The organism is Paraburkholderia phytofirmans (assembly GCF_046028095.1).
GTDB classification, from domain to species: Bacteria; Pseudomonadota; Gammaproteobacteria; order Burkholderiales; family Burkholderiaceae; genus Paraburkholderia; species Paraburkholderia phytofirmans_A.
Genome location: NZ_JAQQDJ010000009.1, coordinates 229,579 through 344,921 on the forward strand (window position 1 = coordinate 229,579; position 115,343 = coordinate 344,921).

Sequence of the window (115,343 nt, forward strand, 5' to 3'; positions counted from 1 at the left end):
ATGCCTATCACGCAGCCGACCTGCCTGTGCTAGCTGCCGAGGCGTTAGTCGGGATCGAACCGGGGTCCCTCGCTGAAGTCCGTTTCACGCCACACCCCGCCGCGCGAGTGGTGCGATCACGCTATCCCGCCGTGGCCATCTTTGCGATGAACCGGAACGATGGCCCCCTTACGCCGCTCCGCTCGAGCGAAGCGGAGGATGCACTCGTGACACGCCCCGAACATGAGGTGCTGGTGTCGCGCCTGCCGGCTGGCGGTGCGGCCTTCCTGATCCATCTTCTCGAAGGCGCATCACTGGGCGAAGCGGTGGCGGCGGCGTTTCAGGAGGCGCCCTCCTTCGACATCCAGGCCAACCTGGCAGGGATGCTTTCAGCCGGCGTATTCACCAGCATTCAGCTCGGAGATTGACCAACATGTCGGACCCACAGAACATGAAACTGCCCTTTCCGGCCGAACTCGTATCCACGATCGGCACGGCGAAGCGACTGATCCACACGCTCGCGCAGCCGCGGCTTGCTCAGCTCGCGCTGCGGATCGCACAGGCGGTTGTGTTCCGGAAATCGGGCATTCTGAAACGGCGCGGCTTCCTCCTGCTCAACGATACGGTGATCTACCTGTTCACGCAGGAGTTTCAGTTGCATCTCCCGGACTGAAAGCTTGCCCGACAGCCGGTGCCCGTGTTGCATCGCGTATCCGCTTTCAAAACGTTGGGACGTTTTCCGTCGGGTAACATGAGAACTTCAGATCTGATATTAAGGCTAACTAACAACCTGACACCGATTGAGTCGAATTTTGCTTCGAAGCGGCTCAATCGCGCGCTTAGTGTTGGCATGGCCAGCAGCACGGCCTTGCTGGTAGTACTTTACGGCATTCGCAGCGACATGCCCGAATTGATACTGACCACGATGTTCTGGGTAAGACTCGCGTTTCCGGTAACGACACTCATCGCTGCGTTGAACCTCGCCGGACGGCTTGGACGGCCCGGCGCACCCGTCAGGCTGGCATGGTTAGCGGTCACCCTACCATTCATTATCATGTTGCTCGTTGCCACGTTCATGGTGTTCGCGACCCCGCCGGGCTATCGCCTGCAACTGATGTTAGGTACGACATGGAGAGTCACCACGGCGAATATTGTTCTGCTCTCTCTACCATCGCTCGCCGCGGTGATGCACGCCTTGAAGGGACTCGCCCCCATCCGCCCGATATTGTCAGGTACTGGCGCCGGACTGCTCGCTGGCGCGCAAGGTCTGCTTCTATATTCGCTTTACTGTTCAGAGATGTCGATACCGTTCTGGGGTGTCTGGTACGTACTGGGCATCGGCATTACCGCCGGTATCGGTGCCCTGATTGGTCCGCTCTATTTGAGGTGGTAGTCCGGGAAGAGCACCAGCAGAAATCACGTCGCAGGAAAGCTGGTTTCCTGATCAATACAGGTGGTATGTGTTGATTCGACGCTGAGTCAACAGTTGCAACCTACATGCGAAGGAAACATAGTGAAAACTATTGGCAATCTCAGGATAGGCGTTCGCCTTGGAATTGGTTTCGGCGTGACGCTCGTTTTGCTATGTCTTGTAGGCGCGCTAGGCCTCGCCCAGACTTCCCGCATTTATTCCGGCACGCAAGATCTTGCAACAAATCTGCTTCCCAGTGTCCAGCGTCTGGGCAATATACGGGCGCTGGCTGATGAGACGCGCCAGGCGTCCTTAAGTTACCTGATTGCAACCAGCTCTTCGGAACGGCAGTTTCAGCGCTCGGAACACGACGCAGCGTTAAATGAGCTACTGCGGGTGTGGCCACAGTACGAGGCGGTGGTCGGCTCTGCTGAAGAACTGCAATTGTCGAACCAGATCAAGGCAGCATGGAACAGCTATCTCTCCCTGGACAAACGGCTGAACGAGCTTGCCGACAGCGGAGATGAGCATTTTAGTGACGCCCGGTCTTTCGCCGGGGGTGAGTCTTTGCGCGCGTTCACCAAAGTCACTAACCTCATTGCACAGGACATTGCCCTGAATAGCCGGGGAGCGAACGACTCCAGTACCGAGGCAGCGACCGCCTTCCACAGCGCGTTGCTTATTACGTGCGTGCTGATCGGAATAGCTATCGCGTTGAGCCTGATTGTTGCGTTCATCATCACTCGCTCCATCACGGCTCCGATCCGTATGTCCGTGAAGATTGCCCAAACGGTCGCACATGGCGACCTCACCTCGAAAATCGAAGTACGTGGCAAGGACGAAACGAGCCAGCTACTGCGCGCGCTCAAACACATGAACGAGAGACTCGCCGAACTCGTTGGAGGGGTACGATCCGGCAGCGAGACGATTGCCGCGGGCGCTGCGCAGATCGCAGCAGGCAATTCCGATCTGAGCCAGCGCACGGAAGAACAGGCTGCGTCGATTGAGCAAACCGCAGCGAGCATGGAAGAGCTGACTTCCACCGTGAGGCAAAACACGGAAAGCGCCCGGCACGGCAGCACACTCGCGACAGACGCGTCCGATATCGCGCAGCGTGGCGGCGATGTTGTAGGACGGGTGATCGAGACCATGCATGCGATATCGGAAAGTTCGGCCAAGGTGAGCGATATCATCACCGTGATCGAAGGTATCGCTTTCCAAACCAATATTCTCGCGCTCAACGCAGCAGTCGAGGCGGCACGCGCGGGCGGTCAGGGACGCGGTTTTGCCGTTGTCGCGGCAGAAGTACGGACTCTTGCGCAACGAAGTGCCAGCGCCGCGAAAGAAATTAAAGAACTCATCACACACTCGGTCGACCGCGCAAAAGCCGGTTCAGATCTGGTGAACGAAGCAGGTACGACCATGGGTGAGGTAGTTCAGGCGGTCAAGCGCGTCGCCGACCTGATGGAAGAGATCACGACAGCCTCGCTCGAACAGCATACTGGTATCGAACAGGTCAACACCGCCGTCGCGCAGATGGACCAGGTGACGCAGCAAAACGCCGCATTGGTTGAAGAAGCTTCGGCCGCGGCGCTATCGATGTCGGCACAATCCGGCACGCTACGCGAGGTCGTGTCAATTTTCAAGCTGGCGGTTGATCCTTTGAAGAGCGCCCCGTCCGACGCCCCGAACTGAAGCTGCGGCTGTGCAACCATTTAAACCGGGCAACAAGCGAAAGGCAGCGGAAACGCCACCTCCTCTACGCACGCTGAAGGATGGGCCACGCATAGCTGCGGCAATCCGCGTCGCAGGCTGCGGCTAACCAGCGTTTTACCGAGTTGTTCAAACAGCTCCGCGCAGCGCGAACGGCAGACGGAGCGGTGCGTTTCGTGCCGACATGCCGACAGAGGCGAACATGTACATCCCAGGCAATATGGCACTCCGTACTGCGCTCCGCTGCGCGCCGTTGCCGGTCAGAGCGCAGAGTGATCCTTCACAGCCTCTTCGAGGGCGGGCTTGAGTGCGAGAAAACGCTCATCGACCGCTGCAGGATTATCGCGATTGAGTGCAATCATCTGGGCTCGTACCTCGCCGCCCCGGATCACTTCAAACGCATCTGCCTCGATGCCATCCACGATGGCGGCGGCCACTGCGGACGCCGGCTCGCGGGTAAAACCAAGTTCCGGCCCGGCCCGGTTAGATTTCATCATCGGCGTGTCGGTGGCGCCTGGATATGCAGTCAGCACGTGAACGCCTTCGCCCCGGAGCTCGCGCCGCAGCGCCTCGCCGAAACAGGCGAGGCCGGCCTTGGTCGCAGCATAGGTTGCATAGAACGGAGCGCCGATCAGCGCGATGCCAGAGGCGATGTTCACGACCATTGCGTCACCGCCCGCACGCAACGCCGGCAGGGCCGCACGCGTCAGCAGAACGGGCGCAACAAGATCGACGTCGATCATGGCCAGCAGTTCGGCTTCAGGCGTGTTTTCGAGGCGTCCGGCCCTCACACCGCCCGCATTGTTCACGAGTACGTCAAGGCCGCCCAGCGTGTCCAGGGCCTGGCTCATCGTTGCCGCGCGGCCCTCGGGGGTCGCGACATCGGCAGTTACCGCCCAGATGGATGGAGCCGTTCCCTGAAGCTCCCGGACCGCGCTCGCCAGTGCGTCGGGCCGTCGGCCTGTGACAACGACTTTCGCGCCCTTCGCAAGCAGTGCATGCGCAAGTGCAAGCCCGATGCCGCTTGAGCCGCCTGTGATCAGAATACGTTTGCCTTCGATCTTCATGGTTGCACCCCTTCTATCCTGTCCTGAGTCGTGGTCTCGAAATCGCTGGCGTCGTGCCGCTCGCGAAGCTGGCCGGATAAATCGCCGCTCGTCCGGTTGACCATGCGGCCGCGTCTCACGGCTGGCCGTGCGAGAAGCATGTCGGCCCAGCGTTGAACGTTGGTGTAGTCCTGCACCGAAAGAAATTCCGCCGCACCGTATTGCCAGCCTTTGACGAGACCGCCGTACCAGGGAAACACCGCCATGTCGGCGATGGTGTATTCATCGCCGGCAAGATACTCGTTGCCAGCAAGGCGCTGGTCGAGCACGTCGAGCTGGCGCTTTACTTCCATGGCGAAACGGTCAATCGCGTACTCGATCTTCGTGGGCGCATAGGCGTAGAAGTGGCCGAAGCCACCGCCCAGATACGGCGCGCTGCCCATCTGCCAGAACAGCCAGTTCAGCGTCTCGGTGCGGGTTGCGACGTCTTTCGGAAGGAACACCCCGAACTTTTCGGCCAGATACAGCAGGATCGAGCCCGATTCGAACACGCGGATCGGCTTCGGCCCGCTGCGGTCCAGCAGTGCGGGGATCTTCGAGTTCGGATTGATGTCCACGAAACCGCTGCCGAACTGCTCACCCTCGCCGATCCTGATCAACCATGCGTCATACTCGGCGCCGGCATAGCCGGCCGCGAGCAGTTCCTCCAGCAGGATCGTGACCTTCACGCCGTTGGGTGTGCCCAGCGAGTAAAGCTGCAGCGGGTGGCGCCCGACCGGCAACACTTTCTCATGCGTCGGCCCGGCGACTGGCCGGTTGATGTTCGCGAAGGCGCCGCCGCTGGGCTTGTTCCAGGTCCAGACCTTCGGGGGAATATAGTCGTGAGAATCTGCCATGCTGTTCTCCATCGCTGCTCAGTGTGGGCCTAGGCCACCGGGGGATAGTTGGACGGGAAAAGCGCACGTCGGGTCTCCTCGTCGTTGACCTTCTTGAACTCGTGGTCTTTGCCGACTGCTCTGGCGCGGGCCACCGCGGGACGTGCATCGACCGTTTCGAACAGACGCCTGAGATTCGGAAACGCCGCCAGCGGATCGTCTGCGCCTTTGAGCACGCGCGAGGCGCGATCGAGCCATCCCCAGGCCGAAATATCCGCGATCGTGTACGTTTCGCCGACGATATACGATCGCCCTTCCAGATGATCGTTCAGAACCTGATAATGGCGCTCTGCCTCGCGTCGATAACGGTTCACCGCATAGTCGAGTCCTTCGGGCGCGGCGAACTGGAAGTGCACGGCCTGGCCCGAAAACGGGCCGAGGCCGGAGGCGAGGAACAGAAGCCAGGAAAGCAGTTCTGGCCTGTCCTGCGGCGCGCCCTGCAAATTGCCGGTCTTCTCCGCCAGATAGAGCAGGATCGCGGTGGAGTCGAACACGCGCGCCTCCTTGCCGCCCGGCCCTTCGGTATCAACGATGGCGGGCACCTTGCCGTTGGGATTGATCGCGCGGAATTGCGCTGTGTGCTGTTCGCCCTTGCTCGTATCGATGGGAACCACCTCATAGGGCAGACCCGTCTCCTCAAGAAACAGAGCTATCTTGGCCGGGTTTGGCGTCGGGTGGAAATAAAAACGGATCATGGCGGTATTCTCAGGCTTGCGGACGGGTGGATGAAGGGCGCGTGGATGCTCGGCCCGCGGCCGCTGGCCTGGAAGCGAGCAGCACGCCGAGAACGATTACGGCGATCGACATCCCTTCGGCCTGCGACGGTATTTCGCCGAGAACAGGGATGGCGAGAATCGAGGCAACAGCAGGGAGCAGCGCAATGACAGCGGTCGCAGCCGAAGAACCGAGCAGGGATACGGCACGGTTATAGGTGATCAGCGCGACGCCGCTCATCAGCACGCCCTGATAGCAGACCTGCAGCGCGATCTCGCCTCGCGAGGCCAGGCTGAACCGGTTGAGACCCAGGAGCAGATAAGCCGGAAGATTGAGTGCCGCAGACCAGACGCAGATCATTGCGGCGGACTGGACCGGAGTCAGCCCGCTGCGGCGAAAAAGCAGCGTATAGACAGCCCACATGACGGCCGCGGCGGCCAGCGCGGCGATACCCCACAGGTCCGGCGCGCCGCGGGCTGCCGCACCGGCACTCACCAGGCAGACGAGGCCGGTAACGATCGCTGCATAGCCTAGCCAGCGTAAGCTTCCCTGCCGCTCGCGCAGGAAACACCAAGCGAACACGCCAGCAAAGACAGGCATCAGCGTCGGCGCAACGGATGCGGCCTGAGCCGCAGAACTCAGCTTCAGCCCGAGCGCGACGAGCAGTACGAAAGGCACGCCCCAGAGCACCGCAAATAACAGACCCTTTCCCCAGGCGTCGATCGGCAGGCGTGAGCCGCGGCGCACGACAGTTGGAGCGAGAAGCATGGCGCCGACGCCGAACCGGAGCGCCGCAATATCCCAGATGCGAAGCTCGCGGGTGACACCGAAACGTGTCACAACAAACCAGCCCGAAAAGATCATGACGGTAAGCGCCGCGCAGGCGAACCCCGCCACACGAGCGTGTGAGGCACCTCGCTGCGTCGGCTCGGAATCAACCGGCGTCGCCTCCGATGCCTTGCCGTTGGCCATCGATTACACCGCCCGAAGCGACTTCACCGCGGCGAGGATCGCATCCGGCTCGAGCCGCTTCCGGTAATCGACCTCGATATTGGCAAGCGCAACATGCCCATCGGGAGCAATCACGTACGTGGCAGGAACCGGCAGTTCCCAGCTCTCGTCGCCATTTATCGCGGGGAGTGCCTTGTTGTTTGAGCGCAGCGCATCGCGGAGGTCCTCGAGGAGAGCATAAACATGCCCGTAGCGGTGTGCGACGGCATTGCCGACATCGCTGAGGACATCGAAGGTGAGTGCGTTTGTCTGCGCAGTGCTGAGCGAGCCATCGGGAACCTGCGGCGAAATCGCGACCAGCCGGGCGCCCAGCGCACCCATCTCTGGAAGGATTGTCTGGTAGGCACGCAACTGGATATTGCAATAGGGACACCATCCGCCACGGTAAAACGTGACGACGACGGGACCACGCAACAACAGATCAGACAGCGAAACCGGATTGCCTCGTACATCCGGCAATGAGAAGTCCGGTGCCTTATCGCCGGCTCCCACCGCTTCCTCCAGCGCGAAGCCGGCGCGCAGATCCTCGATCCTGGCTTCATAGAGCTCGACGCGCCCTGACGGCGCAGTGCGCGCAAACCCGGCCCTGAACATGTCCAGCTGCTCCTGTAGTCCCATCGCTCTCTCCTCTTCCGTGCAAACGTTCCACAAACTTCATATGCCCACGGCTGCGTTTGCACCGCGTTTTCATTTTAGATCATTCGCTCTATAATCGCGCAGCGGAGCAAAACTCGCAAGTGCGTTGCGCGATGACTGGACAGGTGACACAGAATGGCGAGACCCTGGGAATTTGACGAAGAGAAAGTGCTGGATGCGACGACCGAGTGCTTCTGGCGGTTCGGTTACGAGGCAACGTAGGTGAAAGACTTCACCAAAAAAAAACGGGGCTCACTGCCGCCAGTCTGTACAACAGCGTTGTCAGGTTGCTGGTCGTCTCGCGTAAGATGAGGCGATGAAGAAATCGAAATCGCTGTATCGCGGTCACCGTTTTCCAGCCGGCGTCATCAGTTGCGCCGTGCGCTGGTACTACCGGTATCAATTGAGCTTGCGTGACATCGAAGAACTGCTTGTTGATTTGCACGGAATCCTGACCCACCGGGGATGCGGACAAAATCCTGGACTACTTTGGAGGTAGTCCATGTATTCATACGAAGACCGCGTTCGCGCGGTCGAGCTGTACCTGAAGCTCGGGGAGCGCGTCAAGGCAACAATCCGCCAGCTGGGTTACCCGACGAAGAATTCTCTCAAGGCGTGGTGTGCGGAATTCGAGAGCAGTGGCGATCTGCGGAAAGAGTATGTTCGCGCTAAACCGAAGTACTCAGAGGAACAGAAGAACCAAGCACTCGAGCATTACGTCAACCATGGGTGCTGCGTCGCCTTCACCCTCAGGGCATTGGGCTACCCCTGTCGCCAGATACTGACGGCGTGGGTTCGCGAGCGCTATCCGGAAACCAGGAAATACGTGGTTGGCAAACGAGGGCGACCGGCCGCGCCATTGGCCTCCAGGCAGACCGCGGTGTACGAGCTGTGCACACGGCAGGGAAGCGCACAGGCGGTGGCGCGAAAGCTGGACGTCGACAGGGTGACCCTGTACAACTGGAAGAACCAGTTACTCGGCCGAGAGGCCCCTGCATCCATGAAACGCAACAAGGGATCACGCTCAGAGACGGATCGGGATGAACTAGAGCGGCAGATCGAAGGGCTCCAACGCGACATTCGCAATCTGCAGCTTGAACACGACCTGCTAAAGAAGGCGAATGAACTCATAAAAAAAGACCTGGGCGTCGACCTGCCACTCCTGAGCAACCGGGAGAAGACGACGCTGGTTGACGCCCTGAGAGAAGAATACGGTTTGGCTGAGCTGCTTGTGCGATTGGACCTGGCGCGCAGCTCCTATTTCTACCATCGGTCGTCCATACGGGTTGCCGACAAATATGCGCAGGTCCGTTGTACCGTTGCTGAGATCTTCGAGGACAATCACCGATCCTATGGCTATCGTCGGGTGCAGGCAGCGCTCAGCCGACAACGGGTGTTTCTATCGGAGAAAGTCGTGCATCGCCTCATGAAACAAGGCGGCCTCCACGCAGCCAGGCCCAGGCGTCGCCGATATCGTTCTTATATCGGAGAAATCAGCCCTGCCCCAGATAACATCATCAATCGCGATTTTCACGCTGACGCCCCGAACGAAAAGTGGGTCACGGATATCTCCGAATTCCAGATTCCCGCGGGGAAGGTATATCTATCGCCCATGATCGACTGCTTCGATGGCATGGTAGCCAGCTGGACGATTGGCACAAGTCCCGACGCAGAGCTCGTGAATACCATGTTAGATGCGGCTATCGAGACCGTGACCGAGGACGACGAGATGCCGGTCGTTCATTCCGATCGGGGTGGCCACTACCGTTGGCCGGGCTGGCTATCGCGGATTGCAAAAGCTAATCTGGTCCGATCCATGTCGCGTAAAGCCTGTTCGCCGGACAACGCGGCCTGTGAGGGATTCTTCGGCAGGCTGAAGACTGAGATGTTCTATCCAGGAGACTGGCGTTCGACGACCATCGCGGAGTTCGTTGAGGTACTGAACGCTTACATTCGCTGGTACAACGAGAAACGGATCAAGGGCTCGCTTGGCTACCTCAGCCCTATCGAGTACCGTGAAAGCCTCGGGCTAACGACGTAAATCAGTCCAGGAAAATGTCCGCATCCCCCGTGGGTCAGGATTCCGTGCAAATCAACAGACTGTTTTTCTATCCAAACTGAAACCATTCAAATCTCCTGTTTTTAAGGGCCGGTCAGCCCGGCGATTTTCCTTCGTAATCGGCGTTGGCCTTTTTCGCTGGTGAATTCCCGTCACAGTTCAGGCGGGTGAGGCTTTGTTTTTATCGTCAAGCCAGCATTGCGATAAATCTCTTCGTGGTTGCTATGGATCTCAGCAGAGAAAGACGAAGGGACGCTGGGCGCCGTCTTCTCCACAAACGCCTTGACCGCGGCGGCGTCAGGCGGGCTGGTTGCGAGGATGTTGGCAATCAAATGCTCAGGCGCAGCAACCTCGCGCTTCAACTTTCTCCACTCTTCGTTGAGGATTGCCTTGCAATAGATTTGGGCGAGCTGCAACTGACTGTCGATGGTGTGATAGATGGTCTGGTTCGAATATTCGTGCTTATTGGTGTTGATGTAGAGAACGCCAAGCCCTGCGCGAACCTTGTATAGCCCCTCAGTCAGTTGGTAGTGAGCGGGTTCGTCACCGTTCAGCCGCAACATGATGCGCGTCAGGAGCTGCGAGTGCATACTGTCGCGCTCCGCGATGCTCTCTGCGAATTTGCGCGCCGCTTCGCTGTAGGCTTCCAGCTCAGAAGGCGTATTCGGCCCACCGTTTTCATCCCAGCGATGCCCGAGTCTGCTGAATATGCGCTTCCAACCCTCTACAATTTCGACCGTCAGCGCCGAGTAGAGCGACAGGTCGTCCCGAAGGTCGTTTATCCATGTTTGGCGCTTGTCAGCGATGAAGGTGGCCGCTGTGCGTGCTGTAGAGGTGCGTCGCACGTCGAGCGCGGCGGCGGCTTGCTCGAATGACTTTGCGGCTTGCTCGATCACCTGACTGCGGCTGCGAGCGGCGAGATAGATGTTGCCGGCAATGCTGGCGAGGGCGGTGGCTACCGAACCGATAATTGCCCAACCAGCTGTGTGAAGGCTCATGTTTTTGGTTTTTGCGTTGTCCTGATGCTCACTATAGCCCGGTCGGGGATGGTGTATTGCACGCGCCGCACACCAGTTTCTCTGGCCGCAGCGCTTCAATCTTCGCCTGTGCTTGCGCAATCCGTTGCTCTTTCGTACCGCGCTGCTTTGCTTGGCCCATCTACTACCTTCCGTTTCGCGCACGCGAAAATCGCCGCGCAATTTCCCTGTCTATGCTGCTGAAAGCTTTTCGCCAAAGAGGTCGAGACTGTTCAGGCATTTCTTAACCACCGCATCGATCGACCGTTCATCCGCAAGCGTCACCACTGTCACGAAGCTCGAGCTGGGGTCAGCTTGAACCTGAGGTGCTTCAATTGAAGCACCGGGGTCCAGGAAATGCTCCAGGTCGCTTGGGAACCGCGCGAGCGCTTCCGCCACTTCTCGAGCGGACTTCTCGCTCCGAAAGGGATCGTCGTGTGACGGTCCGTTGTACTGGTAGTAGGCTCGGTACGCAAATCGGTTCATGTTTTTCCCGTTGAAGACAGCCGAATACGGCCGGTTGTTCGTTCGCGTCAGCGACGCAATGCTGTTTTCGTGCAGCAGCAGCCTCCAGTTGTTGACGGCGATGTCTTCCGCATGCAGGTTGGCGAAGCTGCGAGCCATCAGAGCGGACACGGCTTCATTCACCAGGTCACATTCTGGTTGAGTGAAGCCTTCCATGCATTCATCGTTCGACGTGAGCATGTAATTTTCCTATGCGTCACGTCGATCTGCTTGGTGAAGATTCCAATCCAGTATCTCGTACCAACCGTTAGGCAATGCCCGCACCCGCCCACGATTCGCCGCCGCTTGCAGACGTGATTTGGCGTCCGCGCGAGTAATGTGGAGAATGTCAGCCGCATGTTGCGGCGAAATACATCCCTTGCCGTCTGCACACGATTTGATCCAATCGGTTTCTGAATTGTCTATCTGACCGCTCAACGCCTTCCGAACAGCATCCAAGCCTGGAGAATATGCCATATGATTTTCCTACGGTTGACGCACGATCACCACGTCCTGGCGTTCGTCTTCAATGTAGGCATGCATGTTTAAAGCTTGACGTGCAGCTAGGAACCGGTGTGCGTTTATCACATTATCGAAGTGAAATGCCAGCAGGCGCGCGTCGCGCAGACTCGATATGGCACCCGATGAATCCTTCAGCGGTCTCGGCCTTGTTAGCCGCGTCAGCCAAAACATTGATGTCGATCGACATTCGCTTTCTCTTTTTGACCCGGCGTCCGGCCGGTAATCGGGCCGCTTGCGCGGCTGGTTACTTTCCGGGTTATCCGAACATCACGCGACGGCAGGCGGTCAAGCTGCTCGGTCCGGTTTGCCCGTACACACGCAGTTGACAGTCGCGGGTGAGATTGGCAATTTGGATTTTACCCAAAGCGTGCAAAGGCCCTGAAACCCTGTCTCCGGGCGCAAGGCCTTCTCCAAATCTGAGACGCTGGATGAGTTCTAAAACCACGTATGCACCTTCGTCAACGTGGACAAGAACCATCCCTCTCCTGTCTTCGATTTCTTCTACCGTGCCGTTATAGATGGCATTTCTCTTTTGTCGTAGGAACATTTCTATCGGCTTTTCCTAGCCCTGGCTGGAGCCCGGGAAGACTACAGGGCGGCCCCCCAGCGGAGCGACACCATGTGTCAGTTCCCGCGCCAGGGTGTTTTCGTAGTAGACATGCAATTCCTGATCGCTCATCGCGTCTAGGCCGTCGTCATCACCGCTAGGCGTGTACTCCGTCGCACGGGCGTTTGTGATTGCAATCAGTTCACGCAATCGTTTAATGATTCTTTCCCGCATACAGTCTCCAAAGTTGATTCGGTCTTTGACCGACAATCTGAGCGCTTAGCACGGGTGTTTTCCGTTGGCTATAGAAACGTCTTCTTTGCCATAGATATAGGCAAATCCCCCATCGGAGGGAACATCTTTTCCTCTTTAAGGTTTTCATTTACGAACATCACGAGCTCAACCACGCTACCCGCTTCCGCTTCCCCGATCTCCGCTTTGATCGTTGCTTGAAAGACGTCTCCCGGACGCGAGAGTACCATCTGTTCCCTCACACTCGGATCAACTGTTGAGAGGCGGTACGGCTGCCTGGCGCGCTCGGGAAGCAGCGCAAAATATCCGAGCTCATCTTTGAGAGGTGGCACGAATCCGACTCGTACGACCTTGCCGCCGAAGGTGATGTTTTGCCTTTTGTCGCCGCCGTGTTCTACGCTTGCTTGACTCATTTTGATTTTCTCCTATGCCGGTGAGGCCAGCGTTTTCCGATTTTCCGATGATTATCCCTGCCGCTGTGATTCCATCCGATGATGCTCGTCTAGCAAGTAGTTTAGGTAGCTGCGAGTTAGGTTACAGAATAAGCGTGCTTCCCCTTCCGTCAGTTCTCGTGGATCGTCCAGCACGGTTCCGTGCCTCACTCCCCCTTTGGATGGAGCGGAAAGATACCCATGCAGTGTTTCCATCCAGCCCATGGCATCGGCAAGCACTCGGTCCCGATTGAGACGCTTCAAATCAGCGATGATCCGGTTGAAATACTTCGCGGTCACCGTGCCGTCACCGTGCTGTCTGCCGGAGAATGCCGTCGATACGGTTTCGAGCAGCCAAAGTATCTCTTGAACGGCAAGCCGGTATTTACCGACATTCAACAGGCTTTCCGAATCCGCGAGTGAGCGCTGAACAAGTTCGTTGGCCTCCGCATCAAGAGACGGAACGTTAGGGGACACGGGGACAGGCATCGCCATTCGCTCGACCACGAGATTTGGAGATTGAATAGTGTAGCCGCTTGGCCTGAGGACATTGTTCACGTGCGCCCAAGGCGGCGTACCCAACAAAGGATTGCGACTATAAATGTCCACTAACGCGTCATGCAAAGCTTCCACGAACATAGGCGCATTCGTCGCAGCGCCTGACATATACGAACGTAAATCACTCTCGGCCCAGCTCTCACTTGAACTACGGCTTGCCGTTTGACTTTGCGCTTGCGCGAAACGCCGCTTGAACGTTTCGAGCAGATCTTGTCTGTTTCCTTCGAAAGGAACGGGCCTAATCACTTTTGCGAGAATGTCCTCAACGACATCTTCGGGCATGGCCCCGGGCGAAACAAAACGCCAACCGCTGTCAAAGTAGAGCATCGTGTTTTCCTACGCGTTATGCTTAGATTGGAGGTCTTTCGTCATAAGTCTAACGTCCAGTTCACCGATGAATCCCAGTGCCGAATACCAAGAACGGAGAGCACAGGCATCTGTACTTCCGTCAAGTGGGTGAACTTCGAGCTCGATCATCCGCGCGTCCAATCCTCGCGCCGCCAACTCAGCACGTTCCATCAGCTTGGCGCCAACTCCGCGTCTTCTGAACCGGTCCAAAACGAAGACTTCGTAGACTTTTGCGGTCCGCGTCTGATCGTAAAAATCCAGCATCAGTAGCCCGGTTTCATGGGTGTCTTCGACCGAAACGAATCCACTTGTCCAGACCCGCCAACCACGGTCCGCGCGATCACGCAAAACAGCGCTCTCGATGTCCTCTGCTCTATTAACTTGGGCGATTTCACAATGTGGTTGGTACATGTCTTGAAATTTTCCGTGGTTATCGTCGCGCTCGGTCGTTAGGGTTGGGATAAAGATATATTCAGAGAGAGATTTGATGAGGGTCCTTTTCAAGCGTATCACGGCTTGTTTATTCGGTTCCTCGGAAAACCGCCAAGCGAAAAAAAGCCGACCGGGAAGGGTCGGCTGAATGATTCTGCCCATTTTTCCTAGGGCCGTGGCAGAACCTGAGAGACCGCATCAGGATAGCCGCCCCGCCACGCCGCAAACGGTCGATCAGAGCCCCGAACCGGCGTCTTTTCTGACCACTGGTGACGGCCCAGCGCCGCATGGGGCTCCCGGCTGTTGATTTAACGGGCGGGGCAAGCCATCAGCCGGCGGACAACGTCGGCCGGCGGGACAGGCGGGGACGAGCAAATCAGCCCCTCAGGTTCTCGTCCACCGACCGATGAGGCGTCCACGGGAAAGGGTTTGCATTGGCTCTTGGAACGCTGACGGTTTGGCCAGGCTTGCCCGCATGTCGGGTCGCGGTCAGCCGAAGCGTTCCCGCAGCCTCACACTTCGATCTCGTTGAGCAGCCGTTTCATCGTTGTCGCATTGCGCTGCGCGACATCGCGATAGCAGTTGTCGAACAGGACGCTCAGCTCACGATAGTCCGGATGCTTCACCTGATCCCACAACGACCGGCACCGGGTCGCCAGCCATGCATTCAGATCAGCGAAACTGCCGAAGCGTTGCCCACGCGCCTCAATCCAGATACGCAGGCGGCTGTCCTGCACGTTCTTTTCGACGACGCCTTTCTCCCAGCCACTGGCGACGTTGCAGAAGTCCGGATCGAACAGGTAGTGCGAACACATCACTGCGAAACGCGGATTGACCGTGCGACCCTTGCCTTTGTGCACCTTGTCTACGGCCGTCTTCATATTGTCATAGATGCCCCGGCGGACCACCCCGCCGAAGGCCGTGAACGAGCGCGTATGGGCGTCGAACAGCATCTCGTGACCCTGGCTTGGGTAGGCCACGAGCCAGAACGCCCGCGACGCGCACAGCTTCATGTGCGACACCTGGAGCTTGCGGTAAATGCCGCCGACAACCAGTCCTTCCTCGGACCAGTCAAACTGGAATGCCTCGCCCAGCTCGAATCGCAACGGCACAAACGCCGACTTCGAAACCGCCTTGCCTTCGCCTTGCCGCCAGGCCCGGATGAAATCGGTCACCCGCGAGTAACAGCCGTCGTAGCCGCCAGCCTTGATCTCCTGGAACAGCATCCAGGCGGGGCGGCGTTCCTTCTTCGGTCGCCGCGCGTCGACACTGAGCGCCTGCACCAGCACCTCATGAAACGGCGTCAACCGCGTCGGCTGCGAGCGCCGCTGATACTTCGGCTCCTCCTGAACATCCATGTTCAGATGTTTATTAATCGTGTTGCGCGACAGGCTTGTGAGACGCGCTATCTCGCATACCGACTTGTTCTGGCGGTGGAACATCCGCCGCACCTTGCCAATCATCGTCATCGGGATCATCCCCAAACACCCTGCCTGAAAAACTAGCAGGATAGGTTGATTGCCCGGCTCAGATTTCAGTCGGCGCGATCCCTACATGTGGCTGAATTTTCGGTCGGCGTAATCAGCCGCGAGCGCGGTCGCCCTCCCAGAAGCGCGAGAGCGGCCGCCAAATGAAGGGGCCCGCGTGGCAAACGAAACTGTGACCAACGCCGGACAGCCGACGTGCCAGAAGACCGATATCGAAACCGCGGTCTGCGGGCCTGCTCCGAATAGTCAGTCGCGCTGAATACGCCAGGGAAAGCGAACAGCTGCAGTGCTGCCGTGACGCCGGTGAATGCGTAAGCCGCAGCCAGCGCAGCGAAGAGGAGCCTTTCGGACGGCGTCGCGCCACGCCCTCGGGCAACTGACAAGCTTGTGTTTTGGAGCGGCTCAGGAATCTGATAGGCAGAAAATGCATGCTGCAACTGCACTGCCCACCCATTCGTCGAGCACGGCTTTCGCCTCTCCCGCCAAGAGGCGATTCGCGGGAGACGAGCGCACGCGCTTCAATGCGGTCCAGCCTCCCCGCCTATTCCAGCGCCAGCCAGCCATCGACGAGATGGCACCTGTCGTTGTCGAGATCGGAAACACGCGCTCGGACGTCCGAGAGATCGACTGACGCGCCGCCCGGCAACACCCACCGCCACTGCCCACGGCTGAACTGTGGGTTGACCATCGCATAGGTCCCCGCTCCCGGCCCTGTTGGCAAATTCACCGCCAGCACCGGGCTTGCCTCCAGAGCGATCGACAACCCCTTGATGGCTTCGGTGAAATACTCCGAAGGTAAAGTTATCGATTTCGTGGGCAAGATCCCACATCGGGCCTGAATCTCTCCGAAAGGATCGATCAGCATGGTCAAAACCACCGGCACCTGATCGCCCAGCCGGAGGACGAGGTCTTCCTGCTGAGACGAAGCGGATACGGCTGGGCAGACAAACCGACTGAAATCCGGCCCGGATGAGTCAGCAGCGTCGCGCCAGTAGCCAATCAATCCATCTTCCAGTTGGGTGCTACTACCGAGCTTGACGGGAAACGCCAGCTCCTTCATCTGCCGGGTGGCCTCTGACTGAGCCACTTCCAGTCGCATTCTTAAACCTTCCTGGGACTGGTCGCGCGCTGCGCCGCCAGCGAGATCTAGAGACAGCCCGGACCTGACAAGCGCCAGCGGACGGCCGACGAGACCGGCAAACCCTGCGTCGGCGTTTCCAGCGGGCCGCGTCAGAGCCAAAGCTGCCTGTATGGCTTCGATGAAAGCCGCCAGCGGCCCACCGCCGCCTGCCGTCAGTGCTTCTTTGAGCGCTTTGAGTTCTGACGGCATAGACGACAAATGCGCTCCTCCCGGTGGTGTGCGAACGCTGACCGGACTCAACCCCTTTCCATGGTCGTTGCAGGCCAGAGTGCACGCCAACGCGCCTGCAGGCGTGTAGATAGACACCGACCGATCCAGCGAGTTGAACAGCACCCAGCCAAGCACCGGCGTAGCGCTACCTATTGCCTCTTGCGCGTCACCGCCCTCACCTTTTTTCGCCAGCCATCTGAACGAAAGGCGCGCGGGTTGGATCACGCGCACCGGCAATTGGGCGTGCGCCGTGGACTCTCGATCCGGCCGGAACCGTCCCGAGGCCACGAGCCGTTTGGAGAGGTCGTTGAACGTGCGCAGCTGGCCGAATCCGTCCAGTATTTGTACTGACCGCACAGTCAACTCACCGCCATCGAGCGGCATGAAGCGCGCGTCCGGAATCGGTGCGAGGCATGCCTCACGTCCGAGCACCGAACGCACTTTACCAATCAGCGCTTTGTCGGTGTCTCCCGCGTAAGGGTCGTGAATGTCCATCTGCATCGCTTGACGCAGCGTAAGCATCGCGCTGTTCCGGCCGGTTAGGCCCTGGGCGAGTTGAGGCATTTCACGGCGGACGAACTGCTCAAGACGCTCGAGCATGGGGGGCAATGAGCCACCCGTGCCCGGCCCCTCATCGACGAACGCGTCACCCGCCCCGAAGCGTTGGCGGATCTGGTCCATCGCCTGCAGAAACGCATGGGTGCCGTGGTCCGATAACAGGGCCGTGCCGGTGTATGTCGCGGAAGTCCTCGCCCCCTGATCCATGGAAAACAGATCACCGCCCTCGGTCAGCTGGAAGCGTCCGCCGTCTGCTCCACCGGTGGCGGCAGCGCCCACTCTATCCATCGACACCTCGTAGCGCATCATCGTCGGTCGCCATACTCGTGCTTCGCCCAGCAACTCCGACAGCCCGTGGCCACGCCGCGCGCCTCCGTAGTTCGGCAAGAGCAGGCCCGCTCCCGGTGAAGCGGGCTCAAGAAACGCATGTGATGCTGCTTTCAGCGACTCCTCGTTCTCGCCAGTGAGCCCCGCGATGTAGGGCTGAAACGCTGGCGATGTGAAGGGGATCTCGCGCGCGAGTTGGTCGAGTACTTCCGCTTGCGGCACAGCCAGTTCGCCTCCAAACCGGAAGATATCCGATGCGATGACCCGCGTCGTTGCGCCAGCGAGGCTCGTCGCAATCTCCAAATTCACACGAGGGCGCGGCGCAGAACCCGCAAGCCACAATGGAGCAGGCGTGAACTGAGCCGACTCGCCGACCATTATCAAAACGGGGTCTTGTGGCTCCCAGAAGCGCGGCGCGGCGATGTCCGTCAGTTCGAAAAAACTCCCTTCTGCGCTCACGCCAAGGTTGCGCTCAAAGGCCGCTAGTTTCTCTTTGCAGTCGGCAGCAGCAGCCTCCTGCTCCTTTAGCGCGGCGCTCAGGCGCTCGACGCCTGACCTTACCAACTCGCGAACGTTGTCTGGACGGCTTTCAATCGAGCCCGAAGCACGATCGGCCGCATACAGCGCATCAAGCAGGTGGTGCCAGTCCGAAAATAGCTGTTGGCGCAAACCCGCTATCGCCTGGTCACCATCATCGAGCCTGGTCTGCAGCACGTTGATTTCGCGCAGCGCCGCCAGCGTTGCGTGCCGCGGCTCAGGTGTGGACGCGCCGACGCTTTCTGCCGCCGTGTCCTGAAGCGCCTTCGGCTTAAGCGTCCATATCCGGCCCGATCCCACAGATCGAAATCCCGCTTCATGCGCAGCTGCCGCGCCGTCGATCGTCGCTTCGCGACGAGAGCGGCCACCTGCGAGCGCACCGAATTGCAGAGCGCTCAAAATGGTCTCCAATTGCGGCGCACTAACGTCGGGCTCTGTGAGACACGCAGACAGGAGCGCAGCGAGCGACTCCTCTTCGGTCGGCCCTAGAGAGAACAGCGCGTCGTTGGTTCCGCCCCGCGACTCATCGCAGGTAAGATAGGCTCGGTCGGCGCACCAACTCATCGCGTGAATGCCACCAGAGCAAAGGATCTCAGTGGCTCCGCTGGCGTGGCTTAGCGCTTCCTGCTTCAGCATTGCCTCGAGCAACTCGTCCTGTCCAATGCAGCGCTGCGTGGAGTGGTCTTCGCCGGCGTACCACCCGGCCACGTGATAAGCCATCTCCCAGTCGGGGTAAGCGGTCAAATCGTCCAGGGCGTCATAGCAACCGAAGACCGTCGAGCAATTCGGATAGAAAGTTGTGAATGTCGGATCTCCGTACCCAAGCGCCGTCAACTCTTCAAACCGACCGTCCAGACCCGCGCTCACGCCGTCGGCGAGCACCCGGCCCTCCAGTTCTTGACGCCAGCCCAAATAGCGGGCTAGCGTCGCTTCATCTCTAACGACAGGCGCAGTTGGGTGTGGAAGCCCGCCGTTATTCTTCATCGACACGCGCGACAGGCGGTCACTCTCGACGAGCCATCTGCGCGTGAGGCAACGATCTCCCGGCCTGAAGCCCGGGCTCGGTATCGCAAACCGCGTCACAAGCCACCGGTTAGGCAGACGGGGGAACCGAAGGCGATGCGTCTCAGCGGATGCTTGCGCCTCGCCGGCGTGTCTCACCGTTTCGTCGACTTTCGAGTTCACGCCATACCGCATTTCTGCCGGCAAGCTCCAATGCAGGTGCAGACCGGGCTGGGCCTTCGCCATGATTGTGAAGTCCCGCGCGTTTCTGCTCACTTCGGCGGTGTTGTAGGGACGTCGTGCCTGTCCCACTTCGGCACCGGTTGGCAGAACAGTGAAATCGTGAAAGGGACCCAGCAAAGACAGATTTCTCGCCGCGTCGGGACGTCCAACACGCAGCGCCGACACTTCGATCGGCAGGATGAGATGCACGCCTGCCGCGTTCGCTTCATTCGACATTGAATTGTTTCCGTTTAAGCCTGAGGTTTGAACGCGAACCGGATTGACCGCCCCTTCTGCGCGAGCGCTTCAGCGACGGCGGCACTACCGCCTCTGAACGAGACCAGGGCGGTCATGTCGATCACGCCGCGCGCCTCATCCTTGAAGACGAACGGCTTTTTCGCAGGTGCTGCGAACGTCAGAGACTCGGCTGGCTCTACAAACTCCAGCGAGCCTATGATTCCCCGATAGAGGCCTAGCATGATCCCGGGGCTCAGGATGTCGAGCCGCAACGGGTTGGCCGCTTCCACGCCGGACAGATCCGTCTTCGCAATCACCTCGATGCCTCCCCACGTCTTCAGAACGCTCGAGCGCAGGAGAAATCCGGAGACCGGCTCCTCGCCCGAAATGAGGTCCGTCTTCTCGCTGCGCACCGTCGCGAGCAGTCGCTCATAGACCCGTGAAATTTCAGCGGCATCTTCGCCTCCCAAGCTCAACGCACCCGCGAGCAACGCGCGTATCCAATTCCGGTCGAGGCTAAAGAAACGAAGGCTCTCGGTGGGAAGCATGTTGCCGTTTGGGACGAGGTAGTGCAGCGGCACCTTCGCGAGCGTTGCCAGATTGACGAGCCATTCGCTCAGTGTCTTCCCGTCATCGCGCTGTTCGTCGAATCCCGGATGGCCCTTTGCAGGCGAAAACGCCTGCCGCTCCGCCAGCATGCGCAATTCAGAGCGCAGCTCGGCGCGATCGATTTTGAACGTCTTCCCAAAATCATTGAACGCGGCTTGCGGCCGCATTGGCGTCACTCGCCTGACTTCGTCCTGGGCTTGCGTTTCTAGCGTACGCTCACGCGCGGATTTGCGAATCGCCGCACTTCTCCATCGGAATAGCGTTGCGGAAAAGTCCGGGTCATCGAGTGCACAGAGGCGGCCCAGTTGCCACGCGGCCGCATGGCTCACATCAAACATCCCCACCGCTGGGTCATATCTCAGCAGCTTGTCTGCGTTGACACTTGCCATATCCTGCGGCGACACCTGGACAGCGTGCTCGGTGTACGGCTGCAGCGGACCGCGATACCAGGAGACGGATATTGCGGGGCCGCGCATATCGTGATTCAACGCGCAATAGCCGTGAGCAAGCGTCTCTTTGACCCATTTGGCCTCGTCAGAATCGTCCGCTCGGGGCGCTCTGATAGGAATTGCCAGGGGCCCTGGGTCAAGATCCTTCAGGCGGTCGATCAACGACGTCGACGCACTCGCCTGTGCCTGAAATTGCCAGCGGTACAACGACGTAAGCGCTATGGGCGAGTTACTGTCTGTCGAGCGTGCGTCGACGCCGAGATTCTCCATCGACACAAGATGGGCGACGTAGAAGCCATCCTGTACTGGCATGCGCTTGCCGACGACAACAGCAAATCTCCGATCAGGGTCTTCGCCATCAACATCGGCCTTGCGCGTAGGCTTGACGTCCCGCACATGCACCAATGCGTCGAGTTCGTCCGCATCAGGCAGCAGGGAATCGAGCAACTCGCTATCGATCGTAATTTGGGGAGCCTGGGCGCTTTGCACGGAGCCTTCGGCGCCGCCGCTCATTTCCTTCAACACAACGCTGGGCGCTTCCTCCGCGCGAAACAACAGCAGGGCGAGCCACGGGCGTGGTGTGTTGGAGGCGTCGCTCGCGAGCTTCACCGGCCGCTGCCACGGCAACGTGCTGTCCGAAAGCACGATGTGTGGAAGCGTGGTGTTGCAAGCGCTGGCCTGATTGGCTGGCGGGTGAACATCATGGACGAGTTGCGGGTCGATCGCGTACCGCGGAGCCTCGACGATCAGATCTTGCTCGCGTACAAAGCTCTCCTGTATGACCCACTGGCCGTCCTGCAGGACACTCACGTCCTGCGCGACCTTCAACGTATGACTTCCAGCCGTCAGGGTTGGTCGATCACTGTCGGCAAATGTGATCTGATAGAAAGCCATCAATGACCTCCCTGGCTTTCGCCCGCATCAGGGCGAACGCGTGCATCGCTCGGAGAATCCGGCTCGACAATGAATGGCGCCGCAATCAGGAAGTTCGCGAGATTGCCGCCAAATTCGGACAAACCGCTGGCGGTCGTAAGCACTTCAGGTTTCACAGGCGTTCTACCCTGGCGGGTGAGCATGTTGTGTGATTCTCCGCCGTCACGCGACAGTTCGGAGACGATGTCCAGAATACGCTGGCGGCGCTGCGCGACGACCGCGTCAGATACGGTCCGGGCAATCATGGCACTGTCCGAAACCACGTCCTTTACGATAGTTTTGGCAGGTTTCACCCAGAAAGAACCGTTCGCGTCGATGAGCGTGTCCTCACCCTGCGTCCATGACGGTCGCTTCGCGACGCTCTTGCCCGTAATCCGCTCAGGCGCGAGCGCGATTCCGGTGGGAACGTCGGTGATATTTATGGAAGTCGTATCGCCAGGATCGCCCCACAGCGCCGCCGGAACGCGGCTCTCGCGCGTAGTGATGGTCCACCGATCAAGGTTCCCGCTGGCATGGGTGATGGACACCGCCAACGTGCTCTTGAACGCATCCCTGCCTTTGCCCATTGGACGAATGCCGACACGGCTAACTCGCTGTTCGGCGCCGCCGCCGCCGCCCGCATTTTCGAGCTTCGACGAAACAAATGGCACGAGCGCCGAAATACCAATGACCAAGTCGCCGGGGGAAACAACCCATGTTTTTTTACTGCCTTCTGCCCCCTGAGTGTCGATCAGCCCGCTTTCCACCGACAGGCCAATCAGGCTGTCCGTGTGTGTCGTCACATTGGGCGTTCGGCCAAACGTCGCCGCCACGCTCGAGTCGCCAGCGAGCACCTTGCGTTCGTCCGCATTAGCCGCAGGCAGCAGCGTTTGGCGCACAGTCGACCAGTCGACAATCGCGGGCCCTGTTTGTTCTGGCTCGCCGAATTCGATGCGGAACGTAATGCCGGCGGCCGTGACCTCACTCACTCCTCCGAACGGCGGCCCCCATACGCGCAGACGCGCGCCCACCGTCACAGAGATACGGATGGTCGTGAGCCACGCGTCGATCGTCGCCTCAACGCCAACGTTGACCATGATGCTGGCGCCGAAACGGAAAGGCTGAAAGCGGATAAGAAAGTGCGCCTGGAAGTCCAGCCAGGCCCGAATGCTGCCGCTTTGCCACGCGATGCTAAGACTGCCGCCCATCATGGCGTACGCCGGCGTCACCGCGAAATATTGCGATCCCTTGATCGACAGTTGCGAGGTCACCTGCCAGTTCAGGCCAATGGGTGGCACGACGGGGTAATGAGACGGCACCCGGAAGTCCGGGTGATACCCGCCAACGCTCAGAACAAAATCGCCTGCATTTAGGTTGTCCCCAAACCAGAAGCAGAACGCGAAGCCACCGGTGAGACGGGCGTCGCGATGAAATAGAAACGAGCGTTGGGTTAGTTGTCCAAGCAGTTTGAATTCGCCAGCGTCCGGCCGGAAGTCGGCCAGCAGCACGAGTTCCATCTGGACCAGCGTCGGGACGTTGGCCGTCGATTTCGTCGCTGGCGGAAACTGCAGGAATGAGCGACCCAGAAGGTTGACGCGCGTCTCGCTTCCCTGGGACAGCGTGAGAAGCGCAAAGCTGTCGACCATATTGAACGAACTGAATCGCACGCCAAAGGCAACCCACTGCTGACCGGCCTCGGGTTTGATCTCTTCACGGAACTTCTGCAATGTTGCCGCACCGCCGGTACCCGTGGCGGCCTCAACAAAGACATGCGTGCCTACGCTCTCAATCGTAGCTGCTGGCAATGCCCGGTTGATGCCTACGCCGCCGGCCAGACCATTAATGAAGAACGCAGGCGGCCCACCCAGCGGCGCATCGAGTACCGCATAGACGCTGATAGACGGCGCTGTCGCATCTACATAGCTACCGTATGCCGTGAGAGAGAATTTACCGAAGCGCGCAGCAATACTTCCCGCGTACTCGCCCTTGGAAACAACAAGCGCACCGGCAAGAGAAAACGTATCGGTGGTGCAGGTAACGGCGACGCCCTTCAGGCTGAAGTCCGGTCGCGGCGGCCACTCCACAGGCGCCTTGGCCGTCAACTCCATAAACGACAACGTGATCGGCCCGAGCTTCCCTGTCGCATCGATGCTCAAGGAAAGCCCATTGTCGTCCGCGCTTGCATCGACGCGCTCGATAGTAACGAAGCCGAACGTCCCCGCCGCCGCGGCTGGAGGTGCATCGTCGGCGCTCGCTGCCGGGCTATCCGAAGGCTGCGCTTTTTCGAGCGTCGCCGCTGATGCAGATTCAGCAGACTTCGGTGCGCCCCCCTCCTTGACGGTTTCTTTGGGCGCAGGGAGGTGAGGGGTCTGTGTCGACGCTGCTGCTCGCGGGAACTCCACCGACCGGCGGCCGTTAGGCAGCACAATGTCTGCCTTGGCACCATACCCGCGGCTTAGGTCAAGGGCAGGCATCTTGGACCCGAAATTCAGCCCCTTAAGCATCTGCTCAAGTTCTTTACCCGTCGATTTCGAAGCGAAACCAAATGCGATACCCTCGACCCGCGGACCTTTGTCCGCCTCTGCGGTACCACCTGATCCCCTTGCGGCGCGCAGCACACTCCCCACAAGAGGCAGATTTGCGAGATCAAGACCGGGTAAGCTGACCGTGAAGTACGAACGCCAAGCTCCCCCCGACTTCCGCTGGGCAACGAAGAACAGTTTCGTTTCAGAAGCGTCCTTATTGTTGGGGTCCGCTATTACGCTGCAGTGGAGCCCCAACCGCTGCGTCTCACCGTCAAAGTCGACTTGGACATCGATGGCGTCCACGATAGCCGGTCCGCCCTGGAGCGGCTGGGTGAGCCCGAGCCCCTCTGTCAACGAGTCCACCAAGTCCGCGAGCCTCAACCCAAGGTTGCTGCCACTCCCTTCCAATATTCCCTTGCCGGCAGCATAGGAAAAGCCGAGTAAGACTGTTGGCCCTTCGTTTGCCGTGCCATTGCCGGGCAGTCGAAGAGTAGCGCGGCCATCCATGGATAGCGCAGATAGTTCATATTTCACCGAAAAATGTTCAAAGCCTACACGCAAGCTCCCTAGGTCCATATCCCCCGTCGCAGCCGCTTTGATTTCCAGTCTATTGGCGTCGCCAATGGAGAAAGCCACGGAAGAGTTTGTCAGGCAGACATTCAAAAGAGAGTCTGGCACCTTCATGCCGAGTAGACTTTCTGAAATATCCTTCACCGGTGCGTACGGAACAAAGCAAGTGAAGTCGCACGTGCCCCGCTGCAAGACAACGGCCGCCTCGACACGAATTGGGCCAATCGAGACTGCTGCGGAAAGACTTCCTAACCAACTTCCGCTCGAGTTACCGACGGAAAAATCGATATCCGAAATAGCAACGTACTTTTCGGCGAGTTTAAACACCAACTCCCCAGCGGTGGCCGCTGAGAACGAAAAACTCATGTTTGACAGGTCACCTTCGAGATCCAGTACGACCAATTCAAGAGTCGAGTCTGTTCCCATGAGGCGTCCAAGCACTCCGCCAAATGCCACTTTCAAGTCAATTGCGGAACCCGCTGCCATTTCTGCGACGAAAGAGCCAGACGGCAGCCGCACGGCGACGTCGAATTCACCATGGTCTTTGATCCGGATCCGACCGGACCCACCAACTTTGGAACCAGCGGCCGAGAAGTCACTTGAGAAGTCAACGCGCGGGCGAAGCAAGCACACCGAAGGGTATTGCTGTCCACCGGTGAAATGGTACTCGCTCCACCCTAGGCTGACCTCAACGTTGGGGCGGCCGCCCGACGCCGACAGGGGCAACACCAGTTCGAACCGGAGAAGTTCGGGAGTGCCAGCGTCACTGAGAAAGGTCGACTTTAGATCAATGCCAAGCGCCGCCATCCAACCACCGACCGGGGCCGTGCCCACCTCAGCACTAATACGGCACCTTGCGGCACCTTCGGAAAACTCAACGCCGAAAGGGAATTCGACGCCTGAAAACTTGACATTGCCGACAAGGCCAATGGTGATGCGCGGCCGTGCTCCTGGCGAGCCGATTCCCGTAAATCCAACACTCACCGAAGTAATGCTCAGCGCGAGATTCCCACCCTGCTCCTCAAATGGCGTCCATTCCAATCGAACAGGAATATCGACGACCAGGTCAAGCCGCGAACCGCTGTAACCCACAACACCTTCGATCGGCACCCCACCCGACGATAGCGACTCAGACAATTTGCTGAAGTCACGAAGAAACGACGGAGCACCGTCCTTCGCGGAAATCGCAGACAACATAGCCGTTATGTACGCCAGCGGCTTTGCGCTTAGAATCGCTGCCCCCTTAAAGTTCACGCCCCTCCTGATCCGGACTGGGCTATCGCCGCGCGCTACCGAACTCCCTCCGACTACCTCCTGAAAGGAAACGGCGGACGTGGACCCTAAGCGGCGCCCTGGTCGCCGCCGAAGTTGCTCCTCAAGAACGAAGTCGTGCGAAGAGACCCAGCACCGCGCGTCGCGCAATTTGATAAGGTCCGGCCACCACCCAAAGATCGCCTCAGGGTATAGATCGCACAGGCTCAGCTCACCGCTGAATTGCTCAAACCACACAAGCGACTGCAAGGGCGCGTGTTCATCGCCGCGGAGCGAGAATATGGCGCCGTTCACCACAACTTCGCCGCGACCGGGAAGAGGCGTGAAACCAATCAGACGCACAACGTTTGCATTACAAGGGGCCTCGCCAGCAGAATCCCCTGCAGCAAGATGCAACCTGCGTGTCCCAGGCGCATGCCTGTGCTCATGGGCTACTGAATCAGTCAACGTGCACCTAGCGAAGTCGACATCAACTGCGCTGTCAGAAAGACCCTCCTCGGAACCATGCCAAAGGTTTCGATACTGGCGAAGCTTGCCCATAATCCATCCCTTCAATTGAAATCGTCTGGCGTACCCGCTTCGGGCCATGCTGTAGTCGCCTCGCGCTTGGCGGCGTAAAGAAGGGACGGGTAACTATCGCTCGGCGTCGGTTCCCGCCTAAAACTGCTCAAAGATCGAAACAGCTTGCTGTCGTCAACATTAAAAGCAGCCAGTGGCCTTAGCGATACATCCCCAACGACCAGGCCATTCCCTTTTTCAGTTAAACTCTTCGAGATCAGGAAGTCGGTAGCAAACCCAACATCCATCAATTCCTCTGCTATATCGAGAAATTCAAAAAACATATCACATTCATCTAACGAATAGGCGTTCTGAAAACCCTGCACAACCCGTAAAATTTTTCCTTCCAAATACTCGATGTATTTTTTGTCGACACCTTCAGTTGGACGCGCCAAATGAAAAGCATGAATTACGGCCAGAACAATTCGCTCCTTTAGAATTCGAAATTCATTTTTATCAAACGTCTCAATCTGTCCATCATATATAAAATCAAACACCTTTCCGCCACAATCTCCGCCAGCACCGACACCCCTCTTTATTCGAACAGCGTATCTAATGAACGCCGCCGCGGGGTGTTGAAAACAAATTGCCTCTATAAAACGATGAAAACAGTTCATCGCCACGCGTCTAATCGCCGCCCAACCGTTGGCTTTTTCGACCTCGCTGTTGAAAACGTATTTATCAAATTCTTCGCACAGTCGTTTAAGGCACCCACCTTGAATTCCGAACACATCAAAGTCACCAACTACTGCCTCAAAAACATTACTGAAGGTAGAGTCATTGGGCACTGAATCTCTCGTTTGAATAAGACTTAAAAATCCCTGATAGTAAACGTCAATCTGGGTTGACTTCGAATTATCAAGCGGGCCAAGCCAATCTTTCACAATATCAATCCGCGCTTCGGCTAGATCGTTTGAGCAAAGACTTAAATCAACTACCCGTTGAATGGCGACAGAGTTTTCCAGGTATTTATATGAAGACGGAATAAGGTATGTCGTGATAAACAGATGGAGATTACGATGTAACTCGGGAAAGGTGCGTATCGCCATTTCAATAGCCAACTGCAACGTGTTCGCATAGTGGCTACCTGATACAAGATTCCCTTCAGTTTCGGATCCGCCGTCGCCGTGACCGACCAGGTGGCACCACTCTTGCTTCGGTAGATAGTCGAGCTTCCACGCCACCCCTTTGTTATCCTGCCGCCATCCACGATAGAACGTTTCATAAAACTTGTTGTCCGCAACCGCGGACCTTGTCATGTTGGTGGCGTTGTAGGTCTGCGATGTCAGAACACCGACTTGCTGCCCCGCGACGGCCAGTGGGTTCATGGCGGCCTGCTGCGACCCGCGTACTCCAATAGGCCTTCGCACCGGTTCGTCCCACGACGGTGAATGGCTAGTAAGCCTTTGAACTCCGCCCTTGTTCTTTTTCCTTGCACTCGGAAATGAAAACGGTTTGCACCAGTTATTGAATTCGTCCTTGACTTTCCGGGGCGTCATAATATTTCGAGAGACGCGAACGGGGCTTTTAGAATCCCATGCGCCAAGCTTTTTATAGTAATTTAGAGCGGGCGCAAACGCTATATCAGGCGAGGGCATGATCACGTAACCGTTCGGTGATTCAGAAATCGTTTCCTCGGCAACAGCACTATCTCCTTGGAGGATTTCTTCAATACGGTATTTTACGCGATTTCCAAAATGATTACTTATACGCAGGCCGCAAATAAGGCCAAACCATATCGGACCCGCCCATTGATAGTCATCGACATTTACATTATCGGCCCGCGCCTCAGCACCATAGGAGGTCTTCGAGCCCCGATTTTTTGCCTCGTATTCGCCCGTCAATAGAATCTCATCGATATGAGAGGACCTGGGATCCAGGGCATGTCCACGTCGAAGACCATCTATCCAGCGAGCCGACTCGCCGATTTCGGCAAAAAACAGCCGTGTTTCGTGATGAACGTAGCCTTCTATGCCAATGTTGTCGTTTTGGCGTTCGGGACTGGTCGTGATATGTAACAAGCTTTCTGGTAGACAGGCGCTCCCGTCCGCCAGACGGATCGCGTCAATATTCCGACCGAATATAGTTCGATAGAATGTGCCGAACGCTGTTTGCCCGCTTCCGACCCTAATCCCACGATCATTTGGCCAGTCAGTGATATGACCTTGCAGGGGGAAAAACGGCTGCACCTCTATTTCTAAAGGGGCGCCAGTTTCGTCGGTCAACGCACCGTTAAGCCAAAAAGTGTATCGACTCAGACTACGCTGAAATGACCGCGGAACCTGCTTCATAGTCTGCTCCAGCAACGCGTTAAGGTTCGTGAATTTTTTTTCGTGGTCCTTTGCGTATATCCGCGTAAAAAAGTCACCTTTCTCACATTTGAAAAACGATTCAAATATACCCAGATAGTAGTGAGTGACCGGGTTGCCCACTACCATTGAATCGAGCGAGTTAAGGAATTTGTCGTTCGGATATATTTTCGAGGCGGAATCAGTTGTCGCAGCCTTTATGAGTTGAAGCTCGAAAACGTCGTCCTGTGTGACTAAATCGCGAAAATCCCTACCTTCAAAGCGCTTCCGGATAATCCGAGCAACCGAGCAGTTACTCGACATCATTAAGGAATGTCCGATTATACGTTTGAATGAGATCGGAGAGCGATCATCTGAAAAGTCAAGTGTACCGATTGCCGTCGGCAAATGATCATGGTTGACATCTGTGTATCTGGCTTCAATATTCATTTTGAGTACTCTTTGATTTTCGGCTCGACCACATTGCGGCACAAGTCCTTTGGCTATTCACCGACTAGGTGCTGCGCCCACTCCGCCACGATCGCTCCTGACACAGTGGGTGCGCGGTAGGTTAGCGGTCAAAATCGCATCGAGACCCGAACCAGAAACTCGTGATTGCTTGTGCGATCGCTCATGCCAAAGGTGCCTTGGTAGGTAAGGCCGGTCGTGACGCCATAGGGCAGCAGGAAATCAATCCCCACGGCTGTCGTGAGCTGGTTCTCGCTCAAGCCAAGAACAGTGACGGCGTACGAGTTGTCATCAGTGTCCGCGTAGCCCAGGCGCGCGGTGCTCGTGCCCGTCAGTGCGTGGCTGTATTCGATCCGACCGCGTAGCTTGATCGCCGCCCACGACGCGGGAATCCCGTAATCACCGCGCAGGCCCGCCACACCCGATACGTTGTTCAGGCGCTGATCCGCGTACGCGAGGTTGAAGGCACCGGCGCCGGATTCCGCGTAATGCTGGAGCAGTGTCGACGAGAACTGCACGCGCGCGTAGGGCGCGAGCATCGCGAGCCCCCTACGAAACTCATAGCCTGACGTCAACGCACCAAAGATCTGATCGCCACCACGGCTGCCGTCAGCAAACGCTCCGCTCTCGGTGACGAAGCGGTGGCTGTCGAAGTTCAGGTGACTGTAGCCCAGCAGACCATCCACATAGACTGAGCCCGGATGGAAGCTACCGTAGAACGCCGCGCTGAAAGCCTCGCCCTTGCTCTGCGTTCCGGAGCTGCCTACATCGCTAACATCGCGCCCGTACCCGAAGCCCACGCCAGCTACCAGTGACGGCAGGAAACGGTAGTCAGCGCCCGCGCTCAACCCCACGAGCGTGTGGCTAAGGTGGATGGAGTCCTGGTCGGAAGTGCCGAAATTCACGAAGCCGCCCGTCCATACCGCGAGGTCACCGCTGGCCATCCACTGCGGCAGAGCTGGCTTTCCGCTGTCAGTCTTTCCGGCTGCATCACCCGTCGAAATACCCGACGGCGTCTTGGCCTCTTGCGCGCCTGCCTGAGCCGCGCGCGTCTGCGGCAGTCCCACATGGACGTTGAAGAGGCCGTCGTGACGGCTGCGCTCGGTGTGCAACTGCTCAAGGCGGTCGTTGAAGTTGCCGATCTGCGCATTGGCGAATTGCTCCGCGGTCTGCGCCTGGGCATTGAGCAGGCCGATTACCTCGGCATCCTTGCTGGGATCCGGACGCGTCGTGACCTGCAGCGTCACGGTCGCCGGTGTGGACGTACCCCAGCTGTTGGTCAGCGTATAGCGGATCAGCACTGCTCCACTAGCCTGCGATGCGGCGGTGAAAGTGAGCGTGTAACCGCTGCTCGTTGAGCTGATCTTCGCGGTGCCCTGCGACGCTGCTGGCTCGCTCACGATCGACGCACCCGAGAACGGACCTCCCGTGGCGCCCTCGCCCAGATTCACCGAGACCGTCTGCCCCGCGTAGAGCGCAGCGGTATGATCCTCGGCCACTGGCGCGCTACCGGAAACCGTGATGTTGACCGTGGCGCTCGAGCTGCCCGACGCGTTCGTCGCGCTGTACGTGAAGCTGTCAGTGCCGGTATAGCCTGACGCCGGCGTATAGGTAATCGACGTGCCCGAGACGGCCGCCACGCCATGGCGCGCGGCCGACACAATCGCCACCGACGTGGCTGCGCCGCCTGCCACGTTGAGCGTGATCGCGTTATTCGAACTGTTTTCGGCTACGGTCGCGCTGACGTTCGCCGCAACCGGCGTCAGCGGCGCAACATAGAGCGTGTAGCTGACGGCACCAGTGACGTGGTTCGCATCCGTCGCGATGACGGCCACCGTGAAAGTCCCCGAGGCCGTTGGCGTGCCTGAAATCGTTCCACTTGACGACGAAATTGACAAACCGGCCGGCAGCCCCGTTGCAGCATACGTGTATGGCGAAGTACCACCCGTCACCGATACGGACTGACTGTATGCGGCGTTGACCGTCCCACTCGCCAGCGCACCCGCCGACGGCGTGAACACCAGCGTGGGCGAACTGACCGTGATCGTGACGGTCGCTGCGGACGAGGTGCCCGTGCTGTTCGTTGCCGTATAGGTGAAGGAGTCGGTGCCGGAGTAGCCGGCAGTCGGCGTATAGGTGATCGATGTGCCGGACGCCGTAGCTGTCCCGTGCGAAGCCGCAGAAGCCACCGCGACCGACGTGGCCGCGCCGCCCGACAGATTGAGCGCGATCGCATTCGCGCTACTGTTCGCGGCGACCGTCGCCGACACCGCGCCGGCCACTGGAGCGGCCTCGGTTACGGTGATCGTGTACGCCGCGGAGCCCGTGACACCATCGGCGTCTGTGGCATTGACCGTGACGTTGTAAGTGCCTGCGGCCGTCGGCGTCCACGCGACTGTAGCCGAACTCGTCGTGACACTCCCGCTCACACTGCCGGTCGTCGTGAGCGTCATGGTGTAAGGAGCCAGGCCGTTCGACACCGTGATGGTCCGACTGTAGGCGGTGCCAACCGTGCCTGAGGGCAGCGCGCCTGCTGCAGGCGAGAACGCCAGTGTAGGCGCCGTTACTGTCACGGTTACCGTCGCCGCCGATGAAGTCCCGGTGGAATTCGTAGCGGTGTACGTGAAGCTGTCGGTGCCCGAATAGCCCGACGTCGGCGTGTAGGTAATGGCCGTCCCACTTGCGGTTGCTGTACCGTGCGCGGCTGCCGACACAACAGCCACCGAAGTCGCCGTGCCGCCGGTGAGGTTCAGGGTGATTGCGTTGGAGGTGCTATTAGCTGCCACAGTGGCGCTGACACTGTTCGCAACCGGCGCAGCGGCCGACGTATTCGTACACGAATAAGTGACGTTGCTGATGTTGCCGTTTGTCGTCGAAACGAAAAGGTTCAAGCCGCTGGACGCGAGGTCACCCGCTGGAACGGTGACCGACTGGCTGCTAGCTGTCGTATGGTCCGACGCGTAGAACACCAGATACGCCGAATAGGCTGCCGATTCAACAAGCACGTGATCCGAAGCCGGCTCGAACCCGCTCGTATCCAGACCGTCGTTGTAGAAACTTACCGTGAGCGTATCCCCAGCGTCAAAGTCCGACGCTGGAAACGTCGAGTACGTCGATGTCGTGCTCAAGGCGTTGACAGCCGTACAGCCCGTCGAGAGCGCGAACGCTGCCGTACTGCCCAGCACTCCTTGAAATGCAAGGAAAAACGCAGTGAAAAGAAGTTGCAGTCGCAAGCGAACGCTCAACCGCCGCGCAGGCTTGGACGAAGGTACCCCTGAATACAGGCTGGTCATTGTTATCATCGAAGAGTCTTGTTATGCCGTTCGAGCGCTTGCGCGCGCAACGCTTATACGGAGATAACGACCATATTCTCAGATTTATTAAGTGCTAGCATTCAAATTTTCGAACGGGAAATGCAGTCTCTGTTTTGGCTGTAATTTCCCGAAATCTAATCTCGCTCACGAAAACGTTTGCGCACTGATTGCTTCACTCCCCACGCAAACGCGCGATGGAGTTGCGAAAGAATCGGCATGCGAAACTCCTTTCATGAAGCAAGAATCTTGAGGGCATCCTTGCCGAATTTGGCTTGTTACTTCCACCTGCGCGAGTTGTTCGATTTGTCGTGTTTCCGAGCGACACTTGCGCTGCCCGTTTTCTCGCTCTCTCGGTCGCCGTAGAGCAAAGCATAGATGTCAATTCGAGGTGTCCGTCGCACATGGCTCTTGGCGCCCGAGTTGACGACCTTATCGACAATCTCTCCAAAATAATGTCGTCACTTCGCCTATGTTCGAAGGAAAGTCGTCAATTCGCATCGTAGCCTCCCAGACGCGATCGCAGGGCCATGATTTATATGCGATTCTCGGTACTCGATTCGTTCAATCGTAGAACCGCACCCCGATCAGAACCCTTCCGCACAACGCGTGGTGGCGACTGTCAGCGCGCCGGGGGAATTAACAGGTCTTTTCGATGCTGGGCTCGGTGACAACTTCAATTCGTGGCAGTAGCCCCTTGATTCAAAATGGTTTAGCATCTCTTGGTCGACTGAGACGGGCGAAGTGACATCTTTACTTCGCGAACGGTGACAAGTTTATTTTGGTCTACGGTGATGCGCGGACTTTTACCCTCACCGATCTGTTGCGCCAAGCTTCCCAGTTCGTCAGCCGACGAGGCGCTCCATCCGTGCGACAAGGCCCCAGATTCAACGTCGCTCTTGAGAAGTATCTCGCCCTTCTCATGGAGGATCTTGAAGAGTTCTTTCGCCTTGTTCATATCGTTAGGGTGTGCGAGCCCCGTGCTGACGTTCACACTGGTGCTCAGGGTCTTAACTGCTTCGGCTACGACACTCGACATTGCTAGCTCCAAACTCAAAACGGCTTCCGGCCGCTGCGGGGCGCTCGCGCGCCGGCTGTTTTCGATTCGTGTGCCTGACTGTTGCAGCCTGTCCAAGCGGCAAGGATCAGGCGAGTGTTTTGCGTGCGAACAAGCCTACCTCTAGCTCCGTTTCTTTATTTCCGCCACGACCTGTTCATTGAGCGCACTCGCGACAGACGCTACGTCGGAGTGCTCGTTAGCTTCCATGTCTAGATTGCAGTCCGTATGGTTGTCGCGGCAACGCCCGTATTTGTCCCACGCGACCTCCTTGACGCCGTTCGCTGTCTTTAGCGTGCCAACGATGCAGTCCGTCGACGTAGGGGACAGTGCATCGATGGTGGCGTCGAGGCCGCCAACGGTCTTCGTGGTGACTTGCTTGATAGGGATTTCGATCGTCATGCTGTTTTGGGTCTACATGTTCTCGGCAACCGGCCGAATTGGGGCGCAAGCGCCGGGGTATTTTCCGAGTTACTTGTTGATCGACTGGATGGCGGCCACAAGCGGCCCATCGAAAGGCCACACCATGTGCCCGTCGGCATCGCTAGCATCAGCATGATTCTTTCGGTATTCGCCGCCAACGTTTCGGCCCACTTCTGTGAAAAAGTGCAGCCCGCTTCGCACTTCGATGTACCCGAGTTCAACGAGCTTTTTCTGGACCGAGGCCGTCGATACGTTGTACTTCCGGGCAAGCTGCGTTGCGGACAATTTTTCGATTCGCACGGCCGCTTGCATATCCCCGGCACGCAACCAGCTTCGCTCGTCCTCGATCCACATCAAGCGGTCGTGCGCCTGCGCACCGTTGCGTCGGTTGCGAAGCCACGCCCAGCATGCAACGAACCGATTATCTGTCTCACTTAAGACCCTGCCGGCCGCATCCCTGACAACGTATCGGCATTTGCGAGGACGAATGGTCATTTCGATCACGATGTTTTCCTGATTTTCGTTGGTCTGTCACGTTGGCCGAACGGAGATCGTGACCGGTTCCGCGCCTCTGTCGCCGCGCTGGCATTCCCCGCGCCAACCGTACCCGGCTTCGACGGGCTCATCTTCAGGCGCGTTCATGTAACGCATCCAAGCGTGACGGGGCGCGGGAAAGCCTTTGCTCTCACGCTGCATTGCGTCGGTCGCCGCTGCGAGGTCAACATGCCCTTCGATAACCAGCGTGTCGCAGCGCTCGTTGACGAGCCAATCGACGGTCAGGCCCGAGGTAACCCCTACGGGCGCTGCCAGCGATTCAGCGCCCACGGCTGTCCGCTTCTTCGCCCCGCCATCTGCATAGAGTCGTGCCATGATTTTGCTAGAGTTCGGTGATCCGGACGCGTTCAGGTACGAAGCCGGGCAGCTCTGCGCGAGGCAGCTCGCTTACATCGACCCGCATCGTTACCGCGCTCCACAACCCTGCGCTACCGCTCCGTGCGCCGGGCACGACGTTGAACCAAATCGTGCCGTCAGTATGAAGGCTTAAGCTTTGGAGCAAAGACTTGCGCACCTGCCGCTGTACGCCCGCGCTCGAGGCTCCGACGTTTGGCGGCATTTCGACCAGTACGATCGCCCGATCGGCATGAGTTGCTTCGAGCCGTTCGATGGCGGCACGTAGCTCGTCAAACGTCTGTCGTCCCGTGCTCGCACTCACACGTCTCAGTGATGCCTGCTTCGCTCGTGTTCTGACTTTTGGCATGCCGTTTTCCGATTTTCCGAGTTATTCGACGCGCTCCCCCTCCGAACGGGCGGCTGTGGAATACCGGCCGCTGGATGACCGCCGAAGGGCTGCTGACAAAGGCCGCCACCTCTGCAGGCGAATAAATCTACGCCGGCGCGGTCGTCGACGAGGTGGCCCGCACGGCGCCATGCCCTAACCAGAGGCAGTCGGCCAGCCGCTTTGCCCATGCGTCGAGCTGTGCTTCCGTTTGAGACGACAGGTGCGTCGCATTCATGTGGTTATCCGCCGTTTACCGTTGTCTGTCACAGGACGGTGCCGATCTGCTCGACAGCACCAAACCGAGTTCCAAAAACTTCCGCCTGATCTGGCGGCACTTCGACCGGCAGCGAGCGCAATCCGTGGTCGCGCAACCAAGCGAACCGATGGCGCCCGTCTGCAAAGCTTGGTACTCCATCCTCCTCCAAACATACGACCGGCACGTCCACGAAAACGGCAGCCTCTAACCAACGCCCAAATTTCGCGTACCGGTCACCGTGCAACGAGCCGTGGCCAGCAACACCCACATAGTCGTCGCTAACGCACCATGCCACATCGAGTGCCGCAACAGAAACCCAAACCAATGCGTCGGGCGCGCTATCTTCCCAGCCTCGACCAATGCCCCGTCGTCGCCAAACGGGGCTATTTATCCACCGCATATCGCCCTCGGCCTTTCTTTTCAAGTGCCCGCCCTGGGTCGGGGGATTTTCCGAAGCCTATCGAGTGGCCTCGCGGCGTTGTCGCGCCTTCGCGGCGACAATAAAACCTACGGAAGCGACGCACACTACCACGCCTGCTGCCAGTGCCACATTCGATAACGTGATCGCCCACGATGGGGTCTCTGGAAACATCCCCGATCCAATGATGAAACCACTACCAGCCATGATCGCGCCGGGGAGAATCGAGCGCTTGGCGAGTGCTTTGAGGCTTTGGAATATTTCGTTCACTTGTCAGTCCTTGTTTTCCCGGTGCGCCGTGAAGCGTCCGGGTGACACCCTAAGGCGGCGCCGTTCAAAGTCAAGAAGTGCAAGCGGCCGCCCTTCGTCGCGACGTGTCGGAATCGTCCTAGGTGGACGCCGCGGCGTTCAATGTTTATCGCCTGCTCTTCGAATGCAAGCTCGTATACCGCGACGTCGCCGACCATAAAGAGCGGTGTGTCGTCCACGGCCACGTAGAATCCAAGGGCCTTCTGCGGCCAATCCAAGAGTTCAAGTTTTTGCATCGTTTTCCTACAGTTCGTGATTCGCGAGCCACATCAGCGCGCCGTCGCGCTCGCTACCCGCGATAGTCGTCCACATGCGACCTTGCTCATCGACCGCTATGCAGCCCGGTTGCCAATGTTCGGGGTTGCGCAGTTGGTTCACCCAGCCTTGAACCTTGCCTTGGAAAAACACCACGACGCCGCCCTTACCAACAAGCGTTTCCTGCTCGCGATAGCGACGCGCATCATCCAACACTGTCATAGTCGGTTCCTGTGATCTTCCGTGCTACTTGTCAGCGGTTGCGACCGGTGCCCGCCGCGCATACGAACGTGACGGTCAACAACGCCGGTTTTGTGCCGATACTCATTTCTGATCCTTTTCCATGCATCGGCCTAGTGGCCGGAGTGTTCGAGCGACATTTGCATAACCGGCCGCTTCGAAAAATCTGGCAGAAGGTCAATCCCAATCGCCTGAAGTCCAACGATCGCCACAACGCCGACGAAAGCTACGACATACAACACAAGAAGTTGCTTCCTCGCCTTGCTCCGATCGAACTCTCTCTGGCGCATGCGCATAATATGCGGCCTGTAGAGAGGATCGTGTAGCCCCTGCTCGACCTCTTTTCTCACAGCGATGTTGCGTACATGAAAGAAAATCATCCAAACGAAGGCCCAACAAAGCGCCGACCAAACTAAACGGTGCCGATGTGGACTCTCAGGGGACCAGAGCCACGCTAGGCCGAGCCACAAGAGGGGCACTAGCAGCAACGCTGCAAGATGGAGGAACACTCGTGGGTTGGCCGCTGGAATTTCATAGCCGCGCACCTTATAGGTCTTCATCGTTTCATTTTTGCTCTGCATTCAGAGAGAGATTTGATGGGCGTCGTTTTCAAGCGTATCACGGCTTGTTTGTTCGATTCCTCGGAAAAGCATCGCATCGACTGGTAGTCCTTCCTTCTAGCGTCAGTTACGGTAACCGCGAGTGGAAACATCGAATCGCGCATGAACCAGGGTCCTCCGACACTCGCTCGAGCGGAGCTCGGCAAATGTCGTTCCACCGGTTCGTTCACCACGCAACGCGAACTTTTGGGAAGCGCTTGCTGGAGTCTGACCACGGCACCCGGATGGGCGGATCATCCACCGCCGCGGGCACGAGGACCGCCTCCAGTCTGCCACTCCGCAATTCGTCGACCACGAACCGAGTACCCAGATAGGCGATCCCTGTGTGGCAGCGCCGCCGCTTCACGAAGTACATCACCATGATCGTGTGCGCCACTTTGATCCCGATACTCATCGGTCTGCTATCGGCACAAGCTTCGCGCGGTAGCTCGATGATACGGCCGATACCCGCACCGGTGCGTTAACATCCCCAGCGGAGCATTGACATTGTGGATTGCTCAGGTGGAGAACGCAGACATCCAAGCTGGGTAAGCCGTTTCTCGTGAGAGCAACGCTCGAGCGGCGTTGAAGTGTTCGGGATGCGGCGGTTCGCCCTTGCGTTCAGCGCACAGTCATCGTGGTGTCCCCCACAGTGCATCAGGCGTGCCCGCCTTTGCTGACAGAAAGTCATTTATGAACCGACCAGTAACCCCCTTAATCCAGTCGCGTTTCCGGCCTAATATTGTTGCTCGACGGGACCTTCGAGTGTGGAAGAAGGCCATTCCCCTGCATCCGGCAACGGTCTGCGATGCCTAGCCCTAAGAGGACACGTCATGACCGCTTTTCGCTGTTTGCGGTGTGATCTTCGGTGATAAATGGCGGGTTTCTCCAGCGCTATTTGTCGGGCAAGCAGGCGCTACTTCGGCGAGAGGGTCGGGCCACTGCTGCGATCGCCCCTCAATTGGGAAAGAAGGAACAGCGACCACGAGCCTCCGTACCCCCTGCTTGCCGGTTGCGCCTGTACCCAGCAATAGTAGGATTCCCCTGTTATCCAGTGCGACGTTTTCGAGCCTGACGCCGTCCGCCAAACCGGCGACCAGCCCGAACGGTCTGCCTATTGGAGTAATGCCTTGACTACTGACAACCGTCTCACCGTAGTCCGCCAATCGCCAGCCTACTGGCGCATTGTCATCAACAATCCTCCGTTGAACCTCTTTGACCCGAAGATGTTCGCGGAATTGAATGTCCTCATGGATGACATTGAGAAAGCCGAAAATCTCAAGGTCGTCGTGTTCGAGAGCGGGAACGAAGAATTCTTCATGAACCACCACGATGTCGAGAACCGCACTACGGTTCCGGATCAGCCGGGTGCGGCGCCGTTTTTTGGTAACTGGCCGAAGTTCGTGACCCGCCTTGCACAGTCTTCCGTCATCAGCATCGCGAAGGTGCGGGGTCGTGCCAGAGCGCAGGGCTTCGAATTCGCTCTGGCGTGCGATATGCGTTTCGCGTCCAGGGAACGGGCAAAGTTCGCGCTGATCGAGGTCGGCGGCTCATCGATCCCGGGCGGCGGGAGCATTGAGTGGCTCGCCGCGCTGGTGGGACGCTCGCGGTCGCTCGAAATCGTCTGCGGCGCCGATGATTTCGATGCGGATATTGCGGAAAGGTACGGCTTCATCAACCGATCCATCCCCGACGCCGAACTCGACGCCTTCGTCGATGCCTTCGCCCAGCGCATAGGACGTTTCGAAAAGCGCGCGCTGGAGACCGGCAAGAAAATGGTCAACGCGCGTGCCGGCGTTCCGTCGGAAGGGGATCTCTGGTTGTCGAACCACATTCTCCATGGGGTAGACACATGGCCCGAAGCGCAGAAAGCGTTTACAAAGCTGACAGCCCTTGGCTTCGGACAGGTTGGCGATTTCGAGCTGAACATGGGCGAGCGCCTCGGAGCTCTTCCGTCCGCCTGAATGAGACTTGATCGCCGGATTGTCGCCACTGCGAGCCGCAGTCAAAACTGCTTGCGGCTCGCCACTCTGCAAAGGAAAAGCCATGAGCGCTTATGTTGTGTACGTCCGGGATCGGATCACTGATCCCGCGGAGTTTAAAAAATACGAGGAAAGTACCCCCGCAGCAGCAGTCGGGCATCCCATTACCCCGCTTGCGTTCTATGGTGCGGTCGAAACCCTAGAAGGAGACCCGGTGGACGGCGCGGTCATCCTTGAGTTCCCGACGGTCGCAGATGCCAAAGCATCGTATAACAGTCCTCTGTATCAGGAAGCCCTCAAGCACCGGCTAAAGGGAGCCGAGTATCGCGTGTTCATCATTGAGGGCGTAGCGGGCTAAAAGACGCTCCTGCCGCATTCGGGGCGCATAGCGTGGAAGGAACGGCCGGCCTCTGTCCGGCCGGCCAGCGATGGTTTGTTGAACAACGAGGGATTGCACCTCGTTGACTCAACGCGGCCCTTAGCGGCCGCGGCATACTCAAATGCTTTGTCCGTGATCCTCAGCGATAAATGGCGGGAAAATTCCAGCGCTATTTGGGGGATCAGCCAGAAATGGACTTCAAGTGCCTCGCGTGTGACTGCACACTCGGCGAAGCCAAGCCGTTCGGACAGCATCGCGTCGCCAAATGCACTTCCAAGCCGGTCAGTCAGAGACCCCTCCACATCCCGCCCAGCCTGCACGATCAGCCGTTTGAGCAACCGATCGTGGGCGATCAGATGGAGATGCTCGTAGAGCCAGCGTTTCAACTCGTACAGTAATTTTCCGCGCTCAGGCCGGCCTGCCAAGCGTTCCTTGAACCATCGCACTACGTACCGGCTCGGTATTCGGCCATCGGCCGAATACCGAGCGCCTGATATGGAGGACCCGATGATCGATGAGCGTGCGGGCCCGGGTTTCATAGAGCGAGCGTAACGAGCCGAGATCGGGCGGATCGGCCCTTAATTGCGCGCCAAGGTGATACCAGTACATGGTTATAAGCGTCGAGCTTGCGGCCGCTCATCCGGATGAAACCAATGTGTAGCGCGAGGGCGTGCCGGTACAGGTCACTGCGACGTGCCTCGATCGGTGCGCCCTCCTTCGCTGAAAAGGTGAAGAATGTTGTCAGGGCGAACTCAGTGACCTCGCGAGGGACTTGCCGCATGCCAAGATAGGTGACTTGCCAGTGTTCCATCGCGCTAACCTCAAAGCGGAAGATAGACCGACAAGGCGAGCGATGACAAATTAGCGGAGTAACCGACTGTTGCCGGCGTTTCGCCTCGGCAAGCATGCCCAGTTTAGTCCACGGCGACGGAAGCGGGCACCCACAGCAAGCGATTGATTACGTTTGGGCTTTCAATGGGGACATTTCGCAAGCCCTCGTGAGGCCTGAACCACCCTACCGTCGCAAATAACACCGAAACTAAGGGGACGAATGGTAGCGTGCACCACTCGATAATACTCGACCGGCTCCCGGCACCGTACTTTCAGTCGTCTTCACCGTGCCCGAGCAAATTGCGGCGATCGCCTTCCAGAACAAGCGGCTCGCCTACGACATCCTGTTCCAAGCGACCGCCGAACGCTGCAGTCCATCGGTAAGCGCTCCATCATGGACGTCCTTGCTCTGAGCCGGTGATGCCGCCAGGACGGTGTCCACCTACGGGATAACCCATTTTCTGGTGCGACCAAAAGGTGTGAATCTTCTAGCGGACGATTTCCAGTAGTTCGCCGATGTCTGGGATGCGCTCAACCTCCGCGATCGCGGTAGCGAGTTGGGTAGCCCGCGAGCGGCCGAGCACTGGCTCCGCCAGCGCAACAAACTTCTGATTCAACCGGTCACCTTGCTCGGCGAGGTCGTTTGCGGGCGCTCCGGTGTCGTAACTCGCCTTGAGCAGACGGCCGTCGGTCAGTTCGATGTCGACTTCAGTCAGGGTCACTGGCCAACCGCTCGGCATCACACGCACGACGACCCGGTCGCGCAGCGAGCAAAGGTCCTTGCGCTGCGTCAGGGCATCGGTGTAGGTCGCCGGCAAGGCCGTGTCCTCACCAGCCAGCGCCAGCGCGGCGTTGAAGCGCAGGCTGAACTTGGCCTGTAGTCCCGTGCTCGGCGCCGCGATGTTGCACATTGAATCCGAGCTGGGCTCCACACGGAGCTCGATGCGCCGGATCTGTTCGGCAACAAGCTTGTGTTCGCGGCGAAGCTGGCGAGCCGCGATGATGGCGCCATGCGTGCCGTAGCATGAGGCGCTGAACTTGAACAGGTTGTCGGCGATGTGCGCACTGGCGCGCGCAGGAACGAGCGCGGCGTCAGCATCGCCCCCGGGGCTCTGCGTGGCTCCAAAGCCCTGGACGCATTCGAGGATGTCCAAGCGACCCGTGAAGCCGCGGCGCGCTAACTGCGCACCGAAGAGTCCGTTCTCGTTCGCTTTGCCTGCATGCAACGGCTTGCACATGGTGCCAAATTGCGCTTTGAGTCCTGCCGCCTGTGTCCCTGCAATACCGAGGGCTCTCGCGCATGTTTCGGAATCGAGGTCCATTAACAAGGCACTGGCTGACGCTGCCCCGTACACACCGATCGTTGCAGTGGCGTGAAATCCGTGGTCGTAGTGTTCCCGCCCCACAAAGCGCCCCACCATCACGGCCGCTTCGTAGCCTGCGACGAAGGCACTGAGCAACTGTGCGCCGCTCCTACCGTGCACCTCGGCCATGGCGATGGCCGCCGGCAGGACGGCCGCCGTCATGTGGCCGTGCCCGGCCACGTTCACGTCGTCGTAGTCCATCGCGTGCCCCATGGCACCATTGATCAATGCGGCCTGGCGCGCACTGAACTTGGCGCTGCTGCCCAGCACCGTAGCCACCGGGGTGCACCCCTCTTCTTCGGCCTGCCCAATCAGCATGCGGACCAGCGGTTCATGCGATCCTGCAAGTGCCACCGCGAACCAATCGAGCATGCATTGCCTGCCCACCGTCCGGACATTGTCAGGTAGCTCGCTCGCGGCCAGGCGCCGGGTTCTGTCGACGACCGCCGCAGTGACGCCGATGGGATCAAGCGCGACTGGCGAGGCGGGTCCGTTAGAAAGTAGTGTCAACGCTTTCTCCTAAGTTGCAAACAATTTAAATACGGCATATGTCTGGCCCGCAGGCCTCGGAACGCCGATCGCCAAAATATAATTTATATTGACTCAGAAAACTTGCCGGGTTTTCCCTGATCTCGTGACGAGACTGTTAAAAAGCGTGGGGTTTTCGGCAGCGCGAGCGTCGAATTTCGCCTGCGCCTACGTCGATGTCCGCGATGAAAATTGTCGTTTGCGTCGAACTGGTTACCGACTGAGGTGTTGTAAATAGAAGTCGGCGCTGCAAAAAATTCAGGTGCGTGACTAGCGAAGACAATGGCGCTGTCCGCCGGTGAGCGCGAGTAAGCCCGTCAGAAGTCGTCGCAATGAGAGAGGAGTGGATGCGGCGTGACATTGACGCGTCAATTCACCAACGTCAGGATAAAGAAAACGGACCTCAGGCCCGGACGGACGATTGCACACAGCAACGAGCGCAGGTTGTCGCCGGCAGCACACAGCACCGCGTGTAGCGCATCACCGGTTTGCGTTTAAGCCAGCGTGGGCATTGGCCCCCAGCCATACCCGACGACCTTGTTCAAGGCTTTGACATCGATCCGATGACCGTTTTTTCAAACCGGTCAGCACAACCAATATCGCCTTCACTTCGGCATACAGGCCCGAGCTGTGCAGCGAGCCACCCTTATGGCCGGGAATTAGCGCCGCATGCTCGTAGGGACTAGCTCGCGATGGCAGGCCGCGCAGTTGCTGGTACGCCTTCAGGATTGACACGCCGAGGCAGGCATTGGAATCGCACGGCCTTGCGACCCTTGCGGAGCATTTGCTGATCAGTATTCCTAAGCATGTCTACTGCCACCGGATGCGTTTTTGGCAACAATAGTTGCATGCGCCAGACACACGCGAAGCGTGGCCACTGGCCAAGTGTAGCCGCTGGCCGACCGGCATGAATCGGCCGTTGTTGGATCTTCAGCAGATCGCCAACCAGGTGAGGACTGCCGCCACGCGCACGGATTAGTCCCGCCTCTGTCCGGTTGCACTTGTCACGAGATCCATCCCGAACCTTTCGACAACGAAGTCCACGAACTCTCTCACCTTCGGGGTCATGCGCTTACTGCTAGGCCACAGGATGTGAAAGACAACCGAGCGGGTCATGTACGAGTCCAGCACAGATTCAAGGCGTCCCTCGGCCAAGGCATCCTTGACGGCAAAGTCAGGCACGCAAGCGATACCGCGGCCGTCCTGCACAAGGTGAAGCAATGCGATCAGGCTGCTGGCGACCATCGTCATGGGTAGCGCCACAGCGGCGGCGCCCGAGCGCGACTGCCGCATGGGCCACTCCTCCAGCTTGCCAGATGTCGGGTACCGATAGTGGAGACAGGCGTGATTCGCCAAATCGCTCGGTTTGGCCGGAGTTCCCCGTGTGCTGAGATAGCGCGGCGTTGCCACCAGGCACACCCGGTAAGAGCCCAGCCGTTTCGACACCAGGCGTGAGTCGCTCAACTCGCCGCCCCGAATGACAACATCCAGACCCTCATGGATGACGTCCGCGACACGGTCGGTGAAGTCGAGGTCCAGCTCGATTTCCGGATAACGCTCCATGAAGCTGGAGATCACGGGCAGCGGAAGTCCAGCTGCGAGCGGGAGCCCAACTTTCAGCCGCCCGCGGGGCCGCTGGTTCATCGCCGTCAGTTCGTTCTCGGCCGCCTCGACTTCTTCCATGATGCGGTGGCACCGCTCCAGAAAGACCTGGCCCTCCGAAGTCAGGCGAACCGACCGCGTACTGCGCTGGAAGAGCCGTACGGCCACACGATCCTCAAGGCGGGAAATGCTTTTGCTTACTGCGGACGCCGAGATCCCTAATGCGCGGCCTGCGGCCACAAAACTCTCCCTCTCAGCCGTTTGCACGAACACTTCCAGCCCACTCAACCTGTCCATTCGATCACCTCTATTCAGGACAAATTGTCGCTGATGCCATGATCATCACCCATCTTAATCGGATGAGTCAATCGGCCTAGTATCCTTCGAATGGACGCACACAGCGATTTGCTGGAGAGTTCCATATCGCTGCCGCACACGCTCGCTCATAGAGCGGTCGCGACGCCGCCGGCGCATCCAATCCATTCACGAATTCAGTAAAAGGAATCACCATGCGTAGCAAAATTCACGTCGGAATCATCGGCTCTGGTGGCTGGGCGAGGTACGGCCATATCCCCGCACTTCAATCATTGGATGGTTTTGAGGTCGTTGCACTGTCAGGTCGCAACAAGGAAAAGGTGCGAAAGTATGCGGACGAATTCAACATCGGACATGCCTTCGATAACGCCGACGAGCTAGTGGCTCACCCGGATATCGACCTGGTTGTGGTCCTGGCTCCGACCCCCGAGCACGGTCGTCTCACCAAAGTGGCGATCGCCGCCGGCAAGGATGTCTACACCGAATGGCCACTCTCCACCACCACGGCAGAATCCGATGAGATTCTGGCCCTGGCCGAGGCGAAGGGCGTCAAGCACGTCGTCGGACTTCAGCGCCGGTTTTCGCCAAGCTCCAGGTACTGGCATGATCTGGTCCAACAGGGATATGTGGGGAAAATCAGGGCCGTCCGCATGTCGGTCGGCGTGGACGCCTTCGGTGAAGTCATGCCGGAATTCGCAAAGTGGGCTCTCGATGCTGCCAACTTCACCGACGTCCTCTCGATTTACGGCGGCCATTTTCAGGACATGCTTTTCCACGGCGTCGGCTTTCCCGCAAAGCTCACCGCCGCCATGGAAAATCAATTCCCGCTGACCACCATCGCAGAGACCGGCGAAAAGATCGGCTATACCAGTCCGAATGAGGTCATGGTGATTGGGACGTTGCCAGGCGGGGGACTTTTTTCCGTTCAACTTGAAGGCGGGCAAGTGCACCGTACGGGCCTCCAGATTGACATTACCGGTACTGAGGGCGCTTTGCGGATTACCAACGCGCGCGGCTTCCAGAACACAGAGGACAACGAGATTGCGGGCATGAATAAGGACGGTGACACCTTCGTGGCTTTGCCTATCCCTGCCAGATACGCGTCGCTGCCGGTTTCGCACCTCGATGCGAGCGCCCAGGACGTAGCCTACCTCTATGCCGCGTACGCCCGCGACAAGGAAACCGGCTCGGCCGACGCCACCAGCTTTGAGGACGCTCTTCGGCAGCATCGGCTGATCGACCAGATCGCTCAAACCTCCGAGAGTTTCTTCAAGTAAAAAGATCTCCCGCCGCGGCATCGATGAGTCGCTCGTGGAACCGCCTGACAGGGGCATCCGTCAACGCAACTGGATCAATGAGGCATGACAAGGTACGCCGTCCGCACCGTCCCGCTGCTGCAGGAAAGCAGAATCGCCGGGCACTGTTGACATGGCGCATCTCGCGGACGTTTTCGATCACGCTTCCGACGCGCGCATCGTTCGACATTGAATGGCTGGCGCGCGCCGCGCTCGGTGCCCCTTCGCCGTGGTTTCGCATGTTGCTGGCATGCCGCGATGCGTTGGTGGCACCATTCGGCGCCAAGTGGTCGATCTGATTACGCGAAGAGTACGTGGGAAGTCCGCAGCGCATGTCGATTTTTCGCTGTATTTTCTCTCGACGCCGCCGCACTGGTGATGGGGGACGATGACGGCTATCTCGACTTCAGGATTCCGGGACTGCGCAGCGTGGCGCGAGGACGGCAAAAGAAAGTCATCGTGACGTCGGTCGTGCAATGCCGCAATCGCTTTGACCACAGCATCGCGTTGACACTTTGGCCGGCAACATCCGGGGCGTGTAGGCGACAGCTAATCCCGTCCTGGCGTTGGTTCGCTCTGCGCCGGTCCGCCCGGCTCGAACCATCTCGGGTAGTAGTTGCGCACGACGTCGCCGGTCGCAGCAAGGGCGTGGCAGCGGTTTAACTGGAACGGGCGAACGGTCGCTTGCATTTCGCGCGCGCGGCGATTCGCGATGGTCTGGAACGCGAGCGTCCCGAGAATCCCTACGAGGTCCGTCACGTGCGTGCAACCGCGTGTACCACCGAGCAGTTCTCTCGCCTTCGACGTGAACCCAGGCGCGATCATTAGCCCGACCAGACGCCCATAGTCCGGCGCGATACGCTCGCAGTGTCCCTCGTAGGGCACAGCGTCAAACGATGCTTCGGCGCCCATGATGGTCAGGCTCACGTCGACCGTGATGCGCAGCCACATCCCGTGGATCGGATCGCCCGCGCGTCTCGTGCCCGCGGGACCGACTTTATCGTGCGTCTTCACGTCAACTAATTGAGCTTCCAGGTCGTAGAGACCGTCATCTCTCGCATAGCCCTTCGCTTCGATGGTCCGCGTGTGAAGCAGCTTGCGGTTGGGTACAGGTGTCAGCGGCATGGTTGGTCGGCAGGGTTTTGCAATTTAGAAGCGCTCGCGGCGGGTGCAATACACCGTGCACGATCGCGCACAAAAGGGTCCGAAAATTCAATTTAGTATAAGCACGTACCGCCTCGGGCGTGAGAGCGAGCGCAAGTGGTCATCGGCATGCGAGCCGGGCGGGCGTTGCGGCGGACCTTCGAGCCACAGCGACGGCCAAGCTGCGCAGACCGCCGCCTGCAGGATGAGATCGGATCAACGCGCATTGTCCATACTCCAAGCGCCCGAAAAGCGAGCTTGACGTTATCGCACGGCGGATGCAATCGACTTGAGCTTAACCACTCTCGCAAAGAGCCGCCCGCCGGGCTCTAGCAACAGTACCTGCGAGCACACATGGTCCCGCGAGGTCGCCGCACTTGCGGGCTTGAGACCGGAAGCGTCCGACATCGGGGAAATCACCCGCTTGCAACCCTCGACAATATAAATTATATTTTACATCAACCAGATCGTGGAGCACAAGCACATTGGCCGGACAGCGAGAGGCGCGCGCCCGCGTGATAGCCCTTTTCCCCTTCGAAGTTCTTGCGGTTCGAATACAACGAGGTGTCGAGTCGGCCGAGACCGCTCGCTCGTTGCGAAGCTGCAAGTGTCGAGTGCAGCGCGAGGATCGACTAAACGGCAACGGCCTTGATGGAGGCGACGATGAATATCGCGGAAAGTTCGTTACGTCTGCTGGTCGATAAATGGCTTGCGCCGACCCTTTCGACGCCGGTTCGCGTGACTCAATTCAGTCGCACGCGTTCGAATCAGGGACGCTATGTATTTGTCGAGGTGCTGCGAGCTGCCGGTCCGGTTGGACTTTTTTTCTTCCGTCACGATAACGGTAGGTGGTGCGTATTCCCACCTGAGACCGAGCGCTTGGCGATGCGCGCTTACGGGCGGGCGGCTTGATGTGGCTACCGATGGCGTGCGCATGGGCATGCGGATGCGCGCCGTCTTCGAGGGTGTAACGGCCGTTATATCGCGCGTGCGCTTCGCACCGGTGTAAAGCGCCGCACCTCGAGGCGGCCTCGACCCACGCATGTTGGCATCATCGATGGTGACTGGCGTCCTAGCGCTCTCCGACGTGACCGTCGCGAGCATCTGCACAGCGATCCCTGCCGACGAAAGCGAGGATCGTGCTTGCTTTAGGTCGCAAACCAGTGATGCCACCGTCAAGGCCTGGAAAGACGCCGTAGATCGGTACGTGGAGAGCTTGTTTCATGGTCTGAAAGACCGACTCCGATACGGCAAGACGATTCGGGACCGCCCGTCCGGGCAGGAGATGAGGGCAAACCCGGATAGCTGCCCTATATATATAAATTATATTTTGTCATTGGTTCCGAAAGCATTGAGTCCGGTCTCAATGTCCGGCAGAACGGGAATAGTTGCGGTCCAGCATCGACCAGCCTCTCGGCCTGTCGGCTGATCGCCAAATCAGGGAGACAATTTTATGGGTGTTTTCGCAAGCCAGCGTCCGGAGGGACGTGCGCAATTCGGTCGCATCTTCCCCCCCAGCCCCGAGTGGCTGGGCAAGCAGCCCGTCGAGCCGGTGCTAGAACCGGAGTTGCCGATCGTGGATACGCACCACCATCTTTGGGACGTCCCCAACAACCGCTACCTGATTGACGACCTCGTTGCCGATCTAAGCGGCGGCCACAACGTCGTGGCGACGGTCTTCCTCGAATGTCTTGCGATGTACCGCGCGTCGGGCCCGACGGAGATGCGGCCCGTGGGGGAAACCGAGTTTGTCAGCGGTATTGCTGCGATGAGCGCGAGCGGCCTTTATGGACCGACGCGGATCGCTGCCGGGATTGTCGGGTTTGCCGATCTCACGCTGGGCGCCGGCGTCGAGCCGGTCCTTCAGGCCCACATTGCCGCCGGCGGCGGCCGCTTCCGCGGGATTCGGCATAGCGCGGCATGGGACGCCGACCGCATCATCGGCAACAGCTCCACGGTCCAGGGGCCCGGACTGTTTCGCGAGCCCACCTTCCGCGCCGGCATCTCCCGCCTGCAGGCCCTCGGCCTCTCGTTCGACGCGTGGGTGTTCCATCCGCAACTGGCGGACGTAGCCGACCTCGCACAGGCCTTTCCCGAGCTCAGCATCACGCTCGGACATGCGGGCGGCGTCCTGGGGTATGGCCCCTACACAGGCAAGCGCGATGAAGTCTTCTCGGCATGGAGGGCTTCGATGGCGGACATCGCGATGCATGCCAATGTATCGGTCAAACTCGGTGGCCTAGTCAAGCGGCTCGCTGCCTTCGACTATCTTGCGCTCGAGGCACCTCCCGACTCGGACGCACTGGCTACTTACTGGCGGCCGTATATTGAAACCTGCATTGAGCTCTTTGGCGTGGAGCGCTGCATGTTCGAGAGCAACTTTCCGGTCGACAAGCTGGGGACCGGCTACACCACCCTATGGAATGCCTTCAAGCGTATCACCGCAAGCGCCAGCGCCAGCGAGAAGGCGGCCCTCTACAGCGGAACGGCTCGGCGCGTCTATCGGCTAGGGCGGGACTGATGAAGCATTTCCTCCCCCGCGGCGACTCTATGGCAGTCGTCGAGATTCGTGAGCCCGGCAATGCTGACGTGCTGGTGCCCGGGCGCCGACCGATACCGATCCCGCAGGTCGGTGAAGTTCTTATCAAGGTCAGTGCCGCCGGAGTCAATCGCGCCGATGTGATGCAGCGTCAAGGCACGTATCCGATGCCACCAGGTGCGCCCGCCGAGGTACCAGGCCTGGAAGTATCGGGCACCGTCGTCGCCGTGGGCGAAGGGGTTCAACGCTGGAAGTCCGGCGATTTTGTCTGTGCACTACTAATCGGCGCGGGCTATGCGGAGTATGCTGTCGCTCCGGAAGCGCAGTGCATGGCCCTACCGCCCAGCGTATCGCTGATCGACGCAGCAGGCCTGCCCGAGACGTTCTGCACAGTGTGGACGAACGTCATTGAACGGGCGCATCTGGAGGCGGGGGAAGTGCTACTTGTGCAAGGTGGCTCCAGCGGCATCGGCGTCACGACGATCATGTTGGCCAAGGCCTTTGGCGCCACCGTGCTGGCGACGGCCGGCAGCGACGCCAAGTGCGCCGCGTGCCTGTCGCTGGGTGCGGACCGCGCGATCAACTACCGCACCGAGGACTTCCATGACGCCGCGCTTGCATTCACCGGTGGCCAGGGCGTCGACGTCATTCTCGATCTCGTCGGCCGGCCGTACGTGGAGCGCGAGCTCAAGCTGCTCAAACGGTCGGGACGTTTGGTGTTCGTCGGGCTGGTTGGCGGCAGCAATGCAGAGGTCGACCTTACGCAGGTTTTGCTTAAGCGCCTCACCGTCACCGGTTCCAGCCTGCGCTCGTCCTCCATCGAGGAGAAGGGGGGGCTGTGCCGGGCACTCGAGACCAAGGTGTGGCCACTGTTCGGAACCGGCCAGCTTCGCGCCGTGACCCACACTACCTTCACGTTTGCACAGGCGCCGCAAGCCCACGCGCTTCTAGAAAGCAGCGCGCACATCGGAAAGATCCTGCTGATACCTTGAGGACAGCGCGCGGACGGCAGGCTCGTGCCTCGTCGTTCGTCGCCATATTGACGCCTTCGCCGCGCGGTTTCGCGCATTTCAGCGACACTGTCGCTGCGCTTCACTTAGACTCAGTTCACCACCTTGGACGCCGACCGTGTCATCTGCTTTTTCATCGGTACTGTCGTGCGGCGTTGCTGCAAGTGGCGAATCGACTCGCTGATGCGTGCGTACACTCCGCGAACGGCGACGATTTGAGAAAGGGTGTTATCCAGCAACAGGGGCTTGTGAAACGAACAGACGATCCATACCAGGGCGACGATCTCGGGGTCGGCTCCGCACCGGGTTGGCGCGCCGAAGCGATCCGGGAGCGCGTCGAGCATCCGTTTGCGAGGCGTACCAGCAGCCATCCTCCTGAGTTGGCGGCGCCACATCGCCACATGCGATTTTGCCGGGTGCGTCATCTCCTCGCGCTTTTGAGCCCACTGTTGCCCGCATCGCCGACGGCCGCTTCTTCATGACCGTGCAACAGCACATGCGTCTGCGAGATATCCGACTCGCGCACCGGCTATCTCATCAGCCGTCGAACGTCGCAGGGACAGCAGGCCGTTTGCGGTAACCAGGGTAAGGGCGGTACGAGGGGCCTCCGTTACGGATTCCGCTACGGGTCCGCGGCTAGTCGCTATTCTTCTCGCGCAGATAGTCGATCAGCTTGGCGAAGACAGAGCCGAACAGCAGCTCGTAGCCTTTCTTCTCGACATATCCGATATGCGGTGAACACACGCACCGCTCCGAGCTCAGCAGCGGATCGTCTTGCGGCAGCGGCTCCGTGTCGTAGACGTCGAGCGCCGCCATCCCGGGACGACCCCGCTCCAGGGCACGAGCGAGCGCGCCGGGCGCGACCAAACCCGCACGACTGGTGTTCACAAAAAGACTCGTGGGCTTCATGCGGGAGAGGTCCTCGAAGGTCACGATGGCGAGCGTCGAATCGCGTTGTCGCAGGTTCACGGACAATACATCCGACCGCTCGAAAAATGCCTCACGCGAGTCCGCCGCTTCATACCGGTCGGCGAGGGCTGCCGCACGCGAGCGCTCGCTGCCCCACACCAGGACTTTCATGCCAAAAGCGGTACCATAGCGTGCGAGTATCGTGCCAATACGCCCGTATCCCCAGATGCCCAGCGTGTCGCCGTGCAGCGAAACGCCAATGCCGAAGTTCGCAGGGAAAGAGCCCCCCTCAAGGCCGGTGCATTGCCAGCGGCCGTGTTGCAGATGTCGAACGTACTGAGGCAGCCGCCGACGCGCCGCGAGGACGAGCGCCCATGTCAGTTCGGCGGCTGAAATGGACTCGCCCTCGCCTTCGAGGATCGCGATGCCGCGCGCCTCACACGCCCCGACGTCAACATGCGCGGTGGAATCGCGGGCAACGAACCCCGTTTGCACGATCACGCGCAATCGCGGCAGGCGCTCGATCACTTCGCGCTCGATCCGCGAGCGCTCGCGGATCAACACGACGACGTCGGCATCCGCTAGACGCGCAACCAGCGCGTCCACGGATTGGGCCGAATCGCGGTATATGACAATGTCGGCGTCTGGCAAACTCTCCTGCAGCCTAGCGAACGCATCGAGATGACGCACCGCGTCCTGAAAGTCATCTAGTACAACTATTTTCATGGTGGTGTCCAAGGCAGTCATAGATTGGATCGAAAAAAAGTAGAGACGGCCGCTATATTCTGACGGCCGGGAGGCGAGCATGCGCAACGCGCGCGTGCTGTCTGTCGGGAACACGAACGTCGAGATAGCCTATTGCGTAGATCGCCGACGACGTTCGAACTCGAAATGTACCTTCGCAAGCAGGAGCTTCTTGCCCCGCTGCCCGCTGACGATTCGGGCGTGACGAACGTCGTTCCGGGGGACCTTTCCGGCGATTCTTCGGAGATCGCCGGTACCCGCGTGCTGCCCTCTCGCCCAACGGCGGCTGAGCGCGGAAGCGTGCGTAGTTAAACGCCTCAAAACACTTTGAGATTTGCTCGTTCATTCGATGATCCTTTGTCTCACTGGGCATCGGCAATTGACGTCCCTGCCTGTTATCAACCCCCCGGTTTCTCAACGGCGGGCTGCGTCGAGGCGACGCCTCTCACCTGAACTCTCGACCGCGTCCTATTAACGGGCCACGGCAAGGTCGAGACGCAAATGGCAGCGACCAGAGCAGCAAAGGCAATCGCAAACAAACCGTATATCGGGTCGCCCATCGCCTGGGATACTTGAGCGCGCAGGTTCGGTGCGATGAACGCACCAACAATCCCGAGAGAGCTTGCAAACCCCAGGCCGCGCGCAGCCGCTGCTCCCGTCAGATACCTGGGGAGGAAGCTCCAGTAGATCGGACCCACAGTCACGAGCGAAGCGACCGCGATACAAAGCAAGATCATGCGCATCAATGGACTGCCATACGCTGAGAGAGCAAGCGACAGGCCGGCCATTGAAAGCAGGGTCACTGACATGACACGATGGCGGTTGATCCTGTCCGCAAGGGCCGGCAACCAGATGCACGCGGCGCATCCGAGGGCCCAAGGAATAGCAGAAACCAGGCCGACCTCCAGCCCCATCTTTTTGCCAAGCAATGCAGAGACCTGGGACGGCAGATAGAACAAGGTGCCGAAGATGGCGATTACCGCAAAAAATTGGATGGCCGTTGCCCGCCACACCTTCGAGTCGCCAAGGATCTCCGTCCAGTTTCCTGCCGTACTCTCCCCTTTCTTTGAGGATGCCTCAAGCGCGAGATGATTGACTAGCGCGGAGCGCTCTTCCTCGGACAGCCAGCGCGCCTCGGCCGGAGTGTCATCCATATACCAGTATGCCCAGACCCCAACCACACAGGCTGCCAGACCTTCGATCAAGAACATCCATTGCCAGCCTGCGAGCGAAAGAAACCCGTCCAGACCTAGCAATAGCCCTGATAGTGGTCCCCCGACGACGAGGCCCAGAGGCCCGGCAATTCCCAGAAAATAGCCCAGCGCCTTTCCGCGGGACTCATCCGGAAACCAGCGGCCCATGTAATAGATCGCTGCAGGGAACAGTCCGGCTTCGGCCGCTCCCAGCAAAAGCCGGAAACCGTAGAAAGAAAGCGGGCCTTTGGTGAACATCAGCGCGGCGCTTGCCAGTCCCCAAGTCACCATGATCCGCGAAATCCAGAATCGTGCTCCCATCTTGTGCATCATCATCGTGCTCGGCACTTCGAGCAGCGCGTAGGTAATAAAAAAGAGGCCCGCGCCGAGAGCAAACGCGCTCTCGGATATTCCTGCGTAGGTTTGCAGATCCACCTTTACAAATGCGACATTCGCCCTGTCCAGAAAGGCCACGAGGTAAATGAGCATGAGGAACGGTATGAGCCGGCGTTCGACCTTGGCAGTCGCGCGCGACAGCGCTGGGTTAGTCACGGTATGTCTCCAATAATTGTTGTCTGTCGATGCCGAATAGCTCCAGCGGGCAATGCGGTGTTGCCCCCTAGTGTCGGGTGACCGCGCTTATCTTCGCCAGATATGTCGCCCAAAGCGAATCGACGCAGCCGCTCCGCCATGGACGGCCCTACCGGAAATCTGTCGTGATCGTTGCATGTCGGAAATCCTTGAGATCGCCCTCGTTGGGACTACTGCGCAGCCTCGTGCTCTGCGGCAAAAGCCGTGTCCGGTCATATGCGCCTCATGGGCGGTCCGCAGTCAAAATATAATTTATATTTGCCGTGGCGACAATGACGCATGCTATGGGACAAACCCTGTAGCCCGCTTGCTCATACAGTTGCCACATTGTTGGCAGGTGCGGTTTGCTTCCAACCGACCAGCGTGAGCGATAGTCCGGGATGGAAGATATGGCCACGCACGTCGACGGCCCTGGTTACGTGGACGGGAGGGTGGCGTTCACTACGAAAAATGTCCCTTACCCCGGCTACATCTTTGACATCCGCCTCGCGTTTCGATGACAATTAGGTGCAGGCACGGCTTCAGGCCTTCCAAGCAAATTGGGGAGACAAGCAGATGAATCGGCGACACGCCCTGGGCGTGCATAGAAAGCCAACCGTCGACGAGATCGGCCGCATTGCGTGGCTGCGGGCAGTGGAACCCCATCTCCTCGACAAAGCGACGAGCGCGCTTCAGTCTTTCGATATCGGGCCCAGTGGCCTGATTTGCGAATTGGGCGAGCCAGTAAGGCACTGGATCGGCGTGATCAACGGATTGGTTAAGATGTCCAATACAGATCGCAACGGACACACCGTGACGTTTGCCGGCTTGCCGCCGGGAGGGTGGTTCGGCGAAGGAACCGTACTGAAACGCGAAACCTATCGATACAGCGTGCGAGCACTGCGTCAAAGCGTTGTCGCAGCGTTGCCCATCGAAATATTTTTCGATCTCCTAAACAACTCAATTGGATTCAACCGCTTCGTGATGGATCAGTTGAACGAACGGCTCTCGCAATTTATGGGCTCGCATGAAAGTGATCGCCTGAACGGTCCTGATGAGAACGTCGCGCGATGTCTGTCACAGCTTTTCAATCCGAGGCTGTTTCCCGGCAGCGGTGACGGACTGCGCATTACGCAGCAGGAGCTCGCTTATATAGTTGGTCTATCCAGGCAGCGTGTGAATCAGGCGCTCATTTTGCTCGAACAGGAAAAATTGATCTCGATCGAATATGGGGGCCTTAAAGTGTTAGACGTAAATGCGCTGGCCCGTTTTGAACGCACGTGCCCGGGTCCACGGTCACTACGGTCTATAAATACATCAGACTCCTAAGTGACGTAGGTCGGTAGATCGGCAAGGTTACGGGATTAGCGATGGCCAAAACGCGCTACAGTTGGCCCCTTCGAACCAATTCATCTCGCTCTCGTTGCGAACGTGCTCGAACGCAAAAGTCGCTTCAAATGTATAGTGGTCACGCTCTGCTTGTTCTTCCGCGCGGCGTGTGAACGAACCCCGTTTGACGGACTCAGGCCTCATCAAATGCGGCAGTCGAACACGCGTTGAGCGACACCCACAGGCCTTCCAGAACATATTGTGCGACATCGACATGCCGCCCGTCGCCGGTGCCAAGAAGCCCATGGGATCGTGTGCTCTCAGAATGTTCCGGGGTAGGCCCCGCCGTCGATCAACAAATTCTGACCGGTGATGTAGCCGGCGTGGGCGCTGACCAGAAATGCGCAGGCAGCGCCGAATTCCGCGGGGTCGCCAAAGCGCCCGGCCGGCGTCGCCTCCATTTCCGCCTGCCGCGTCTCCGCGGGCGACGCATGGCGCGCCCGAGCGCGCGCCTCGATGAACGCGGAGAAACGGTCGGTATCGAAGTAGCCGGGCAACAGGTTGTTGATGGTCACGTTGTGCCGCACGGTTTTGCGCGCCAGGCCGGCGACGAATCCCGTCAGACCCATGCGCGCCCCGTTGGATAGTCCAAGCACGTCGATGGGAGCCTTCACCGCCGCCGAGGTGATGTTTACGATCCGCCCGAAGCGCCGCTCGATCATCCCGTCCACCGTCGCGCGCATCAACTCAATGGGCGATAGCATGTTGGCCTCAAGCGCCGCGATCCAGTCTTCGCGCGTCCACTGCCGGAAGTCACCCGGGGCCGGACCGCCTGCATTGGTGATCACGATGTCCGGCGCGGACAGCTCCGTCAGCGCCCGCTCGCGCCCTGCGGCCGTGGTGATGTCGCATGCCACCGCCTGCACCTTCGCGCCGGTGCACTCGGCAATATCCTCGGCCGTCGCGCGCAGGGCGGCCTCGCCGCGGGCGACCATCGTTACCTCCACGCCCGCCTCCGCCAGTGCCAACGCACAGGCACGGCCCAGACCTTTGCTGGCGCCGCAAACTAGCGCCCGGCGCCCCCTCAGACCAAGTTCCATTCAGCCTCCTCCTGATGCAATTGTCCGTCAAAGTTGTCCTGCCAGACCGAACGCAGCGGTGTCGATGCTTAAGCCAAGCGGAGTCTGCCGACGGGCAGACATGGCATTTACGCGGCGAGGGCGTACACCCTCGCCCTGACATTTAGACCACCGGCATTTCGACGCGAACCATTGCGCACTATCGTCAGGGCGTGGACGCGGCTCCCTGGTATCACTCGGGAGATGCTAGTGGCCTACTCCATTGCGGCATGCCCGACCGTGTCGTCTTCCGTACTTTTCGCCGGTCGTATCAACAGCACTAGTGGAACGACCAGGAACGTCGCAGCAAACATTAACTTAAAGTCGTCCAGATAGGCGATCATCGAAGCTTGCTGCGTGACCGACTGATTGAGCAGTGCGAAGTCGTAGGTCGACCCGCTCGCGAGTATCGGTTGCATTGACGGGTTGAAGACGTTCACATTGGCGGCGAGATCAGCGTGCGCAACCTGCGTGTTGCGCGTGATCAACGTCTGCATAATCGAAATGCCAATACTGCTGCCCATATTGCGCATCAGGGCATAGGCTGCAGTGCCGTCAGCTCGCAATGCCGGGGCGAGAGTGGAGAATGTCAGGGCACTAAGCGGTACAAAGACAAGTCCAAGGCCGAAACCTTGGATCACGCCGGGCCATACGATATCCGACACTGACAGCGTGATCGTATAATGCATCATTTGCCAAAGCGCAAACGCTGAGGTCAGAAAGCCTGCAACGAGCAAAAATCGGGCGTCGATCCGGTTCAGCAACCGACCAGCGAACAGCAAGGCTACCATTGTGCCGACCCCGCTTGGCGCAGTTACAAGCCCGGTCGTCGCCACGGGATAACCCATCAGGTTCTGCAGCATCGGTGGAAGCAGCGCACGCGTCGCATACATCACCCCCCCGACAACGAATATGAAACACGCGCCGGTGGCGAAGTTCGCATTTTTGAACAATTGATATCGAAAGAACGACTTTGGCCCTGCGGTAGCGGTGTGCGCCAGGAAAAAAACGAAGCTCAGCACCGCAAGCAGCGCTTCGATACGAATTTCCAGCGAGTCGAACCAGTCCAGTTGCTCGCCGCGATCAAGCATTGCCTGGAACGCACCGATTGCAATGCTAAGCATCACGAATCCGAAGGCGTCAAAGCGAGTTTCGAGTTTGCGCGCCTGCCTTGGTAGAAAGGTCAACACACCAAAGAGCGCGAACGCGCCGATTGGCAAGTTGATAAAAAATACCCATCGCCAGTTGTAACTGTCGGTCAACCAGCCGCCAAGCGTCGGGCCTAGGATCGGACCCACCATCACCCCCATGCCCCATACCGCCATCGCCTGCCCCTGCTTTTCGCGTGGATTTATGTCGAGCAAAATTGATTGCGAAAGCGGCACGAGCGACGCGCCGAAGAGGCCCTGCAGCAAACGTGAGGCAACGATCTGACTCAAAGTTTCCGATAGTCCACAAAATGCTGAAGCCACCGTGAATCCCGTGATCGATATAGCGAGGACACGCTTGATACTCAGACGCTCAGAGAGCCAGCCCGTGAGAGGCATAGCAATCGCCGCAGCCACAATATAGGAGGTCAGCACCCATGTGATCTCATCTTGGGACGCCGACAAACTTCCCTGCATATGCGGCAACGCGACGTTCGCAATGGTGCTGTCGAGCGTCTGCATTAGCGTCGCAAGCATGATCGAAACGGTGAGCATGCCACGATTTACCGGAACCGCCGCGCGACAGGGCATTACCTCAACGGCCATAGATAGGAGCCTTTTATATCAAGCGTGCAAAGAGTAATCGCAAGACCGAAGGCCTGACCTTCGGCGCAATCAAGGAAAAGATTTCGGCGACGTTTTTGATCAATAGTCCTTTTAGATCGAAAATTCCTTCACGGCGTCTTCATTCCAGGCCATCCCCAGTCCCGGCCCCCGGGCCGTAACCATGCCATCAACGGGTAAGAGACGCTCCTGCAGTATTCCGCCTGCAAAGTCGAGGTATTCCAGCCAGTGGAACGTGGGGCTAACCGCAAGTACATGGGCGCTGGCTTCCACGAAGAGATGACTCGAAAGCGGCAATGAAGCAGCCTCTGCCAGTGCGGCCGCCTGCATCCAGCCGGTGACACCGCCGATTTTCATGATGTCGGGCATGGCGAAGTCAGATGCGCCGGCGCTGATGGCTTGCTGCATGCCGCGCGGGAACCACCAGTTCTCTCCAGTTTGAATCCTTGCGTGGCCGGCACGCCGCACCTCGGCATGACCGATGACATCCTCGGCTGGAACGGGTTCTTCCACCCAGTGCAAATCAAACTCTCGCAAACATTCGATTCGACGCTTCGCCTCTGCTGGGTCAAGACTCTGGTTGTAATCCACCATTAGCGCGACGTCCGCCCCAATCAGATCGCGGACACCTCGAACCACCTGATAGTCGCGGGCCAATTCCTCATAGCCGATCTTGATCTTGACGCCGCGAAATCCGCGTTTGCAGGAGTTCAGTAGCGCCTGCCCGTCCGCTTCCAGGTCGACCATCCCATAGCTGTCGTATGCACGGAGCGGTGTCGGCCTGCCCCCAAGCAGGTTGACTACTGGCATGTTCGCCGCTTTGCCTAGCGCGTCCCAGAACGCCATGTCTAGCCCCGAGATCACCATGCCGGCGAGCCCTTGACAACCCAGCAATCTGAGCTTGGCGTGGAACTCTCGCATGCGCTCATACGGAAGGACAGCTTTCCCGACTAACTCGTTTCCAAATTGCTCGACAATTGTGACCAGTGGTTCGAGCGCGAAAGGGGTGTAGCCAAACAGATAGGAGCTGCCGACGATTCCCTCTCGGGTGTGCACGTCAATCAGGACCAGCGGCGCCGCCGGCACATCCCCGACGGCCGTTCGAACCGGTCGAGCAATTGGTACCACTACGGCTCGCGCTCGCACTCTTTCGATCGTTAGGTTAAATCCGCTCATGCTTGTCTCCAGTCGTCATTGATTGCGTGGCCAGCTAAGTTTTGACCGCGCTCCCTTGCGATCCGGAAGCGTGGGTGCAAGGAGTCGCAATTCGGCACTCCCGGCATGCCGTGACGCACCTGACATGCCTCCAAGGTGCTTCTAAGGCTGAGAGCCGACCTCGCTCCCCGGGCCACGTCAAAGTCTCAAAAATAGCGCTTCGCTTAGCGACTTTTCGTCAGTCCGGCGTTCCTCAAGTCTGCAATGGTTGGATAACCATCAATCGCCATAAGGAGGTCAGCCTCAGCGAGGATTGACTTAAGAAAGTGGACGACGCCCTCTGTACCTCCCACGGCTAGCGCATACGCGTACGGGCGGCCAATCCCGACGCTTGTAGCACCCATTGCTAGCGCTTTCACTACGTCGCTTCCGCTACGCACCCCCGAATCAAAGAGTACCGGTGTTCCTTGCGCAGCCTTGACAACGTCTTCCAGCATTCCAAGCGCTGACAGCCCGCCGTTCGCCTGCCGTCCACCATGGTTCGAACACTGAATTGCGTTGACACCATGATCGACGGCTCGGCGAGCGTCGTCCGGATGGCAGATTCCTTTGACAATCAGCGGAAGTCGCGTGTTTTCACGTAACCACCGAATGTCATCCCAAGTCAGATGAGCACCGAATACATTTATCCATTCATGGGCGGCTGCAACCAAGTCTTCCTCAGGTGGCTGCTTCAGTCGCCGGATAAAATGTTCATCCGTGAAGTAGTTGGCGAGACAATGCCCCCGCAACTGAGGGAAATTTGCGAAATTCAGATCCCGCGGTCGCCATCCGGTTACCCAGGTATCGAGCGTGACTGATATTGCGTCGAACCCCGCGCGCTCTGCACGTCGAATAAAGCTCAATGCCAACTCGCGATCCTTCGGGAAATACAATTGGAAGTACTTCGGAGTCGTCCCAAGCGTCCGTGCGATGTCTTCCATTGGATCCATCGTCAGGGTTGATACCATCATGGGGATATCGGTTTGCACGCAAGCTTCGGCAGTACGCAAGTCCCCATGGAAATCTTGAGAACAAATACCGAGCACACCAATCGGACAAAGAAATATAGGCGCTCGCAACTGACGGCCAAACAACGAAACACTCAAATCTCTGTTGGGTCCTCCGTTCAGCGTTCGCGGAACCAATCCGAAATTTTGAAACGCCTCCACATTCTTGCGCTGGGTGAATTCGTCGCCGCAGCCGCCCGCAACGTAACTGTAGATCCATGGTGGCAAGATCACGCCGGCTTGACGTTCGAGGCTGGCGAAGTCAACTGGAAAACGAGGAACTATCCCCCGCAATCCGGCTTTATAGATGTCAACCTGAAAATCTCCGAAGTGTTGGTTTCCGTTGCCCATGTCTACTCCACTCAATGTTGAATTTTTTGCCACAGAAAATTTGGAATGCGGATATTCAACGCTTTCAAACCCCTGGCTAGTGAGACAAGCCCACCGGGTATCAGTGAATCGTTGAGCCGTACTTTCACACCAGAACGTCTCCGGCAAGCCCCATACCCGACCGCTGATGCCGTGCGATCCAGAAAACCTTTACTACGCCCTATCTCCCCAGGAGACCCATCAAACCGCGCGATTTGCCTTTCTTAACTGGACAGGAGGTGAGCCAAGTTATTCCTGCCTGGACCAATGCATGGCCCACCTCATCGACAGGATTGCGGCGACGGCACTTCCTTCGTGGTTTACTTGTTAGGCCTATTCTGGACGTTTCCATAATCACCGCGTTCCTAATGCCAATTCATCGCTTACCTTCTGCCATAAGCTTGCCTGAGCTCCTCACCGCGGTCCTTCCAGCCCCGGATACATGCGCCCTGCGGACGCCCCCCTTAAAACTTGTGTCGCAGAGAGATGGTCGCTGCAACCTGGTTACTCGTCGAAGACGGCGACAAAGTGAAGACCTGGGCGACGGCCGCCTTGCCCGTTGAGTCACGTCCGGACGCGTGCTGTCCGAAGACAACGGCATAGACATCCGTACGCTTAGACAAGAAATAGTCAACACCAAGGTGCAATTGATGATAATTGACACCGCCAGCATTGCCGCTCGTCACGTCCGATCCCCGCGTGTAGGCGTATGACACACCCACCAGAATGTCCGGACGGGGAAGCACGTTAAAATTCGCTTCCCATGTGTTGAAGATTGCCTTCCCTCGCAGCCCCTGCGGATTTAGCGTGGCGCCAGGTTGGAAATTCTGGAACTGAACATTCGTGTATAAGATTTGGGCGGTCGCCGTGCCGAACGTATATCCGCCGGCTGCGCCGACGATCTGTAGCGTTTGGGCGGACGCATAGCCCGAAAAGGCGACAACAGATGACAGATTGTTTCCGGTAGCACTGGAACTCGGGTTGTTGCTGTAATACGAAAAGTTAGGGTTGCGCGCAACCAAGTAGGCCGCGCCAAGCTGGAGCGGTCCTTGTTTATATCCGGCACCCACCGAGTAAACACGATTTTGTGCGAAATTGCCGGCGACTCCGCCCGGGCTAAACACACCACTGAAACTCAGACCGTTAAAGCTGGGACTCACATACTTGACGGAGTTGTTGACGCGATAGTCGTTTCCTGTGTTGTCCAGGTCGCCCGGATGATTTGCGTATCCGCCTGCGGTCGTGCCTCCAGCTTTCATCGGGACCACGTAGTCGACTATTGAGTCATATTGCCGGCCCAGGGTTACCGTGCCCATAGGACTGGACAGACCGACAAAAGCCTGACGTCCGAATTCCGCGCCACCTTGCGCCAGCGCGCCGGTGTTTACAAAAAAACCATTCTCGAGAGTAAAGATGGCTTTGAGTCCGCCGCCCAAATCTTCGCTTCCCTTGAGTCCCCAACGGTTGCCTTGAAGGCCCGCCGGGGCCTCTGACCATTGCTTCCCTCCCTTAGCGTTGTTGACGTACAAAATCCCAACGTCAATGACACCGTAAAGGGTTACGGAATTTTGTGCTGCGGCGATACCAGAAAACGTCGCAAGACCAAGGGCGACAGCAAGCGATTTCTTCATCTTTATCTCCATGAAATTATTTTTTTGTAGTACTAAATGAACGTATACATATGCTCGAGTCCGACCAAGATCGCGTGTGCGATAACGCCTTCTACAAATCCCTACAGAAGCGTGCACCGAGGCCACGACCGAACCGCGATGCATAAGCACGATCGCTGCTGACGCAGTGTGATCCGTCGCTTTCTTCGTACGATATGCATCTGGTAACTTCCCAGCGCAACAAAAGCACGCCCAAAATATAATTTATATTTCTTCGCTTCGCAATACAGCGCCCTGTGGGAGAAACCCTCGGTTTGCTGCGGGTACCGGCGACAAGCTCCTCTGTGGCCGGAGCCAAGCTCGTGCTCGAACACCGAGCCGCGATGGTTCAGAAAGCCACGTTTAGCTGGAGGACTGACGGATCAGTCGCGGAGGGTTGGAAGGCGCCTCGTTGCCGCCTCCGTTTGACGCCAAAGCTGCGCCTGGGCCAGACGAAGGTGCGAGCGCTATCGCGCCGAGTCACATCCAGGGCCGACAAAAATGCAGCCGCCTTCGACTTCGGCGCTGTTCCGATGCTCTCGAAAGCGTATGTGATAACGTTGGTGACCGAGTCTCGCGAAAGGCGCTGCATTATCGTGTTTTGGCCTTTCGAGTGGCCGGACAAGCCACTCTGGAATCGCGCTCGGCATTGCGCGGATCAACAGCCCTTTCGGGCGCAACGCAAAAAATCATGCCCAGAGGTACGGGGCTGCGCGTCAGGGTCGCGAAATTTGTCCACTTCGGCGTCACAGTCACCACGCGCGATGACTTGTGTTAGTAAGAAAGAATCAGGCCGGATTAACATGCAGCTCTAGCCGATCGGGATCGGTACGACATACAAAGCCTTTGTTGCGACACCCAATCAGTCGCCCTCGCGCAGAAACGCCGCCGACCCGGAATGCGACAGCCCGGTGGCCCCGATCGACCAGCTTGTTCACCGTTCAACGATCTTCAAACTGACCGTTTTCGTCCCGCCGTCGAGCTGAACCTGGCGACCGTCGCGCCCTGTGGTCACGAAAGCCCCTGATCAACCGACAGGGTGGTAGGAGACGCCAGACGGTCCCTTGATTCTAGCCGGCTTGAGCCCTCTCCCAGCCATGCTTGATATGGTCGCACATGGTAGCAACGGCGGAATCGATATCTCCTGCTTCTGCATGCGTTAAAAATTCGTCGTGTTCGCTCTTGATTTGCTTCAATCCGAGCGTCTGCTGCTCCTGATAGTTGAATGGATACTTCGCCCACAGTACACGTACGAATTGCAGCGTCTGGGGCCGCTGCGCCATCTCATAAAGTTTGAAATGGAATCGGACATTTCCTGCCCGAAGGGCGAAGATATTCTTCCCTTTCATCAGTCGGACGAGCTCTGCTTGAGCAGCCTTCAGCTCTTTCATGCCCTCTGGGGTCAGCTTGCGTAGCGCCTCCCGAGTTAGTTCGCTTTCGAGCAAAAGCCGTAACGAGAAAATCTCCGCCGCCTGATTGAAGTCAAGCTCCGGCACGCACAGGCCGCGATGAGGCTGGCTAACGATATACCCTTCCATCTCGAGTACTTTTAGCGCTTCACGAACGGGAGTTACTGATACGCCGAGCTGTTCAGCGATATCCACCTGCTTCAATTTTTCCCCGCGCGCATACTCGCCGGCAAGGATTTGCTCCCGGATTTTCTCCGCCACCTGGTCAAGCTTCGTCAGAAATGCCATTTCTTATATCCACCGTTGAACGTCCACTTCGTCCGGGCTTTTTCCGCCGATGCGCCCTTTTCCGAAAAGCAAAACGCCACCCCGCATCAACGGGATGGCGCTAATTATATAATGTATATGTCGCCTCGCGGGGGCTTGTTTTTTACCACATCGTGGTTTAGGCCTGCAGGTAGACGACGTGCGTGTGCATGAATTCGTAAAGCCCGTGTTTGCCATCTGCCCCACCGATACCTGACTTCCGAACTCCGGCGTGGAAGCCCTGCATCGCCTCGAAGTGTTCCCGGTTGATGTAGGTTTCCCCAAAATCAAGTTCGCGGCACGCTTTCATCGCGGCAGATAGGTCACGCGTGTAGAGTGAGGACGTCAAGCCATAGCTCGTGTTGTTTGCGAGGGCAATTCCTTCGTCGAGGTCGTCAATGATCTGGATAGGCAGGACCGGAGCGAACATCTCGTCTCGCATCACCGACATGTTGCCGTCGCAGTTTGCGATGACCGTCGGTAAATAGTGAAATCCAGGTCCATCAGAAAAAACTGCTCCACCGGTGATCACTTCTGCGCCCTGCTTGGCCGCCGATTGAACCATCGCGTCAACCCTGTTGACGCCTGCACGGTTGATAAGTGGCCCCATTTCAATGTTCTCATCGAGCAAGGGATTGCCGAAGCGGGTGGCTTTCATCGCAGAGGCGATCTTGTCGGTAAATTCGGCCGCGACTGAGCGATGAACGTAAACCCGTTCCGCGCTGTTGCAAACTTGACCACTGTTGAGGATCCGCGAGCTGCGAATCGCCGACACAGCGACCTCGAGATCGGCGTCTGCCAGAACGATCGCCGGAGCTTTCCCACCCAGTTCCAGATTCACCTTTGTCACATTCGAGGCCGCTGCCGACATTATTCTGGAGCCTGTCGAGACACTGCCCGTGAAGCTGATGAAGTCGACATCCGGGTGACTCGACAACGCGGCACCCGTCTCGCCGCAGCCGCCTACCACGTTGAATACGCCTTCTGGGAGATCCGTCTCCGCGACCAGGCGCGCAAACTCAAAACAGTTGATCGGCGTCTCTTCGCTAGGCTTGATCACGATCGTATTGCCCGTGACGAGTGCCGGCGCCATCTTTCTTGCGATCATGAACAATGGAAAATTCCAAGGCAAGATACCGGCCACAACGCCCAGAGGCTTCCGGAACATAAAGATCTGTTCACCGGGCCGGTCACTGGTGATGACTTCTCCTTCGATCCGGCGAGCCCATTCTGCCATATAGTCCATATAGTCTGCTGCGAAAGCCACTTCGACATTCGCAAGCCCGAGCGTCTTGCCCTGCTCCTCGCTGATAATTCGGGCGAGGCGTTCTCCATTCGAACGGATCTTGCCAGCGATTCTTCGCAGATAGCCAGCACGCTCGATTGCGGGCTTCTTCGCCCACGACGGCTGAGCAGCCTTCGCTGCAGCGACCGCCTCCTGAACGACGGCCGCAGATGCGACCGGCGACCGGGTTATAAACTCTTCGGAAGCCGGGTTAATGACATCAATGAAGCTTTCAGCATTGTGAAAACTTCCACCGATGTAGTGCTGGTAGGTGATAACTTTCGATTCCATTGTTGCTCCGATGCATACAATATATGGAAGAGGATGCTGCCCTGCGGCTTACTGCCCTCACACAGTGCGGTTCCGTTCGGCGCCTTTTGGTGAGACAGGAGCTTCGCTGTCCAGGAACAATGCCTCTTCGGTGGACAGGCGTCGTTACGTTGCCGTAATACCGCGCGTGCCGGTAACTCCCTAGTAGCTGACCGCGCGAAACGCCTTTGGCATTGTTTTCTCGATTTGGATCGATCAAAACGTCTCACCGGATATCAGCGATTTGACGCCATTGCTGGCCGTTATCATTCTCCCAACTGCTCGAGGGCGGCCCGCGTCGAGGCACCGCCATTCACCTGAACTCTGGAGCGTTGCACGTTGACGGGCCACGGCAAAGTCGAGACGCAAATCGCACCCACCAGAGCGACAAGGGCAATCGCGAACAAACCGTACGTGGGGTCGCCCATTGCCTGGGAAACAAGCGCGCGCAGGTTCGGTGCGATGAAAGCACCAATGATGCCAAGAGAGCTCGCAAAGCCGATGCCGCGGGCAGCGGCTTCCCCCGTGAGATACCGTGGCAAAAAGGTCCAATAAATAGGACACACTGTTATGACCGCAGCGCACGAGATGCACATGAACAGCATGCGCATCACTGGACTGCCATACGCGGTAAGAGCAAGCGACAGGCCGCCCACTGTGAACAGGATCACCGACATGGCACGATGGCGGTTGATCCTGTCAGCAAGGGTGGGCAACCAGATGCACGCGGCGCCCGCGACGGCCCATGGAATAGCGGAAACCAGGCCCACCTCCAGCCCCATTTTTTTGCCAAGCAATGCAGAAACCTGGGCCGGCAGATAGAACACGACGCCATAGGACGCGACTTGCCCAAAAAAATGGACAGCCGTCGCCCGCCACACCTTCGAGTCAGCAAGAATCTGTCTCCAGCTTGGGGGGGCTTTTTCTCCCGCCTTGGAGGACGCCTCAAGCGCAAGGCGATCAACTAGCGCAGACCGCTCTTCATCGGACAGCCAGCGCGCCTTGGCAGGCGTGTCGTCCATATACCAGTACGCCCAGAACCCAACAACACAGGCTGCCAGACCTTCAATTAAAAACATCCATTGCCAACCCGCGAGCGAGAAAAAGCCGTTGAGTCCCAGCAATAGCCCGGAAACCGGTCCGCCGACGACAAGGGCGATAGGCGCCGCAACAAAGAAATATCCGATCGCCTTTCCGCGCGATTTATCCGGAAACCAGCAACCCATGTAGTAGATCGCGGCAGGAAACAATCCCGCTTCCGCCGCTCCTAGCAGAAGCCGCAAGGCGTAGAAAGACAGTGGACCTCTGGTGAACATTAGCGCGGCGCTTGCCAGTCCCCAGGTCACCATAATCCGCGACATCCAGAATCTCGCCCCCATCTTGTGCATCATCATGGTGCTCGGTACTTCGAGCAGCGCGTAGGTAATAAAAAAGAGGCCCGCACCAAGTGCGAAGACGCTGTCCGAGATTCCTACGTATATTTGAAGATCCCCCTTCGCAAATCCGACGTTTGCCCTGTCAAGAAAGGCCACGAGGAAAATCAGCATGAGGAACGGTATGAGTCGGCGTTCGACTTTGGCAGTCGCGCGCGACAGCACTGGGTTGGTCACGGCGTGTCTCCATTCTTTGTTGTCTGTCGGTTTCGAAGGGGTCCTGTACTACCCGTCGATCAGCTTGAACCGAGGCAACACCGTGTCGTCTCCCAGTGTCGTGTAGACCAGACTTACCTTCGCGCCGATTGCGCATGCGCTGTCGTCGATAGTGTCAAGATTTGAAATCATGATCGGACCTTCGGCTAATCTCACCGCGATCACTTTGTACGGCGCCGGATAATTATCGAGGTAGGTCCGTTCAAAGCGAATCCATGAAATGACTTCGCCTTGCCCTGAGATGGGTTTCCAGACCAGCGCACTGCTCAGGCAGCGCGGACACGCAGGGCCCGGCGGATAGTGAAAGTGGTTGCAGTCCGAACAGCACTGCAACGCCATCGCTCCCTTCTTGATGCTTGTCCACATCGGGACGTCATAGTGGCCTAGTACCGCGCCCGCGGGAAATTGATTGTGGTCGTCAACCATGGGATGACCTCCTAGATGCCATAGATGATGGAAACAGCCTTTCCTGCCACGTCGGAGGTGTAATGAGCGAATCTCGCGCCATCCACTTGTCGCTCACCACACTGCCCGCGCAATTGCCTGACGCATTCGATCTGATGTGCCCAGCCTTGCATGTAACTCTCGGAGAGATGGCCCCCGCTGGTATTAGTTGGCAATGCCCCCCCGGGGCCAATACCCTTGTCACGAAGGAAGCCCGCTGCGTCGCCCACCGCGCAGTATCCGTAACCTTCCAGAGCAAGCGGAACGTGAACAGAAAAACTGTCGTAAACCTGAAACAGATCGACATCGGACGGCCCGATTCCAGCGACCTCAAAAGCCTGCCGGGCGCAGTCTTGCTGTGCAGGCAAATAGAACTCGGTCAATCGTGGCTCGAGGCTCGTTGCACCCGCATTCAGATCCCGGCGCCCGACCGCTTCGATAAATACAGGCTTTTGCTTGGCTGTGAGAGCCCTTTCTCGGCTCGTAATGATCAGCGCGACACCACCATCATTAATCATGCAGTAGTCGTACAGTCTGAGTGGTGCACAGATATGCCTCGCTGCCATATAGTCGTCCAGCGTGATGGGCTTACGCATGACGGCATTGGGATTGAGAGACGCCCATTGGCGCTGAGCAACCGCAACGCGCCCGAGGTCGGCGTCCGCGAATCCTCGCGCTTCCTTGTATGCCTGAAAGGTGAGCGCATAGAGCGCGCCCTGCGAGGTCATGCCCCACGGTGCGTGATACACGTAGGAGAGGATTGCATCGCCACCCATTGCTTGCGGACCGCCGTACTGGATCTTGGCCGTTCTCTGGTCGTTGCCATAGACCAGCGCGACAGTTTCGGCTAAACCGCATTCGATTGCAGAGACAGCCTGTGCGACGGAAAGCACCGCATCGGCCTGATCGCCCCAACGAGGGTCGATTCCCAGGACCTCCGACATGCGCTCGTAGGCGGTTGTGGGACCGACGATCAAGCCGTCGATATCGTCCTTCGAGATGCCGGCATCATCGAGCGCTGCGCGCAACGCGGTAACCGCGTATCCGTAACTGTCCGCAGGTTTCTCGCCTTGCCGCGACCGCTCCCAGTCGGACCGCCAGTCCGTGTGGCCGACACCAATCACGGCGGCAGCCCGCCGCATACGTGTCGCTCCAGCTGAAGTTCCTGCAGTCATTTCAACGCTCCCAGCTCTTCGAGCGTGCGGATCTGGTCCGCAGATAGTCCAAGATCCTCCTGTAGAACGGAGTGCGTATGTTCGCCGAATAGCGGCGGCGGCTCGAGTGCAACGCGTGCGCCATCAAGAAGGAAGGGTGGCGAACTGATCAGCGTCGGACCGACCTCGGGGTGCGGTACGTACTGCCAGTAATTTCGGGCGAGAAGTTGCTTATCGGTCTCAATGAGATCACGTGAGCAGGCTACAGAGGCCACCGGCACTCCGGCGGCCCGGAGCGTATCTACGACCTCACCCGCTCGCTTGTGAGATGTCCACTGGGAAAGAGCGGATTCAATTCTTTCGATGTTCGCGCGTCGCCCTTTCGCCGTGCGCAGATCCGGGTCCTGGGCCAGATCCGCTTGATCGATAACGTTCGCGAGCGCGCGCCACTGCTCGTCCTCCAGGACGGTGATGGCGACCCACGCGTCCTCTCCCTCACAACGGAAAATGTTGTGAGGCGCATGCGCACGATGCCGGTTCCCGACCGTCGGTGGCTCCGCACCGGTATGAGCCGCCTCGACGAGCATCGGACCCATGAAATTCACCGTGGATTCGACTTGCGAGAGGTCAATCCTAGCGCCGAACCCGGTCTTGCGACGGTGGCGTAGCGCTGCGAGCACGGAGAAAGCGGCATGGTATGGGTTGGCAGCATGATCCGGGTAATGTGTTCCCGGGCCGACCGGATGGGATGCGTCGTACGCCGTGTGCATCATGATCCCGCTCACGGCACTAATGGTCATGCCAACACCGAGAAGTTGCGCACGAGGCCCATCCTGACCATACATAGGCATCGACAGGTAGATCAAGTCTGGCTTGATCTCCTTCAGCGCCTCATATCCGAGGCCTAGGCGGTCCATTACCCCGGGTCCGAAGTTGTTTGTCACGACATCCGACTTCGCGATCAGTTCGAGAACGATCTTCTTTCCGGCGTCCGTCTTCAGATCAATCGCGACGCTTTTCTTTCCGGTGTTGCGAGAAGCAAAATAGCCACTGCGGTTGGTACCGGCAATGCCATCCTTGAATGGACCAGCCGTGCGTACGGTGTCGGGCCGCGTCATGCTTTCAATTTTGATCACTTCAGCCCCAAAATCCGAAAATACTTTAGTGCCGAACGGACCTGCGCCTGCCCAAGTGAGGTCAGTGAAACGAATGCCTCGAAGAATATCCTGTCTCATTGTTGAATCTCCTCTGCACCGAACGACCGTTTATCGATAGCCGGCGCTGCGGCCACACTCCACATGTCTTGTGAGAACCGATACGGAGCGCCAGGCATCGTGATGCCGGTGCCCAGCAACGCACTTGTGTCAAGACGCTTGAAGTAACCGGTATATGCCAGTTGCGGGTCGTCCAGAACGTCTTGAAGGGTTGAAGCCGGAGCGAGCACGATTTTTCGCTTTAAGCCCTGCTGTGTGATCTCTGCTTTCGTAAAATTGATAAGGAACGGCTCAATGGTTTGTCGAAATAGGTCTTTTGCCTCACGGGTGAGACGCCACTTGCGATCCGCCCAGCGCTCCTGCTCGAACTCCTGCGACGCAGGGTGGCCCACCTCTGCGATCCAAGACATCAACGAGTTCCAGGAAACCCCCAAAGTGCGCGGCGCGGCGAGGAAGATATGCCCGTCCTTGCAGGCGAGCACGTTCTCGCTTGCATCGCGTGTTCCCTCACCACCTCTCATGGAAACACGCCGTTCAAAGTCGTAAACCTGTATCGAGTTTTGGAGCGAATGCGCGATTGCCTCTTGTGCCGACAAGTCGATCACGTGCCCAGAGCCGCTTGCTTCCGTATCTAGGAGGGCCACAGACATAGCGACGGCAAGGTAGACGCCGGCAACCATCGTAGCCTGAGAACCTGGCAGCCGAAGCGGTGCATCCTCCACCCTACCGGACAGCCACGCGATACCCCCTGCCGCCTGCAGAACCAGATCACTCGCAGGCGCGTCCGCCAACGGACCCGTGCGCCCAAATGGCGATACTGACGCGACAACGGTCCGTGGCGAAGCATCCCTCAGCCATTCGATCTTGTCGTAAAGCGGGCCCCCTCGCTCGAGTACCACGGCGTCGGCGCCGACCGCGAGTTCACGAAAGGTTTCTAATCCCTCAGCCGTGCACAAATCGAGGGAGATTGCCGATTTGCTGGCGTTGAAAAACTCGAATTCGTACTTCGCGCCTGCGTCGTCATCGCTTATCGCAGCGATACGATCCATTGCGCCCTCCGGGGGTTCGACGCGCACAACCTTTGCGCCAAGGTCCGCAAAAAGCCGCGTTGCGTATCGCCCGAGATCGTACGTCAGGTCCAGAATGGTTACGCCGTCGTATGGTCCGGCCATAGATGCCTCACAAAGTAGTCAGTGAGAGAAATATAATTTATATTTTGTATGTAGGCAATGTGGCGGGCGGTGGGACTAACCCTGAGTTCTCGAAACATCAGGAATGCGGTATGGGCGACCCAGATGATTGAAAGTCGTCACTCTTTGAATCATCGTAAGAACCATCCGGTTCGTCGCGCACTACTTCGTGCGGATATCAGTCATGACGGCCGGCAAATTAGGCGGTTCGGATCTGGAGATGAAAATCGTCCCGCAAGTGCCGATGCTTGCTGGGCAGGCGCCTCGAGCAAGTCGGTTGTGAACTCGGCGGCGTGCGCCCGCGTTTGTCGCCGAGCCGGCGACCTAGGACGCGTTGACGGCCGCGAAATCGACCAGAGTGTGCTGAGCATTGATGCGTGGATTTCTGGAATGGTGAAAACTCGGCTATGCGATCAACGGAACTCGAGCGGAATCGTGAGGACCAGCCCGACACCATCCTTTCGCAGCGCGTGGCGCACGCTGATGGAAGGCATCGTCCCCGTGCCCCCAAGTGGGGTATAGCCTTATCTGCAACGCACTTCGAACATGTAGACCGCCGCGCAGGTCGCCATGCCCATCGCTTTTCACGCCGCCGACTACGTCTTTGATCTGTCCGAGGCGGTGGTCTTTCCGATTGCACCGCGCGGCGGCCATTCAGAAACGCGTCGCACCGCTCGACTTCGCGATTCGCGCGCGCTTGACACCTGATCAAATGGCCATCAGCTTGTCGGCAGTCGGCCCAGTGTGGTGACGCACCGATCGCGCACAATACCCGCACTTCGCAGTCGCCCGGCTTGATCGAGAGCGGCGTCGAGAGCTGTACGGGGCTCGGATCGAAGTGTTCGCGATCCATCGTCTGCGCGCGATGCAGCAGATAGCTAAACGGCAACGCGTATAGCGCGACCACGTCCGAGACGCGCCAGCGCACGGTCGTTTGAGTCTGCGTTTGCGCGCGCCCGGCGGCCAGCATGAGCTCTTCATCGTCGGGGATATACGGCTACATCATGTAACGGCCGTACCGATCGGCGCGAGGAAATCTCCTGTTTCAGGGATGTTTCGAAGAAGCTCATCCGCAATGTGAGGGCCTGGGCGGAATCTTCGATCACCGCATCGAACGCATGATCGTTCCGCGCCCGCGCCGACTGCACGACCCGATGAGGGACCAAAGGCTTTCAACGCTGCGGGTAGCGCGGACGATGTTCGTTGGTTCTCGTCGAACACATCCACGCTCTCAAACAGATCCAGCGTGGCAAGTGGCGCGCGGGACGCGAGCGGATTGCCGGTCTACAAATGGGAGTGCAGGGGACCGGGAGTCATGTCGTCGTCGTAGCGGGCGGCGTCGATTTCTTCGCACGTGATCACGATGGACGGCAGAGATATCCGGCCCTGATTGCCTTCGACAAGCACACGAGGTCCGGCCGCATACGAAGAAAGTGGTGGTGTGCGTCCGCGGTCGACGGAGATTTCATCGGCGATCGGATGCCGTCGAATTCGCCGAATAGCGCTCGAAGTCTCGCCAGTACAACGCGTCGTGAATCGACGTGCCGGCCGCGCATTGCACGAGCCGACACGGCACAGTATTGTTTTGACGCTCGGTGCCATTAGCGAACCTGCCGCGCGGAGCTTCGTCAGGAAGGCATTAATTCGGACACGGGCCACTAGCTCCGGCACCAACGAAGCCCTCCTGCCTGCAAGATGCCTCTACGTAAAGCCGGCGCTATCAGACGTGACGAATACGTAGCGATCGATTCAGTGGACGAGTGCAGTTTTACGTTCGACGCCCGTCGAGGTCTGTTGAAATCTTGGCGCGTTTACGCAAGTGAACAGTTGGTGGACAATGCTGCCGTAGAAAGTCTGCGCTTCGCGCACGAATATCAGATCTACTTGGCGCTGCACGCGTTACAAATCGAGCTTGTGCAGGTCTCGCCTGAGAACTTTTCCGGTACTTGTCTTCGGCAGATCAACGACAATCTGGTACAGACGCGGCACCTTGTAAGCCGCTAGCCGCTCACGACAATGACGATCCAGCTCATCGACAGTTAGCGCGACTCCTGCTCTCGGCACCACATAGGCTTTGGCCAGCTCGCCTTTGGTTTCGTCGGCGACCCGGCCTACCGCGACCATCGCGACGCCCGGATGCTCGGCAAGCACCCGCTCGAGTTCCGCCGGATAGATATTGAATCCGCCGGTGATGATCAGGTCTTTCGAGCGGTCGACGATGAACACGAAGCCATCCTCATCCATCCAGCCCAGGTCGCCCGAGCGCAGCCATCCACCCGCGAGCAGGGTCTCGGCCGTCGCGTCCGGATTGCCGACATAGCCCTGCATGGTGATGGGACCGCGAAGCTGCAATTCCCCCACCTCTCCGACAGGCAATTGCGTTTCGCCATCTTCGTTACTGACAATACGAATCTGTTGGTGTGGCAACGCCACACCAATCGAACCATGCTTCCGGGGACCATAAAGCGTATGAGTGGCGCCCAGACCACCAAGCTCCGTCATGCCCCACAGTTCTAGCAGCGGGCAGCCAAACATCTCCTCGACCGCGCGCATCTTCGCTTCCGGCATGGTTTGGCCGCCGACGGTCGCGCGCGTGAGCGTCGAGATATTGAAATTGCCCAGGTGAGGTGAATTCAGCAGATACATGTACATCGTCGGCACACCTTCGAGCAGGGTCGCCCGATGCGCTTCGATGCTTTGCAGCACCCTCTCGGCATCGAAACTCCGGTGAAGGACCAGGGTGCCCCCATAGGCGATCATCGTATGCATCACGATGTTGCCGTACACATGCGTGCACGGCAGCGCGCTGACGACGACGTCCGCTGCGGTGCGCACGTGCATGACGGCAGTCATGGCGGTATTCATCACGATCGCACGGTGTGTGAGTAACGCGCCCTTTGGGCGGCCCGTCGTGCCCGATGTATAGCCGATACTGCAAGGGTCGTCGAGGCCGATTGTCTCATCGGGGAAACAGTCTGTTTCAGATGGGGAAGCCGCCAGCAGGTCATCGAACGCGAATGCGCCATCTGGTAACCCAGCACCGAATGCAATGCGCCATTCCAGCGGCGTCTTATGCAGAACGCCTGCCATCGCAGCGATTTTCTCCGACGAGCCTATCACCGCGCGCGCCTTGCAATCGTTCATCGCGTAAGCGGCTTCGTCGGGCGTAAGCATTGAATTCAGTGGATTGACGACGGCTCCCAGCTTCATCACCGCGTAATAGGCAATGATCCATTCCGGGCAGTTATGTGAATAGAGCGATACGCAGTCCCCGCGGATAATCCCCAGGCCTTTGAGACCTGCCGCAAGCGCTGATGAACGCTGATCCAGTTCCGCGAACGACCAGCGCTGGTCCTCGAAAATCACCGCAATCTTCTCGGGATGTTGCCGGGCCTGCTGGGCGATAAATTCGCCAACTGAGTTGTGCATGGAAGCTCCTGGTGCGGCATCTGTGACAGACAATTGACCTTCACTCTAATCACAGGTTTGAGATCCATTTGTCGCTTCAATGACAATCAAGGGAACTCCCGACGTCGGACTTTCCCTGGTAGGGAGAAAGGGAATATCTATGCTCACGCCCCATAAGGAGCGCGGCAATATGGGTATCGTTGCTCTTTTCTCTCTCCATCGGGAAACCGCAGCGGCACCGGTTGCGCAGTCTGCGGATCGTGCGCCGGTGCCGCCCGGTGGACAATCGAACGCGCTAGCCCGACGCGGGTTCCCGCACGATCGGATTACGCAGCGGCACGAAGCCTTCCACCGTGACTTCGCAGACATCCCCCGGCTTCATCAGCAGCTTCGGCTCGCGCGCCCAGCCGACGCCGGACGGCGTGCCCGTCACGATGATGTCGCCAGCTTCGAGCGTGATCGCCTCGCTGATGGTCGATATCAGCGTTTCGATATCGAACACCATGGTGTCGGTGGAGGCGGACTGCACGATCTCGCCATTCAGGCGCGTTTCGAGTAGCAAGCCGCGCGCGCCGTGCGGGACTTCATCCGGCGTGACGAGTTCAGGACCAAACGCGCCCGTGCCGTCGAAGTTTTTGCCGATGGTCCATTGTGGTGTCTTGAACTGATAGTCGCGCACGGAGCCATCATTGAAGAGTGCGTAGCCCGCCACATGCGAGAGCGCGTCGGCCTTCGCGATGTACCGGCCGCCGCTCTTCAGCACCACCGCCAGTTCACCTTCGAAATCGAGCGCATTCGATACAAGCGGATGAACGATCGGTTCGTTGTGCGCGACGAGGCTGGTGTTTACGCGCATGAACAGCGTCGGATAGTCTGGCTGTTCGAAGTTGCTTTCTTTCGTATGGGCGTTGTAGTTCAGGCCGACGCAGATCACCTTGCCAGAGCGCGTAAGCGGCGGCAAAAACTTCAAGTCGTCCATAGACCGCTCGCCGCTAACTTCCGCACCGGCTGCGTAGGATACGAGATCGACGTTCCTCGCCAGCAGGTCGTCGAGCGATGCTGGACCGAGTACCTTGACCTTGCCGTCTTTCGCCAAACCCAGCGTGCGCTGGCCGCCTTCTTCAAACTGCACGAATCGCATGTCATCCTCCTCAAGTGTTGCGTTGAATGTTGCCTGGTTTTGGGTGTTGCGCTGCACGCGTTACAAATCGAGCTTGTGCAGGTCTCGCCTGAGAACTTTTCCGGTACTTGTCTTTGGCAGATCATCGACAATCTGGTACAGACGCGGCACCTTGTAAGCCGCTAGCCGCTCACGACAATGACGATCCAGCTCATCGACAGTTAGCGCGACTCCTGCTCTCGGCACCACATAGGCTTTGGCCAGCTCGCCTTTGGTTTCGTCGGCGACCCGGCCTACCGCGACCATCGCGACGCCCGGATGCTCGGCAAGCACCCGCTCGAGTTCCGCCGGATAGATATTGAATCCGCCGGTGATGATCAGGTCTTTCGAGCGGTCGACGATGAACACGAAGCCATCCTCATCCATCCAGCCCAGGTCGCCCGAGCGCAGCCATCCACCTGCGAGCAACGTCTCGGCTGTAGCGTCCGGCTTGCCCACATATCCCTGCATGGTGACTGGACCACGAAGTTGCAATTCGCCTACCTCTCCGACAGGCAATTGCGTTTCGCCATCCTCGTTATTGACAATTCGAATCTGCAGATGTGGCAGCGCCACACCAATAGAGCCGTGTTTTCTGGGACCATAAAGCGTATGAGTGGCGCCCAGGCCACCCAGCTCGGTCATGCCCCACAGTTCGAGCAGCGGGCAGCCGAACATCTCCTCGACCGCGCGCATCTTCGCTTCCGGCATGGTTTGGCCGCCGACGGTCGCGCGCGTGAGCGTCGAGATATTGAATTTACCAAGGTGGGGTGAATCCAGCAGATACATGTACATCGTCGGCACGCCTTCGAGCAGGGTCGCCCGATGCTCCTCGATGCTTCGCAGCACTTTTTCGGCGTCGAAACTGCGGTGCATAACCAACGTTCCGCCGTAAGCAATCATGGTGTGCATGACGATGTTGCCGTACACATGCGTGCAAGGCAGTGCGCTGACGACGATGTCCGCCGCCGTGCGTACGTGCATGACGGCAGTCATGGCGGTATTCATCACGATTGCTCGATGGGTGAGCAACGCACCCTTTGGGTAGCCCGTCGTGCCCGATGTATAGCCGATGCTGCAAGGGTCGTCGAGGCCGATTGTCTTATCAGGGAAACGGTCTGTTTCAGATGGGGAAGCCGCCAGCAGGTCATCGAACGCGAGTGCGCCATCTGGTAACGCAGGACCGAATGCAATGCGCCATTCCAGCGGCGCCTTATGCAGAACGCATGCCATCGCAGCAATTTTCTCCGACGAGCCTATCACCGCGCGTGCCTTGCAATCGTTCATCGCATAAGCGGCTTCCTCGGAGGTAAGCATCGAATTCAGTGGATTGACGATAGCTCCAAGGTTCACTACCGCGTAGTACGCAATGATCCATTCCGGGCAGTTATGTGAATAGAGCGATACGCAGTCTCCCCGGACAATGCCCAGCCTTTTGAGACTCGCCGCAAGCGCCGAGGAACGCTGATGCAGGTCCGCGAACGACCAGCGCTGATCCTCGAAAATAACCGCAACCTTGTCGGGATTTCGCCGGGCCTGCTGTGAGATAAATTCGCCAACTGAGTTGTGCATGGAAGCTCCTGGTGCGGCATCTGTGACAAATATGTACTGCAAGGCCGACTGTCGAATGGGGGCCACCGCTTATGCGCCGGCGGATGTGGAACGTCTTGCCGCGCCCGCTCCTTCCCTTTTGCCCCGGACCGGCGTGCTGACAGAGGTCGGCCAAAACGGCACCTGATCAACCGGAGGCAAAAATCTTCAGTGATGTCGTATGGGCGGCCTTCCTTCAACTCGACATTGGCGGGCGCCGAAATTGGTGCGCAATCATGCTGGGTGGACCGCGACGCTTCGTTGTGGGGGTGCGTTTTTCACTGTTACTCACATGCCGCCCGTGCGGCCCGTATGGCTTTGTCGAAGGATTGTTCGGTCGCCACATGCTTGTGGTCAACGCTGACGAGCCAGCGTGTTCCAGTGAAACACCACCGTATCCTCCTTTCCTCGAGGAGTTCCGAAAACCATCGCCAGTTGGAAGCATCTTCTGCATTCGCAGCGTCGGCTGCCTGACGTCTGGCTCGCTGCATCTCGTACGCCATTGTCATCCCCGACGTTTCGACCATTCGCCACTCAACCCGCGTGGTTCAAGTCGGCGACCAACTCCGGGACCACGGCGAACAGGTCACCCACCAGACCATAATCGGCGACGCTGAAAATCGGCGCTTCCGCATCCTTATTGATCGCAACGATCACCTTCGAGTCCTTCATGCCGGCCAGATGCTGGATCGCGCCCGAGATGCCGACAGCGATGTACAGTTGCGGCGCGACGATCTTGCCGGTCTGGCCGACCTGATAGTCGTTCGGCACGAACCCCGCATCGACGGCTGCGCGCGAGGCGCCCAGCGCCGCGTTCAGCCTGTCGGCCAGCGGTTCCAGAACCTTCGTGTAGTTCTCGCCGTTGCCCAGACCGCGGCCACCCGAGACGATGATCTTCGCCGAGGTCAGTTCCGGACGGTCCAGCTTCGTCACTTCACGGCTCACGAATTGCGAGAGACCCGTGTCGGCTGCGGCTTCGATCTTCTCGACCGTTGCGCTGCCGCCTTCTGCTGCGACCGGGTCGAAACCCGTCGTGCGGACCGTGATGACCTTGATCGGATCCTGAGACTGAACCGTTGCAATAGCATTGCCTGCGTAGATCGGACGCTCGAACGTGTCAGCGCTGTCTACAGCCGTGATGTCGCTGATCTGCGCGACATCGAGCTTCGCGGCGATGCGCGGCGCGATGTTCTTGCCGTAAGCAGTCGCCGGCGTGAGGATGTGCGAATAGTCCTTCGCGATGTTCAGCACCGTCGCTTCGATGTTTTCTGCGATGCCCGCTTCGAGTTGCGGCGCGTCGGCCAGCAACACCTTGCTCACGCCTGCGATCTTCGCTGCAGCATCAGCCGCGGCTTGCGCGTTGTGACCTGCCACCAGCACGTGAATATCACCACCGATCTTTTGCGCGGCTGCAATCGTGTTCAGCGTCGCGGCCTTGATCGATGCGTTATCGTGTTCTGCTATTACAAGATTCACCAGATTCGTCATTTCGTCCGTCTCCGCGTTTTACTTAAAGCACCTTGGCTTCGGCCTTAAGCTTCTCGACCAGCGTTTTCACGTCCGGCACCTTCACACCGGCTGAGCGCTTCGGCGGCTCGACAACCTTCAGCGTCTTCAGGCGTGGTGTCACATCAACGCCGAGGTCTTCCGGCCTGATGACTTCCAACGGCTTCTTCTTCGCCTTCATGATGTTCGGCAGCGTCACATAGCGCGGCTCGTTCAGGCGCAGGTCGGTCGTGATCACACCCGGCAGGCTCAGCGACAGCGTTTCCGCACCGCCGTCGACTTCGCGCGACACCGTAGCCTTGCCGTCAGCGACGACAACCTTCGACGCGAACGTTGCTTGCGGCAGATTCGCCAGCGCAGCCAGCATCTGGCCGGTCTGGTTCGAATCGTCGTCGATGGCCTGCTTGCCCAGAATGACCAACCCAGGCTGTTCCTTGTCGACCAACGCCTTCAGGATCTTCGCGACTGCAAGTGGCTCCAGGCTGTCTTTCGACTCGACGAGAATTGCGCGGTCCGCGCCGATCGCGAGCGCCGTGCGCAGCGTTTCCTGCGCTTGTGCCACGCCGACCGACACGGCGATCACTTCGGTTGCCACGCCTGCTTCGCGCAGACGAACGGCTTCCTCAACCGCGATTTCGTCGAATGGATTCATCGACATCTTCACGTTGGCGAGCTCGACACCCGATTGATCGGATTTCACGCTGACCTTCACGTTTGCGTCGACCACTCTCTTGACTGGCACCAGGATCTTCACATCCACTCCTTATCTCATCACGCTTACAGGGAACCACGGGTCTTGACGGCCTTCATGTCCAACATGGCTTTCGACGCGGCGCCTGTCTGCGCTTCGCCGATGCTTTCCAGCGAGAGCCCGGTCGACTTCGGACCAAAAACTGCCACGATCGCCCCCCCGATCAGAAAGCAGGTCACGATATACATGAACACGCTGTAGTAGCCGAACGCACCGTAGAGGCCACTTACAATGAACGGACCAATGATGTTGGCCATGCGCCCGACGCCGTAGATTAGACCGGTGGCTCCGGAGCGGATGTCGGTCGGAAAGCTCTCGGACTCAAAGGTCCAGAAGGCGACGGTAATGGCTTGCAGCCCGATCATCACGGCCGCCCCGAAGGCGACGATCAGGACAGGATTCGTGGTCCATCCGTACATCGACACCAGCACCGCAATAAACAGCGCGGCCCCCGCGATCATGTATTTGCGTTCTACCTTTTCGATCATTGTCATTGCGATCAGGGCGCCGAGCGGATTGCAGATCGCCATCAGGCTTGAGTAGCTGAGGGATTTCACCACGGAGAAACCGTGCTCGACCAGCAGGGACGGCACCCACGCAATGAAACCGTAAAAGCCCAGCGTACTAAAGATCGAGGTCAGCATGAAGACGATCAGTCTTGGGCGATACTCGCTGCCGAAGATCTGTGCGTGAGATACCTTCGGCGGGACGTAGAGCTGCTGATCCGCACGAAATGGCGGCAGCTCCCCATGACGTGCGATGGCGGCTGTCTCTAATCGCGCCACGATGCGTTGCGCGTGCTCGGTCTCGCCCCGGCGCTCAAGCCATCGTGGTGATTCGTTTAACTTCACGATTGCTGCTGGCACGACCAGTATGCCCAGTGCGCCCCAGATGAAGATGTAACGCCAGCCCTCCGGGCCGGTAGTCACAAGTCCACGGGCAACCCATGCGGTGATCGGGATACCCACAAGCGAGAATGCGATGATCAGGGAGAGTATTCGCCCACGCGTCTGAGCCGGAAAAAACTCGATGGTATAAGTGCTCGCGACGACAGTCATTGCGGACAAGCCCAGCCCGGTGATCAGTCGGAACGCGGCAAGCGACCAGATATCCCAGGCAAACCCGTTGAGGAAGGAAGCGCCGGTGTAGACGAGTACCGACAGGACAAACACCGTCTTGCGCCCAAACCGGTCGCCAAGCACCCCGCCCACCAGCGCGCCCACAAACATGCCCCCAAAGCTCGCCGAGGTGATAAGCGCGATAGCGTGCAGATGAATGCCCCAGTTCTTGATAAGCTGGGGAGCGGCGTAGGCGAAGGTGCTGAGATCAGATAGCTCGAAGAAATAGGCGAACATGAAAATGCCGATCACCCACTTGTGGGACCCGACAATCGGCAGACGGTCCAATCTCTGGTTTATGTCGTTCACGCGCTCCTCCATCTCATTGTAGATATGTGCCTTGCTCAAGGCATCGGACAATCGCCGGCGTGACTGACATCGATGCATCACGGTGCGCGCGCCGGTTACTGCATTCGCGCGACCAGATTCGGAATCGCCCGGTCCGACTAACCGGTTGCCTGAGTCTCTTCGACTGTCCTTGCAGCGGTGATCTCTTCATTCGAAGGCGCCACGAAGGGATAGGGGACGGCTGGACCGCCGCGGTATGGCAGCGCGATGGTCGCCGAGCCTGGCGTAGATTCCTGGCCGTCCTGGTTGCGGATGCCAAGTTTCACTTCCACCAGCCCGTAACGCTCCAGCTTTAACAGGCCAGTTACTTCGCCCCAGACGACTAACGTGCTGCCCACCACGTCCATGGCGCGAAACTGGAAGTTCACCTTCCACGGCCAGCCGTGGTGGGTCGCCCACTCCTTGACAATCTGCACGAGGAAGTTCTGTTTGAGCGAGCCGTTCACGAGCAGATCGGGCAGCCTGTCGTGCTCCTGAGTGAAGGTTCTGTCATAGTGGATCTTGTGCCAGTTCTCGATGGCGGAGGACCAGCGCATCAGGTGGGTAGTTGTAAGCGGGCCTTTCGTTAATTCCGGAAGACGCTCGGCAATTCGGACGTCGTCGAAATAGCGCGGCTCGATGCGTGTCTCGGCGAGAAAAGCGGACGAGTTCATATATGTCATCTCCGGATCGTGGTCAGCTTGACACGCGCCACGAGGTTGCTTTGTTCGTCGAGGTAGTCCGTAGTCGTCACGACGAAAACCATCAATCCCTTCGAGGTTCGCCGCTCGAAGATGTCGGCGTAGCGACTCGTCGAATACAGCGTCTCTCCGTGTCGCATGTAGCGATACAGTTCGATTTCCGATCCGCCATTGAGCAACGCCAGTGAGTCGAGCGGCAGCGGCGGGAGCGAAGTGGGCCTGGCGTCGGCATCGGACGTTCGCGCCAGCGCAATCTCGTTTCGCGTGCCGTCGTAGTCGGGATCCGAGGCATGCTGCGATACGACATCGGGGACGCCAAACGGCAAACGGTGCTGGGTCAACGGAAACAGGGGCGGCGCAACAGGACCGCCGTATCGCGGTTGCGCGTCCGCGTCCATGAAGACAGGATCGGCATCCATGATGGCCTGCGCGAAACGTCGTACCGCGCCCCGTTCCACCGGATCAAACGCAGGCACCGGTTGCGTCTCCATGCCGATATACGAACGGACTTCGGCCGTGAGATAGGTTTCTGGTTCACTCATTGGCTTTCACCTTGCGTCGGCTCGGGCCCGCCATGCGCCGCCCGGCTGTTAGTCGATATGCGCGCACTCCTGCTCGCGCGATTGCTGTGACTCGCGAGCTTCATGAGCGCACGCTCGTGAGTTGTCGCGCCGAGATGGTTTCGAGGGACATCAATCTGTCGAAGAGCAACGCCGCATCGGTCTTCGCACCCACCGAATCGAGACACAGTTCGAACTTTTCGTAGAGGTCGTCGTTGGAGAACGGCAAGTCGGCATGGCCTCGCGCCCGGCGAACCTGTGAACCCTCCAATACCCTGCCGTTTTTCAGCTGCACGCGGACCTGGTCGTAGGGCGCACCGTCGGGGTTGCTGCTGTCGTACTCGCTGCCCGTCTCGATCCGCACACGCCGCATGAGCGACTGGACGTCGGCGCGGTTGACGAAGTCGTCGGTCAGTTCACCGAGCCCTACGCGCCCCGCTGTCAGCGTGGCGGCCATCGCAAACTCCATGCTGAACTTGGCCTCAAGTCCGGTCTTTGGCCGATGATTGCGCAGGATCGTCGCGTAGCGATCGCTGATGACAGCGGTAATGCTTTCGACATCCTGCGCTGTGCATCCGCTCTCTCTGACGAGCGCGAGAAGACCGTCGATGCACCGATGCGTGCAGTAGCAAAGCGGATACTGCTTGATGTTCAGGCCTTCGCGCACGATGTGCCAGCGCGTGCCCGTATCAGGCGCCGCCTCGCGGTCCGTGTTGCCGTGCTGAGAGACTGCGCACAACAGGCCCTGCGGATGCTCGAGCGCGTCGGTTGATGCAGTGAACCCCGCCTCGGCAAGCCGGGCCGCGACGACGCCTGCATGAGCCGAGCGCCCCGCGTGAAACGGTTTGGTCATGGTGCCGAAATTGGCAAGAAGCCCGGCGCTTTGCGACGCGCCGAGCGCGAGCGCGACGCTCGTGCTTTCGGCGCTCAGCCGTCGCAACGAGGAACACGCCGCTGCCGCCGCTACTGCGCCCCAGATGCCGGTAGGATGCCAGCCCTTCGAATGCACCGAGTCTTTTTCGCGAAGCGCCAGTTCGGCCCATGTCTCGTAGCCGGCCACATACGCTGTCAGCATGCTGGCGCCGCTCGCGTCCAGGTGTTCGGCCTCGGCGAGGATAGCGGGCACGAGCACTGTGCTGGGGTGGCCACGCACCGCCATATCGTCGAAATCTAGCGCATGCGCGGCGGTCCCGTTGATCCATGCCGCCTCAGGTGCGCTCACCTGCGACTGCGTAAAACCCAGCGTCGCCGCGCCCCGTCCGGGTGCCAGTACGCGCTGCAGGATACGCGGCGCGTCGGATTCGCGACCGGCGATCATGACGCCAATGCAGTCGACAAAGCCCGCCCGCGCGGTCTGCGTGGCCTTTTCCGGTATCGCCGCGAAGTCAAGGGCGGCCACGAATGCGCCGATTTTCTTCGTAAGTGACTGGGTCATGGCTCAGGCCGCCCGTAGACGATCGCGCAACACTTTCAGGCTGCCGCCAGTCTTTACAGTTCCCGGCAATGGGTGCCCGACGATATCTTCCGCAAGCCGTCCGACTTCAAGCAGTTTGTCCAGATCGATGCCCGTCTCAATGCCCATTTCATTCAGCATAAAGACCAGATCTTCGGTACACACATTGCCTGCCCCGCCGGCATGCGCCGCGAAAGGACAACCGCCCAGGCCTGCGACAGTGCTGTCGAAAGAGTCCACGCCCATCTGCAGTCCAGCGAAAGCGTTGGCGATGCCCATACCGCGTGTATCGTGCAGATGCAGCGAAAGCCGCAGATCAGGGAATCGCTCGCGGACCGCTCCGACCACCCTGTAGATGCTCTGTGGCGTCGCCCAGGCCATCGTGTCGGCAAGCGATACCACCTTGATTTCGACGCCAGTCTGCTTACCGAGATCAATGATCTGGGCCACCATCTCGACGATAGTTCCAACCGGAATGTCGCCCTGGAAGTTGCACCCGAATGCCGCCATGATGCTGCCGCGTTCAACCGGAATGTTGTGCTGCTTGAAGACAGTGATCATGTGGCGCTGCTCGTCGAGATTTTCCGTGAGCGTGCGTTGCTGATTGCGCTGCAGAAATTTCTCCGACGCAGTTAGCGATATCAACCCCTTCATGAACAGCTTTTCGGTCGCGATCGCTCGCATCAAGCCCTTTTCGTTAAGCCACAGCCCTGTGTAGCGGATGCCCGGCTTTGCATGAAAGCGCTTGACCACTTCCTCGGCGTCGGCCCAGCCCGGCACGCGGGCAGGATTCACGAAGGACACCGTCTGGATCTCGCTAAGTCCTGTCTCTGACAAGGCGTCGATCAATTCGACCTTCCGATCGGTGGGGATCGTGCCCTTCTCGATCTGGAAACCTTCGCGAGGGCCTTCCTCGTTGATCTGAACTCTTTTAGGCAAATCGGGCATTGTCTTTCCTTTATCCGTGAATGCGGCCATCCGGGCTGGCCCGGTCAAAGCTTAGTAGAACCACCTATCGTCGCTGACGCGGCTGGAGATTGCGGCGTGGTTTGTTTGAACCGGCCCATCCCGGCCTACGATTCTTACTATTCGCTGTGCGAATCGTCATTTCGCACTTTCAGAATAGCAGCCTGTTTGCAAAGAGGTCAAGGGATCGCGGGAAAGCACCAGGTAGCGCGCCATTTTCGTCAGCACGAACAGGGTTTGCACTATGGTGGAATCGTTTGACGACGACAGATGAAGCTCGTAGCATCTCCGCTAAAGAATTGATAATTCGCACCGCGAATATTGCCATCTTCCGGCGCCGAGCCAAGCAACCGTCGGATTTCGCTTAGCCACGAGCGGGAAACGACGCAAACTCAATGTTTCCGTGTTCATTGCGCGACCTCGCGCCGGATGTACTGATCGAAGACAAGATTGAAGTGGCTTGCGAGCTCGACGTGCTGCGCCCGGCGAGAAAGACCGGACCGCTGACGAGGGAGCTCTATTGGCAGATCGGCGAGTGTGGCTGGCTCGGCAGCGCCTATCCGAAGGAGTATGGCGGCCAGCTCTCGAAGTTCATTGCGGAGGAGGAATTCATACGCGCCGGCGTCAGCATCGATTTGGGGGTTAGCGGCGCCCCGCCATTCTTGCGGCGAGGACAGACGAGCAGAGGCAATGCTTCGTCCCCAGACTGGTCAACCGCGACGTCTGGTTATGCCCGGATTTTCTGAGCCTCATGCGGGGACGGGTGTCACCAGCCTGCATGGCCGGGCCATACCGACCGCGGAGGGCTACGTCATCAACGGGCAAGATTTACGCCAAACGCGCATTGGCCCACGCACATCTATTTGAGGGCGCGACCTGACCCGCCGTGCCGAAGCACGAGGGCATCGCCATCTGCCTGATCTGAGCAGAGACATCGGTTAGCGGGCGGGGTCAGGCGAGCTTGCGATTTCAAGCCGCATCGGTGGCCGGTTTTCGGTCTTCATTTTCCGCCTGCAGCGGCGAACGCACCCGTTTCTTCGATCACGGCTGCGACGCATCGCGCCAGACACGCCGAGGATCAGGCGAGCAGCGGCATCTGCCCGGTCGCCCTGGTGGCGATGCCACCCCGGAAGAAGGGTGGTGCCGCAATGCGTTCATGGATCGGTTCACATAGGGATGGGCTGCCGAAGACGTCGATGCTGTCGATGGCTGGCTCGCTTTTGGGGGCGATCGCCATGTTGGGGGACGCGGCCCCAGCACTGTCAAATGCAAGGGACTTGCCTGGTGCTCTCTTTGGTTGCTATCAGGGCCAGGTGGCCAACGGTAGGCATAGGCCGGCCGCGGCCGATTCGCGCCCCGACGCCGGACGGGAGGCTCCCCGTCCCATCCCAAAACTGTTACCGAAAGGCCATCCGTCAGCAGGGCTCACGCTAGACGGAGGCCGCGCGCTCGCCCCTCCCTAGTTGAGGTATTCCGTGCCCAAGGCCTCGACGAAGGCGACCTGCGACTGTGTCGTTTCCTTCCGCAGCCTCAGCAGCGGCGCGTACTCTTTGCTTTCATAGAACCGCCGCGCCGCATCCATGGAGGCAAACTCGAGCATGATCATACGCTGGAGGGCGAGCTCGCCCTCCAGGGGATGCACCGCACCGGCACGAACCACATATTGCCCGTTGTACTGTGCAATGACCGCCGGCACCTTTTCGCGGTATTCGGCGAACCGCCCCGGGTCGGTGACGATAACGTTCGCAACCAGATAGCACTTCATCATCTACCTCACTTGCATGGATTGAAAATCGGATCGCAGGGACCGACGCAAAGGCAGGCTCGGCCGCGAACTTTGGTTCAGGTCTGCCGTCAACCGCCGGCCTACCCAGCTCGCTGCGACCTCGCGTCGACATGGCTGCACGTCCTGCAACCGTCGCAGACCACATGAGACCGGATCAGAGCGTGTGGGCCCAGGGCTCCGGGAGGAGGCGGTACGAACCGTCTGTGCGGGACAGTCGGGCGAAGCCTGGGAAATGCAGATGCGCCCCGGCCACCACCAGGTTGTCACGCAGCAAGATGTCGAAAATGGCCTGGCGTGAAAATGCCGCCCGGGCCTGATCGACGTCGTACCGCACAGTAATGTCCGGCCGCGGCACCTGCAATTCCGGCACGTGCACTGTGTCGCCCCAGAACAGCATGTCCTCTCCAGCCGAAGAGATGCGATAGGCGACATGGCCCGGGGTATGGCCATGACTGGGCAAGCCGACGATGCCCGGTAGCACCTCGCCCGCAGTGAACGTGCGGATGCGGTCACGATAGGGTGCCAGGCAAAAGCGCGCGGCGGCAAAATAGCGCGAGCGCGCACGCTCGTCTGCCAGGGCCATGACGGCGTCGTCGAGCCAATAGGCGATTTCTGCTTCATGGACGATCACCTCGGCGTTCGCGAAAACCGCTTCGCCGTCGGCGGTCGTCAGACCGTTGGAGTGGTCGGGATGGATATGAGTGAGCAGGACAGCATGCACACTATCCAACGCAATACCGGCTTTGGCGAGGTTGTCGCATAGCCTGCCGCAGGTTGTTCCCAACGTGCTGCCACATCCGGCATCCACTAGCACAGTCCGATCTTCTGAGCGGATGGCAAATACGTTAATAGAAGCCCGAATGGTTGGATAACCTTGCCCAGCGACCATCATCTGGACAGTCTCGGCCTCGCTGATCCCCTGCACAATATCGACAGGGGGGTACAGGTAGCCGTCACAGACGGCAGTCACTGTCAGGTCGCCAACCCGGCGATGGTAGACACCCGGGATTTGCTCGGACGGAAGACGGAACATTGCATATTCCTCACGCTGTAAGTGATGGGTGGAAAGCATTGGCCAGGGAGACTGTCGCCCCTTGCCAGTTCGAATGGCATCTGGGGAAATGCGGTTGCGCCTGCTTTTCCAGCCAGTTGCCTTAGGAGGGCGGAGTCAGGCATCGCGTTATCGAGCCCGATGCGCTCGCGGGCCATAGCGTGCGACGGACGCCAGGTCGTTTGCTGGCTGGGCGCGGCGCACCAACGCGGACTTAACATTGCACAATCGCGTGACCCGTCCTGCCCGTTTCGCCGGATGGTTCGCTTGTGCGCAGGCAACATTCGGCGTTTCACCCGCGTCGGCGGTCTATGCGCCGGTCCGACGCCTGCGGGAGTGCGGGCGACAATGATGTCACCCGGCTTCAGCGCGACCGCTTCGCTGAGCATCGACGCAGGAATAGCGATGCCGACGACCCGGCCATGGGTCGCGGCGCTCCGCTCCACGTTGCGGTTTGGCGGGATCTGCGGCCGCAATCCTCGCCGGCCACGCGGTATCTCTTCAGCAGCGACAGGAAAGGCCCCGAGGGCGCCGGTGTGGTCGGCGTCCTTGCCGACCGTCCACTGTTGAGGCTCGGGTTGGCAGTCTCGAATCGATGGGTCGCTAAAAAGGGAATAAGCGATGACTTGCTCGCGCGGCCGCACCTTTCCGATTTCGCGATCGCCGCATCCGATGAATGCTGAGAACTCACCTTCGAATTCCAAACGCTGGGGGACGCGAGCCCGAACGACGGCCGCACCCTCTCCGACGAAACTCAAGCCGGTGTGGCTGAAAGCGGCGGAATAACCAGGCACGGCGAACGCCCTTTCGGGGCAGCGTTCTGCGTAAGCAAGACCAATGCAGAAAATCCCGGGCGGCGCCCGCAACGGCACGACCGGGTCGAAGTCAATTTCCTCGCCCTCCTGCAGGCCGCGGCCGGCTGCTAACCCACGTTCATTGTCTCCGGAGCATAGGTGACCCAGATAGCTGGCATACCTAACGTTCCTGATGGCGCATACACGGAAGGAAGATTCGGCTCTGGCGGCCGCAGAACTCCCGATCCCATTCTCCCGGTATGCCGCAAAACACATGCACTCTCCTCAGGGGCTGATTCAAACCTATTATTCGCTGTGCGAATTTGCATTTCGTTGACCTAGAATATCAACCAGTTAGCCGACAGGTCAATGGATCAGGGGAAAACACCAGGTTTCTGGCCCAACATGAAAAACCGTCGAGGGTTTGTACTACGACGGAATCGTTTGACGACCGCAAACGAAGGCCGTAGCATCGTAAATGTGAATTGTTAATTTGCATAGCGAATTACGCCGAGATTTTGACCAGGAGACGCACAGACAATGGACTTCGCTTATACCCCCGAGCAGGAAGCGCTCCGACGCGACGTTCGCGCGTTCATCGAGCACAACGTGACGCCCGCCGTACTCGCCGACGACAACATCAAGGTGGCCGCCGAGGATGGCGAGATGCGCCCGACCGGCAGGACCGGGCCGTTGATGAAAGAGCTCTACAGAAGGATCGGCGAACGTGGCTGGCTCGGCATCGCCTACCCCAAGGAATATGGCGGCCAGGGCGGCGACCAGCTCTCGCAGTTCATCGTTGAAGAGGAATTCATGCGTGCCGGCGTCAGCATCGATCTGGGAGGGAGCGGCGCCCCGGCCATTCTTGCGGCCGGGACAGAGGAACAGAAGCAGTACTTCATCCCCAGACTGATCAACCGCGAAGTCTCGTTCTGCCTCGGATTCTCTGAGCCTCATGCGGGTGCGGATCTCGCCAACCTGCGCTGCCGGGCCGTACCGACCGCGGATGGCTACGTCATCAACGGCCAAAAGATTTACACCACAGCAGCGCACTGGGCGACCCACATCTACCTGATGGCGCGAACTGACCCATCCGCACCGAAGCACGACGGCATCTCCATCTTCCTCATCCCCATGGATACGCCCGGTATTACGGTGCGCCCGCTATGGACCATACAGAATTCACCGGGCGCACCGCACGGCACAACCTACGGCGAAGCCCGCACCAACGAAACCTTTTTCGACGATCTGCACGTGCCGAAGACAGCGTTGCTCGGCGAAGAGAACAAGGGCTGGGGTATCGGCGCCGCAGCGCTGAACCTCGACCGGGTGGGCGCATGGCGGTACCTGATGTCGATCCGGCGCGACGAGGACATCGTCAACTGGCTCAAGGAGAACCGGCACGGACCCGAAGCACTTGCCAACAACGCAGCGATTCGCGACAAGGTGGCCGAGTTGTGGACCGAGGCGCAGGTCTGCCGGCTCATGACAATGCGCAGCATGTCGATCGTCCAGCGCGGCGGCAAGTTTACCTACGAAGGTTCAGCCGAGAAGGTGTGGGCGCCCGAGCATGGCGTCAAGACGACGGAAGCCATCACCCAGATGCTTGGGCCCTATGCCCAGCTGCTCAGTACTTCCCCGCATGCGATTGAGGAAGGGGTCTTCGCACATAACGTGATGGGCGCTTTCCAGTCGGGAGTGAATCACGGCAGCGTGCAGATCATGCGTGACCAGATCGCCCGGCGTGGCCTGAACCTGCCTTCGTCACGAAAATCTCGCAAACCTCAGTGAAGAACCATTGGCTCGCCGGCTATTGGCATGCACCGCGTGAGCAATCAACGGAGATCGATGTGCAAGTCCTACTAGATGATGAACAAGAGATGATCCGCGACGCGGCCCGCGCTTTCCTCCAAGGAGAATGCTCGACCAAGCTCGTGAGAGAAATGGAGCGCGATCCCAAGGGCTATCCGCCGGCGCTCTGGCACAAGGCCGCCGAGCTCGGCTGGCAGGGCTTGTGCCTGCCCGAAACCTATGGCGGCTCGGCCATGCCTTTGGTCTATCTCGGGCTCGTGCTTCAGGAAATCGGCCGTGCCGTGGCGCCGTTGCCGCTGCTGAGCACGGTAGTCGCGGCACTGACCATCGCGCGCGACGGATCAGACTCGCAGCGCGACGCGATACTGCCCGCCGTAGCTCGCGGCGAGAAGCTTTTGACGTGGGCTGTCGTGGAAAACGGAGCGTACTGCTCCCCCACTGCCGTGCATACCACGGCGCGTCGCGAGGGCGATGACTTCGTGATCAACGGCAGCAAGCTCTTTGTGGACAACTTCGTAAGCGCCGATGCATGTCTCGTTGTGTGCCGCACTTCCGGCGACGCATCGCGCGGCGCAGAAGGTCTTTCCCTCTTTCTGGTCGACACTGCCAGCGCGGGCATTACGCACCGTGCGCTCGTTACGACCGCGAAGGACCAGCAAAGCGAAGTCGTGTTCAAGAATGTGCGTGTTCCTGCCGGCCAATGTATCGGAGCACTAGACCAGGGCTGGCCAGTCGTCGAACGGATGCTCGATGTCGCAACGGCGCTGCTGTGCGCCCAGATGCTCGGCGCGGCCCGCAAGGACGCCGAAATGGCCATCGAATACGCAAAGATGCGCGAGGCCTTCGGCCAGCCGATCGGCGCGTTTCAGTCTGTGCAACACATGTGCGCGGACATGATCATCTGGATCGACGGGGGCGAACTGTTAACGTACGAAGCCCTGTGGAAGATGGGTCAGGGCCTGCCACATACCGTCGAGGTATCGCAAGCGAAGGCCTTCTGCAATGAGAAATGCGAGGCCGTCGTCCGTAACGCTCAGGTGATTCACGGCGGCATCGGCTTCATGATGGAATTCGATCTGCACCTCTGGTTCCGACGCGTGTCGGCGTGGACCATGCGTCTTGGAACGACGCATGAGCATCGCGCCAGAATCGCCCACGCGCTGCTCGACCTCCCTGGCCACGTGGTGCTCGGACGGCCGGTACCCGCCCTTACGGACGAGCACCCGTGCGACGCGCACCGGCAGCCTGCCGAGTTCGCGCACTGAGCAGTCACAGCAGAAACCATGCGATGACGGCTCTCCGGCGCCCCTATCGCAGCAACACTGCAGGAGACACATAACATGGCTGGTCCATTGGACGGAATGAAGGTGGTAGAGATCGGCGTCGCTATGGCGGGGCCGTTCTGCTCCATGACACTCGGTGACTACGGCGCGCAGGTTATCAAGGTGGAACGCATCGGAGTGGGAGACGACAGCCGATATTGGGGCGAGGGCTTCCACGGCGTTCTCGCCGGCTACTACGCATGTACCAACCGCAACAAACGCGGCATTGCGGTTGACCTGAAAAATCCCGAGGGAGCGGCTCTTGTGCGACGCCTCGTGGACCAGGCCGACGTGCTGGTCGACAATTACCGGGTCGGCGCGCTGGCGCGCGCCGGCCTCGACTACGAGCAACTTCGCGAAACAAATCCCCGGCTCATCTACTGCTCCATCAGCGGCTTCGGCGCGACCGGTCCGCTGAGCAAGCGGCCCGCCAATGATCTTTTCATGCAGGCGTATACGGGCGGCATGAGCTTGACCGGCGAGCCTGACGGTGGGCCGGTCAAGATGGGGCCATCGGTATGCGACGTCACAGCGGGCATGATGGCCACGATCGGTGTCCTGCTCGCGGTGGAGGCGCGTCACCGCACCGGGCGCGGCCAGCGTGTCGACACGTCGCTGCTTGAAGGGCAAATCTCGATGCTAGGCCAGCATCTCACGCGTTTATTCGCTACCGGCGAGCCGCCGACGCGGACCGGCAGCGCGGGACTCGGCGGCAACCCTACCTATCGGGCGTTCGAGGCATGCGACGGCTGGCTGGTCATTGCATGCTTCAACGACCGCATGTTCAGGGATCTGTGCACGGTGCTCGACCAACAATCCTGGGTCACCGACGAGCGCTTTCAGAGCAACAGCAGCCGCACCGAGCACAGGGACTTCCTCGCCGCAGCGATCGCGCAGATCATCGCGAAGCAACCAACCGCGCATTGGCTTGGGCATTTCGAAGCCGCAGGCGTACCGTGCTCACCGATCAACACCCTGGACCGCCTCGTTCGGGAAGAACAGTTGCAGGCACGCGAATGTCTCGTCGATATCGACCTGCCAGGGCTTGGTTCCATGCGCATGGGCGGCTTACCGGTGAAATTAAGCGAAACACCCGGCAGCGTCGCTCTGCATCCGCCACGCCTCGGCCAGCACACTGAAGTCGTATTGCGAGAGATTGGACTATCCGCGATCGACATTGCCGACCTTGCCGAGCGCGGCGTGGTCGCGACAGACGCCGGCTGGTCAGGCCCGAATGTACCCGCTAACGCCTCCCATTGAATGTCTGTCCACGCTGGCAAGTGCGCACCGGAAGCGCAACTCACCACGCGGCGGGGCAGCAGGCCATTGATCACAACACAGACAGCGGCACGCCATGAAACTCATCTACTTCGACGACTTCCAGCTCGGCGTACTCAAGGGCGAGCGGGTCGTCAACATCACGTCCGTGCTGAGTGATATCCCACATCGCGATCGGCAGGATTTGATGACCGGGCTCATTGCAGGATTCGACGCCTACCGCCCGCGCATCGAATCGCAGCTGGCAACGGAACAAGGAACGCCGCTCGCCTCCGTGACGCTGCGCGCGCCGCTGCCGCGGCCGCGGCCGCGGCAGATCAGTTGCATGGCGGTGAACTACATGGAGAACGGAACGCTCGATGCGCGGCCGCCCATGAACGCGTTTCACAAGTCTCCGGGCGCAATCATCGGACCGGGCGAGACCATGCTCCTGCCCGATGTGCCCGCGAGCGTATTCGAGGGCGAGGCCGAACTCGGCGTCGTGATCGGTAGGCGCGCGTCCAACGTACCCGCGGCGCAAGCGCTGTCCTACGTCTTCGGCTACGTCAATTTCATAGACGGTTCGGCGCGCGGCCTACCGCCCGCCCACAACGTCTTCTTTCAGGCCAAGTCACGCGACACCTTTGCGCCTGTTGGGCCATACATTGTGACGGCAGACGAGATTGCCGACCCGCAGAAACTTCAAGTCCAGCTGTGGGTGAACGAAATGCTCAAGCAGGACTTCAACACGGATGATATGGCGCACGACATCGTGCGCTGCATCGAGTGGGTCAGCGCCATCCATGCCCTCGAACCCGGAGACATCGTCGCGACCGGCACAAACCATCGAGGCTTGAGCGCCCTCCACGACGGCGACCGGGTCGAACTCGAAATCGAGGGGCTGGGGCGTCTGCGAATTCACGTCCGGGACGATCTGAAGCGCACCTGGTCCAGAGACACGCGGCTCGAATGCAGCATGAAGTACGTCGCCGAGACGGGCCAGAAGGCGCCGCCTACCGGCGTCATCGCGAGGCAACTGAGTGGCAGGTATGCGCAGACCTGATCCGGCGCCCGAGAGAAGCACGTCGGTCGACGGTCGGGGGTCTTACTCATCAACACCGCGCAGTGTAATATCTCCACCCTGTGGTCCGGACGGCCTGACATCCCCGCTGGCTCCCGGGGCTATGGTGCAAATCCCGGCTCGCAGCCATTGACGCCGGAAATCCCGTACATGACGTACCCAGCAATTTGCGGCACTGCCAGATGTCAGAACTCTATTCCGATTTTTCAGATCCGCACGAGGTGAATGGTTGACAGACAATGACCGCCATTTTGTCACGGCGCTGGCGCGGGGCCTGGCAGTGTTACGCTGCTTCACTACCGCCAAGCGGGAACTGGGAACCTCGGAGATCGCCAGGCTTTTGAAGTTGCCGCAGCCTACCGTCTGGCGTCTTTGCAAAACGCTGCAGGACGAAGGGTATTTGCTAACCGGCCAGAACGGCGACAAACTGCAGTTGAGTCCATCGGTGCTGGGCTTGGGCTATAGTGCGCTCGCGGCAGCACCGCTGTCCGATATCGCCAGGCCCGCGATGCAGGAAATCGCCAATCGCTTTGGCGCCGCGTGCAGCATGGGTATGCGCCATGGGCTGCAAATCGTCCTGACACAACGCTGCCAGGGGCAATCGGAGCTTGTCCTCAATCTTCACGTCGGTTCGCAGCTTCCTCTGGCGAACACTGCGATGGGCGTGGCCCACATTGCTCGCATGCGTGAAGAGGATCGCACGATGCTGCTCGAGCAGATACGCGTAGCCGATCCGGACAACTGGCCAGCACGCGAAGCCGTGATTTCCGGAGCAGTCAGGCAGTTTGCGGAACAGGGGTTCATAGTCGACTCTGGCGACTTTCATCCTCGTATCAATGCGGCTGCCATCGCATTCGTCGCAAGCGACGGACAGATCTATTCGCTCAGTTGCGGCGCGCCATCGGAACAGATCAAAGTGGACACGCTGCGCAATGAGATTGGACCGGCTCTGGCAGTGCTTGCGAAAGCTCTCTCTCCACAGCGTGGAGAAGTGGCCTCCACCGCACCGGTGTAGACCGCAGTCAAACTGCTGCGACCCGGGAAAGCCCCCGTGGTGGCGGAAGCGTCTAGTCTGCGCTCATTTCCATAACTTCGCGACAGCGATCTGGTGTTCCTGCGACGAGGCCCCCATGAGCTTCGAGGTGTTTTCGTCAAATGAGCGTGCCGGTATCCTTCGCGGGTTCCCCCGGCTTGCGGGAGATCCGCGCAACGCGTCCACCACGTGCATCGACGTAGGCCAGCAGAACGACATGCATATTTCGAAGTGCTGCGGAACAACATGGGCCTCCAGTCGGCGCCGCAGACCAGGACCAGTTACCGGTCGGCTAACCTGAATGACAATGAGCGCGCGCCTTCTGCCCCGAACGTATGCGAGTTACCGGCGTTGCCCCACTGATTGGTTGGCGGTCTGTCACGCGTCGACGGTCATCTCCATCGGGTTCAAATAATGTGCCTGGGCATTGTTCCTGGCACGTCCGAACTGCACGGCCTGCTGCTCTCCAGCGAAGGCCTTATTGTCGGGACCGCTTGACATCCGTTGGACATATCCAGGCCAGGAGCCCGATAGTCTGAACAGGATCGAGAGAACCGGTGGCGCGCCACGCGCACCGCGCTATCGGCGCTGCGTGAGAAATGGTCCGACAGGCCGTTGGCCTCTCCGCCCAGATGCACGGCGTCGTCCTCCTTGACGCCAATGACCCGCTGCGTCCAGCAATCGCGTGGAACGACACGCGCAGCGTCAGCGAGTGGGATGGACTAACCGCGCGGGCGTCCAGGCTCCGCGTTTGCGTAGGCGGCGTTTAATTTGTCACTATTCCGAGGGTAAATCACCCGCGCACCATGAATGAACCGGTTCGTCGCTAATCCTTGTCCAGATAAGCTTCTCGAACCGCGCGAAATGAACTGGTGCGCTGCCTCGCCGGACGGTCAACTGTGTTCACCGTATCCGCCTCTCGGGGTTTTCCCCTCCAGAAATCACCTTGACAGCGTTCCTTCCGCATTCGATCATTTGCTCAAATAACGATCAAATGATCCGCCCTGCGGTTCGCTCATTTTTTTCGACAGAAGCGGCAGAAATGGAGAAAGGCATAGAACCGTTGCGAGGGCGCAATTATCACGAGAAACCGGACCCCGGCAGCGGTATGCGACGCAGCCGATATGGGAACAGCGCAGATAATGCTCGGCCATAACCGGCGCGTCGACGGTGGCTACAGTGTGATCGGTAGGTGATCATCGTTTCGACGCCGTTCGGCAGGTTGCATCCCGGATTAGGTGCCGGCAAGAACGGCCAACCAGGAAGGACGGAGAACATGGCACGAGAATTGGAAGGCAAGGTCGCCGTTGTAACCGGGGCTGCGTCGGGCATTGGGCTGGCCAGCACCGAGGCGCTGCTGGCGGCCGGCGCCCGCGTGGTGCTGGTCGACCGCGACGGCGCAGCACTGGCGGCGATTTGCAGCGGACGCGGCGATGCGGCGATTCCGCTGGTGATCGATCTGCTCGACCCGAAAGCCTGCGCGACGCTTGCGCCGCGCGTCCTGGAGATGGCGGGGCAGATCGACATCCTGCATGCCAATGCGGGCGCTTACGTCGGCGGCGATCTGGTCGATGCCGACACGGCAGCGATTGACCGGATGCTGAACCTCAACGTCAACGTCGTAATGAAGAATGTTCACGACGTTTTGCCGCACATGATCGGAAGACGGACCGGGGACATTATCGTGACCAGTTCGCTGGCTGCTCACTTTCCGACGCCCTGGGAGCCGGTCTATGCGTCGTCCAAATGGGCGATTAACTGCTTTGTTCAGACGGTGCGGCGCCAGGTTTTCAAATACGGAGTTCGCGTCGGCTCCGTTTCGCCTGGCCCGGTCATTAGCGCACTGCTCGCTGACTGGCCCGAGGAGAAACTGAGAGAGGCCAAGGAGGCGGGAAGTCTGCTAGAAGCTAGCCAGGTAGCCGAGGTGGTAATGTTCATGTTGACGAGGCAACGCGGCATGACCATTCGCGACGTGATCCTGATGCCCACCAATTTCGACCTCTAGAGCGAGAAAATCGGATCCGTCGGCCTCCTCACGAACAGTGAAAACGGGAAGGACGTCCCGTTTGGCGCGCCGAGGAGTTCCGGACGCGGGCGAAAAGGAACATCTGATAAGCGCTTTCTTCGGGCATCGAACCGCGCTGCTTGCCCCGGACTTTGCATCACGCGATTACCGATGAACCCGAACGCAGGAGCGCCAGCAGCAGCTGCCTTCGCGCGGCCACTTCATTGAGATGACATTCGGGTCGAGACCGACGTCTTCGACGCGAGGACTGCGTCGCGACGAGTCCGACCTGGACTAAAATGCCCCCTGACTTCAAGACGCGCGCCCCGCCCAAATTGACCGCTGCTGCGTGACGGGGGTTTTGGTAACCTATCACGCCACAACCCCCAGGCTTCATCGAGTTTGAAGAATGTTCCTTGGCATTGATCTCGGCACGTCCGAACTGAAAGTCCTGCTGCTGGCCAGCGACGGACTTGTTGTCGGGACTGCGCGCTATCCGTTGGAGATATCCAGGCCGAGGCCCCGATGGTCTGAACAGGATCCAGAGGATTGGTGGCGAGCCACGCGGATTGCTCTATCAACGCTGCGTAAGCGTTATCCCGACGCGTTTGGGCGTATCCAGGCCATTGGCCTCTCTGGCCAGATGCACGGGGCAGTTCTCCTTGATGCCAACGACAGGCCGCTGCGCCCCGCGATTCTGTGGAACGATATGCGCAGCGTCATCGAATGCGATGAACTAACGGCGCGCGCACCAAGGCTGCACGAAGTCTCAGGCAATAGCGCGATGCCAGGGCTCACGGCGCCAAAGCTGTTATGGGTTGCACGACACGAGCCGGAGCACTTCCGGAAGCTGGCGTGCGTCCTGCTGCCGAAAGACTATTTACGTCTGCGATTGACCGGCGTAAAGCTCACCGACCCGTCAGATGCGTCGGGAACCCTTTGGCTCGACATTGCGCGCCGCGAGTGGTCTGACGAGCTTTTGCAGGCTTGCGCCATCACGCGCGCGCAGGTGCCCCCGATTGAAGAAGGGAGTCGAGCGGCCGGCGTCGTTCGTCGTAGCGTCGCGAGCGAACTTGGCCTGCCTGCAAATGTAATCGTCGCTGCGGGCGGGGGCGACACCGCGACGAGCGCGTTGGGCGTCGGAGCAGCGGAGGCCGGGGATGGATTCCTGTCGCTCGGTACGTCGGGAGTGCTATCCGTCGTCACAGATCAGTTTCGGCCGAGCCCACACCCGGGGATTCACGCGCTGTGCCACGCGATTCCGAACAGGTGGCACCGAACGAGCGTAGTGCTGTCTGCGGCCAGTTGCGTTCGTTGGCTATGCAATCTCACTTCGACCGACGAAACAAGTTTGCTGGGTGAGGTCGCGAGTGTCAGCGCCGACCGCCGCGCGAAAGCGCCACTTTTCCTGCCATACCTTTCCGGCGAGCGAACACCGCACAATGATCCGTACGCCCAGGGAGTGTTTTGTGGACTTGTCGATTCGACCAATCGCGCGACACTCGCCTATTCGGTGCTCGAGGGCGTCACGTTTGCGGTGTGGGACGGTTTCGACGCCCTGTATGCGGACGGTACACGTGAAACCGCACTCACTCTTATTGGTGGAGGCGCACGCAGTGCGCACTGGGCACAGTTGGTCGCTAACGCCCTCGGGATAACGATACAGCGGCAGCCAGATGCACAATCCGTCGCTGCCCTTGGAGCTGCACGCCTCGGCTGGCTAGCGGCCGGCGGCGATTTTTCGGTTGTAATCCGTACCCCGCGGGTGCTGGAGGAATTCTTTCCTGACGCTGAGCGGCATTCGATGCTGTCGGAGCGACTGGCATCGTTCCGGGCTTTGTACAGCCAGTTACGCCCGCTTTTCCCGCAATCGTAGACAGGATTGACTCCGACCCGTGGCGCTCGAGCCTTGCAGACAGACGTCTGAGCGGCGCGAAGCAGATTTCGCCACAGACCGCGTCAGTAGGGGTGCGCGGTCCGCTGGCCACGGCAGCACGCTGCCGCGCGATCGCGAGCCGTCCGATCTCTTTCCCGCATTACCCGAACCCGATGTCGGTGGGCCGGTTGGCGTCGACGACAAAATTGAACAGGATAACTATCAAATCAGATAACGCACCCAGAAATCCGACGGCATGACGTCCACTTCGCGCGGGCGCAGTGGTTTCCGTCACTTCGAACACGGACAAATGCCGCATCTCAGCGGCCGTTCCATCGACGTTCGACGAGGCACCAAGCGGCAAACGACATTGCCGGCTCCTCTATTCCGCATCCGATGCTGCGAAGACCACAAGCATCATCGCCGTTACCCCGACGCTCCCTTTACGATCGACCAACAACGGGTCAGTCGATTTACGGGCGCCGTTTAAATTCGTCGCGCGTCTGCGCCTTGCGGGCACCGCCAGCCACTCTGTCGGAGCTACATCCCGATTCAGGATATTCGAATGCTGCTGATAATGTTTGTCACCGACCTGTAGTTCTCCTGTTTTTGTAGTCAGGCAGACAGGTGCCGGGGCAATCACAAGTCGGAGCCGGTTCCCGTAGGACGTAATAAATCTGTCACCGGCCCTCGCCCGTAACCGCGGGCCAGACCGCGCGCCTGTTGACACTTTTATTTCCCTTCGAATCGGCATAAAAGTGTCAACTCGCGTATGTCCGGATTAAATTTGCCAACTCGCCTCCTACACTTCGAATCCCGTCGATAGGAGGCTGATCTGATGGCGGATACCCTTCAGGTAACCGGGCCGGTCGCACTTTGCCGTCCACGTGGCGCACACCGATTTGAAGCCTTCAGCCCCAAGCTCGCGCGCCGCATCATGTTCTACCGTCGTGCATTGCTTGAACAATGGTTACTGCTCGAGGCCAACCCGAAGGTGATCACCTTCTGCGAGCGGCCGGGCTACCTGCTGATCAACGAAGACCGTCACCTCGTCGATTTCTGGGTGCGCTATGTTGATCGCGAGGAGTTGGTTGTACTAAGCGAACTGATTTCGAGATCCAATGCAGACGCGTCAGGCGCCGAGCTTGACGCCTGCACCGCAGAGGTCCGGTTTGTCGCATCGGCTGAGCTCGCCGCGGCGCGTGCGTGGACGGACAACTGGCAGCGCATCCTCCCCTACCTTGTTGTGAACCGGGGCCTCGTACCGGCACCATTATCACCGGCCATCATGCAATTTGTGGATGAACCACGGCGACTGCTCGATATAGAGCGCGAGTTCATGACCAGCGACCCGGTGATCGTTCGCACCGCCTTGTTCAGCCTGCTCCACAGCGGTCGCGTCAGCGCGTCGGCACTTCAGACGCAGCCACTGTCGCTGCTGACCTCCTTCACGGCGTTGGAGGCGACATCATGAGTCGCCGCAAGCCGGAGCTACAAAAGATCGATGTCAACGCGTGGCCCACTGTCGCTCACACCGAACTCGACGAACCAGTCTGCCGCAAGTTCGAGGCGCGGCGGCAAGCCATATTGCGCTATATCGCTGGTGAGCCGATCAGGGCCATTGAGCAATCGACACACTTCAATCGCCGGCAGTTGTACCGCTGGCTTGAGCGCGCCCAGACAACCCACCCTGACGGCCGTCCTTTCGGCTTCCGGGCACTCATCCGCTACGTGCGCATCGCAGAATATGCGCGAGTGCGTGACGTGCAGGTGCGAGGCGAGCGCGGCAGCCGCGGTGCCGCCGGTGCGCTCGCGCAGCTGCTCGAACGCTACCCGACGTTGACAGGGTGGCTGTTGCTGCAGGTGAAGCAACGCAAGGTATGGCTTGAGCAGATCCATACTGACGGGAACCTGCGCACGCGTCTGCGCGGCCTGCAGTCTCTACACGACAATTTCCTGCGCCAATGCCGGTCAGTCGGGTTGACTGCGGCCGACTACCCCCTGAACACAGCAGACCATGCGATCCGCTCGCTTTCGCGACGGGTGAAGGCGGAGATGCTGCGAAGCTTCGGCTCGGCTGCACGTTCCGCGGGCGCCACGCATCTCAAAGGCCTGCCGCGCGTCGACGACTCCGGTCCACCCGCAGCGGTCCGGCCATATCAGGTCGTCGAGTTCGACGGTCACCGGCTGGACGTCCGTCTCAAGGTGGTGGTGCGTGATCCGCTGGGGTTCTCACACGAATTCGAGATGGAGCGAGTATGGCTGCTGGTAATCATCGACGTTTGCACGCGTGCCGTGATCGGATATCACATCGCTTTAGCAAGGGAATATGGCCGCTACGACGTCATCAAGACTATCGAGAATGCGCTGACGCCTCATTGCTCGCGAACGTTCACAATACCAGGCCTGACGTATGGACCGCACGACGGCTTTCCGTCAGGGAGAATGCCTGAACTGGGCTACGTGACCTGGGAGTGGATCAGGCTCGACAACGCGAAGGCCAACCTCGCCGACGAGACGATGACGGCGTTGTGCGAATTCGTCGGCTGCCTCGCTGATGCCGGACCGAAACACAGCCCGGACGAGAGGCCCTACATCGAACGGTTCTTCGGCACGATTGCCAGTCGGCTGTCTTCACGATTGCCGGGATACACCGGTTCTCATATACGCGACCTTCGCCGGGCGCTCTCGGATCCAAAAGGCGATCTGCGCCTCTATGTCTCCCTTGATGAACTGGCGGAACTCGTTGAGTACGCCATCTCAAGCTACAACGGCACACCGCACCGAGGACTCAACAACGCGACTCCGCTGGAGGCGATGGAGTATTTCGTGCGGGGCCGCGAAACGATGCTCGTCTGGCTGGCCGAACACCAGCGCCGGACGCTCTGCCTGATGCAGTCGGCACGGCAGTGCCGCGTGCGCGCCTACCTGCAACAGGGAGTGCGTCCGCACATCAACCTGTATGGCGTGCGCTACACAAACCATGTCCTTGCAACGAGTGCGCACCTCATCGGTCAGCATCTGCTGATCTACATGAACGCCGACGACCTGCGCTCCGTGCGCGCTTTCCTCGCTGACGGCATGGAGCTCGGCGTACTTGAGGCGCAAGGCGCGTGGCGTGTTGTGCCACACAACCTCAAGCTGCGTCAGCAGATTCTCAGGCAGTCGGGCGGGCGGCGACGCAACGCTAACCTCGCTCCCAACCCGATTGAGGCCTACATCGACGAGAAGATGAGGCAGGCGAAGAGAACCCGCAAAGCTGCGACGGAGCTCGCTCATGCGACGCGCCTGCTCGGATCGGCACCGACTGTTCGCAGTCCTGTCGGTCCGCCCCGCCCTCTCGGGACAACCACCGTCACGCCGGGCACATCATCAGGCATGGATCCGCAAGCGACCACGGTCGACGAGCTCAGGCGACGTATGGTGGTTCACCCGCGAAAGCTTTCGATTGGTACCGGTCAGGTGTTTTAACTCGGCTGTTCAAGCTGCGAGGTGTGTCATGTCGCTTAAGATTCCGCGTCCGGTCGATCCATCGCTGCACCCACTCGTCACCGGCAACTATCGTTTGGCGACGCCGGCGATCGAGGCGTTCTATGAGCTCGTCACGCGCTGCCTGCGCTACCGCATCATGGGCGCACTAACCTATGGGCCATCGCGGGTTGGTAAAACGCGGGCCATTGAATACGTTCGACTGCTCCTCGCCCGTCAGTACCCGAAGATAACCACCTATCATGCGCAGTGCGAACACAAGCCGCGGCATGCAGAGGGCCCTTTCTTCGCGACTCTGCCGGAGGCGGTAGGCGATCACGCACCCAACGCCGGCACCAGTTCGGCAAAACGTTCGCGCCTGTCATTGCGTATTCGCGAGGCAGCCGCACGCTCAGGAAGCAATGCCGTGCTCATGTTCCTCGACGAGGCCCAGAGGTTCAATGAAAATGAATACGAGTGGCTGCGAGATGTGCATGACGTGCTTGATCGCCAGCAGATCAAGCTGTTCACATTCCTCGTCGGGCAGGAGGAACTGCTCGCGCAGAAGACCGCCTTGCAGCTTGCAGGCAAGACGCAGATCGTTGCGCGCCTCATGGTCGACGAACTCGCGTTCTATGGTATCCGCAATGCCCAGGACGTCGCGACATGCCTTAATGGTTATGACCAAACGGCCTACCCGGAAGGCACGCCCTGGAGCTTCACACGCTTTTACGTGCCCGAGGCGTTTGACGCCGGCTATCGCCTGGTGAGCGACGCCCGCCAGTTGTGGCAGACGTTCGAGGCTGCACATCACAAGGCGAGCTTACCCGGCAACCTAGATTTGCCGATGGACTCATTCGTCCGCGCCGTCGAGATTGTCCTCAAGGAAAGCGAGATCAAGGATGCGCCGGGTTACTGCCCCGAGCCAGCTTTGTGGACCCACGCTGTTCATCATTGCGGCTATATCCAGTCCCGCCATGCAACCGGACGCGTGCTCGCAACAGCGTAGCTGTGGAGCGCTCGAGGCAGTGCGCTTCCCTATTCTGACATTCGACGAATGGCAGCCCGGGAGGCCACCGGGTCGGGGGTTCATGACCGATTGGCTCCTGCCGGGCGAATCCCTCGTCTCGATCCTCTGGAAATTCGCCTGCGCCAACGCACTGCCAGGCGATGTGCTGATGCGCCTGATATGCCCGGACGCTGATCCACTCGAGCGCGTGATCCCGCTGCGAAGCGCGCTCGATCTCGCTCAACTTCGCCGACTGCTGCGACTACCTGCGAACGTGTTGCGCACATCGTTGCTCGACAGAACGCCGGGAGAGCGGTACCACGCGGCTTTCAGATATTGCCGGCAGTGCGCCGCTCACGGCTACCACAGTGTGCTGCATCAGCTTACGGAGGAAGATGGCTGTGCGGCTCATGGGCAAAGACTCCGGACGCGATGTCCGCAATGCCGGCGAGAGAGTCCGTTTATCATCAACAGCAGCGTGATCGAAGCACCATTCCGCTGCGTCTGGTGCCGTTCACATTTCTGCTATGGGCTGCTCCCGGTGCGTTCAACGACGCAGGCGATGCGACGGCAGGACCGCCTCGCGATCCAGGAGCGAGTGCTTCTACGACTAGGCAGTGGTGCCTCGAGCGTGTCGGACGGGTAATCGCCGCGTTCCGGTGGCGTCCGCGGGGTTGCAGACCGCCCTCCCTTTTGCCGATCGGTTTATGGCGAAGCAGTGAAAAGTGGGTGCGGTGAATGACGGTTAGTTGCATCCGCAGCAGCGGCGCGAGTTGACACATTTAATTACGCAGCAGAGACAGATTTAATACGTTCTACGCCAGCCCATGTTGACCGCCGAACTGCATCGCGTACGTATTAGCGTTGTAGCCGATCGCGTCCGAACCATCCGAACTCGTGTGGTTATCGATCATGCGTCCCCAGCCGCAATCGTGCTCCTGCATCATTGTGTCAGCGGGAGCGTCGAAAGTCGGGCAGCTATACGTCCGCTCGACAAACGGGTAGCTCGCCGCAAGCGCTGCCGTGCCGACTGCCTGCTGCGTTTCGTTGCCCAGAGAATTGAGCGCGGCGTTATACGCGGCATGATCGGAATGCCGTTTGCCAGTTGTGCGAAGGCAGTGCCGAGCGCATTGGCGGCCGCTCCCGAATCAAAGTTCGCCTGCAAATGATTCGCCTGTGATTGCGCATTCGCGCTCAGGCTCGCTGCGCTTGCCGCGAAATTCGCGTGCGGCGTGACATACAGCGACTGCGACCAGACGCGATTCATGCCGGCTGAGCCCGCAATACCACCAAGGCTATAGAGCGCACCGGATTTGAAACCGCCATACAGCTGGCTCATGTACTTGATCGCGTTTGCCACGCGATTCTGCGGATCGAACGCGTCAAGATTGCCGGGGTGCGCGCCAAAGAGGCCACCCACGGCAGCCCAATCGGCGCCCGACTCGAACGGACCGACCCGCTGCGTCGCCGCCGAATACTGCTGCCTCAAGGTCACTATTCCATATGGGCTGTCTAACCCAACAAAACCTGCCGCCCGAAGAATGCGCCATTCTGGCCAAGCGCGCCGTTGGCGACGTTGAAATCGCCCTCGAGCGTAAAGACCGTCGACACGCCACCGCCGAGCGACTCTTTGCCCGTAAGTCCCCAACGATTCCCCGACATGGCGCCGCTATCGAGAAAATAGCGCGACGCGCGCGGGCGTTGCTGGTCCACGTTATCCCCGGATTGGCAAGACCGTACTACGTCACGCAGTTTTCGGCATGGGCTATCGCGCTGCACCGCGGGCGGCCAGCATCAGCCAGTGTTTTTCATGGCGTCTCATATTTTTTCCATTCGCAGTACATACTATTAGCCACTCAGCTTTATTGCTAAGATGAAAATGCCGCTTACGGCGCATATCTCAAGCAGGCTGACTCAGGTAACGCGTCGTTCGTGGCCGCGCCAGTATCGTTCCCTGACGTACTTGCGCGACATTTTCCCGTTGCCGTCCTTCGGTAATTCGCTGACGAACTCAATCGAGCGGGGCTTCTTCGCCAGCCGATGGTCGTCAACACTCAGGGTAAAGGCCTCCCGTAGTTTCCCCCGCGCCATCCCTGTGACAACGGGGGACGAATCGCCTGCCTTGCATCCTCGACTAGTGCGGGCGCGATAGGCGCTCCGCCATACAACATGTTGCGAGTCAAGATACGAATCGGGATCGAAACGGTCATGCAACAGAATGGTGCCGCCCTGACTCAGAAACGGCTCGATGACCACGCCGCTGGCATGCGTGATCGGAGCAGCAAGCGCAAGCGCGTCGCCCGGCGGCGCGGGCATGCGCCCAATTACGACCTTGCACAGCGAAGCCATCCGGTTGCCTACTGTCTGCATCGCGGCTTTGAGCTTGCCGGTCGGGCCAGACGTGAAGTGCAACACCGCGAGGTCCGATGCCTGCATCTCGACATCCGGATTGGTGGAGTTGGCGCCTTCGAACAAAGCTTCGTACCGGAGGAAATCCGCGGCTTCGCCCTCGATCGCGACAAAACGCTCGACACCTTCGAATCGCGGAAGTAGTGTTTTGATCACCTCGATATGCGGTCCTCCAACGAGCACAATGCGCGCCTGTTCCTTGATGATGGTCTCTTGGGCTTCGGCGGCAGAAAGGCGAGCATTCAACGCAACCTTTACGAGGCCCGCCGCGTATAACGCGCACGCCACCTCGATCAATTACGGGCAGTTCGATGCCTACACAGCGATGCGGTCTCCCTTCTATGCCTCAAGTCCGAGCAGCGCGCTGGCGAGCGCCATGTAATGAAATATACGTTTTACGTCACAAATCGTACAACAAAGCTCCAGCGGCTTGTTGACGCACGGCGGCGGCGAAAAATGGTTGTATAAAACGCGTCCAACCCTTTGCACTCCGCTTTATCCGTGAAACATTCTCCCTTTAACGGCTCGGACACCGCGTCAGGCAAGGTGTTCGCCGAGTTTCAGGTTTGCTGTTAGGTGTTTCACGGATCAATGCGTTTCCGCATCAAGGACCACCGTCCACGGACTTCGCAGCTCCCTTGCACGGTTTCCCGCCACTCTTTGCAACGTTCATCTCTATTGTCCCCCGATTTTTCAGATTCTACTTACGGGTGTCCCGCCGAAAAATCTCGAAGAAAAATCCCATTAGGAATCCTTATGATACTACGGTGTCGATGGTGGTATGGTTCCAGACTTACTTGGTAAGACTGGTGCGGCTGTCCATCCAGCCGGGGGACCTGCGACGATCGCCCCCGCCTGTACTTCATCACGGATAGTGATGGCAACGTGAGCGCCTGCCCCCCGCAGGTGCAGGCAGCCCTAGTGGACCTCGCCATCGACCGCAGTTCGCCGGTGCCACCGATCACCTCAAGGCCTCGGTACAGCGCACGGCAGCACAAGGCGGATGTCGTGCAGTTGAACGCCGGTGAGCAGACAACCGCGCTCACCGTTGCACGGCCGTCCGCCGCTCATCCAATTGTCATGTGATTCCGACCTCTCATCGCTATGCGGTTGATCCGGGAAGGAGTTTGGACGCTGGGCGTCTGTGGCGCCCTGCAACTTCTGTGGCTGCATCTGGTGGCGCTCCGTTCTCGCAGCGGTGCGGGTCGGGCCCGAGTATATCGTCTCGTGGCCGCCACAGCACGAGGCGGCGATCGGCGTGTAGGTGATCGAGAATATCGATCCGGACTGATCGCACCATGTCACTGAACTCGTCATGATCGGTGGAGAACCCTGAGCACTGGCGCCGCTTGAGCGGTTATCGATCGGCGACGCTTCACAGGAATGGAGGGCTCTCTGCTTGCCGCTTAGCAGGCGACTGGATCCGATGCGGCGACTGACAGTGACCGGCCAGCCTTGGCGGTGGAGGCGCAGCGGGTCCATTGCGGGATAGGAGGTCGTCCTTCGACGCACCTGTCCTGTGGCGCCGCTTGTGTTACTACGCGTCCGGTCGGACCAGAAGAGACACGGCGGCGAAGCCCCGACGGCAACGCCACTCCTCGCCGGTAGAAACTCGTACAGTGAGCAATGACTCAATTGCTAGCCGATATGGGTAGTCTATCCAAAGCGGATCGTACGTCGCGGCGCAGGCGTTCCGTCATTCTTTTATTCCCCATGCCGCCGCCGGAGACGAGCCGATGGATGGGATCCCCGTGCGCCCGGTCATGCGAGGATGCGGCCTACGTCGACGATATGAAAGAGAAGCAACGGAGAAATTTCCTGAACTCGACGCACCTGCGGAGACGGGCGAGGACATGCTCGAATTCTCGTGCTTTGGAGGGTTGCCGAATTGCGCTGCAGATGAGGGAGCGGGGCCGTACGGCCCCGTTTGGTCCAAGGAACTATGCCCGTGTTAGGCGAGCGCGTTAAAAAACGTCTCTGCGGTATGCTATTGCTCCGCCGCAGTCCGGTTACCCCAGTTTCAAGGTGATGGGTATCCGCTGGATATTGCTGCACTCCAAAGCGTCTCCCGCAAACTGAAATCACTTCATCGCTCGTGCTGTTTTTCCGAAGGAAGTCCCGCAGCGCCAAACTCTGTATGTTTATTTTGGATAGTATTTGTTGCCGGTCGGAGCGACATCGCTCAGCCGCATCGCCACCATAGCAAGGCGTGTTTCGGTGGCGGGATCGTCTGCATCGCACTGTAACTCGATTCGCAGCTTCCCCCTCGGCCCCCGTTTTACCTTCACCTCCACTGAACTATCTCCGAGTCCGACAAATCGGTTCATCAGTTCTCGTTGCGTCAGACGCGGAATCGTGGCGTGTGCGTCTAGCGCCACATTGCGAATTGCATCGGCACCTCGCACCTTGGGCAATTGAACAACCTGCCAGCCCAACGCAAAGGTTAGAGACTGCCCCGGGAAGAGTGTCCGCACTTCAGTCGGTAAGGCGGCGATTTGCCGCCTTTACCAATCGCGCGCGGTCAATTCCCAAAGCGTCATCTGCCTCCCGCGCAGATGACCAGAGACCTGCACGAACTCCGTCAAGATACCTTTGATGGAGAGCCAAGGGCGCTCCTTTGAGTGCGTTTTGTACTCTGCCGTATCCTCGCCACTTAAGAGGGCGAGAATTTGCGTCCTCGACTTCCCTGCGGGATCAATGATCGCTGCCCGAAGTATCAATTGATTTAAAACGGTGCTTATTTCGGGCCCGGTTCAACTCTCGCGCCGTACGATTTGCAAGCCCAACACTCTTGAAGAGACCGAGAATCTCGCTCGGGAACTCAGCCACAGCTACCGCCTGTTGGAGACGGGCCGGGCTAGTCTTGAGGTTCAGGGCCAACAACTCCCTCGATCCCTCGCGATAGCTGTTCCAATGGCGACCGAGGCCCGCGCGATAAATTTCTGCGGGCCTAAGCGGATCATCTAACGCGGCCTTCGCAGCCACACTCGTTCGAATCATTCATTTTGCGATTAAAGCGGCGGCTTCGAGGACTCCCTTCTGAGTTACACGAGCAGGGCACGAAGCGGCTCTAGATCTACTGCCCAATTCGTGCGATTCGGTATCCAAATATATTCGCCCGAATTGCGAGGATGTAGCGACCCTGGAATTTTCATCACGCAAACGCAACTTCTTCCGCGCTTGGTGTGAACGTCGCGTCCCCAATGGGGACACGGTATCGATTAAGTTACTGGCAATGCGACGTAGTGTCCCCACTAGGGACACTACGTCGCGCTCAGTCCGCCGCAATACTGCCCGAAAATAACTCCGCGATGACAGTCCGAATTTGTCGTTCCTTCTCCGCGGTGAGCATCCCCGCTTTGATTTTAACGGTAAAGCTGACTGCATCCTTAGTGATCGAACCCGCCTGATTCTTCCCGGCAAAAATCTTTTCGATACTCCTGTCGCTCAAGCTGCTCGGTTGATTGCCACCGCTCTCAATCGCCAGCTTTGTCACCTTCGCCAGTTTCGTCTGATCTAACTCGCCGGCAACCACCCTAGCCCAGACGCCTCGCGCAATCTCAAGCGCTTGCCCGTCCTTGTCCCGAAGCACAGACACCAAGCTTTCTGCCGCGTGCGCACCGATGAGCCGCGGCTGAACGTCAAGGTCTTGAATCACAAAATCCGGCAGGTCGCCGAAGGAGAGGTACCGGTAGAATTCCGAGCGAGAAATGCCTAACGCTTCAGCCATGCGCTTACGATTCGAAAATTCCTTTTCCGTCGTCCGAATGGACCGCGCAATCTCGTAGTCCGATAAATCTTCGCGCGCCACATTCTCTACAAGGGCCAGCATGGCCATCTCCTCGTCGGAGAGGTCAATGATGACGACCTTGATACTTTCCATTCCGAGCATCTTGTGCGCACGCCAACGACGTTCGCCCGCAACGATTTGATAGCCGCTCGCCATACGACGGACAACAATGGGTTGGACTAGACCCGCTTCACGGATTGACTCTGCGAGCTGCGCTAGTTTCGCGTCGTTAAATGTCTGACGTGGTTGCCATGGGTTCGGGACAATTCCAGCAACTGAAACTTCGCCCGACGCGCCGGCGTTTTCAAGTTCCACGATACGCTGTTGAGCGTAAGCCAAAGCTCCTGCCATTCCGGGCGCTGTCCGCGGACTTGAAGGCTTGTCGGCATGCTGATCTACCTTAATGTCTTTTGCTGCCCTGACCTCTGCAGTTTTGCTCATCATCCGTTCGCGAAGATTGCTCATTGTCCTGCCCTCCACTGGGCCACATATTGATCATCGATCCACTTGCAATAGTCCAACAGCGGCTGTTTTACTCGAGATAATGTCTTGGCTACCGCGTCGGAGCGCGAAAGGTCAAAGACAGTAGAGAACGCTAGTGCGCCGTTGCTCATCACAGAACTAGCTGGAACTTCGGTTGTATGCAGCCAATCACCGTACGCGCGCTGCGACCAAGACCGCACTACCGGCGCAGACGAGGTAGTACCGTAATCAACCCGCGATAGCAGCACGGAGATGAAGTCGTAGGTTTTGTCCACTTCGTGTTGGACGAATCCGTGTGCGACCTCCGCAAAGAGAGACCAGAACGACACCGACGAAATGAAGTCCAAACTCTCCGGCACCAACGGCATCACCATCGAATCTGCGGCCATTAACCCGTTGAGAGTCATATACGAAAGAGAAGGCGCTGTGTCCAGGACGATGTAATCGTACTGCGCGCGCAGCGGTTCAATGCCCTTGCGAAGTACAGACCAAAACTCGAAGCCCGGATTTGTCTGCTGCGCCGTTGGAAGATGAAATTCAGCATCGTGCAGATAGTTGTGTGCCGGAATTACATCAATCCCGTCCCAATACGTGCTTTGAATCTTCGACGTCAGCCCACCTTCCATCTCGGGCTCATAAATGAATGGAAGAACTGTATCTTCCCACGTCACATCTTTTTCGGCGTACAGCCCGCATAGTTCAGAAAGGGACGCCTGCGGGTCCAAGTCAATCACAAGAACCTTGCGACCACGCAGGCTCAACCCCTGTGCAATACACATTGTTGTCGTGGTCTTGCATGATCCGCCCTTGAAGTTGGCGGAGATCAAAACCCGACCTCGATGCTCGCGCGTACCCGTGACAAGCGGAGTTTGATAAATGTCAGATACTTGCTGCACCCAGGTTCGGGCGTCTTTCAACGAAAAGATGCGCGCTCGACCGGTGCCGTTTGCCACACCCGGCGGGAGGTCTCCGCCGTCCTTTGTCGCCAGATAGTTGATCTTCTGGCGGTCGATGCCACAGAGCTCCGACAATTCGCCGATCGTGAAAACCGGAGGATTCTTGCGGGGTCGGGGTGCAAGGATTTGGTCGCGCAATTCGTTGGCCATGACCGTCAAACGCTCGGCAAATTCTCCGAGATTGGAGAGTTTAACTCGGCGATCGATGCCTGGCAGTTCGCTCAGATTCATTTTGCAGAGATCCTATTTTTACAGGGCGCGTCCGTTTCTCAACGCCCTTCGTTTGTTTCCACAGTTCTGGTTGATTATCACATCGAACCGTAGAATACGTATCACACCGCAAAATAGCTACAAAAATTTGTGGTCCACTTTAATTTCTTCTCTACTCGCTGCAAGTCTTTTGAATTCAACAACTTATCGGGTTAGCGGTGTGACCATTGGCGTTCCGTCGACAACCTCGCTCGGCGCGCCCCGCCTTTGGCCGCGTTTACAGCATCCGCGCTAACACAAAACACCTCACCTTCGCGTCCAAAGGATCGCCGACTTGATGATGATTCGCCCTCCAGCACAAAACGCCTCACCTTTCTTTCTGTCGTCGAATCAATTGAACACTAAGGAATTTCGAGCGTGTGGTGATAGACACTCCTGCCGCAACGCGATTTGGTCCGTCCGTCCGAAGCGTCCTCGGTTACCTTGTCAGGCTGCGTCGGTTGTTAGTTTTCATAGAAAAACAAAACAGACAAACAACAAACAGACGTGACAAATACCTTATAAATCATCGGGTTACGGACGCAAGGTGAGACGTTCTGTGCTTAAGGTGATGTTGATTGAGCGCAAAGGTGAGGTATTTTCCACCGCAAAGTGAGGCGATTCACTACGCAAGGTGAGGCGTTTTGGCTGCGCGAGGTGAGGTGAAATGTGATGAATTCGCTCACGGTGAGGTGTTGTGTGTTCATCTCCCCCCTGAAGGTGAGGTGATCTGTGTTGACACGGCACCTTGCCCTCGGTACCGTACCGCTGCATATCACCAATGAAACAGGCTGGGGGCTGAATGGGAACATCAGGGCAGGTGGCCACGTCGCGGCAGCTGGCCCTCGCATTGTTCGACGATGCGAACGCTGAGGATCTACCCGTTGACGCCGCCCGCTCGGATGTCGGTTTCGCGAGAAAGAACGTCCTGATACGCATCGTCGATTTAGGCGTCGCCGCAAGACGTCTTATCGACGCGGCGTACTTTATCGTGGCCCAAGAGGAGCAGCTCCGCGACCTGTATGACGTTGAGTTGGATTATTTCAAATGGCTCATGCGCTATTCGAGTCGCAATAATACTCACCTCGAGCAGGTAATTACGGAGGCGCAGAGGGCATTGATCCAGGCTACTGCTTCGCCGGATGTCGATGGAGAAAAGCCCTTCGGTTCTGTACAACTAATCGGTCGCATTTCATACTCGGGCGGCCGCTTCCAATTTAGAGTGCCGCCGGATCTAATTGGCATAATCCGCGGCCCAGGGAAGTCGCACTGGCTTAGTCTGCGGATAACCTCCCTCTTCACGCTCAGCTACGCCCGCGTGATGTACGATCATTTACTCCCTTACGCGGACGAGGGCGGAACTGATTGGCTCACGCTCGATGAACTGCGTTCGTGGCAGGGCGCGATGGGCGCCAAGGCACAGGAGTTCAAATATTTCAAACGTGACTGGCTTGCACCAGCGGTGGAGCAAATCAACGAGGTCTCTGATCTAACGCTTTCATACGAAACGCGAAATGAGCCAGGATCTCGCAAGATTGGCCGCTTGAGATTTCGCATTGAACGGAAGGAAATGGCAGAGCGCATGTTGCAGACGCACGAGAATGCGCAGGCGATTTATCAAACGTTGAAGCAAGAGTTCGGTCTCTCCAGCGCACAACTGAATCAGATTGCCGCCCAGCGAGATATCTATACGGATGACCGATTGGAGCAGGCAATCGAGCGCACGCGTTTCAGTTTAAAAACGGGCAAAGTTTCGAAGAGCCCGGCGGGATTCTTCATGAAGGCGCTGAAGGAAGGGTGGATCATTTCTGACGCTGAGCGCAAGATGATTGAAGTTCAGGATAACCTTGCTCTTACTCAACAACGCGAGGTCGAGGTAAAACAACAGGTTGCAACACAGATGGCGTTGCGTGTTGCAGCTCAAGATGTGCACGCGCAGGACCGCCGGGTTAACGAAATCCGATCCGGCTGGGAGACGTATGAAACCGCGGCGCCAAGACAGAAAGAGGAGTGGCGACGGACCTACAAGGCGAGCCCTGCGGGCAAGCTGACATTGCGTAGGGTTGGCATCGATGCAGCGAGCGAACTAGCCGACCTCACGATTCGAAAGTACCCCGACCTGAAAGACGGGCTTGCGGGTCACGTGTTCAACCAAGTCAAATTTGGTAAGGCCCAAGGTTAATTTCTCGATTGCACGAGCCAGCAACAACACCTTTAGCTTCGATAGGGCGGCGGCTCCCAGCAACCCCGGAAAGTTTGGCCTCGCAGACGTACCAGCGGGTGCTTTATGTTGATCTGCTCGCGCAGAGGATGTCAGAACAAATCGCCTTCGCTCACCGCTGCCTTCGGGCCTATCCAGACCTCGACAGAATTTGCAGGAACCCATTCATGAATGGCTACCATTGGCACAAGTTCTAAGTCGGGCATTCGCGACGAAAGGCACTGAAATTTAAGCGCCTTTTTCGTCGTTCATCCCACGCGTTCCTGCGGCCACCGGCATCGCACCGCTCCAACGCTATTAACGTGTTATCGCAACATTCTCAGAAAGACCCCTTTATTCTTCGTCTTTCTCCGACATTGGGTTGGTGCTTTGCAGTCGAGATCTGGCTTGAGTCGTGACTTTGGCGACTCTCCGAATGTTTCCAATTGGTCGGGTCTTAATAATTCGAAGCGCCTTGTATAGCAAGGATCTGAAGTGGAAAGCGGTTGATGCATCTGCAGGAACCTGGCAGATTATGGTTAGGTTTCCTTCATGTTTGCAGCGACTGTCTTTGCACACAGGATGTTCAGGCCAAGAAACCTATGGGCACTGGATCACTGAACCCGGCAATGATCGTGGCTGACGCTATGAGCCCGGTGAATCCCTTTAACGGCGGCGCGGACCCGCTCACCATGCCAAGCGATGCCCGGATCGGCGTCTTTCCCTACAGCCGTGACCAGATTTTCCACGTCCTCAAAGCGCCGCTGAAACTGACCACGATCGAACTCGAGCCGGGTGAGAAGCTGACGCTGTATGCAGTGCGCGCTCATTGCGTTCTGATCTTGTAAATCCTCACTATCATTCCCGTATTGCCTCACCTTCCGTTGCTTTGGAGATCCCATCCGGGGATGCCGAAGTAACGAAGGTGAGCTTCTTTTCCCGCATCTGAACGGACCGGTGCCGGCATCCCCTTCGCGTGTATTTCCTTGCTGAAAAAAGCAGTTCGTTCGAGTGCGAATCGGCGCGCCCGGACGGCTTTTTTGAGCAACGGTTTCACCGCCTTCTCGAAGGCATCGAGCTCAACCACATCCACAACTGAAGTGACAAATGAATGTTAAGGACGTCAAGCTGTCCCCGGAACAGTGGCTTGCGTTGCTCCAGAAGTTTGGAGTGCCCGCAAGCTCACTAACCGGGAAGGGCGCACCGTGTCCGATCTGCGGCGGAGACTACCGCTTTACCTATGACACCAAGCGCGGCCGGGGTGACAGGGTTTGCCGGAAGTGCAGTGACGGCGACCTTAAGGCCGGCGACGGCTTCGAGCTGATCTGCAAAGCCACAGGAATCAGGTTTCGCGAGTTGATGGTTGAGTTCGACGGGGGCGGTCCTGCTGTTGCCCGTCGTGCCAGCAATGCGCCGGCGCCGCGCCGAAAGGTCGATCCAGCGTGGGCGCAAAAGCGGCTCGATTCGATGTGGGAACGGGCAAATGCCATCGGCAGGGATGACCTGGTATCGCGGTACCTTCGTGCGCAAGTGCCCGGCCTCGATGTCGCCCCGTCTGGCGCATTGCCTCTGGGGATGCTCGAGTATCGGCACGATAAGAAGGTGGTCGGCGAATGGCCGGGGTATCCTGGCCAGATTGACGTTGCCGGATGGCCGGTTAGGCACATTGCATCGCACTTTCCTTGAGCGGTCAAAGCCTGCGAAGGCGACGATCATCACTAGCGATGGGGAAGTTCTGCCGTCGAAGTTGAACGACGTGACGCTTCACAAGCTCAACGGCGGCGC

Annotated in this window: 92 protein-coding genes and 4 pseudogenes (2 of these 96 only partly in view); 30 read left to right on the forward strand and 66 right to left on the reverse strand. The window is 58.9% G+C overall.

The genetic code is table 11. From position 1 onward, the window contains the following. The 4 genes from PQR54_RS24835 to PQR54_RS24850 form a co-directional block, all read left to right on the forward strand. Positions 1-407 carry the 3' portion of an HvfC/BufC N-terminal domain-containing protein gene (locus PQR54_RS24835; RefSeq protein ID WP_408250300.1) on the forward strand. The gene continues 373 nt to the left of window position 1, outside the view, so 407 of the gene's 780 nt are visible here — the last part of the coding sequence; its start codon lies off the left edge, out of view; it ends in the stop codon at positions 405-407. 23 nt (positions 408-430) lie between these two features. Beyond that, the gene (locus PQR54_RS24840; protein ID WP_408250302.1) at positions 431-652 is read left to right on the forward strand and encodes a hypothetical protein; all 222 of its coding nucleotides are present in this window, start codon (positions 431-433) and stop codon (positions 650-652) included. Between the two features lie 78 nt (positions 653-730). Beyond that, positions 731-1,372, forward strand: a complete 642-nt coding sequence (locus PQR54_RS24845; RefSeq protein ID WP_408250304.1) for a DUF1109 domain-containing protein — start codon at positions 731-733, stop codon at positions 1,370-1,372. Positions 1,373-1,492: 120 nt separating this feature from the next. Continuing rightward, positions 1,493-3,085, forward strand: a complete 1,593-nt coding sequence (locus PQR54_RS24850; RefSeq protein ID WP_408250306.1) for a methyl-accepting chemotaxis protein — start codon at positions 1,493-1,495, stop codon at positions 3,083-3,085. Between the two features lie 278 nt (positions 3,086-3,363). On the opposite strand, the gene PQR54_RS24855 is transcribed toward PQR54_RS24850, so the two are convergent. Genes PQR54_RS24855 through PQR54_RS24875 form a run of 5 tightly spaced genes read right to left on the reverse strand, consistent with a single transcriptional unit; the run spans position 3,364 to position 7,427 of the window. Further along, a complete protein-coding gene (locus tag PQR54_RS24855; RefSeq protein ID WP_408250308.1) occupies positions 3,364-4,170 on the reverse strand; it encodes an SDR family NAD(P)-dependent oxidoreductase in 807 nt (268 codons plus the stop codon). Further along, complete coding sequence (gene yghU, locus PQR54_RS24860) at positions 4,167-5,045, reverse strand: glutathione-dependent disulfide-bond oxidoreductase (protein ID WP_408250309.1); 879 nt, start codon at positions 5,043-5,045, stop codon at positions 4,167-4,169. Before yghU ends, PQR54_RS24855 begins: the two co-directional genes overlap by 4 nt. Before the next feature lie 29 nt (positions 5,046-5,074). Continuing rightward, positions 5,075-5,779, reverse strand: coding sequence for a glutathione S-transferase family protein (locus tag PQR54_RS24865; RefSeq protein ID WP_408250311.1), 705 nt, complete (start codon positions 5,777-5,779; stop codon positions 5,075-5,077). 10 nt (positions 5,780-5,789) lie between these two features. Further along, positions 5,790-6,770: a DMT family transporter gene (locus PQR54_RS24870; RefSeq protein WP_408250313.1), complete on the reverse strand. Its 981-nt coding sequence runs from the start codon at positions 6,768-6,770 to the stop codon at positions 5,790-5,792. Positions 6,771-6,773: 3 nt separating this feature from the next. Then, positions 6,774-7,427, reverse strand: a complete 654-nt coding sequence (locus PQR54_RS24875; RefSeq protein WP_408250315.1) for a peroxiredoxin-like family protein — start codon at positions 7,425-7,427, stop codon at positions 6,774-6,776. 334 nt (positions 7,428-7,761) lie between these two features. On the opposite strand from PQR54_RS24875, the pseudogene PQR54_RS24880 reads away from it, so the two are divergent. Further along, positions 7,762-7,884 (forward strand): annotated as a pseudogene (locus PQR54_RS24880) (IS6 family transposase); the annotation flags it as partial. 63 nt (positions 7,885-7,947) lie between these two features. Further along, complete coding sequence (locus PQR54_RS24885) at positions 7,948-9,486, forward strand: IS3 family transposase (RefSeq protein WP_408250317.1); 1,539 nt, start codon at positions 7,948-7,950, stop codon at positions 9,484-9,486. 170 nt (positions 9,487-9,656) lie between these two features. Here the strand turns inward: PQR54_RS24885 and PQR54_RS24890 are convergent, their stop codons facing one another. The 21 genes and pseudogenes from PQR54_RS24890 to PQR54_RS24990 all read right to left on the reverse strand — a co-directional run bounded on the left by PQR54_RS24890 (position 9,657) and on the right by PQR54_RS24990 (position 37,016). Continuing rightward, positions 9,657-10,502 carry a hypothetical protein gene (locus PQR54_RS24890; RefSeq protein WP_408250319.1) on the reverse strand — a complete coding sequence of 282 codons (846 nt, stop codon included), beginning with the start codon at positions 10,500-10,502 and terminating at the stop codon, positions 9,657-9,659. 210 nt (positions 10,503-10,712) lie between these two features. Beyond that, entirely contained in the window at positions 10,713-11,225 is a 513-nt protein-coding gene (locus PQR54_RS24895) for a hypothetical protein (protein WP_408250321.1), read from the reverse strand. Between the two features lie 577 nt (positions 11,226-11,802). Then, positions 11,803-12,093: a hypothetical protein gene (locus PQR54_RS24900; RefSeq protein WP_408250323.1), complete on the reverse strand. Its 291-nt coding sequence runs from the start codon at positions 12,091-12,093 to the stop codon at positions 11,803-11,805. Between the two features lie 15 nt (positions 12,094-12,108). After that, positions 12,109-12,327, reverse strand: coding sequence for a hypothetical protein (locus PQR54_RS24905; protein ID WP_408250324.1), 219 nt, complete (start codon positions 12,325-12,327; stop codon positions 12,109-12,111). A gap of 68 nt (positions 12,328-12,395) precedes the next feature. Further along, entirely contained in the window at positions 12,396-12,758 is a 363-nt protein-coding gene (locus PQR54_RS24910; RefSeq protein WP_408250326.1) for a hypothetical protein, read from the reverse strand. Positions 12,759-12,809: 51 nt separating this feature from the next. Further along, positions 12,810-13,661 (reverse strand): hypothetical protein, encoded by an 852-nt coding sequence (locus PQR54_RS24915; protein ID WP_408250328.1) that lies wholly within the window; start codon positions 13,659-13,661, stop codon positions 12,810-12,812. Positions 13,662-13,670: 9 nt separating this feature from the next. After that, complete coding sequence (locus PQR54_RS24920; RefSeq protein WP_408250330.1) at positions 13,671-14,276, reverse strand: GNAT family N-acetyltransferase; 606 nt, start codon at positions 14,274-14,276, stop codon at positions 13,671-13,673. A gap of 431 nt (positions 14,277-14,707) precedes the next feature. Beyond that, positions 14,708-15,583, reverse strand: a pseudogene (gene istA / locus PQR54_RS24925) (IS21 family transposase); the annotation flags it as partial. Positions 15,584-16,142: 559 nt separating this feature from the next. Further along, the gene (locus PQR54_RS24930; protein WP_408250332.1) at positions 16,143-19,835 is read right to left on the reverse strand and encodes a hypothetical protein; all 3,693 of its coding nucleotides are present in this window, start codon (positions 19,833-19,835) and stop codon (positions 16,143-16,145) included. Positions 19,836-19,849: 14 nt separating this feature from the next. Further along, the gene (locus tag PQR54_RS24935; protein ID WP_408250334.1) at positions 19,850-21,787 is read right to left on the reverse strand and encodes a hypothetical protein; all 1,938 of its coding nucleotides are present in this window, start codon (positions 21,785-21,787) and stop codon (positions 19,850-19,852) included. Further along, the gene (locus tag PQR54_RS24940) at positions 21,787-26,154 is read right to left on the reverse strand and encodes a DUF6603 domain-containing protein (RefSeq protein WP_408250336.1); all 4,368 of its coding nucleotides are present in this window, start codon (positions 26,152-26,154) and stop codon (positions 21,787-21,789) included. Before PQR54_RS24940 ends, PQR54_RS24935 begins: the two co-directional genes overlap by 1 nt. 569 nt (positions 26,155-26,723) lie before the next feature. Then, the gene (locus tag PQR54_RS24945; RefSeq protein ID WP_408250338.1) at positions 26,724-29,468 is read right to left on the reverse strand and encodes a hypothetical protein; all 2,745 of its coding nucleotides are present in this window, start codon (positions 29,466-29,468) and stop codon (positions 26,724-26,726) included. A 128-nt stretch (positions 29,469-29,596) separates the two neighbouring features. Then, positions 29,597-32,614: an autotransporter outer membrane beta-barrel domain-containing protein gene (locus tag PQR54_RS24950; RefSeq protein WP_408250340.1), complete on the reverse strand. Its 3,018-nt coding sequence runs from the start codon at positions 32,612-32,614 to the stop codon at positions 29,597-29,599. 895 nt (positions 32,615-33,509) lie between these two features. Next, on the reverse strand, positions 33,510-33,836 hold the full coding sequence (locus tag PQR54_RS24955) for a DUF1889 family protein (protein ID WP_408250342.1): 327 nt from the start codon (positions 33,834-33,836) through the stop codon (positions 33,510-33,512). Positions 33,837-33,977: 141 nt separating this feature from the next. Next, positions 33,978-34,256 carry a hypothetical protein gene (locus PQR54_RS24960; protein ID WP_408250344.1) on the reverse strand — a complete coding sequence of 93 codons (279 nt, stop codon included), beginning with the start codon at positions 34,254-34,256 and terminating at the stop codon, positions 33,978-33,980. A 69-nt stretch (positions 34,257-34,325) separates the two neighbouring features. Then, the gene (locus PQR54_RS24965) at positions 34,326-34,781 is read right to left on the reverse strand and encodes a helix-turn-helix domain-containing protein (protein WP_408250346.1); all 456 of its coding nucleotides are present in this window, start codon (positions 34,779-34,781) and stop codon (positions 34,326-34,328) included. A 27-nt stretch (positions 34,782-34,808) separates the two neighbouring features. Next, positions 34,809-35,147: a hypothetical protein gene (locus PQR54_RS24970; protein ID WP_408250347.1), complete on the reverse strand. Its 339-nt coding sequence runs from the start codon at positions 35,145-35,147 to the stop codon at positions 34,809-34,811. 672 nt (positions 35,148-35,819) lie between these two features. Further along, positions 35,820-36,212 (reverse strand): plasmid fertility inhibition factor family protein, encoded by a 393-nt coding sequence (locus tag PQR54_RS38965; protein ID WP_494478643.1) that lies wholly within the window; start codon positions 36,210-36,212, stop codon positions 35,820-35,822. A 57-nt stretch (positions 36,213-36,269) separates the two neighbouring features. After that, entirely contained in the window at positions 36,270-36,500 is a 231-nt protein-coding gene (locus tag PQR54_RS24980) for a hypothetical protein (RefSeq protein WP_408250351.1), read from the reverse strand. After that, positions 36,497-36,775 carry a hypothetical protein gene (locus PQR54_RS24985; RefSeq protein WP_408250353.1) on the reverse strand — a complete coding sequence of 93 codons (279 nt, stop codon included), beginning with the start codon at positions 36,773-36,775 and terminating at the stop codon, positions 36,497-36,499. Before PQR54_RS24985 ends, PQR54_RS24980 begins: the two co-directional genes overlap by 4 nt. A 7-nt stretch (positions 36,776-36,782) precedes the next feature. Beyond that, the gene (locus PQR54_RS24990) at positions 36,783-37,016 is read right to left on the reverse strand and encodes a hypothetical protein (RefSeq protein WP_408250355.1); all 234 of its coding nucleotides are present in this window, start codon (positions 37,014-37,016) and stop codon (positions 36,783-36,785) included. Positions 37,017-37,084: 68 nt separating this feature from the next. Between PQR54_RS24990 and PQR54_RS24995 the strand changes: the two genes are divergently transcribed. Beyond that, positions 37,085-37,360, forward strand: coding sequence for a hypothetical protein (locus PQR54_RS24995; protein WP_408250357.1), 276 nt, complete (start codon positions 37,085-37,087; stop codon positions 37,358-37,360). A 460-nt stretch (positions 37,361-37,820) separates the two neighbouring features. On the opposite strand, the gene PQR54_RS25000 is transcribed toward PQR54_RS24995, so the two are convergent. Further along, a complete protein-coding gene (locus tag PQR54_RS25000; protein WP_408250359.1) occupies positions 37,821-38,048 on the reverse strand; it encodes a type 2 periplasmic-binding domain-containing protein in 228 nt (75 codons plus the stop codon). A 715-nt stretch (positions 38,049-38,763) separates the two neighbouring features. On the opposite strand from PQR54_RS25000, the gene PQR54_RS25005 reads away from it, so the two are divergent. Together PQR54_RS25005 and PQR54_RS25010 are read left to right on the forward strand one after the other, a co-directional pair. After that, positions 38,764-39,597, forward strand: coding sequence for an enoyl-CoA hydratase/isomerase family protein (locus tag PQR54_RS25005; RefSeq protein WP_408250361.1), 834 nt, complete (start codon positions 38,764-38,766; stop codon positions 39,595-39,597). Between the two features lie 82 nt (positions 39,598-39,679). Beyond that, positions 39,680-39,973: a DUF1330 domain-containing protein gene (locus PQR54_RS25010; RefSeq protein ID WP_408250363.1), complete on the forward strand. Its 294-nt coding sequence runs from the start codon at positions 39,680-39,682 to the stop codon at positions 39,971-39,973. A 263-nt stretch (positions 39,974-40,236) separates the two neighbouring features. On the opposite strand, the pseudogene PQR54_RS38945 reads toward PQR54_RS25010, so the two are convergent. From PQR54_RS38945 to PQR54_RS25025, 3 genes and pseudogenes are all read right to left on the reverse strand, one after another. Continuing rightward, positions 40,237-40,805, reverse strand: a pseudogene (locus PQR54_RS38945) (DUF4158 domain-containing protein); the annotation flags it as partial. A 508-nt stretch (positions 40,806-41,313) separates the two neighbouring features. Next, on the reverse strand, positions 41,314-42,699 hold the full coding sequence (locus PQR54_RS25020) for an MmgE/PrpD family protein (protein ID WP_408250367.1): 1,386 nt from the start codon (positions 42,697-42,699) through the stop codon (positions 41,314-41,316). Positions 42,700-43,692: 993 nt separating this feature from the next. Beyond that, positions 43,693-44,616, reverse strand: a complete 924-nt coding sequence (locus PQR54_RS25025; RefSeq protein ID WP_408250369.1) for a LysR family transcriptional regulator — start codon at positions 44,614-44,616, stop codon at positions 43,693-43,695. Between the two features lie 212 nt (positions 44,617-44,828). On the opposite strand from PQR54_RS25025, the gene PQR54_RS25030 reads away from it, so the two are divergent. Continuing rightward, complete coding sequence (locus tag PQR54_RS25030) at positions 44,829-45,911, forward strand: Gfo/Idh/MocA family protein (RefSeq protein WP_408250371.1); 1,083 nt, start codon at positions 44,829-44,831, stop codon at positions 45,909-45,911. A 567-nt stretch (positions 45,912-46,478) separates the two neighbouring features. On the opposite strand, the gene PQR54_RS25035 is transcribed toward PQR54_RS25030, so the two are convergent. Further along, entirely contained in the window at positions 46,479-47,054 is a 576-nt protein-coding gene (locus tag PQR54_RS25035; RefSeq protein WP_408250372.1) for a DUF2889 domain-containing protein, read from the reverse strand. A gap of 681 nt (positions 47,055-47,735) precedes the next feature. Between PQR54_RS25035 and PQR54_RS25040 the strand changes: the two genes are divergently transcribed. The 3 genes from PQR54_RS25040 (at position 47,736) to PQR54_RS25050 (ending at position 50,603) form a co-directional block, all read left to right on the forward strand. Further along, positions 47,736-47,984: a hypothetical protein gene (locus PQR54_RS25040; protein WP_408250374.1), complete on the forward strand. Its 249-nt coding sequence runs from the start codon at positions 47,736-47,738 to the stop codon at positions 47,982-47,984. A gap of 541 nt (positions 47,985-48,525) precedes the next feature. Next, positions 48,526-49,593, forward strand: coding sequence for an amidohydrolase family protein (locus PQR54_RS25045; RefSeq protein WP_408250376.1), 1,068 nt, complete (start codon positions 48,526-48,528; stop codon positions 49,591-49,593). Then, positions 49,593-50,603, forward strand: a complete 1,011-nt coding sequence (locus tag PQR54_RS25050; RefSeq protein WP_408250378.1) for an NAD(P)H-quinone oxidoreductase — start codon at positions 49,593-49,595, stop codon at positions 50,601-50,603. Before PQR54_RS25045 ends, PQR54_RS25050 begins: the two co-directional genes overlap by 1 nt. A gap of 110 nt (positions 50,604-50,713) precedes the next feature. On the opposite strand, the gene PQR54_RS25055 is transcribed toward PQR54_RS25050, so the two are convergent. The 3 genes from PQR54_RS25055 to PQR54_RS25065 form a co-directional block, all read right to left on the reverse strand. Next, entirely contained in the window at positions 50,714-51,046 is a 333-nt protein-coding gene (locus PQR54_RS25055; RefSeq protein ID WP_408250380.1) for a hypothetical protein, read from the reverse strand. Between the two features lie 211 nt (positions 51,047-51,257). Continuing rightward, positions 51,258-52,256, reverse strand: a complete 999-nt coding sequence (locus PQR54_RS25060; RefSeq protein ID WP_408250381.1) for a D-2-hydroxyacid dehydrogenase family protein — start codon at positions 52,254-52,256, stop codon at positions 51,258-51,260. Between the two features lie 416 nt (positions 52,257-52,672). Further along, positions 52,673-54,019 (reverse strand): MFS transporter, encoded by a 1,347-nt coding sequence (locus tag PQR54_RS25065; protein WP_408250383.1) that lies wholly within the window; start codon positions 54,017-54,019, stop codon positions 52,673-52,675. Between the two features lie 594 nt (positions 54,020-54,613). Here PQR54_RS25065 and PQR54_RS25070 point away from each other — a divergent pair. Continuing rightward, on the forward strand, positions 54,614-55,366 hold the full coding sequence (locus PQR54_RS25070; RefSeq protein ID WP_408250385.1) for a Crp/Fnr family transcriptional regulator: 753 nt from the start codon (positions 54,614-54,616) through the stop codon (positions 55,364-55,366). 320 nt (positions 55,367-55,686) lie between these two features. Here PQR54_RS25070 and PQR54_RS25075 read toward each other — a convergent pair whose 3' ends face one another. The 22 genes from PQR54_RS25075 to PQR54_RS25180 form a co-directional block, all read right to left on the reverse strand. Continuing rightward, entirely contained in the window at positions 55,687-56,466 is a 780-nt protein-coding gene (locus PQR54_RS25075) for an SDR family oxidoreductase (RefSeq protein ID WP_408250387.1), read from the reverse strand. 233 nt (positions 56,467-56,699) lie between these two features. After that, positions 56,700-58,187, reverse strand: a complete 1,488-nt coding sequence (locus PQR54_RS25080) for a DHA2 family efflux MFS transporter permease subunit (RefSeq protein ID WP_408250389.1) — start codon at positions 58,185-58,187, stop codon at positions 56,700-56,702. Between the two features lie 162 nt (positions 58,188-58,349). After that, positions 58,350-59,432 (reverse strand): enolase C-terminal domain-like protein, encoded by a 1,083-nt coding sequence (locus PQR54_RS25085; protein WP_408250391.1) that lies wholly within the window; start codon positions 59,430-59,432, stop codon positions 58,350-58,352. A gap of 203 nt (positions 59,433-59,635) precedes the next feature. Then, a complete protein-coding gene (locus PQR54_RS25090) occupies positions 59,636-60,811 on the reverse strand; it encodes an alpha-hydroxy-acid oxidizing protein (RefSeq protein ID WP_408250393.1) in 1,176 nt (391 codons plus the stop codon). A gap of 482 nt (positions 60,812-61,293) precedes the next feature. Continuing rightward, complete coding sequence (locus tag PQR54_RS25095; RefSeq protein WP_408250395.1) at positions 61,294-62,460, reverse strand: porin; 1,167 nt, start codon at positions 62,458-62,460, stop codon at positions 61,294-61,296. Between the two features lie 1,088 nt (positions 62,461-63,548). After that, a complete protein-coding gene (locus tag PQR54_RS25100) occupies positions 63,549-64,175 on the reverse strand; it encodes a GntR family transcriptional regulator (RefSeq protein ID WP_408250397.1) in 627 nt (208 codons plus the stop codon). A gap of 157 nt (positions 64,176-64,332) precedes the next feature. Further along, complete coding sequence (gene aldA / locus PQR54_RS25105; protein ID WP_408250399.1) at positions 64,333-65,769, reverse strand: aldehyde dehydrogenase; 1,437 nt, start codon at positions 65,767-65,769, stop codon at positions 64,333-64,335. A gap of 284 nt (positions 65,770-66,053) precedes the next feature. Then, a complete protein-coding gene (locus PQR54_RS25110) occupies positions 66,054-67,397 on the reverse strand; it encodes an MFS transporter (RefSeq protein ID WP_408250401.1) in 1,344 nt (447 codons plus the stop codon). Positions 67,398-67,445: 48 nt separating this feature from the next. Beyond that, complete coding sequence (locus PQR54_RS25115) at positions 67,446-67,862, reverse strand: Zn-ribbon domain-containing OB-fold protein (protein ID WP_408250403.1); 417 nt, start codon at positions 67,860-67,862, stop codon at positions 67,446-67,448. Between the two features lie 11 nt (positions 67,863-67,873). Beyond that, positions 67,874-69,055 carry a thiolase family protein gene (locus tag PQR54_RS25120; RefSeq protein ID WP_408250405.1) on the reverse strand — a complete coding sequence of 394 codons (1,182 nt, stop codon included), beginning with the start codon at positions 69,053-69,055 and terminating at the stop codon, positions 67,874-67,876. Beyond that, a complete protein-coding gene (locus PQR54_RS25125) occupies positions 69,052-70,269 on the reverse strand; it encodes a CaiB/BaiF CoA transferase family protein (RefSeq protein WP_408250407.1) in 1,218 nt (405 codons plus the stop codon). The genes PQR54_RS25120 and PQR54_RS25125 overlap by 4 nt, the downstream gene beginning before the upstream one ends. Next, complete coding sequence (locus PQR54_RS25130) at positions 70,266-71,420, reverse strand: CoA transferase (protein ID WP_408250409.1); 1,155 nt, start codon at positions 71,418-71,420, stop codon at positions 70,266-70,268. Before PQR54_RS25130 ends, PQR54_RS25125 begins: the two co-directional genes overlap by 4 nt. Positions 71,421-73,337: 1,917 nt before the next feature. Continuing rightward, positions 73,338-74,867, reverse strand: a complete 1,530-nt coding sequence (locus PQR54_RS25135) for a class I adenylate-forming enzyme family protein (protein ID WP_408250411.1) — start codon at positions 74,865-74,867, stop codon at positions 73,338-73,340. Between the two features lie 274 nt (positions 74,868-75,141). Then, complete coding sequence (locus PQR54_RS25140) at positions 75,142-75,987, reverse strand: fumarylacetoacetate hydrolase family protein (RefSeq protein ID WP_408250413.1); 846 nt, start codon at positions 75,985-75,987, stop codon at positions 75,142-75,144. Positions 75,988-76,047: 60 nt separating this feature from the next. Further along, positions 76,048-77,577: a class I adenylate-forming enzyme family protein gene (locus tag PQR54_RS25145; protein WP_408250415.1), complete on the reverse strand. Its 1,530-nt coding sequence runs from the start codon at positions 77,575-77,577 to the stop codon at positions 76,048-76,050. Between the two features lie 552 nt (positions 77,578-78,129). Next, positions 78,130-79,074: an electron transfer flavoprotein subunit alpha/FixB family protein gene (locus PQR54_RS25150; protein WP_408250538.1), complete on the reverse strand. Its 945-nt coding sequence runs from the start codon at positions 79,072-79,074 to the stop codon at positions 78,130-78,132. A gap of 31 nt (positions 79,075-79,105) precedes the next feature. After that, positions 79,106-79,855, reverse strand: a complete 750-nt coding sequence (locus PQR54_RS25155) for an electron transfer flavoprotein subunit beta/FixA family protein (protein ID WP_408250417.1) — start codon at positions 79,853-79,855, stop codon at positions 79,106-79,108. A gap of 23 nt (positions 79,856-79,878) precedes the next feature. Continuing rightward, complete coding sequence (locus PQR54_RS25160) at positions 79,879-81,279, reverse strand: MFS transporter (RefSeq protein ID WP_408250419.1); 1,401 nt, start codon at positions 81,277-81,279, stop codon at positions 79,879-79,881. 137 nt (positions 81,280-81,416) lie between these two features. Next, on the reverse strand, positions 81,417-81,971 hold the full coding sequence (locus tag PQR54_RS25165) for a hotdog family protein (RefSeq protein ID WP_408250421.1): 555 nt from the start codon (positions 81,969-81,971) through the stop codon (positions 81,417-81,419). A 5-nt stretch (positions 81,972-81,976) separates the two neighbouring features. Next, positions 81,977-82,540 carry an FAS1-like dehydratase domain-containing protein gene (locus PQR54_RS25170; RefSeq protein ID WP_408250423.1) on the reverse strand — a complete coding sequence of 188 codons (564 nt, stop codon included), beginning with the start codon at positions 82,538-82,540 and terminating at the stop codon, positions 81,977-81,979. 100 nt (positions 82,541-82,640) lie between these two features. Then, positions 82,641-83,993 carry an MmgE/PrpD family protein gene (locus tag PQR54_RS25175; RefSeq protein ID WP_091810450.1) on the reverse strand — a complete coding sequence of 451 codons (1,353 nt, stop codon included), beginning with the start codon at positions 83,991-83,993 and terminating at the stop codon, positions 82,641-82,643. A 3-nt stretch (positions 83,994-83,996) separates the two neighbouring features. Further along, entirely contained in the window at positions 83,997-84,959 is a 963-nt protein-coding gene (locus tag PQR54_RS25180) for a hydroxymethylglutaryl-CoA lyase (RefSeq protein WP_091810453.1), read from the reverse strand. 413 nt (positions 84,960-85,372) lie between these two features. Between PQR54_RS25180 and PQR54_RS25185 the strand changes: the two genes are divergently transcribed. Then, the gene (locus PQR54_RS25185) at positions 85,373-85,723 is read left to right on the forward strand and encodes an acyl-CoA dehydrogenase family protein (RefSeq protein WP_408250425.1); all 351 of its coding nucleotides are present in this window, start codon (positions 85,373-85,375) and stop codon (positions 85,721-85,723) included. Between the two features lie 332 nt (positions 85,724-86,055). On the opposite strand, the gene PQR54_RS25190 is transcribed toward PQR54_RS25185, so the two are convergent. The 4 genes from PQR54_RS25190 to PQR54_RS25205 form a co-directional block, all read right to left on the reverse strand. Beyond that, entirely contained in the window at positions 86,056-86,214 is a 159-nt protein-coding gene (locus PQR54_RS25190; RefSeq protein WP_408250427.1) for a hypothetical protein, read from the reverse strand. 222 nt (positions 86,215-86,436) lie between these two features. Continuing rightward, the gene (locus PQR54_RS25195) at positions 86,437-86,745 is read right to left on the reverse strand and encodes a DUF1330 domain-containing protein (RefSeq protein WP_408250429.1); all 309 of its coding nucleotides are present in this window, start codon (positions 86,743-86,745) and stop codon (positions 86,437-86,439) included. Positions 86,746-86,917: 172 nt separating this feature from the next. After that, the gene (locus PQR54_RS25200) at positions 86,918-87,796 is read right to left on the reverse strand and encodes an MBL fold metallo-hydrolase (protein WP_091810460.1); all 879 of its coding nucleotides are present in this window, start codon (positions 87,794-87,796) and stop codon (positions 86,918-86,920) included. Then, positions 87,736-88,884, reverse strand: coding sequence for a fumarylacetoacetate hydrolase family protein (locus PQR54_RS25205; protein WP_408250431.1), 1,149 nt, complete (start codon positions 88,882-88,884; stop codon positions 87,736-87,738). Before PQR54_RS25205 ends, PQR54_RS25200 begins: the two co-directional genes overlap by 61 nt. A 264-nt stretch (positions 88,885-89,148) precedes the next feature. Here PQR54_RS25205 and PQR54_RS25210 point away from each other — a divergent pair, with 264 nt between their 5' ends. From PQR54_RS25210 to PQR54_RS25260, 11 genes are all read left to right on the forward strand, one after another. Further along, on the forward strand, positions 89,149-90,399 hold the full coding sequence (locus PQR54_RS25210; protein ID WP_091810129.1) for an acyl-CoA dehydrogenase family protein: 1,251 nt from the start codon (positions 89,149-89,151) through the stop codon (positions 90,397-90,399). Beyond that, positions 90,396-91,685 carry an acyl-CoA dehydrogenase family protein gene (locus PQR54_RS25215; protein ID WP_408250433.1) on the forward strand — a complete coding sequence of 430 codons (1,290 nt, stop codon included), beginning with the start codon at positions 90,396-90,398 and terminating at the stop codon, positions 91,683-91,685. Before PQR54_RS25210 ends, PQR54_RS25215 begins: the two co-directional genes overlap by 4 nt. A gap of 96 nt (positions 91,686-91,781) precedes the next feature. After that, positions 91,782-93,002 carry a CaiB/BaiF CoA transferase family protein gene (locus PQR54_RS25220; RefSeq protein ID WP_408250435.1) on the forward strand — a complete coding sequence of 407 codons (1,221 nt, stop codon included), beginning with the start codon at positions 91,782-91,784 and terminating at the stop codon, positions 93,000-93,002. Between the two features lie 94 nt (positions 93,003-93,096). Then, on the forward strand, positions 93,097-94,062 hold the full coding sequence (locus tag PQR54_RS25225) for a fumarylacetoacetate hydrolase family protein (protein ID WP_408250437.1): 966 nt from the start codon (positions 93,097-93,099) through the stop codon (positions 94,060-94,062). Between the two features lie 247 nt (positions 94,063-94,309). Continuing rightward, positions 94,310-95,095, forward strand: coding sequence for an IclR family transcriptional regulator (locus PQR54_RS25230; RefSeq protein ID WP_408250439.1), 786 nt, complete (start codon positions 94,310-94,312; stop codon positions 95,093-95,095). Between the two features lie 650 nt (positions 95,096-95,745). Continuing rightward, a complete protein-coding gene (locus PQR54_RS25235) occupies positions 95,746-95,883 on the forward strand; it encodes a hypothetical protein (protein WP_408250540.1) in 138 nt (45 codons plus the stop codon). A 506-nt stretch (positions 95,884-96,389) separates the two neighbouring features. Then, positions 96,390-97,118 (forward strand): SDR family oxidoreductase, encoded by a 729-nt coding sequence (locus PQR54_RS25240; protein ID WP_408250441.1) that lies wholly within the window; start codon positions 96,390-96,392, stop codon positions 97,116-97,118. Between the two features lie 409 nt (positions 97,119-97,527). After that, on the forward strand, positions 97,528-98,994 hold the full coding sequence (xylB, locus tag PQR54_RS25245) for a xylulokinase (RefSeq protein ID WP_408250443.1): 1,467 nt from the start codon (positions 97,528-97,530) through the stop codon (positions 98,992-98,994). Between the two features lie 838 nt (positions 98,995-99,832). Further along, on the forward strand, positions 99,833-100,468 hold the full coding sequence (locus tag PQR54_RS25250) for a hypothetical protein (protein ID WP_408250445.1): 636 nt from the start codon (positions 99,833-99,835) through the stop codon (positions 100,466-100,468). Beyond that, positions 100,465-102,465 (forward strand): TnsB C-terminal domain-containing protein, encoded by a 2,001-nt coding sequence (locus PQR54_RS25255; protein WP_408250447.1) that lies wholly within the window; start codon positions 100,465-100,467, stop codon positions 102,463-102,465. The genes PQR54_RS25250 and PQR54_RS25255 overlap by 4 nt, the downstream gene beginning before the upstream one ends. Before the next feature lie 28 nt (positions 102,466-102,493). Beyond that, entirely contained in the window at positions 102,494-103,471 is a 978-nt protein-coding gene (locus tag PQR54_RS25260; protein ID WP_408250449.1) for an AAA family ATPase, read from the forward strand. An 815-nt stretch (positions 103,472-104,286) separates the two neighbouring features. Here PQR54_RS25260 and PQR54_RS25265 read toward each other — a convergent pair. From PQR54_RS25265 to PQR54_RS25290, 6 genes are all read right to left on the reverse strand, one after another. Then, positions 104,287-104,418 carry an autotransporter outer membrane beta-barrel domain-containing protein gene (locus PQR54_RS25265; RefSeq protein WP_408250451.1) on the reverse strand — a complete coding sequence of 44 codons (132 nt, stop codon included), beginning with the start codon at positions 104,416-104,418 and terminating at the stop codon, positions 104,287-104,289. Continuing rightward, positions 104,415-104,960, reverse strand: a complete 546-nt coding sequence (locus tag PQR54_RS25270; protein ID WP_408250452.1) for a porin family protein — start codon at positions 104,958-104,960, stop codon at positions 104,415-104,417. Before PQR54_RS25270 ends, PQR54_RS25265 begins: the two co-directional genes overlap by 4 nt. 23 nt (positions 104,961-104,983) lie before the next feature. Further along, complete coding sequence (locus PQR54_RS25275; protein ID WP_408250454.1) at positions 104,984-105,184, reverse strand: porin; 201 nt, start codon at positions 105,182-105,184, stop codon at positions 104,984-104,986. Between the two features lie 201 nt (positions 105,185-105,385). After that, positions 105,386-106,168, reverse strand: a complete 783-nt coding sequence (locus PQR54_RS25280) for an AMP-binding protein (RefSeq protein ID WP_408250542.1) — start codon at positions 106,166-106,168, stop codon at positions 105,386-105,388. Between the two features lie 2,986 nt (positions 106,169-109,154). Continuing rightward, complete coding sequence (locus tag PQR54_RS25285) at positions 109,155-110,135, reverse strand: ParB/RepB/Spo0J family partition protein (protein ID WP_408250456.1); 981 nt, start codon at positions 110,133-110,135, stop codon at positions 109,155-109,157. Then, entirely contained in the window at positions 110,132-111,340 is a 1,209-nt protein-coding gene (locus PQR54_RS25290) for a ParA family protein (protein WP_408250458.1), read from the reverse strand. Before PQR54_RS25290 ends, PQR54_RS25285 begins: the two co-directional genes overlap by 4 nt. Positions 111,341-112,160: 820 nt before the next feature. Between PQR54_RS25290 and PQR54_RS25295 the strand changes: the two genes are divergently transcribed. From PQR54_RS25295 to PQR54_RS25310, 4 genes and pseudogenes are all read left to right on the forward strand, one after another. Then, positions 112,161-113,540, forward strand: a complete 1,380-nt coding sequence (locus PQR54_RS25295; RefSeq protein WP_408250460.1) for a replication initiation protein — start codon at positions 112,161-112,163, stop codon at positions 113,538-113,540. A 620-nt stretch (positions 113,541-114,160) separates the two neighbouring features. After that, positions 114,161-114,364 (forward strand): annotated as a pseudogene (locus tag PQR54_RS25300) (TrbG/VirB9 family P-type conjugative transfer protein); the annotation flags it as partial. Between the two features lie 301 nt (positions 114,365-114,665). Next, entirely contained in the window at positions 114,666-115,244 is a 579-nt protein-coding gene (locus PQR54_RS25305) for a primase-helicase zinc-binding domain-containing protein (RefSeq protein WP_408250462.1), read from the forward strand. A 61-nt stretch (positions 115,245-115,305) separates the two neighbouring features. Then, positions 115,306-115,343, forward strand: partial view of a hypothetical protein gene (locus PQR54_RS25310; protein ID WP_408250464.1) — the 5' end (the start) only. 262 nt of this gene lie beyond the right edge of the window; only the first 38 of its 300 coding nucleotides appear in the window; the start codon lies at positions 115,306-115,308; the stop codon falls past the right edge of the window.

Excerpts from the sequence above, each read along its gene's own strand:
- PQR54_RS25040 (WP_408250374.1), top strand. The coding sequence starts at position 47,736 with ATGAATATCGCGGAAAGTTCGTTACGTCTGCTGGTCGATAAATGGCTT.
- PQR54_RS25235 (WP_408250540.1), top strand. The coding sequence starts at position 95,746 with ATGCACGGCGTCGTCCTCCTTGACGCCAATGACCCGCTGCGTCCAGCA.
- PQR54_RS24930 (WP_408250332.1), bottom strand. The coding sequence starts at position 19,835 with ATGTCGAATGAAGCGAACGCGGCAGGCGTGCATCTCATCCTGCCGATC.
- PQR54_RS24985 (WP_408250353.1), bottom strand. The coding sequence starts at position 36,775 with ATGCAAAAACTTGAACTCTTGGATTGGCCGCAGAAGGCCCTTGGATTC.
- PQR54_RS25190 (WP_408250427.1), bottom strand. The coding sequence starts at position 86,214 with ATGGCGATCGCCCCCAAAAGCGAGCCAGCCATCGACAGCATCGACGTC.
- PQR54_RS24955 (WP_408250342.1), bottom strand. The coding sequence starts at position 33,836 with ATGTCGAGTGTCGTAGCCGAAGCAGTTAAGACCCTGAGCACCAGTGTG.
- PQR54_RS25050 (WP_408250378.1), top strand. The coding sequence starts at position 49,593 with ATGAAGCATTTCCTCCCCCGCGGCGACTCTATGGCAGTCGTCGAGATT.
- PQR54_RS25035 (WP_408250372.1), bottom strand. The coding sequence starts at position 47,054 with ATGCCGCTGACACCTGTACCCAACCGCAAGCTGCTTCACACGCGGACC.
- PQR54_RS25135 (WP_408250411.1), bottom strand. The coding sequence starts at position 74,867 with ATGCACAACTCAGTTGGCGAATTTATCGCCCAGCAGGCCCGGCAACAT.
- PQR54_RS25115 (WP_408250403.1), bottom strand. The coding sequence starts at position 67,862 with ATGGTTGACGACCACAATCAATTTCCCGCGGGCGCGGTACTAGGCCAC.
- PQR54_RS25055 (WP_408250380.1), bottom strand. The coding sequence starts at position 51,046 with ATGACGCACCCGGCAAAATCGCATGTGGCGATGTGGCGCCGCCAACTC.
- PQR54_RS25210 (WP_091810129.1), top strand. The coding sequence starts at position 89,149 with ATGGACTTCGCTTATACCCCCGAGCAGGAAGCGCTCCGACGCGACGTT.
- PQR54_RS25175 (WP_091810450.1), bottom strand. The coding sequence starts at position 83,993 with ATGACCCAGTCACTTACGAAGAAAATCGGCGCATTCGTGGCCGCCCTT.
- PQR54_RS25000 (WP_408250359.1), bottom strand. The coding sequence starts at position 38,048 with ATGAGTATCGGGATCAAAGTGGCGCACACGATCATGGTGATGTACTTC.
- PQR54_RS38965 (WP_494478643.1), bottom strand. The coding sequence starts at position 36,212 with ATGCGGTGGATAAATAGCCCCGTTTGGCGACGACGGGGCATTGGTCGA.
- PQR54_RS25195 (WP_408250429.1), bottom strand. The coding sequence starts at position 86,745 with ATGATGAAGTGCTATCTGGTTGCGAACGTTATCGTCACCGACCCGGGG.
- PQR54_RS24885 (WP_408250317.1), top strand. The coding sequence starts at position 7,948 with ATGTATTCATACGAAGACCGCGTTCGCGCGGTCGAGCTGTACCTGAAG.
- PQR54_RS24905 (WP_408250324.1), bottom strand. The coding sequence starts at position 12,327 with ATGCGGGAAAGAATCATTAAACGATTGCGTGAACTGATTGCAATCACA.
- PQR54_RS25170 (WP_408250423.1), bottom strand. The coding sequence starts at position 82,540 with ATGAGTGAACCAGAAACCTATCTCACGGCCGAAGTCCGTTCGTATATC.
- PQR54_RS24845 (WP_408250304.1), top strand. The coding sequence starts at position 731 with ATGAGAACTTCAGATCTGATATTAAGGCTAACTAACAACCTGACACCG.
- PQR54_RS24865 (WP_408250311.1), bottom strand. The coding sequence starts at position 5,779 with ATGATCCGTTTTTATTTCCACCCGACGCCAAACCCGGCCAAGATAGCT.
- aldA (WP_408250399.1), bottom strand. The coding sequence starts at position 65,769 with ATGGAATCGAAAGTTATCACCTACCAGCACTACATCGGTGGAAGTTTT.
- PQR54_RS24895 (WP_408250321.1), bottom strand. The coding sequence starts at position 11,225 with ATGCTCACGTCGAACGATGAATGCATGGAAGGCTTCACTCAACCAGAA.
- PQR54_RS25080 (WP_408250389.1), bottom strand. The coding sequence starts at position 58,187 with ATGCTCACCGTTTCGATCATGCTTGCGACGCTAATGCAGACGCTCGAC.
- PQR54_RS24935 (WP_408250334.1), bottom strand. The coding sequence starts at position 21,787 with ATGGCTTTCTATCAGATCACATTTGCCGACAGTGATCGACCAACCCTG.
- PQR54_RS25180 (WP_091810453.1), bottom strand. The coding sequence starts at position 84,959 with ATGCCCGATTTGCCTAAAAGAGTTCAGATCAACGAGGAAGGCCCTCGC.
- PQR54_RS25305 (WP_408250462.1), top strand. The coding sequence starts at position 114,666 with ATGAATGTTAAGGACGTCAAGCTGTCCCCGGAACAGTGGCTTGCGTTG.
- PQR54_RS25290 (WP_408250458.1), bottom strand. The coding sequence starts at position 111,340 with ATGAATCTGAGCGAACTGCCAGGCATCGATCGCCGAGTTAAACTCTCC.
- PQR54_RS25125 (WP_408250407.1), bottom strand. The coding sequence starts at position 70,269 with ATGAGACAGGATATTCTTCGAGGCATTCGTTTCACTGACCTCACTTGG.
- PQR54_RS25185 (WP_408250425.1), top strand. The coding sequence starts at position 85,373 with ATGTTTCCGTGTTCATTGCGCGACCTCGCGCCGGATGTACTGATCGAA.
- PQR54_RS25030 (WP_408250371.1), top strand. The coding sequence starts at position 44,829 with ATGCGTAGCAAAATTCACGTCGGAATCATCGGCTCTGGTGGCTGGGCG.
- PQR54_RS24890 (WP_408250319.1), bottom strand. The coding sequence starts at position 10,502 with ATGAGCCTTCACACAGCTGGTTGGGCAATTATCGGTTCGGTAGCCACC.
- PQR54_RS24915 (WP_408250328.1), bottom strand. The coding sequence starts at position 13,661 with ATGCTCTACTTTGACAGCGGTTGGCGTTTTGTTTCGCCCGGGGCCATG.
- PQR54_RS25220 (WP_408250435.1), top strand. The coding sequence starts at position 91,782 with ATGAAGGTGGTAGAGATCGGCGTCGCTATGGCGGGGCCGTTCTGCTCC.
- PQR54_RS24910 (WP_408250326.1), bottom strand. The coding sequence starts at position 12,758 with ATGAGTCAAGCAAGCGTAGAACACGGCGGCGACAAAAGGCAAAACATC.
- PQR54_RS25120 (WP_408250405.1), bottom strand. The coding sequence starts at position 69,055 with ATGACTGCAGGAACTTCAGCTGGAGCGACACGTATGCGGCGGGCTGCC.
- PQR54_RS25145 (WP_408250415.1), bottom strand. The coding sequence starts at position 77,577 with ATGCACAACTCAGTTGGCGAATTTATCTCACAGCAGGCCCGGCGAAAT.
- xylB (WP_408250443.1), top strand. The coding sequence starts at position 97,528 with ATGTTCCTTGGCATTGATCTCGGCACGTCCGAACTGAAAGTCCTGCTG.
- PQR54_RS24945 (WP_408250338.1), bottom strand. The coding sequence starts at position 29,468 with ATGAATATTGAAGCCAGATACACAGATGTCAACCATGATCATTTGCCG.
- PQR54_RS25090 (WP_408250393.1), bottom strand. The coding sequence starts at position 60,811 with ATGGGCAACGGAAACCAACACTTCGGAGATTTTCAGGTTGACATCTAT.
- PQR54_RS25295 (WP_408250460.1), top strand. The coding sequence starts at position 112,161 with ATGGGAACATCAGGGCAGGTGGCCACGTCGCGGCAGCTGGCCCTCGCA.
- PQR54_RS25255 (WP_408250447.1), top strand. The coding sequence starts at position 100,465 with ATGAGTCGCCGCAAGCCGGAGCTACAAAAGATCGATGTCAACGCGTGG.
- PQR54_RS24990 (WP_408250355.1), bottom strand. The coding sequence starts at position 37,016 with ATGACAGTGTTGGATGATGCGCGTCGCTATCGCGAGCAGGAAACGCTT.
- PQR54_RS24900 (WP_408250323.1), bottom strand. The coding sequence starts at position 12,093 with ATGTTCCTACGACAAAAGAGAAATGCCATCTATAACGGCACGGTAGAA.
- PQR54_RS25200 (WP_091810460.1), bottom strand. The coding sequence starts at position 87,796 with ATGTTCCGTCTTCCGTCCGAGCAAATCCCGGGTGTCTACCATCGCCGG.
- PQR54_RS25085 (WP_408250391.1), bottom strand. The coding sequence starts at position 59,432 with ATGAGCGGATTTAACCTAACGATCGAAAGAGTGCGAGCGCGAGCCGTA.
- PQR54_RS24920 (WP_408250330.1), bottom strand. The coding sequence starts at position 14,276 with ATGGGCAGAATCATTCAGCCGACCCTTCCCGGTCGGCTTTTTTTCGCT.
- PQR54_RS24960 (WP_408250344.1), bottom strand. The coding sequence starts at position 34,256 with ATGACGATCGAAATCCCTATCAAGCAAGTCACCACGAAGACCGTTGGC.
- PQR54_RS25070 (WP_408250385.1), top strand. The coding sequence starts at position 54,614 with ATGAATCGGCGACACGCCCTGGGCGTGCATAGAAAGCCAACCGTCGAC.
- PQR54_RS25095 (WP_408250395.1), bottom strand. The coding sequence starts at position 62,460 with ATGAAGAAATCGCTTGCTGTCGCCCTTGGTCTTGCGACGTTTTCTGGT.
- PQR54_RS25060 (WP_408250381.1), bottom strand. The coding sequence starts at position 52,256 with ATGAAAATAGTTGTACTAGATGACTTTCAGGACGCGGTGCGTCATCTC.
- PQR54_RS25225 (WP_408250437.1), top strand. The coding sequence starts at position 93,097 with ATGAAACTCATCTACTTCGACGACTTCCAGCTCGGCGTACTCAAGGGC.
- PQR54_RS24840 (WP_408250302.1), top strand. The coding sequence starts at position 431 with ATGAAACTGCCCTTTCCGGCCGAACTCGTATCCACGATCGGCACGGCG.
- PQR54_RS25045 (WP_408250376.1), top strand. The coding sequence starts at position 48,526 with ATGGGTGTTTTCGCAAGCCAGCGTCCGGAGGGACGTGCGCAATTCGGT.
- PQR54_RS25010 (WP_408250363.1), top strand. The coding sequence starts at position 39,680 with ATGAGCGCTTATGTTGTGTACGTCCGGGATCGGATCACTGATCCCGCG.
- PQR54_RS25240 (WP_408250441.1), top strand. The coding sequence starts at position 96,390 with ATGGCACGAGAATTGGAAGGCAAGGTCGCCGTTGTAACCGGGGCTGCG.
- PQR54_RS25285 (WP_408250456.1), bottom strand. The coding sequence starts at position 110,135 with ATGAGCAATCTTCGCGAACGGATGATGAGCAAAACTGCAGAGGTCAGG.
- PQR54_RS25205 (WP_408250431.1), bottom strand. The coding sequence starts at position 88,884 with ATGTGTTTTGCGGCATACCGGGAGAATGGGATCGGGAGTTCTGCGGCC.
- PQR54_RS25250 (WP_408250445.1), top strand. The coding sequence starts at position 99,833 with ATGGCGGATACCCTTCAGGTAACCGGGCCGGTCGCACTTTGCCGTCCA.
- PQR54_RS24855 (WP_408250308.1), bottom strand. The coding sequence starts at position 4,170 with ATGAAGATCGAAGGCAAACGTATTCTGATCACAGGCGGCTCAAGCGGC.
- PQR54_RS24970 (WP_408250347.1), bottom strand. The coding sequence starts at position 35,147 with ATGGCACGACTCTATGCAGATGGCGGGGCGAAGAAGCGGACAGCCGTG.
- PQR54_RS24875 (WP_408250315.1), bottom strand. The coding sequence starts at position 7,427 with ATGGGACTACAGGAGCAGCTGGACATGTTCAGGGCCGGGTTTGCGCGC.
- PQR54_RS24870 (WP_408250313.1), bottom strand. The coding sequence starts at position 6,770 with ATGGCCAACGGCAAGGCATCGGAGGCGACGCCGGTTGATTCCGAGCCG.
- PQR54_RS25165 (WP_408250421.1), bottom strand. The coding sequence starts at position 81,971 with ATGAACTCGTCCGCTTTTCTCGCCGAGACACGCATCGAGCCGCGCTAT.
- PQR54_RS25075 (WP_408250387.1), bottom strand. The coding sequence starts at position 56,466 with ATGGAACTTGGTCTGAGGGGGCGCCGGGCGCTAGTTTGCGGCGCCAGC.
- PQR54_RS25140 (WP_408250413.1), bottom strand. The coding sequence starts at position 75,987 with ATGCGATTCGTGCAGTTTGAAGAAGGCGGCCAGCGCACGCTGGGTTTG.
- PQR54_RS25025 (WP_408250369.1), bottom strand. The coding sequence starts at position 44,616 with ATGGACAGGTTGAGTGGGCTGGAAGTGTTCGTGCAAACGGCTGAGAGG.
- PQR54_RS25100 (WP_408250397.1), bottom strand. The coding sequence starts at position 64,175 with ATGGCATTTCTGACGAAGCTTGACCAGGTGGCGGAGAAAATCCGGGAG.
- PQR54_RS25260 (WP_408250449.1), top strand. The coding sequence starts at position 102,494 with ATGTCGCTTAAGATTCCGCGTCCGGTCGATCCATCGCTGCACCCACTC.
- yghU (WP_408250309.1), bottom strand. The coding sequence starts at position 5,045 with ATGGCAGATTCTCACGACTATATTCCCCCGAAGGTCTGGACCTGGAAC.
- PQR54_RS25265 (WP_408250451.1), bottom strand. The coding sequence starts at position 104,418 with ATGATGCAGGAGCACGATTGCGGCTGGGGACGCATGATCGATAACCAC.
- PQR54_RS25130 (WP_408250409.1), bottom strand. The coding sequence starts at position 71,420 with ATGGCCGGACCATACGACGGCGTAACCATTCTGGACCTGACGTACGAT.